Below are 115343 nucleotides of genomic sequence, written 5' to 3'. Positions count from 1 at the left end.
TTTTCCATCATAATTTGAAAACCGTAGAAAAATTTCGCTTCACTGTACTGTACTTCATTAACAAAATTTTCTGCTAAATTTTCATTCACAATACCATCACTTGCAGCGAAGAATGCCAAAATATGTTTTATGAAATAGCGTTCGTCGTCATTTAATTTTGTAGCCCAATCTGTAAGATCTTGGTGTAAGTCTATTTCTTCTGCAGTCCAAAAAGAGGCTTCTGATTTCTTATACCATTCCCAGATATCGTGATGTTTAATGGGGAAAATTACAAATCTATCTTTGTTTTCTTGCAATATTGGTTCTACAGTTTGTGACATATTAATTGTTTTTTTAATTAAAAAAATTAGAGAAAATTTTAGTGTGATTTAGGACTAGCAAAGATTTAAAAATGTCTGAGATATTTCGCGATTTTTCTCGAAAGCTTTTCAACAAGTTTTTAACAATTAGAGAATTAGCAAAAAAACTAAAGAATTGTTAAAAATATTTTTAAACAATTGAAAATCAGTTATATATATATTTTCTGTTTAAACAGATTTCGTAAGTATTATCTTGTTAAATAAGCGTTTAATATAGGGTTTTGCTAAGGAAGACATGTCCCAAATATGAAGTTGTATTTAAACAAAAAAAAGAGAGCGTCAACAGCTCTCTTTTCCCCCTAATAATTAACTAAAACTATAGACTAAGCTAATAGTATTAAAAAATGAAAATCTAAGTAAGATAAAAAGCCAAGGCTAACCTTGACTTTTTGATTAATAGCATTTAATCAAATAGTGAATCCCCACGATCACTCTATTTTTATGTCTATTAAAATTAATTTTCTCCTTAATTTCTATTCAAAGATGAATAAATTTAACAAAGGAATAATTTGAATATGTATGGTTGGTATGAAAAATTGTATAACTGGTATAACTAAATTTATAGCAACCTATAACACCCTATTTCAAACATTACATACACAAAAGAATGCTAACTATACATATTATAAATAACATGTTGCATAAAGTCATATATTTGATATTATGATAAAAGCAGTAATTGTTGATGATGAGCCAAAGGCAATTCAAAGTCTGTCTTGGGAGCTTTCCAACTTTAGTAACGATATTGAGGTTGTTGAGACCTTCTCTAATCCTGAGGAGGCTATATTATACCTTAATTCTAATACACCAGATTGCTTGTTTTTAGACATTCAAATGCCTACCATGGATGGGTTCCAGTTCCTTGAAAGGTTATCGAAAAAGGAGTTTGCGGTTGTTATCACTACAGCTTATGATGAGTATGCAATAAAAGCATTAAAGCATGAAGCTATAGATTATTTATTAAAACCAATAGATTCTGATGACCTCGATGCAACCATTCAAAAAATTAAAAAGCATAGTTTTAGAATGCTTAATGTTTCTAAAATTGAAGAGGTACTTACAAACTTCAATGGTAAATTTGACAAACAGAGAATTACAATCAATAGTGATGGGAAACTCATTTTCTTAAATATAGACGATATTTTATATGTTGAATCAGATGGGAACTATAGTACTATAATTTTGCAAGATGCTCCCAAAATTGTGATTACTAAAAAATTAAAAGAGGTAGACGAAATTTTGCCTAAGCATTATTTTTTTAGAATTCATAATTCATATATAGTTAATCTTAATAAGATCAAAGAATTTATAAAAAGTGAAGGGTATGTTGTGATGCAATCTAACCATAAAATCCCAGTTGCTAGACAACGTAAATCAGACTTTTTAGAGAAGTTGTAGCAATGCATACGAATATAAAAATAAAATTCCTATTGAAATTCAAATTAAGCAGCTTAGCACTTTTGACTGTATTGAGTTTTGTGAGTTTAAACCTTCATGCTCATAAAGAGCAAGCTACTGACTTTGACATGCTTTTATCTGAGATTGTAAGATCTAAACCCAAAATTTATAAAGCACTAGATACAACATTTTCGAACTTTATAAACGATAGTATACGTATGAAAATGTTAGCTCAAAAATCTAGTGCAATCAACTATGCTGAAGGCGAGAGCTTCGCTTTAAATGCCTTAGGAGTTATTTATAGAAATATCTCTTTGTACGAAAATGCCATTGAAATGCATAAAAAAGCTAACGAATTAGCAGTTGAGGCTAGTAATGTTGAGTTAAGAATCGTAAGTCTTAATAATATAGGAGTTGCTTACAGAAGAATGGATTTGGTAAAACCAGCGCTAGATTACCATACCAAAGCACTTGACATTGCCAGTTCAATTGATAAGCCATCTAATGAGATAAAATATAATATTGCTGTATCTCAAAATAGCATGGGAAATATTTATTTGGTTCTAGAACAGTATGAACTCGCTATGCGACAATTTGAAAAATCGTTAGTAATAGAGAAAGAAGAAGGAAATAGGTTAGGATTAGCGATTAACTATCAGAATATTGGTTTTGCATTTGAAGCTCAAGGCGAATTAGAGAATGCGCTACGCAATTACAAGAGGTCTTTAGATTTCAATAATCAAATTGATTCTAATATAGGACGTGTAATATGTTATAATAGTATTGGTAAGGTATACATCAAACAAAAAAAGTATGACGATGCGAAGACTATTATAGAAGAAGCTTTAGAAAAAGCACTACAAATAGGAGATCAGTTTTATATTGCTTCATCATACATTAATTTAGGTTGGGTGCAAAAGTGTTTAGGTACAAATGAAATATCAGAAACAAATTTAAAGAAAGGATTAGAGATCGCTCAAAATTATAGCCTTAAATCTTCAATAGTTGAAGCCAATAAACTTTTATCAGAGTTGTATGAAATCACAAACAAACCATTGCAAGCACTCAACACATATAAAGCTGCTATAGCCTTAGAGAAAACCATATCAAATGATCGTAATCTGAGGTATGTGAATGATGTGATTATACAGTATGAAAACGAAGCAAAAAACAAACAAATCAAAGCGCTTGCAAGTGAGAACGAATTGGTTAAGTCAAGACTAGAACGCAATAAAAAACTATTTTGGTATTCTATGTTGGCTTTAGCAGTTATTGGTGCCATAATAGTAGCCTTATATAGAAATAGACAGTTGCAACAGGAAAAGCAGATTTTAACTTTAGAGCAAGATATGTTAAGAAGTCAAATGAATCCGCATTTTATCTTTAATTCACTCAACTCTATAAAGCTTTATATCATAAATAATGAAAAAGAGAATGCCGTTTATTACTTAAACAAATTTTCAAAACTCATTAGAAAGATTTTAGTAGCTTCAACTGAAAAAGAAATTTCACTTGAAGACGAATTAGAGACGATGAAGCTTTATATGAATATAGAAAATATACGATTTTCTAATGCCATACGATTTGAAGTCAATGTTGATGACACTATAAATACAGCGAGTATAAAAGTACCATCAATGATATTACAACCTTTTCTAGAGAATGCGCTTTGGCATGGGTTGTCTTCTAAAAAGGAAGATGATAAAAAAATCGTACTTGATGTTTATAAAACGAGTGACGATTATGTAACCATTTCTATAGAAGATAATGGGATAGGTAGAAAACTTTCTGCAAAAATCAATAAAGATAAATTGCTAAAGCGAAAATCTGTAGGTATAGATATTACAAAAGCACGATTAGCAAATTTTTCTAAAGGGTATGCAAATGACTATAAAATAACAATTGAAGATCTTTATAGTGAGAATAATGTTCCAAAAGGGACTAAGGTAATTGTAGATATTCCAATAAAATCAATAGCGTTACAATCTGCATAGTTATAGTTGTTTTAATCCTATGTTATTTTATTGGTATTTTTTAGCAACTTGCTCTAACTCACTATACCAATCTTCACCAAATTTTCGAATAAGCGCCTCTTTAACAAATTTATAGATAGGCACTTGTAATTCTTTGCCCAACGTACATGCATCATCACAAATCTCCCACTTATCATAATTAACAGCTGAAAATTCAGAATACTCTTTTACACGAATGGGATAGAGGTGACATGACACAGGTTTTTTCCAAGAAATTTCACCTTGATTGTATGCTTCTTCGATACCACATAATGCCGTTTTTTTATCATCAAAAATAACATAAGCACAATCTGCACCATTAATAAGTGGCGTTTCGAAATCGCCAAAAGGCGTAGTGATATGTGTGCCTTGAGCCTCAATAGCAGTAATGCCCTCTTTTCGTAAAAAAGGTTTGACCTTTGGGTAAATGGTTTTAAGGATTTCAGTTTCTTCTGCATCTAGAGGAGCACCAGCATCACCATCAATACAACAAGCACCTTTGCAAGCCGAAAGGTTACACACAAAATCTTTTTCAATGATATCTTCTGAAACAATGGTATTTCCTAATTGAAACATGCGATGAAACTAGCTTTAAAATTGATGATAAAAATAGATAAACTTTACCATTATTTAATGTTATAAATCTGCTTTAATGAACTACTTTTGCGGAAAATATTAAAACAATAGTTATGGAATTTAACTTCAAAGAGATATTTACAGCATTCATGGTGCTTTTTGCAGTTATAGATATTATTGGAAATATTCCAATAATAATCGATTTACGAAAAAAAGTAGGTCATATACAAAGCGAGAAAGCATCATTAATAGCAGGTGTTATAATGATCATGTTTCTGTTTTTAGGAAAAACTATTTTATCGCTTATTGGTGTTGGTGTAAACTCGTTTGCAGTAGCAGGAGCTTTCATTTTATTTTTTATTGCCTTAGAAATGATACTTGGAATTACACTATATAAACAAGATGAAGAAAGCGCTATGACGGCGTCTGTATTTCCACTTGCATTTCCTTTAATTGCAGGACCAGGCAGTTTAACAACATTGCTTTCATTGCGTGCAGAATTTAGAATTGAAAACATTATCATTGCTGTAATAATGAATGTTATCATTATCTTTATCGTATTAAAAACATCGGCTAGAATAGAGCGAATCATTGGGCAAAATGGGATTAACATTATCAGAAAGGTGTTTGGAGTAATTTTACTAGCAATTGCTGTAAAATTATTTGCTCATAATATCAAAGCCTTGTTCGAGCTTGCTTAAATAGATTGGAATGAAGATATTTACACTAATAGTTAGTATTATAGCTTTGGCTTTAATGGGTTATAATATGACTAAAATAAATTTAGACCACCCTTTTGAAGGTGAAAGTGTTATTGCTCTCATCACTATTCTAGCATCACTTTGTGCTATTGTTTTGTTACAAGTTTTGCGATTGTCTAAACGAGTAAATCAGAAACTAAAAAAACAATAGTTAATGTTTGATGTGTTGATCATCGGTGGAGGTGCTTCAGGAATGTCTTGCGCTTTGGTTCTAGGCTCTGCTAAACTTAAACCTTATGCTGAAAATAAACGCATAGGTATTATAATACATCAAAGAGTCTCACATTTACAAAATGCGTTGTTCAATAATGTTCTAGGACTATCACCAGGAACTACAGGTGCTTCAATTTTAGAAAGTGGCAAAAACCAGCTTAGTGATTTGTATCCTCATGTTGAGCAAATAGATAAAGAAAAAGTGCAATCTGTGATCAAGTCTCCTAATGGTTATAAAGTTACTACTAACAAAAACGAATACACGTCACTGGTAATTGTTATTGCAGTAGGTTATACCAATCTATTCAATATTAAAGGACTCGAATCTTATGTGGAAACGCATCCAAGAGCAGTAACCGAAAAAGAGCGTATTTGGTTAAAAAATACAGATCATTTGGTGGCAGATGGGCTTTACGTTGCTGGAACTTTAGCTGGTTGGCGAAGCCAATTTGCAATAGCATCAGGTAGTGGTGCACAAGTAGCAACAGACATCTTGACTTTGTGGAATGGAGGGAAACACACAAAGATTCACGATAAGATCTAAGCGAAACACTTAATCAATTATCGAACTCTACTTCTGAAGTACTCAACAAGATAACTTCTTCAATCATATTATCATATTTATTTATGATTTGTTCAGAAGCATTACTACCATACAATTGATTTGCCAATTCGGCTTTAATTAAGGCTTTCATTTGATCGTAATATGCAACAAAAGTAATGCGTGTTCTTTCCTTTAAGTTGAGGTAATCTTGAAACTTTACAACCACATCATCACTTACTATAAAATTATCAATAAAATCAGATACATTAACATTATCATAAATACTTCTGTCTTTGTCTAATTCTTCAAAAACAAAATTACTAATGTACCCTCTCCTTTTAATATAATTTAGTGTTTCATTTTGAGCACTAGTATCTAACGGAACAAAAATATCAGGAATGATACCACCACCACCATAAACAATTTTTCCATTTGGTGTGGTGAACTTTAATGAGTCTGCTATTTCAATAGACTCTTGGTTTTCAAACTCACCGCTTCTTAAGCGTTTATAGTAATCATTATAATAAGCATTGTTATTGCCATTACTATAAGGCCTTTGTATTGAGCGGCCTGTTGGTGTATAATATCTTGAAACGGTTAAGCGTACGGCACTACCATCTCCTAGTGCCATTTCTCGTTGCACTAAGCCTTTACCATAACTGCGTCTGCCTACAATAGTTCCTTTATCGTTGTCTTGTAAAGCACCAGCAACAATCTCACTAGCTGAAGCTGAATTTTCGTCAATTAGTATAAACACTTCACCTTCTTCAAAATCACCTCTTCTAGTAGCATAACTTTTTTCTATTTTACCGGATTTATTTTTTGTAAATAAAATAAGTTTGTCGTCTTCAAGAAATTCATCTGCAATTTGTTCAGCAATACCCAAGAAGCCTCCAGGATTGTCACGTAGGTCTAGTGCTAATTTTGTTGCGCCTTCATCTTGTAATTGATCTAATGCGTTTTTGAATTCTTTATATGTAGACTCGGCAAAGCGATTTATTTTTATATAGCCTAGATTTTCGGTAAGCATATAAGCAGCATCTACACTTTTAATTGGAATATCTGTTCGCTTAATGGTAAAGTCTAACAATTTATTTTCTCCTTTTCGAAATACCTTTAAATTGATTTTTGTGTTCTTTTCGCCCTTTAGCTTTTTGATGATGTCATCATTGCTCCATGTTCTTCCAAAAATTGAGTCTCCATTTGCAGTAATGATTCGGTCTCCACCTTTAATACCAGCTTTTTCACTTGGTCCGCCTTCAATAGCTCTGATAACTGTGATGGTATCATTATAAGTGTAAAAACTTACGCCAATACCTACAAAATCACCCTTCATGTTTTCAGTGACACGCTGTAATTCGCTTTTTGGTATATAGGTAGAGTGTGGATCTAGATTATCTAGAATCCCATTAACAGTAACATCTACGATGCTATCGGTGTTGATGTCATCTACATATTCGTAGTCTATATAGTCTATTAGTCTATTTAGCTTGTCTTTTTTGCTATTAGTTGTAAATAGTCGATCAGAAGTATCTGTAAAGTTTAGCTTTCCGCCAATAAATACACCAAGTGCTATTGCTAGGCCGAGAAGTAATGGAATGTATTTTTTTTGAAAGTTCATTTATGCTTTTAAATCTTCAATAAGTTCAAGTTCTATACCCGCTTTTTTAAGAAAGCGTAATCCAGAATCATCTTTATAGCCTTCATTATAAACCACACGTATAATACCAGCTTGATGAATTAATTTACTACATTCTTTGCAAGGCGATAAGGTAATATATAAGGTGGCTCCTTTACAAGACTGAGTTGATGCAGCTACTTTTAAAATAGCGTTGGCTTCAGCATGAAGCACATACCATTTGGTGTAACCCTCTTCATCTTCACAATAATTTTCAAACCCAGTTGGTGTTCCATTGTAGCCATCGGAGATGATCATTCTTTCTTTTACGATTAGCGCACCAACTTGTTTTCGTTTGCAATGTGATAATTTACCCCATTCCTTAGCAATTCTCAAATAGGCTTTATCGTATCGTAATTGTTTTTGTTTAGGCATTCTAGATTTTGTTTTTACATCTTCCAAGGAAAATTAAAACGAATATAAAGGCTAAGTATTTTAATTGCAATACCATTAATTCGTTTTCACATATTGTCTTTCAAATGTAAGAATTATTAAAAAAGATATAGATATGTATTTTTCTGCTTTACGTTAAAGTTTTACCAAAATAAATATTGCTTTCTTAATTTTTTAAGATAAAAGCTCACTTTTTATAAGCATGGGTAAAACAAAACCAACAACTATTGCAGAAATGACCATCACCCAATCACGTTTTGAAAATCGGAACAGGGTTTGGCATATAAAACTTATAAACAAGACGATAAAAGCTATTACTAGCTGACCTAATTCGATACCAATTGAAATTTCTATTGCTGATATTATTTCATTTTCTGTTGAAGAAACCATAGAGTTAAACTCATTAACAAATCCAAAGCCATGAATAAACCCGAATAATAAGGTTATCAAGTTCCAGATATTAATCTTGTTATTATACGTTTTTCTTCCTGCAGTGAAAATATTGAAAAATGCAATCATAAATATGATAAGAGGAATTAAAAAAGAAACCAATTTGATATTTACATTAACAATATTATTTATAGTAAGAATAAGAGCAACAGTATGGCCAATAGTGAATAGCGTAATAAGTATGAGTAAGCGTTTCCAATCGTTAAACAAAAAAGGAATGGCTATGACAATTAAAAATAAGATATGATCATAAGCATTGATATGTAAGGTGTGGTAAACACCATCTTGAAGGTTAGATAGAAAATGATCTATCATAATAATAGTATTTGGGTTCTTTCAAAGTTACATTTTATAATCGATGTACAAAATTATTAGGTTGTAAAACCTAAGTTCTTTGACTACAAATTATTTTTTGAATTTAGAATTTTCATCAAGATTATCTACAATCCAGTAAGAAATACAAAACATTTTAATTAATTTCGTATTAAGTAATATCTACAGAGTGTTAAATGAGGACAAATCCTAGATACTCTATGATGATTTTTATTTTTTAATTACAATTTTTTTATATCTTTAACACTTTAACTAATAAAATTAAGAACTAGAACGATGAAAAGACTATTTTCTATCTTAGCCATAGCAGGAATAATGGCTTTTGGTACTGTTAACGCGAACGCATATACAGTAAAAGCAACAACAACAGTTGCAACCACATTTCAAAATGTAGACGAAGAACCAGCTGAAGAAGCCTCTTTTACACAAGTAGTGAAAGATCGATTTATTGAAGGTGGGCCATTTTTTATGGGTATTGTACTGTTATGTTTAATCCTAGGATTAGCAATAGCTATTGAAAGAATTATTTATCTGAACTTAGCTACTACAAACACAAAAAAATTAACGCAAAATGTTGAAGATGCACTTCAGTCTGGAGGTATCGACGCAGCTAAGGAAGTTTGTAGAAATACAAAAGGTCCTGTTGCATCTATTTTTTACCAAGGTTTAGATAGAGCAAATGAAGATATTGATGCTGCAGAAAAAGCAGTAGTTGCATATGGTGGAGTTCAAATGGGGCAACTAGAAAAGAATGTATCATGGATTTCATTATTCATTGCATTAGCACCAATGCTTGGATTCATGGGAACAGTATTAGGTATGATTGAAGCCTTTGATAAGATTGAGGCTGCAGGTGATATGAACCCTTCTTTGGTAGCTGGAGGTATTAAAATAGCCTTACTTACAACTGTATTTGGTCTTATAGTAGCTATTATACTGCAAATTTTTTATAACTATATCATTGCAAAAATAGATAGCATAGTTAATGATATGGAAGATGCATCAATTACGTTGATGGATTTGTTGGTAAGACATAAAAAGTAATAACCAAATTATTAAATCATATATCATATGAATATTCAAAAAATAATAAAACTTATTGCTTTAGTAATTGGGTTGATTGCAGTATTCTTCTTAGTTAGAATTATAATGATTGGTGACGAGGCATTTGAGGCTAGCGTTGATAATCATGGTACGCTTTCTATGTTTATTACTTTAGCATTGATAGTATTAGCTATAGCTACAATTTCTGCTGTAGCATTTAGTTTAGTTAATCTAATTAGTAATCCAGATAAATTAAAGAAATCACTTTTATCAGTAGGTGTTTTTATTGTCATTTTACTTGTAGGTTATCTTATGTCTTCAGGAGAAGAGCAACTATTAAATGATGGTAGTATGTTAAGTGCTACACGATCTCAAATGATTGAAGGAGCAATAAGAGCATTCTATATTTTAATTCTATCTGCAGCAGGACTTATGTTGTTTTTCGGAGTTAAAAAGATGTTAAGTAAATAACAATACAAAAAAAATTATGGCAAAACGATCAGCACCAGAAGTTAATGCAGGATCTATGGCTGATATTGCATTTTTACTACTCATATTTTTCTTAGTAACGACGACTATTCCAAAAGATTCAGGAATTAATCGTAAGTTACCTCCAATAGAAGAAAATGATGAAGATGTTAATATCAAAGAAAAGAATATTTTTACTGTATTATTAAATGGTAAAGACCAGCTCTTAGTTGAAGATGAATTAATGGAAATTAAAGATTTGAGAAGTGCAGCTGTTAAATTCTTAGATAATGGAGGCGATGGAAGTTGCGATTATTGTAAAGGCGCTAGAGATCCTAAGTCTTCAGATAATCCAGATAAGGCTATCATTTCTTTGAAAAATGAAAGAGAAACATCATATAAAGCCTATATCTCTGTACAAAATGAGTTAGTTGCGGCGTATAATCAACTGCGTAACCGACGTGCACTAGAGATAGGGCCTAAGAGAGGATTTCCTGATATGGATTATATAGCTATGGAAAAAGCTTATGATGACCCTAAATTTACTGGAAATAAGGATAAGCTAAAAGCTGTTATTACACAGATAAAAGAAGAAATTCCTCAAAAACTCTCTGAAGTTAAATAAATAAAATGTAGAACACATGTCTAAATTTAAAAGTAAAAAAGATAATAGTTTACCTGCGGTAAATACAGCATCATTACCAGACATTGTATTTATGTTGTTATTTTTCTTTATGGTAGTAACTGTAATGAGAGAAGATACGCTCATGATTGAAAACAGGTTGCCTAACGCTGACCAAGTTGAAAAATTAGACAAAAAATATCCAATTAGCTATATTTATGCAGGAAAGCCTTCTAAAGGTTATGAGAAGTTTGGTGATGTAGCTAGAGTTCAACTTAACGATAAGTTTGCAGATATTACTGAAATACAGTCATTTATAAATGCTGAAAGAACTGCTATTAGAGAAGAATTGAGAGATAAACTTACAGTGTCTCTAAAAGTAGATAGAGAAGCTAATATGGGTATTGTTGGAGATATTAAGCTTGAATTGAGAAAAGCTAGTGCATTTAAGATTAATTACACGACTGCTACAGGTGACGCGTTATCAAATTTTGATTAAGTCATCAAAATTAGTTAAAAACATAAAAGGCATCCTATAATTAGGATGCCTTTTTTCTATACGTTGCTAAAATTTTATGGATTTTATTCAGTTATATTTGTAATATGAAAGTTAGTTTTTATTTTCTTTTTTTTATAATAGGATTTTTAAATTGTAACGCTCAGAGCACGTTTCAAAATGAGATAAAAAAAGATACAACTACTCTAGTTGATAACGCTTATAGAGAAGACCAATTCTACGCTTCAATTACATATAATTTATTAGCAAATAAGCCAGATGGAGTATCGCAAAGTGGTTTTTCTAGCGGGTATCATATTGGTTTTATTAGAGACATGCCACTTAATAAACGACGTAATATAGCTATTGGAGTAGGCATAGGTTTGTCCTCTAATTCATATAATCAAACGTTATTAATATCAAAAGAAAATGATGATTTTGCTTATTCTGTTTTGGATGATAATGAGACGGAGTTCAGTAAAAACAAATTTGCAACCTATTTGGTTGAATTTCCAATAGAATTTAGGTGGCGTACTTCTACAGCCAAAATATATGATTTTTGGAGAGTCTATACAGGAATAAAATTTGGGTATGTTGTCTTAAATTCTTCAAAATTTGATAGTTCTACTGGCGATCTAAAATTTTCAAATATTGATGATTTTAATAAATTACAGTATGGCTTGACCCTAAGTGCTGGTTATTCTAATTTTAACTTGCACCTTTACTATGCACTTAATAACATCTTTAATAGTGATGCTACATTAGCAGGTGAGCAAATAGAAATATCTTCAGTTAGAATCGGGTTAATTTTTTATATCCTTTAAATTCACAACCAATAATTTAGTAAAATTAGTTGAGGAAGAAAACCTACAAAGAAACCAACAATAAGCTCTACAGGTGTGTGCGCTTTTAAATGTAACCTAGACGTAGCAATACCTCCAAGTATAATAAACATCAATGCAATAGTACCATTTATATTTATTTTGAAATGAATTGCTAATGCTATTGCAAACATAAAGAATCCTGATGCAGCTATTAGATGAATACTCGCTTTGAATTTTATTATTGCCAGAGCAAAACAGGTAATAGTCGAAATCAAAACACCTATAAAAAAGAAATATAATTCTTGGATTTCATTTTGAGGTAAAACCCTATACAAGACTAAAGCTACTATGATACAATTGAGTAACAAAGGAAGTTTACGTTCATTGGTAGTTTCTAAGTAAAAGGAGTCCACTTTATTTAGTGTCTTTAAAAGGTAATAAAGTAAGATTGGAAGTATAACAGTGAGAATAATGACAGAAAACAGCTTAGCTTTAATCACTTGGTTTGGAATAAAGCGTGGCGTTTTAGAAAAATAAAAGACAACACCTAAAAGCGGCATTAAAAGTGGATGAAAAATATAAGATATGCTTTTGAGGAGTTGACTCATCATATTTTTTTTCGCAATCTTGCTACTGGTATATCTAATTGTTCACGATATTTTGCAACGGTTCTTCGTGCAATAGGGTAACCTTTCTCTTTGAGAATGGCTGCTAATTTTTCATCTGTTAATGGTTTGCGTTTGTCTTCATCTTCAATGACAGTTTCTAATATTTTTTTAATCTCACGTGTAGACACCTCTTCACCTTGGTCATTAGTCATAGACTCAGAGAAAAACTCCTTAATAAGTTTAGTTCCGTAAGGTGTGTCAACATATTTGCTATTGGCAACTCTAGAAACTGTTGAAACGTCCATTTCTATTTCGTCAGCAATATCTTTTAGAATCATAGGTTTGAGTTTGCGCTCATCTCCAGTAAGAAAGTATTCTTCTTGATAATGCATAATTGCACTCATGGTAACAAAAAGTGTTTGTTGACGCTGTTTTATTGCCTCAATAAACCATTTTGCAGCATCTAATTTTTGTTTAATAAACATTACAGCATCTTTTTGAGACTTACTTTTATCTTTAGATGCTTTATAACCCTTCATCATGTCGCTATACTCTCTAGACACGTGAAGTTCTGGAGCATTTCTTCCATTAAGTGTAAGCTCTAATTGGCCATCAACAATTTTGATTGCAAAATCAGGGACTATGTGTTCTACAATTTTATTATTCCCAGCGTAAGAGCCACCAGGTTTTGGATTAAGTCGTTCAATTTCTTCTATAGCATCTTTTAATTGTACTTCAGTAATATCAAACTTTTGTAATAATTTTTTGTAATGTTTCTTAGTAAACTGATCAAAAGCTTTATCAATAATGTTGCATGCTAATTCTACGTCTGGATGCTTTTCTTTTTTGTGTAATTGAATACTCAAGCATTCTTGAAGATTACGAGCTCCAACACCAGGAGGGTCTAATTGATGGACCTTCATTAATGTTTTTTCAACAGTTGCTTCATCAGTATAAATACCTTGGGTAAAAGCAAGGTCGTCTACAATATCTGATAGCGATCTACGGATATAACCACTTTCATCTACACTGCCTACTAAAAATTCAGCAATATCTCGCTCATGATCATCAAGCCTGAACGTATTTAATTGATTTATTAAATGTTGTGTAAAAGATGTTCCTGCAGCATAAGGTACATTTTTCTCTTCATCGTCACTACTGTAGTTATTAGCTTGCGTACGATAATCGGGTATTTCATCATCACTTAAATAGTCATCAACATTGATGTCTTCAGCTTCAATAGTTTCATTATCGTTGTAGTCGTCATTAGAGTTGTCAAACTCATCATATTTATCTTCAAATTCATCTGCAGTTTCCTTTCCGCTTTCTAAAGCTGGATTCTCTTCCAGTTCTTGTTTCAAACGTTGTTCAAAAGCTTGTGTAGGCAATTGTATCAACTTCATGAGTTGAATTTGCTGCGGAGACAACTTCTGAGATAATTTAAACTGTAGGTATTGTTTTAAAGCCATAAGGTTGTTGCCAGATTATATAAAACTACAAGAATTATTCCGACTAATAAAAAAAATCTAAAATTCAGCGTTTTGTGGTGTTCTTGGATACGGAATAACGTCTCTAATATTACTCATTCCTGTAGCAAACATTACTAAACGCTCAAAACCTAGACCAAAGCCAGAATGAACGGCAGTTCCATATTTACGCAAATCAAGGTACCACCAAAGTTCTTCTTCAGGAATACCTAAAGCATTCATTTTTTCTTTTAACACCTCTAAACGTTCTTCACGTTGAGAACCACCAACCATTTCACCAATTCCAGGGAATAAAATGTCCATAGCACGAACTGTTTTTCCATCTTCATTCAAACGCATGTAGAATGCTTTTATATTTGCTGGATAATCAAATAAGATTACTGGACATTTAAAGTGCTTTTCCACAAGAAAACGTTCATGTTCACTTTGTAGGTCGGCTCCCCATTCTTCAATGATATAATTGAATTTTTTCTTTTTGTTTGGCTTGCTGTTTCGCAAAATATCAATAGCTTCAGTATAACTCACTCTTTTAAAGTTATTGTCAACTACAAACTTGATTTTTTCTATCAAATTCATTTCAGAGCGTTCGGCTTGTGGTTTAGTTTTCTCCTCATCTTGTAAACGCTTGTCTAAAAACTCTAAGTCATCTTGATTGTGTTTTAATACATAGCTTAAAACGAATTTCATAAAATCTTCTGCCAGATCCATATTGCCATCCAAATCCATGAAAGCAACCTCAGGTTCTATCATCCAGAATTCTGCTAAATGACGAGATGTATTAGAGTTTTCTGCTCTAAATGTTGGTCCGAAGGTATAAACTTTTCCAAGGGCCATAGCAAATGTTTCAGCTTCTAACTGACCAGAAACGGTTAAGTTGGTTTCTTTGCCAAAGAAATCTTCTTTATAGTTAACCTCGCCTTGATCTGTTAAAGGAGGGTTTTTAGCATCTAAAGTACTTACTCTAAACATTTCTCCGGCGCCTTCGGCATCACTACCTGTAATAATTGGCGTATGCATATAGTAAAATCCATTCTCGTTGAAGTATTTGTGAATGGCAAATGATAGTGACGAGCGTAAACGCATCACAGCACTAAATGTATTAGTTCTTGTACGTAAATGCGCGTTTTCTCTTAAAAATTCAAACGAATGTTTTTTAGGTTGAATAGGGTAATCGTCAGCATCTGCATCACCTAAAATTTCAATTTTATTTACTTGTATCTCTACCTTTTGACCTTTGCCTTGGCTTTCTACTAATTCGCCTTTAATATGAACTGCAGCACCTGTAGTTATTCGTTTCAATAAAGCTTCATCAGTATTTTCAAAATCTACTACGCACTGTATATTGTGTATTGTAGAGCCATCATTTAAAGCAATAAAACGATTTGCTCTAAAAGTTCTCACCCACCCTTTAATTTCAACAGGTTGTAGCGTGATATCTTGTGTTAGTAATTGCGAAACTGAATATGTCATTTGTAATAAATTTAATGCAAATATAATTGTTTATGGCGTGTCGTTTTCTTCTGAAACATCATCATCTTCAGGAATGATATTTATTGCTGGTTTACGTAATACTTCCTTATTAGCAATATTGCGTTCTAATGATAGTAATAACGACGGTAGTAAGAGTAAATTAGATAGCATTGCAAATAATAATGTTGCAGAAACTAATGCACCTAGAGCAACTGTTCCTCCAAAGCTGGATGAAGTAAAAACGATAAATCCAAAAAACAATACAATTGAAGTGTAGAACATGCTTACACCAGTTTCACGTAATGCAGCATATACAGATTTACGTATTTTCCAGTGATTAGCTTGTAACTCTTGTCTGTATTTAGCTAAAAAATGGATTGTATCATCAACAGAAATACCAAACGCTATACTAAATACTAAAATTGTTGAGGGTTTAATAGGCACATTTAAGAAGCCCATAAGGCCTGCTGTAATTAGTAATGGCAATAAATTAGGAATAAGTGAAACGACAATCATTCTAAAAGACCTAAACATGTATGCCATGAATAATGATATTAAAAAAATGGCCAGAGATAAAGATATTGCTAGATTTTTCACTAAATATTTAGTTCCTTTTTGAAAAACCAAAGCTTTACCTGTTAAGGTTACCTCATAACGTTCTTTAGGAAATTCTTTATTGATCTTGTTCAGCAGGTTTTCTTCAATACGTTCCATTTTATCTGTACCGATATCTTTCATAAATGTAGTAATACGTGCATATCGACCTGTACTGTCTACAAAGTTCTTTAGCATGTCTACATTAGAAGATGAGTTTTTTGCATAAGATAATATGAAGCTGTTTTCTTGACTAGTAGGTAACTGATAGTATTTTGGATTGCCATTGTAATAGGCTTGCTTACTATATTTAACCAAACTCACAGCAGATATTGGACGTGAGAGTTCGGGTGTTTCTATAATTAGCTCTTCTAAAGCATCCATACGCTTTAGAGTGCTTAGTTTCATAACTCCTTTTTTACGTTTAGTATCTACCATAATCTCTAATGGCATAATACCATTAAATTCATTTTCAAAAAATTTAATGTCTTTGAAGAATTCTGTTTCTTTTGGCATGTCTTCAATAAGACTTCCAGAAATCTTTATTTGATAAATACCAATAATACTTGCTACTAGAAGTATAAGTGAAGTGACATAGATTGTGATTTTTTTATGCCTTACCATTCGCTCAATCCAATCGACAAAGCCACCAATCCAGCGTTTATTAAGATGCTCAAGGTGACGATCTTTAGGATAGGGTAAGAAAGTGTATATAATTGGTATAACAAGCAAACATAACATAAAAATAGCTAGGATACTCAATGAGGCTACAATTCCAAATTCCTTTAATAGAGTGCTCTCGGTTAAGATAAAAGTAGCAAATCCAGAAGCTGTTGTTACATTTGTCATTAATGTGGCATTACCAATTTTTGTAATAACACGTTGAAGCGATTTTACCTTGTTTCCATGAAGTTTAACTTCATGTTGATATTTATTAATTAAAAAAATACAATTAGGAATACCTATTACGATAATAAGAGGTGGAATTAAAGCGGTCAAAACTGTAATTTCATACTTAAGTAAACCTAAAATACCAAAGGTCCACATTACACCTACACAAACAACTATTAAAGAAATTATAGTAGCTCTAAATGACCTAAAAAAGAAAAAGAATATAATTGAAGTGACCAATAGTGCAGCGCCAATAAACATTCCTATTTCGTCTACAATGTTTTGGGAGTTGAGTGTTCTTATGTAGGGCATTCCAGAAATCCTAACATCAAGATTATTAGAGGCTTCAAATTCACTTATCTTATCTTCAAGTGTGAGCATTATAAAATCTTTCCTTTTAGGCGTGTTTACGATCTCTTTTTTAAGATAAATAGCCGTACGGATTGTTTTAGTCTCTTTATTAAATAAAAAGTTATCGTAAAAAGGATATTGCTTAAACAGCTCTTTTTGTAAACCTTCTATTTGAGCCGTTGTTGTTATTGAATCTTTTATAAAAGGTTCTAGATCAAATTTTTCAGCCTTGGTGTTTTTTATAAGCTTTTGAAGGTCTTTAATAGAAACTACAGTTTCTACTTCATCGTAATTCTTGAAATCTTCTGAAAGTTTATTCCAAGCGTTTAACTTTTCTACTGTAAAAAGCGTTGAATCTTTTACACCTAAAACGATAAGATTCCCTTCTTCACCAAAAATTTCAAGAAAATCATTATAAATAATATTAACCTGATGATCATCAGGTAATAAATTAGCTTCAGTATAGGTAAATCGCATATGCTTCCACTGATAGCTAAAGAAAAGAGTAGCCAGAATGATGGTAATAAGTATACCTATTTTATTACGCAGAATTAATCGCGCAATCATCTCCCAAAAACCTGTTGAAAATAATTTAAACATTTACCTATTAAAAAGCAGCGACAAAGGTAGAAAAAACCAAGGGATAAGCGTTATAAATTAACGCTATTTTATTGTATTTATAACGAGACATTGAAAGTGAACTTAGCTGCAATATTATCTGCTAATGATGGTAGGTGATAACCGCCATATCTATATGCAAAACTAAGTCCAAAGCCAAAAAGAAGTTTATTGAGTTCTAAGCCTGCTTCAGAATACCCTTTATTCAAAGTTCCAAATTCAATATTTTCATGGCGTTCAATGTCATTCATATCACCTAAAGCAAATCTAGATATAAGAACAAGTTGAGGTCTGTAACGCTCACTTATTTTAAAGGGTTTTATGAAATGCTTTATTTGTAATGTGGTAAATCGGTCTGAAAAAAATTCATTGAAATACATGGTTTCAAAGCTATTGACTCCAGCTACTGAAAAACGTTGTAAAATGGTTTCTTTAGTAATGTTATTTGGATACGCGTGATACAAATGCGTGAGAGGTGTTCTTCCAGTAGCAATGCCACTACTTAAAACGGTTTCGGTGAATACGTTTTCGTTATAATTGATTCGGTATGTTGTTCTGAAATCTGCTTTGAAGAAATTAAAATCACCATTAAGTACATTTTTGAAACTTTGAGTTAGTTGTAAAGTAAATTTAGGATAACCGATCTTTTCTTCAATTACTTTACTATCTATAATCTCATAGTTACTGAAAGGGTTCCATTGTAAAGAAACCTTTGCCGTACTTATATCAAAAGTTCTATATTGTTTTCCATCGGTTACAAAACTGTAATTGTATGTTGGGTCAATTTTACTAACAGCAAACTCAGTTTCTGTAGTTAACTCATGTAACAATTGATGTTCAATATTAATAGCTTTCGTAATGTGTTTGTGGAATAAATCTATATTTAATAAACGTGGTTCAAAAAATTGAAAAAACCGTTTATCGGTTAAAAAACTTGAACTTCCAGTTTCTTGAAGATCATCAGTATACGATAAATTAATCCATGTATCTGTGGCTTCATTGATTCTAAAACCACCACCAATTTTATATTTAAACCTATGATCTTTAAAACCGTAAACCAAATAACTGTTTATTCTATATCTTTCTGAAAACGCATCGTTAGTAACACCTCCTAATCCAGTTCTTAATCCTTCATACTGATTAAATTTAATTAAGTAGCGTAAATCTAGATTTAAAAACTTGGTTGGAAAATATCCATTTCCCAATTGCTTTAAAAACTGTGTGTTTTTTATTGAATCGTTCTTAACTTTTGAAGAATCTTGTTCAGTAGTGGGCTCTTGACAGTGCAATGCATGAGCGCACAGTGTGATAAAAATTAAGAGCAACCACTTATGCATTTATTTTAAGGTAATGGATTAAGATTAATGAAAAAAAAAGCGACAATCAGTTAGTCGCTCTTTGAAATTATACCGTCATGATTTCTTTCTCTTTGACTTCAAAAACATCATCTATTCTTTTAACGTACTTATCAGTCATTTGTTGCACGTCAATTTCGGCATTTTTTTGTTGATCTTCAGAAACATCATCTAGATTTTTAATTTCATTATTAGCATCTTTACGAGCGTTTCTAACGCCGATTTTTGCATCTTCAGCTTCAGCTTTTGCTTGTTTTGAGAGGTCGCGTCTACGCTCTTCTGTTAAAGGTGGAACATTGATTATAATGGTTTCGCCATTATTCATTGGGTTGAACCCTAAATTAGCAACCATTATGCCACGCTCAATTTCTTGTAGCATACTTTTTTCCCAAGGTTGAACAGTAATGGTTCGTCCATCAGGTGTGTTTACATTAGCCACTTGAGATAATGGTGTTTGTGTACCGTAATAATCAACCATTACACTTCCTAACATTGAAGGGCTGGCTTTACCTGCTCTAATATTCACAAACTGTTTTTCTAGATGCTTAATAGCATTATCCATTGCCTCTTTGGCCGTATCTAATATAAATTTTATGTCTTCGTTCATAGTTTAAAACTTTAATTTGTAAAATGCTCACCAAAAAACAAGCCAAATATCATAAATTAACTTTAGTTCCTATATTTTCTCCTGAAACAACTTTTAATAAATTCCCTTTTTTATTCATGTCAAATACGATAATTGGAAGTTTGTTTTCCTGACTTAAGGTAAAAGCGGTAGTATCCATAACTTTTAAACCTTTTCTTAATACATCATCAAATGTGATATGGTCAAATTTAATTGCATCAGCATTTTTTTCAGGATCATCGTTGTATATACCATCTACTCTTGTTCCTTTTAAGATCACATCGGCTTCAATTTCAATAGCTCTTAATACAGCGGCAGAATCTGTAGTGAAATAAGGGTTCCCAGTGCCACCACCAAAAATAACAACACGTCCTTTACTTAAATGGCTCATTGCTTTGCGCCTTATAAAAGGTTCAGCGACTTCATTAATTTTAATTGCTGTTTGCAAACGTGTTTTTACATCAGCATCCTCTAGTGCATTTTGCAATGCTAATCCGTTAATAACAGTAGCTAGCATTCCCATATGATCACCTTGTACGCGGTCCATACCATTCATAGCGCCAGCAACACCTCTAAAAATATTTCCACCACCAATTACTATAGCGACTTCTACACCTAAATCTGTGATTTCTTTTATGTCTTTTGCATATTCTGCAAGACGTTCAGGGTCAATACCGTATTGTCTTGTGCCCATTAAGGCTTCTCCAGATAATTTAAGTAAGATTCTTTTGTACTTCATAATTGTGTTGAAAGTTTAGCAAATATAATCATTATTGTAATTTAGAAAAGTAGAATTTATATATAAAAAAACCTCTCAGTTTAATGAGAGGTTTAAATCTTTATGTAAGGATGAATGTATTATCCTACTGTAGCACGTTTAAATCCAGTTACAGCAACATCGCCATAAGATTCAACATACTGAGCAACGGTTTTCTTTTCATCTTTGATAAACTTTTGATCTAATAAACACTGTTCTTGATCTAAAGTGGTATTATCAGAAATGAAACGCTCCATTTTACCTGGTAATATTCTGTCCCAAATTTGTTCTGGCTTACCTTCGGCTTTTAATTCTGCTTTTGCAGCTTCTTCTGCTTGAGCCAATACCTCTGGAGTTAATTGAGCCATAGAAATGTATTGTGGTACATTTTTAAGTGTTTTACCTAAACGACCTAACTCAATATTGTCTTTTTCAATAACAGCTATTCTTGCTTCTGTTTCTGAAGCTACGTAAGCAGGATCAAAATCTTTGTATGATAATGTTGTTGCTCCCATAGAAGCAACTTGCATAGCAACATCTTTTACCAATACTTCTGCATTCTCAACTTTTGCCGATAAACCAACTAAAGCTGCAATTTTATTAATGTGAACATATTGTCCTACATATGGCGCATCTAATTTTTCAAAAGCAGTGATGTCTAATTTTTCGCCAATAACTCCAGTTTGCTCTGTTAACTTTTCAGCAACAGTCATTCCTCCAAAATCAGCAGCTAAAAAGTCTTCTTTTGTGTTATAGTTTAACGCTACTTCAGCCAACTCATTAGCTAAAGCTACGAAGTTTTCGTTTTTACCAACGAAATCTGTTTCGCAACCTAACACGATAGCAACACCTGAGGTATTATCTGCATTAATTTTAGCGATTGCAGCACCTTCAGATGAGTCTCTATCGGCTCTTTTTTCTGCAACTTTTTGTCCTTTTTTACGAAGTACTTCAATGGCTTTATCAAAATCACCACCAGCTTCAACTAGTGCTTTTTTACAATCCATCATACCAGCTCCTGTGGCTTGTCTTAATTTATTTACTTCTGCGGCTGTAATTTTTACCGTATTTTCCATAATGATATAAAATTTAAAAAAGTCGTTTAATTTATATTTCGTGAAGAAAACAATTAAACGACTTAATTATAATGTGTAATTGTTTATTTATTCTTCTTCGTTAGCTGCTACTGCTTTTGCTTCAGCTTTTACTTCTTTTTTAGCTGCTGGTGATTTTTCACTCTTAGCTTCTTTTTCAGATTTATCTGATTTTCTCTCAGCTAAACCATCTGCAACAGCTGATGTTACAACTGATAATACTTTGTTAATCGATTTAGAAGCGTCATCATTAGCAGGAATTAAATAGTCTACTTCTCTTGGATCTGAATTGGTATCTACCATTGCAAAGATTGGAATATTTAATTTTTGAGCTTCTTTTATAGCTATATGCTCACGCTTTATATCTACAACAAATAAAGCACCAGGTAAACGTGTCATGTCTGAAATAGAACCTAAGTTCTTTTCTAATTTTGCTCTTTGACGATCAACTTGTAAACGTTCTTTTTTAGATAATGAGTTGAATGTACCATCTTTTTTCATACGGTCAATAGCTGCCATTTTTTTAACTGCTTTTCTAATCGTAACAAAGTTAGTTAACATTCCGCCTGGCCATCTTTCTGTAATGTAAGGCATGTTTACAGCACCTGCTTTTTCAGCAACGATATCTTTTGCTTGCTTTTTTGTGGCAACAAATAAGATTTTCTTTCCAGAAGCAGCAATCTTATGAAGCGCTTGAGACGTTTCTTCGATTTTAGCTGCCGTTTTGTAAAGGTTGATAATATGGATGCCGTTACGCTCCATATAGATGTAAGGAGCCATATTTGGATCCCATTTTCTTGTTAGGTGACCAAAGTGTACACCTGCTTCTAGTAAGTCTTTTACTTCTACTTTTTCCATTTTGTAATAGTTTACGTTCTGTTGAATTAGCAATGATCAAGTGGTTGCTTTCGCTCGCCTTAAGCATTTAGATGCTAAACTAAATCCTGACGGTTAAGTCATGGACAACAATAACTGGTTTTTAATTTGTGCTGAACGTTCAGCGGTTTTTTATGAATGGGATTCAGGAGTCTTTTGTAGACCTCCTGAATCACCTTCAGAATAATTTTAACGTTTAGAGAACTGAAATTTCTTACGTGCTTTCTTCTGTCCGAATTTTTTACGTTCGACCATTCTAGGGTCTCTAGTTAATAATCCTTCTGGCTTTAATATTAATCTGTTTTCTGCATCCAACTCACACATTGCGCGAGATAATGCTAAACGGATCGCTTCGGCTTGGCCTGTAATGCCTCCACCGTAAACGTTTACTGTAATATCAAAGTTGCCATCATTGTTAGTCATAGCTATTGGTTGATTTACCTTATACTGCAATGTTGCAGTAGGAAAATAAACCGCCATGTCTTTTTTGTTTACCGTAATGTTGCCTTTTCCTTTAGCAACGTACACACGGGCAACAGCCGTCTTTCTACGGCCGATTTTGTGAATTACTTCCATTAATTGAATTCGTTTAAGTTAATTGTTCTTGGTTTTTGAGCTTCGTGCTTGTGCTCAGAACCTACAACAACGTTTAAATTACGGAATAAATCTGCACCTAATTTGTTCTTAGGGAGCATTCCTTTAACTGATTTTTCCACGATTCTTGCAGGATCTTTTCCAAACAATTCAGTCGCAGTTAAACTTCTCTGACCACCTGGGTAACCTGTGTGGCGAATGTACGTTTTGTCATTCCACTTGTTTCCTGATAAGTTGATCTTTTCTGCATTAATAACAATTACGTTATCTCCGCAATCAACATGTGGTGTGAAGTTAGGCTTGTGTTTACCTCTTAAAAGTATTGCTACTTTTGAAGCTAAACGACCTAGCGTTTGATTTTCAGCGTCAACTAAAACCCACTCTTTATTTACAGTAGCTTTGTTTGCTGAAATCGTTTTGTAGCTTAATGTGTCCACACTTATTAATATTAATTACTTGTCTCATGACAAGCAGGTTAAACTTTTCTCTCTCAAAAAGAGTTTGCAAATTTACGATTAAATATTTGATTACCAAACCTTATTAAGGCAATATTTTGGGCAATGATTATTTTTTTAATCGATTGCAAATTTTTTTTAAAAGATATGATGTTATACCTATGTAGTGTGTTATATGTTAGTTGGAATAATGCTTTAGGTTGCTTGAATTTACGATTATTATTTTATCCTTGCTTGTAACTCAGATATGATGTTTGCATAAGTTCTTAACACACGATCCCATTCTTTAAATAATTGATCGCTCTTTACACTAGTTTGTGGCAAACCAGATTGCTCGCTTATGAGTTTTACTTTAAAAACCACAGGTGAATCATTGGCTTGTTTAACAATTACACGTGTTCTTATTGAGTTTTGTCTAAATGTTTGTAGAGACCATGCTGTTCTAAGATATCCTGTTTCTTTATCGGTCATTTCTAACACGTCAAAATGAGATAAGATGATTTGATTTATCAAACGCCAAGCTTTGTCTTTAGTTGTTGAGTTACATGTAAACTCAATATCAACATTTGCAATATCAGTTTGTATTGATGCATTATAAGCATCATCAGGTTTTAATTCTAAATAGTAGGATTTGGGTGGCTTAGGCATATTTTTTCTATTACAAAACTCAATTTTTTCAGTTAGAAAGCCAATTTTTTGGACAATAATTGTAATGCAATCTTTAGTTGGAACTACAAGTTCCATACTTCCTTTACCTAATAATTTTCCGTTAACATAAATTTCGGCATCAGTTTCTGAACAGCCGAAATCAATTTTTTTCTTACCAAAGAAAACAGAGTTATTGAAATCTAGATTTGATTTTGAATATGAAGTAAAAGTTCCTATACTTAAACAAAAAATGAATAGTAAAAATCGTTTGGTCATAATTAGAGTGTTTTCAGATTATTATCTGGAAACAAATTATAATCAATATGTTTAAATGAAAATACCTATTTATAGGTATAATTTTTTATCTAAGTTATAGCTCTTTAGAATAAAATACCATTACATTAATGTGAATAAACAGATATAGATTAACTAGCTTATATCTGCTAAATACCGATGAACTTGACTTACAGCCATAGAACCTTCACCTACAGCTGAGGCAACACGTTTAACTGAGCCATGTCTAGCATCTCCAACTGTAAAAATTCCTGGAATACTAGATTCTAACGATTGTGGTTCTCTGTTAGAATAGATATCACATTTCATTAGATTTCCTTTTGTAAGTGATGCTCCAGTATAAATAAACCCTTTATCATCTGTAGCAACAATATCATTCATCCATTTGGTGTTTGGTTGTGCGCCAATAAATGAAAACACATTGGAAATCTGCATTTCTTTTTTAGTGTTGTTAGAATTGACAATAATAGATTCTAAGTGATGATTACCTTTGAGTTCTATAATTTCTGTATTCTTCAAAATATGAATTTTTTCTGAGGCTTCTAATCGTTGAACTAAATAATCGCTCATTTTAGAACCTAGGTTATTTCCTCTTATCACTACATATATTTCCTTAGCATAATTAGATAAAAACATTGCTGCTTGACCTGCAGAATTTCCACCGCCTACTATAACAACAGGTTGGTCTAAACAATTACTCACATCCATACCTGTTGCAGAGTAATAGATCCCACTGCCCTCGTATTCATTGATATTAGCTATAGGTAATTGCCTGTATGCAGCACCAGTAGCAACTATAACCGTTTTTGATTTTATAATTTTATCGTTGGTTGCAGAAACTGTAAAACAGTGATTATCATATTCTAGATGTTTTGCACGATGCGGAATAGAGATGTTACAACCAAATTTTTGAGCTTGTACATAGGCTCTGTTGGCCAGCTCTCCTCCCGAAATTCCTGTTGGAAAACCTAAATAGTTTTCAATCTTAGAGCTTTTTCCCGCTTGGCCACCAGGAGCTTCACTGTCAATAGTAACAACGCTTAACCCTTCTGATGCAGCATATACACTTGCAGCTAAACCTGAAGGTCCAGCGCCAATGACCAATACATCAAAAACCTTATCTTCAAAATCCATCAATACTCCACTATATCGTGCTAGTTGATCAATAGAAGGTTGTTTACATACTTTCGAATCGCTATTGATTAATATAGGTAAATCTGTTTCAGTGAGATTAAAACTTTTTAGAAGTTCTACAGCGTCTTCTTGGTTATCGGTATCAATAAAGTTATGCCAAATATGGTTTTTTTCTAAAAAGTCTCGTATTCTGTATGTAGCATTGGACTTTCCAGATCCTACTAATTTTAATCCTCCAGACATTTCATCGAGAACAGTTTGTTGTCGTAGTAAAAAGGCATTCAATAACACATCACTTATATCACTATGTTTTGATATGACTTCTTTTAAGGCTTTAGGTTTGATACGAAGCAAACTGGTATCTGGTTGAGCTGTAGCATGAAATTGTGCAGCACGATTAGATAGCATGCCGCTGTCACCAGTAAATTCATATTTACCGTGTTTTACTATAATGGTTTGATTGTAAGGATCTTCAATATAAACTTCTCCTTTTAAGATTACGAAGAAGTCATATAGGTTATCCCCTAAAGTAAAAACTCTTGCTGAGTTATTGTAATTTTCAATAGTACCATAATGTTTTAAAGTACTTACTTGTTGATGTGTTAATTCTGGAAAACGAGGGTCTTTCATACTAATACTTACTTATTAATTTATGTTCGTAACACCATAACCAGTTTTCATTTGGTTCGGCAGAAATGATTACAGGATGATCATGAGAAGCTGCATGCTTACTTGCATGTTTATTTGGAGAGCTATCACAGCATAGTGTTAGACCACAAGATTGACATGTTCTTAAATGGAGCCATTTGTCATCTGTTTTTATGCATTCTTGACATTCATAAGTTTGGGGCTTCTTTATTTCTGAAATGGTACTTAAATGTTGACATGTTTTTCTTTTAAATCCTGACATCATATCTTTCTTATAGGTCATGTAAAGATAGTGAATGATAGATTAAAATTAAGAGTTATGATTTTTTAGAATGAAATACTATTGAACTCATATAAGCAATTCTTTTTATCTTAAGTTCTTCAAGAGTTATAAGATCATTTTCATCAGCTTTTGAAATGATATTACAACTGTATTAGTTTTATAGAGTTAAAGATGTTTCAAAGCATAGTTTACTAAACCTGTATTACTCTTTATGCCTAACTTTTTATGTATGTTTTTTCTATGAGTGTCAATGGTATATTTACTTAGCTTCAAATGTTTTGCCATTTGCAATGAGGTGCGCCCTTTAACAATGAGGTGAAGAATTTCAGTTTCTCGTTTTGTAAGTTGCGTGTCTTTTACATATTTGTTTTCTTTTTGAAACCAGTCTTGTATGTTTTCTGGTAAGTTAGCACTAAAAAAATAATCCCCTTTTACAAGTGTGTGAAGTGCAGAAACTAGTTCAGACTTGTCTACATTTTTAGTAACATACCCTTTTGCACCAGCCTCTAGCATTTCTATAACATCAATGGTTTGATCAAACATGCTTAATGCTAAGACTTTTAATTGTGGATAATTTTTAGAGATAATCTTTGTTAAAGAAATGCCATCCATGATAGGCATTCTAATGTCTGTAAGAATCACATCTGGGATTATATCGTTTTCTAACAATTTTATGACTTGTAATCCATTACTAGCTTCACCAATAGTATCAATGTCTATTGTTTTTGATAGAATAGATTTAATACCGTCAATGAATAATTGATGGTCGTCTGCTATAATAACTTTTATGGTCATAATGGAATGTTTAAGATGACGGTTGTACCATTTCCTTTTGAAGTGTCAATAACAAAATCTCCTTCAATTTTTTCAATGCGTTGTTCAATATTGATCAGGCCAATACCAGTTTTAGGATCTTTAATGTTAAATCCGATACCATTATCTTCAACCATAATCGTTAGTATTTCATCTTGTTCTGAAAATTGCACGATAGCTTCAGTTGCCATTGAATGTTTTATGATGTTGGTAAGTAGTTCTTGAATAATTCTAAATATTTGAATTTCTAGCGTGTTTTCAATTCGTTTGCTTACATCGATATTGATTACTTTGATATCTATTTTTTTTGAATCAGTGATTTGCTTTGCAATAGCTTTAGTAGAAGGGATTAGCCCTTTGCTAATTTGTGCTCCGAAGTTTTTATTTTTAGAGATACTCCTTATTTCGTTGTAAGTGTCGTTCATTAATTTTTTCAACTTGTTATAAAATCCAAAAAAATCTTCTTTATCATCATAACTTTCAAGATACAGTTTTAATGTGGCTACTTTACTTCCTAAATTATCATGCAGATCTGCTGCCATTTTTGAACGTTCAAGTTCTTGTGCGTCTAAAATAGCATCAATACCTTCTAATTCTTGAGACTTTAAAAGCTGATTAAAATCTTGCTCTTGAATGGTTAAGTTTTGTTCCATAATGATACGCTTTCGTTTTGCGTTTTTTTGCAGAAAATAAATGAACAGAATTGTAAGAATCAATGCAAATAATGAAGCAAGTAAGAGGTTTCTGTTTTGTTTACGCTTGTAGTTGGCTTCTAGATTTTCTGTTTTAAGCTGAAGAATTTCTTTTTCTTTTTTTTCAGTTTCATATTTGGTTTGTACTTCAATGAAATTCTTTTGACTATCAGAATTCAGAATACTATCGTTTAAGCGATTTGATTTTTCAGAATAAATTAAGGCTTTATTCATTTGACTAAGACCTTTATAGGCGTCTCGTAAATTATTATATACAACAACTAATTGCTTCCCTTTGACATTTTGCTCTGCAGCATTGAAATATGAAATGGCTGTTTTATAGTCCTTACGTTTTAGGTAGATATACCCTAAATTGCTTTGTGCGACCTCAATACCAGATTTGAGATTGAGTTCGTTTTTTAGGTCAAGTGTTTTTTCAAGATATTGTTTTGCTTTTTCAATGTCTTTTTCTAAATATAGATCACCTAAGTTATTGTAAATAATTGATAGAGATCGCTTGTCTCCAATACTTGTTGCAATTAACTCTGCTTTAGCATTATAATCAATAGCTTTTAAAGTGTCTCCATTTTTATAATATTGAGTTGCTAAATTTGGTAATGTAATTAACCTAAATTGGGTTTGATTTAAACGTTCAAATATTTCAAGTGCTTTTTCACTATACTCAATAGCTTTAGGGAATAGTTCTAGTTCAGCAAAAGCGCTAGCGATATTACTGTAGCATTTAGCGGCATTTAGCGCATCATCAGTTTGTTCAAAAAACCGAGCGCTTTCTGTAAGCGTAGTAATGGTTCTATTATAATCACCTTGTCGCAATTGAATAGCTCCAAGACTTATATTTACAATAGCAATCCGTTTTTTATCATTTAATTCTCGAAGTAATTTTATAGTGTTTTCAAAGTAGTAGGTCGCAGAATCCAATTGCGCAGTAAAAAAATGAAAACGTCCTAATTGATTATTAATTTCGGCTAGTAAAGAGTCATTATACTTGTATTGTAATGCATTGTACGTATAGGTTTTTCCCTTTACTAAATCAATACGCTCATAGGCTTTTGCTAATAGCAGGTTTAATTTAGCTTTTTCAAATGATGACTTGGTTTTAGTTAATTTCAAATTTAAACTATCTACTGTTTCGTTCTGCGCTTGTAAAAAACTACATAAGAATAGAAATATGATGTAAAAATTTGTTTTCACAATGACTGGTTGGATTGTAATTTAAAGATACACATTATTGTATTATGAGTTAGCTATTATGACTTGCCATGAACTACATGATGTTTTATTGTTTTTACAAGAAATTTTAATGTAGAGATGTCTGTGTAACTTGTTCTATTTAAAGTGATAAAATTGATTTCATGATTCAAGTATTTATAACAAAACTAGGCTAAGTCTATCCCGTATCATATACCTATAATTAGGTATTTGAATTGCTTTTTATCAGTAATAGTTTTGTTACATAACCCTTTAAACTAGACAATCATGAAGATTAAACTATTACTTATGATGCCACTTTTTATATTCCTACAAGGTGGTGGTTGTAGTGATGATGACGATGGTTCTGATAATACCAATGCTAACTTCATCAACTTTTTAGATACTACCAATGATGGCAATGGTGGTTGTAATATTCAATCTGATGATGGATTAGATATCAGTTGTACCTATTCGGCCTTTTATCAAAGAGATGGCTTATCATATACAATTGCTATAAGCCATGAAGGTGTTTGTAGATCAGGAACGTTTAATTTAAGAGATAATTTAGACCAGCCAAGTAATGTCTATTTCATTCTGCAAGTGGCTTCAAATGGTGTCGCTGTAGATACTTATCTCGGTTTTTCAGGAACAGTTAATCTTACAGATACAGGCACAAGTTCTAGTATTCGTTTTAACGGAACTGTTATAAATACAGATACAGGTGAGGAAGAACCTATTGAAGGGTTTGTACAATGTCCATTATAAAAACTATTTATGAGACAGCATCATTACATATCTATTCTATTCATTTTTGTTGGCTTAAGTTGTGATGAAGCTAAGGAGCTATTTGAGGAAGAGTTTGACGTAGAAACAACTTTTGTCACTGAATTAGAAGTGAATGTGCCTAATGACGCTTCTCAAGATGCTGTTGAATTTCAGTCTAATACTGGGTTATGGGATTTTAGAAATGACCCTAATGTCGCTGAATTTCTTGGAAGTCCCGATGAGATTACTAAAATTCAAATTACATCAGTAAGATATTTCTACAAAGATGTGGTTGGAAATGATGATGCCTTTGTAGAAGGGGAAATTGTTGTAGCTGTTGGACAAGGAACAGATGAATTTGATACAGTTGTCACCAATTTGAGGCAAGCCGATGAAAATAATACGTTGTATACTCTTGAAGGTGATTTTTCAAATGTGAATGCAGCACTTACTCTGTTTGATGTTATGGCATTTTATTATTCTGGTTCAGTATCAGATAATCCTGTACGTTTTGTAACTGATGTTTCAATTACAGCAATTGTTACGATTAAACCAAACTTGGATAATTTGTAAACAACATTCATTTCTATTATGAAAACATTTAAACCTATAATTTTCTTTCTATTAATGACTCCTTTTTTGTTAGCATTCACTTGTGATGAAGATGATGACGAAGATGATGAACCAGAACGTACAATAAATCTGGTAACCTTACAGAATAATTCAGGGCCAGCAGGAAGTGGTTTCTGCTATCCAGAGGAGCCTCAGGTAATATTTATTGTTTCTTACAGAGACATTCAGGTTGATGCTTCTATTAATTCAGAAGGCGCTCAGGGTTTTATTAATGTGCTGGTTGAGGATGGTGAAAGTATTAATGTACGTGTACAGCGTTCAAGTGACGATACTACCATAGCCAATGCTAATATAAATGTAAGAACAACTAGCAGGCCATTTCCTGAAGATACACCAAGACGTATTATATACTGTGAAAATTTTGATCTTGAGTTTGAAGGATTCTAGATGAATTATGTTTTGTAAACATATAATTTAATGCGCTTCTAACCAATTATCTCCAATATCTAAATCTACATCAAGAGGGACTTCTAATGTATACGCATTTTCCATTTCAGTTTTAATCAAAGTCTTCATTGTTTCTAATTCTGGTTTATACACATCAAATACCAATTCATCATGGACTTGCAACAACATTTTAGATTTGTAATTACTTGCTTTTAATTTTTCGTAAATATTAATCATCGCTATTTTTATAATATCTGCAGCGCTTCCTTGAATAGGTGCATTCACAGCATTACGTTCGGCTGCACTTCTTACGACAGCATTGCGAGAATTGATGTCTTTTAAATAACGACGACGACCTAAGACCGTTTGAACGTATCCATTATCACGAGCAAAATCTACTTGGTCATGTATAAAGCTTCGTAATTTTGGATAGGTGTCATAGTAGGTGTCAATTAACGCTTTGGCTTCAGTTCTAGACAAGTCGGTTTGATTACTTAATCCAAATGCAGATACGCCATAAATGATCCCAAAATTAACCGTTTTAGCATTGCTACGTTGTTCTCTGGTAACTTGGGAAATAGGAACATTAAATACCTTTGAAGCTGTTGAGGCATGAATGTCTTCACCATTCTTAAAGGCATCAATCATAGTTTCTTCTTTGCTTAGAGCAGCAATGATACGAAGTTCTATTTGTGAATAATCGGCAGCAAGTAAAGTGTATGCTTCACTTCTAGGAATAAACGCTTTTCGAACTTGGCGACCTCGTTCAGTTCGAATAGGAATGTTTTGTAAATTAGGATTATTACTACTTAAACGACCTGTTGCAGCAACGGTTTGCATGTAATCTGTATGTACTCTACCTGTGCTCTCAAGCACTTGTTGAGGTAAAGCATCTACATAAGTGCTTTTTAACTTTGATAAGCCTCTAAATTCTAAGATGCTTCGTATGATGTCGTGATCTTTTGCTAAATAACTCAATACATCTTCTGAAGTAGAATATTGTCCAGTTTTTGTCTTTTTTGGCTTATCTACTAATTTTAGTTTTTCAAATAAAATCACACCCAATTGTTTTGGTGATGCAATATTGAATTCTTCACCAGCTATATCGTAAATACTTTTCTCTAAAGTTGCAATATCATTATCAAGCTCTACAGATAATGCATTTAAAAAATCTTTATCGAGATTTATTCCTTCTAGTTCCATAGTTGCCAACACTCGTAATAACGGCACTTCAATTTCGTCAAATAATTTTTTAGTATTGGCTTCACCAAGCTCTTTTTCAAAATGCTCTTTTAATTGTAAAGTAATATCAGCATCTTCAACAGCATATTCAGTTTGTTGATCTAGTGGAACGTCTCGCATCGACAATTGGTTTTTCCCTTTTTTTCCAATTAATTCAGTAATAGAAATAGGAGTGTAGTTCAAGTAGGTTTCAGAAAGCACATCCATATTATGACGCATGTCTGGGTTAATCAAGTAATGTGCCAGCATCGTATCAAAAAGCTTTCCTTTAACCTCAATATTATATTTTGCTAAAACTTTAATATCATACTTTAGATTTTGACCAATCTTTTCAATACTGTCACTTTCAAAAAATGGACGCAAGGTTTCCATAAGTTCTTGTGCTTTGTCCTTGTCTTCTGGAAAAGGCACATAAAACCCTTTACCTGCCTCCCATGAAAAGGCTATACCTACGAGTTCAGCAATCAAAGGGTCAAGTCCAGTAGTTTCCGTATCGAAACAGACCGAAGTTTGATTCATTAAGTTTTTAACAAATAGTTTTGTAGCCATTCCAGAAGTCACGCTTTGATAAAAATGTGATGTAGTTTTAGCTGTCGTTCTAGTGTACTCTGAAGTAGATTCATTTGAAGAGGCATTCTCTGAATCAAATAATGAAAATTGACCAGCTCCAGCAGACTTTTGCGTTTTCGATGTCGGTTTTGGTGTTTCTTTTTGTTTTGGTGTTTCAGATGGATGCGTTACAACTTCTTTAGCGAATGTTTTCAAAAAATTATCAGTAAGTCGTCTAAACTCTAACTCTTGAAAAATCTGTTTTACTTTTTCAATATCAGGATGATCAAGTTCAAAGTCTTTAGCATCAAAAGTAACAGGAACATCTAACATAATAGTTGCTAGTTTTTTTGATAATAACCCTAGCTCTCCGTTTGCTTCAACTTTTTCCTTCATTTTTCCTTTAAGCTGATCGGTATTGGCAAGCAAGCCTTCCATACTACCAAATTGCTGAATGAATTTCTTTGCTGTTTTCTCTCCAACACCAGGAAGTCCTGGGATGTTGTCACTTGAATCCCCCATCATTCCTAAAAAATCAATCACTTGCATAGGTGTTTCAACTTCAAATTTCTTCTGTACTTCTGGAATTCCCCAAGTTTCATAACCACCACCAAAAACAGGTTTGTACATAAAAATGTTTTCAGTAACTAGCTGTGCGAAGTCTTTATCAGGAGTTACCATGTATGTTTTATAACCTTCTTTTTCAGCTTGACGTGATAAGGTGCCAATAACATCATCTGCTTCATAACCTTCTTTAACCATAATTGGAATATGCATGGCTTTTAAAATTTCACAAATATGAGGTATAGCTGTTCTAATACCTTCAGGAGTTTCATCTCTATTAGCTTTGTAGGCCTCAAACATTTCTACACGATCGACACTTCCGCCTTTGTCAAAACATACAGCGAGGTGATCAGGACGCTCTCGCTTTATAACGTCTAATAAGGAATTCATAAATCCCATAATAGCAGAGGTGTCTTCTCCTTTAGAATTGATTCTTGGGTTCTTTATAAATGCATAATACCCACGAAAAATGAGTGCGTAGGCATCAACTAGAAAAAGGCGTTTTTGATTTGACATCGGATTGTTTTTTGAAGTTTATAAAGCTACAAAAACTTATGCGTTTATATGGAACAAATTCATTGACAATTTGTAATTTTCCGAAGTAAAATATAACAGATGAAAAATTTTTCTATAGCAATTCATGGTGGTGCCGGAACACTCGTAAAAGGCATGATGACTCCAAAACTGGAAACACAATACAAACATGATTTGAAAACCGCTTTAGATGCGGCCTATACTTTTTTAGAAAAGGGTAGAACAGCTATTGAAGCTGTTGAAGTAGCTGTTAAGTTCTTAGAAGATTCACCGCTCTTTAATGCAGGAAAAGGTTCTGTCTTTACAGCTACAGAGTCTCATGAAATGGATGCTAGTATTATGGATGGAAAGACCTTAAATGCTGGTGCAGTAAGTTTGATAACTGGAATTAAAAACCCAATATGTTTAGCACGAGATGTAATGGAACGAAGTGAGCATGTTTTTTTAGCTGGAGAAGGTGCTATGCAATTTGCGAAAGAATTGAGTTATGAAATAGAGAAACCAAGTTATTTTTATGATGAATTTAGACATAAACAATGGCTTGAAATTAAAGGCACAGATAGTTTTCAATTGGATCATTCAACTAAAAAAGATTCAAAATTTGGAACTGTTGGTGCCGTAGCTTGTGACCAAGAAGGAAATATTGCTGCCGCTACTTCCACTGGAGGAATGACTAATAAAAAATGGGGACGAGTAGGAGATTCGCCTATGATTGGAGCTGGTAATTATGCTAATAATGCTACTTGTGCCATTTCTTGTACAGGCAGTGGCGAATTTTTTATACGAGGTGTTGTAGCTTATGATGTGTCCTGTTTGATGGAACATAGAGGGATGAGTTTGCAAGAGGCCTCAGATGAAGTTATTCAAAAAAGAATTCTTAGTATTGGTGGTGATGGCGGTTTGATTGCTGTAGATGCCAAAGGAAATATAGCTATGCCATTCAATACTGAAGGCATGTATCGTGCATGTAAAACCTCTAATGGAAAAGAAACCATAGCAATCTATAAGTAGTTATTTCTTTTTTAATTTGTGCCAACTAATAGGTAAAAAGTAAAAAATCATACTCCAAATAAATAGTGCATTAATTATAAATAACACTGTTCTGTGATTATAAAGAAGGATATAGATTACACTATCTATAAAGAAAAGTAACATAAAAAAATTTGGAGTATATAAAAGTATATCCTTTAATGCTTCATGATTGTAAATCGTTTTACTTTTTATAGTAAGACTTAACCATTTTGAGTTTTGGAAGGCAATAGGCTTCCATACGTGTTTATCATCAAAATCTAACCAGTTAAAGACTAATTTTAAAGGCTTTAGTTTAGGAGTATCATAATTAATATCTAGCTGCTGTTTTGGGATTGATAAAAAAGCAAGAAGCGTAATCATCAATGACTCGATAAAATGACCAAACCTGAATGAGGTTAACGTAAATAAGCTAACATGAAATATTATGATAAACCAAATCGTTAAATTTCGTGTTCGTTTAAATAGTAGTAGTATAGCAATAGCAAACTCTGTAAACATGGCAACGTACGATAATAATTTGGCTAAGACTAGTTCGGGTAAAAATTTAGAAACATATAAGTAAATTGGGTTTTCTCTAGCGTTTCCTAACCAATTATCCATAAAAGCACCAGACCACCAATCTGCCTCTAAAAACTTATTTATGGATGCACCAAAATACACAAGACTTAATTGAAGTATGAGTAAGTAAGGTGTTTGCTTGTTATTTGTTAATCCAGCTAAAAATAACGCACAGGCACAAATAAATGTATGATTATTAAATACAGGCTTAGATGCTAACATATTAATAATTATAACAATACCAATGATTATGCTAGCAATTCTAACCTTTAGGTTAAAAAGTAAAGCGAAAGCACTTAAAACAAATAAACTTCTCATGCTGTATTTGAAAAGATTTGGGTAGTCGTTCAAATGATCTAAGGCAGGTATAAATGGAATATAAGGATCGTCTATTTTTGAAAAAATATGATGTGCTACCAGCAATAAAACCATAATTTTACACATCAACAATACATTTGGATGCATAGGCGTGCCTTCAAATTGAAATGGACGTTTTATAAATGCTTTTAGATCAATCATTTTTATATCTCCATTCAAGTTCTTTATGACCATTGGTTGAGTATTTAACAATGACGGTTGCATTATCTTCTTTCCCATAAGTGCTTTCATATTGAGAAATTAACGAGAAAATATTGTTGATAGAGCGTTGCTCCCAACCATTGGTCTTATACCTATAACGATGATAGGCTTCATTTGGCGTTAGCATTTTACCGTTAATTGTTGTAAATACTTCAAATTTTATATGACTATCGTAAGGAGCCCAACAAAAAAAACGCTCAGGAATATAGCGTGCGTATACAATAGAGCCTACCTGTAGTAGGAGAAAAATAATTCCTATAATAAACCTTACCTTCATCAAGGTATAAAAATATACGAATTACTAAAATCTTTAAAAAAAACTAGATAAAAGGAGCCTCAATAGGAAGAACGGTTACTTTTCTGTTTTTAATATCGTATTGATCTCCATTTGAGAGAACATGAACCGTTAAATTAGCCATGGTCATAGGTGTGCCTTCTTGTAACACTTTTTCATTATTGTGAGTAAGCGTACTCCCATCAAAAACAATCACCATTCCAGAACCTATAACAGTACAATCGTTCCCGTTTTTTATAATCATACCTGTATCTTCTGCTAAACCTAGTCCTATGAGTTTAGGGAATTTAGCTACAGCTTCACTTTGTCTGCCAAAACGACCTCTTCTAATAAAATGAGTATCAATGATTAGCTCAGGAATTAGGCACAAACCTTTATACATGTTTACAGCACCTTTGATAAATGATTCTGTAGCACTACCACCAGCAATCATTTCATTAGCCATAACCATAGCGCCAGCACTAGTTCCTGCAATAACAAATCCAGACTCATTTTGATAGCGATCAACAAGAATACGATGAATAATTGTGTTACCTATTTTGTCTGTGATCTTTGATTGGTTGCCACCAGAGAACATGATGCAATTAGCATTTTTAATTAATGAGATAGCGTGTTCTGATTCTGAATCTTCTTTAGAACGAATATCCAATACTTCAACATTTTTACAACCTAAAGTGGCAAAGGCAGTTAAGTAATTTTCACCAACTTCAACCGGAATACTTGACGCTGTAGGAATAATAACGATGTTAGCGTCTACACCTCCTGCTTCCTTTACAACATGATATAATATACCTTCGTCAATAAATTCTAAAGTATACATTTCATCGGCCTCAATGCCTTTATCCTCGTTTCCACCTATCGGAATAAGAGTTCCTTTAATCTTCTGCATAAATCTATTCTGTAGTTTGAATATAAGGCAAAAATAAACTAATTTTTTTATTGAAAAATGTTATATTTATAATCTTTCGATTAAAATAAACTAAAAGCCAATCAATATGAAAATACGCGAAATTAATGCCATGAGAGGACCAAACTATTGGTCAGTTAGACGACATAAATTAATAGTAATGGTTCTGGATTTAGAAGGTATGGAAGAGTATCCTTCTAATAAAGTGCCAGGTTTTTCTGAACGTCTACAGAAAATGTTTCCATCAATGTATTCTCATAGATGTTCTGTAGGTACTCCTGGAGGTTTTTTTGAGCGTGTTGAAGAAGGTACTTGGATGGGGCACATTATTGAGCATATTGCTTTAGAGATTCAAACCCTAGCAGGAATGGATACTGGCTTTGGAAGAACTAGAGGTTATGGTGAGAAAGGTGTTTATAACGTAGTGTTCTCTTACATTGAGGAAAGTGTAGGACGTTATGCCGCTAAAGTAGCTGTTGCCATTTGTGAGGCATTGATTAAAGGTGAAGATTATGATATGGATGATGATATACAGCACATGAGAGAATTGCGTGAAAGAGAGCGCTTAGGGCCAAGTACAGGATCTATTGTAGAAGAAGCAGCTAGTAGAGGTATTCCTTGGATTAGGCTAAATCAATATTCGTTATGTCAGTTAGGTTACGGTGCTAATCAAAAGCGTATTCAAGCAACTGTAACTAGCGAAACGAGTAGTATTGGTGTAGAATTGGCATGTGATAAAGAAGATACTAAATATTTGTTAGAACAAGCAGAGGTTGAAGTACCTAGAGGAGATATCATCAGTAGAGAGCGTAGTCTTGAAGATGCTTGTAGATATGTTGGTTATCCATTAGTTATAAAACCAATTGACGGTAATCATGGAAGAGGTATTACTGTTGATATTCAAAATTATGATGAAGCACTAGTTGCTTTTAATGCAGCAAAAGAAGTATCTCGAAGAGTAATCGTTGAAAAATATATAACAGGAGAAGATTACCGCTTGTTAGTGATTAATAACCGACTCGTTGCTGCCGCTAAACGAACTCCTGCTCATGTTATTGGAGATGGAAAATCTACGGTTCAAGAATTGATTGATGAGGTTAATAAAGATCCAAGACGTGGCTATGGTCACGAAAAAGTATTGACACAAATCACGGTTAACGATTTAACTAAAACCATAATAAAAGATGCAGGTTATACTTTAGACTCTATTATTGCTGAAGGCGAAATGCTTATTCTTAAAGATACTGCTAACTTGAGTACAGGTGGCACAGCTGAAGATGTTACAGATATCGTTCATCCTGCTAACGTTTCAATGGCTGAACGTATTTCAAAAATTATAGACTTAGACATCTGTGGAATTGACGTTATGACTACAGATATTACGAGACCACTTTCAGAAACGGGAGGAGCAGTATTAGAAGTAAATGCTGGCCCTGGATTTAGAATGCATTTAGCACCAACTACAGGATTACCTAGAAATGTAGCAGCTCCAGTTATAGATAAACTATTTCCACAGCAAGGCGATACTGGACGTATTCCTATAGTTGCTATTACTGGAACTAATGGAAAAACAACAACTTCAAGATTAGTTTCTCACATTGCTAAGATGAAAGGTTATCGTGTAGGTTATACAACAAGTGATGGTGTGTATATTCAAAACAGATTATTGATGACTGGAGATTGTACTGGTCCAGCTAGTGCAGAATTTGTGCTTAAAGACCCTACAGTAAACTTTGCTGTTTTAGAATGTGCCAGAGGAGGACTTTTACGAGCAGGTTTAGGCTTTAAAAAATGTGATGTTGCTATAGTAACAAATGTAGCTGCAGATCATTTAGGACTAAAAGGTATCCATACTATAGAACAGCTCGCTAAAGTAAAAGGGGTTGTCCCTGAAACCGTATTACCTGAGGGCTATGCAATTTTAAATGCCGATGACGACCTCGTTTATGACATGCGAAGAAGTGTAGATTGTAATGTGGCACTGTTTTCTATGGATGAAAATAATCCAAGGATAAAAGCCATGCAACGCTTAAACGGCATTACAGCAGTTTATGAAAATGGATATGTTACTATTTGCAGAGGTGAGTGGAAAATGCGAATTATGAGAGCAGAGAATATTCCGTTGACCTATGGTGGGAAAGCTAAATTTATGATTCAAAATGTATTGGCAGGAATCCTTGCAGCGCATGTTAGAGGTATCAGTATTGAAGATATGAAGGCTGGATTGGAAACATTTATACCTTCTGCTTCTCAAACTCCTGGTCGTTTGAATTTATTTGAATTTAATGATTTTACTATATTACTAGACTATGCTCACAATCCAGCAGGAATGAGAGCTTTACAAAAATTCACAGACGAATTAGAAGCTACTGTAAAAGTTGGGATCATTGCTGGAATTGGAGATCGAAGAGTAGAAGACAATAATGAAATGGGAGCCATTGCGGCTGATATGTTTGATGAAATCATTATCCGTCAAGACAAACGATTACGAGGAAAAACGGAAGAAGAACTGATTAAGATGTTAGATGACGGAATTAAGAAGAGAGACCCTAACAAGAAAACGACTATTATTCCTTCTGAAAAAGAGGCAATTACCTATGCTGTAAAAAATGCAGTTAAAGGGTCTTTAATTATTTTATGTAGCGATGTAATTCCTGATGCATTAGATTTAGTGAAGCAGTTTAAAGAGAAAGAAGCAAAGGGCGAATTGACCTTCTCATAAAGAGAAAATAAAAAAACCCGAAACATATGTTTCGGGTTTTTAATCTATTTTAAAAAACTAATTAGCAAAGTTTGATTGTTTTTACTTTAATCTGTAAACTCTTTCTGTAAGCTTTAATACTTATAATATCTGTGCTTTTTTTACGATTAATTTTAATAACCTGAGCTTTAATAGTAGAAGCTGCTGTAGTTTCTTTTTTCACTTTTTGAGTTTCATCATTCTTTTCGACTACAGTTTCAACAGTATCATTATTTTTGATATCTGTATTAGCTTCCTGTCCTGTACAAAGGAAAGGTAAAATAATAAAGGCTAATATGGTTAATACTTTTTTCATAATCGTTTGAGATGTTATTTTTAAACTCATGCCAAAGAAACAACACATTTCAACTGACAATGAATATTTTAGATGAAGTGATTGATTTTTAGACAAGATGAAATCCTTAGCAAAAAACATCGATGAAATACATAAAAACGGCTCGCAGCCCAATAAAAACGTTCAAGATTAAATGACAGATTATTCAGATAATAGGTATGTAAAGTTATTCGATTTACAAAAAAGTAATCAATATGCTATCGGTAAAACCACTTATAAAATACGTTTGAGAAAATTAAAGGCTTTAAAGTTTGCCCTTGAAAAAGAATATAAAACCGAAATTGAAAATGCTATTTATAAAGACTTCAGAAAACCTAAGCTAGAAACAGACCTTACTGAAATATATTTGGTTGTAAAGGAGATTAAATATGCAATTTCAAACTTAAAATCTTGGTTAAAACCGCAACACGTAGACACGCCTCTAACTTTATTAGGAACATCGTCCTACATCAAAAGCGAGCCAAAAGGTGTTTGTTTAATTATTTCGCCATGGAATTATCCTTTGACATTAACCTTTGGGCCATTAGTATCAGCTATAGCTGCTGGAAATACTGCTATTTTAAAGCCTTCAGAAATGACACCAAATACATCTACTGTTATGGCAAAAATTGTTAAAAATGTGTTTGATGAATCTGAGGTGGCACTTATTGAAGGAGAAGTTGATGTAGCAAAGGAACTGTTGAAATTACCATTTAACCATATTTTTTTCACAGGGTCTCCTACCGTAGGTAAAATTGTAATGGCTGCTGCTGCAAAGCATCTATCATCTGTCACTTTAGAGCTAGGAGGCAAATCGCCCACCATAATTCATGAATCCACAAATATAAAAGCTGCAATTAGAACCATTGTTTGGGGGAAATTTCTCAATAATGGGCAAACGTGTATTGCGCCAGATTATGTGCTAATTCAAGAATCTATAAAAGATGAGTTCGTTAAGGCGTTTAAATCAAAAGTTTTAGATTATTATTCTGCAAATCCAAAAGATTCTGAATCTTACAGTCGCATCGTCAATGAAAAGCACTTAAAACGTTTAGTTTCATATATTGAAGATGCAGTATCTAATAAGGCTACTATTGAATTAGGAGGAGATCATAATGTTTCCTCAAACTATATGGCACCTACTTTAATTTCTAACATAGCTGAAGATGCAAAGCTTTTAAATGAAGAAATTTTCGGACCTATACTTCCAATAAAGGCATACAAAACTATTGAAGAGGCTATAAATTATGTCAATTCAAAAGAAAAGCCTTTGGCCTTATACATATATGCTAAGAATAGAAAGGTCGTTAATACAATAATTAATAATACAAGAGCTGGTAGTACTTGTATAAATACGAATGCGATACAATATTCTAATCATTATTTGCCTTTTGGCGGTTCAAATAATAGTGGTATTGGTAAAGCACATGGATTTTTTGGGTTCCAAGAGTTCTCTAATGCTCGTTCGGTACTTAAAAAACATACACTAGGACCATTATATCTATTACTTCCACCTTATAATAGACTTAAAGAAAAAATTGCTGAAATAGCCATAAAGTGGTTTTAAATCTTGTTAAAATAGCTTGAATGGATATTTTCATTTTTACCATTTTGGTATCTCATATACGTAAACCCTTTATGAATGCTGTATGATCCAGTATCACCAGCTTTGTTTATAGCTATATATGCAATTTGAAAACCTTTGTACTTATCATTTTTGTTAGTAATCCTATGGACGGCCTCCTCACATGCTTTTTGAGGAGACATTCCACTTCTCATAAGTTCGACAATCAAAAAACTACCTACAGTTTTTATAACCTCTTCTCCCATACCTGTTGCAACTGCTCCACCAATTTCGTTGTCTACGAATAAACCAGAACCTATGATTGGCGAGTCACCTACGCGACCTTTCATTTTATAAGAGAGCCCAGATGTTGTACATGCACCAGCAATGTCGCCATCATTATCTAAACAAAGCATGCCGATAGTATCATGATTTTCTATATTAATGAGTGGTTTATATTCAGGTGACTTTAACCATTCTTCCCAAACTTTTTTTGAATCTTCAGTTAAAAGATTGTCTTTTTCAAACCCTTGTCGATATGCAAATTCCTCAGCGCCTTTGCTCGCCAATATAACATGAGGTGTTTCGGTCATTACTTGTTTAGCTAATAGAGCAACGTTGGTAATGTTTTCTACACAAACTACAGCGCCACAATCTCCATTACTGTCCATAACACAAGCATCAAGTGTTACATTTCCTTCTCTATCAGGTGTGCCGCCTTTACCAACAGTAGTATTTTTTAGATTTTCTTCTTCCACACTAACACCAATAATAGCTGCATCTAAGGCTTTAACTCCTTTTGATAGCGCTTCGCCAGCTTTAGCATTTGCATTTGCAAAACCCCAAGTACAAATAGCGATAGGAAATTTAGAATTGGTTTTTGTCATAATAGTTTCATTTTCATTTTTTTCTGAGTTGTTCTCTGCACAATTTAGCATTGCGTTTCCAGCAACAAGTCCGACGCCAGTTAGTGACACGTTTTTTATAAAATGTCTACGCTTCATGTTGAATTATAATAGTTTTAGAATTTTTGTAACCAAACCAAAGAATATAAGCATAACATAAAGTTATTGCTATAAATGCAATTTTGAATCCCGCGAAATCAATTAGTTCTCCACAGATTTTTGAAATTATAGCGCCACCAAAGATTGCCATACATAATAAACCTGAACCCTTTGGCTTTAATTCTCCTGTACCTTCGATAGCTAAGGCAAAAATTGTAGGAAACATGATAGAATTGAATAATCCAACAGCTAAAATACTCCACATGCTTATCAAACCTACGGTACTTACCGAAAGCAATATTAATGAAATAGCTAAAGTTGCAAAAATGCCTAAAACCTTTCCTGGTTTCATGATCTTGGTGAGGTATGATCCAAAAAAGCGACCAACCATGGCGCCAGTCCAATAAAACATAACAAAAATACCAAGAAGTGCTTTTTCATCACTTCCCTCAAGAGATCTTTGAAATACTTTTGCTACAAACTCTGCAATAGTTATCAAAATCGGACTTTCTTTTATCATCGAATACATGTTCATGTCTTGGAAGTAGTTTACTAAAAAGCTGCCTATTGATACTTCAGCTCCTACGTAAAAGAAAATACCTAAAACGCCTAACATGAGATTTTTTTGTTTGAAAACCTGAGCGTAAGTGCCTTCAGATTTTTCATTTATAACTTTAGGCAGCTTTGAAAACAGAAATATCACAGCAATTAAAACGATAAATACTGCTAGGCCTAAAAAGGGTTTTTGAATGGCTGAGGCTTCAGAAGCCAAATATAATTCTTTAGCCTTTCCTGTAAGATTGGCAATTTCAATTTCAGATTTTACACTATCGCTTAAAATATATAAGGCACCAACTGCAGGAGCAATTGCAGTTCCAAGTGAGTTAAAAGCTTGTGATAAATTTAATCGGCTTGAAGCACCTGCTTCAGAACCCAAAACTGTAACATAGGGATTGGCTGCTACTTGAAGTATTGTTATGGCTCCAGCAACTATGAAATAAGCGATGATGAATATTCCAAAAACTCTATATGAAGCAGCTGGATAAAATAGTAAACACCCAAAAGCTAAAGTAAGAAGTCCTAAAATAATCCCTTTTTTATAACCAATTTTTGAAAGGATGTAGCTAGCTGGTACAGACAACACCAAGTAAGCACCAAAAAAGGCAAATTGTACCATTATGGCTTGTGCATAACTTAATGTAAATAATTCACGAAGCCTCGGAACTAAAGAGTCTACCAAAACAGTAATAAATCCCCAAAGGAAAAATAAAGTCGTTAATAAAATAAAAGACGAGCGATAGGATTTTTGTTGGTTCATATGATTTAATTATTTAATTGAAATTTCATCAATAAAAATCCAGCTTCTTCCATCGTACGCATGTCCTAGGTGCCAATCGGGTAGTTTGCCTAATTTTTTAGCGACTATTTTTACATATCTAGCACTATAACCATTCATAGAGAAGTGAAGTGTTTTTATTTCAGGGTCTTCTGATGGTTTTCTAGTATCTATAATTTGTTTTGGAAGATTCTTATAAAAGCTTTTTTTGTTATTAGATATATAGCATTCTACTTCAGTTGGATAAAAAATCCATGAGCGTTGGTCTTGAAGAAAATTGACGCTTATACTATCAATAGGTTTTATACTACCTAAATCTATTGTAGCTATCACATCTTTATCCCAATAGCCTTGCCAAGTTCCAGTTCTAAAATCTTGAGTACCAAAGATGCCGTCAATTAAAGCGTCATCTCCTCCAGCATTATACTGGTTGGCATATTTTGTTTCTAATTCAATGGATAGGTTAGGATCTATTTTGTAAAATTTGGTTTCTAAGTTAGCACTCTTGTTGCCTTGAATGTCAATAGCATATGTTTTAAGTGTTGTATCTTCAGAAATAGTAAATGGAGAAGTGTATAATTTATATTCTGAACCATTAAGACTATAAAAAATTTCTGTATTAGATTCTATAATCCCTAAAGTTACTTTTGTTTTACCTTTGAAAGCTACATTGCCTTCAGCAATAAAAGGCGCAGGAGTTATAAGATGTTCATAAATTTCAGTTACAGGTTGTTGTTGCTCGAGACTTCCCCAAGTACTAGGCGTATTAGTCATGTAGAATTCTAAGACACCACCTTGCATGAGATCATTATGGGTTATGTAACTTTTTTCCAGCTTTTTACCATTAAGATAAGCGTTTGCAATATATATGTTATTGGAATTTAAGTTTTGAGTTGAAATAGTAAATGTTTTTCCATTCTCAAGATTAATAGTTGCCTTATCAAATAGAGGTGAACCAATTATGTATTGATTTGAAGCAGGTGTTACAGGATAAAACCCTAACGATGAAAATACATACCAAGCACTCATCTGCCCACAGTCTTCATTTCCAGAAATTCCATCAGGTGAGTTGGTATAAAGTTCGGTTAATATTTGATGAACTTTTGCTTGAGTTTTATGAGGTTTATTTATAAAATTATAAAGGTAAGCTATGTGATGACTTGGTTCGTTACCATGCGCATATTGTCCAATGAGACCAGTGATGTCTGCTTGACTGCGGCCAGAAGTTTCTGCTTTTGCAGTAAACAATTTGTCCAATTGCATTTCAAGCTCATACGTTCCACCTAAAAGACGAATAAATCCAGAAATATCCTGAGGAACATAAAAACTATATTGCCATGCGTTGGCTTCAGTGTAATTAAAATTCACTTCGTAAGGATCAAAAGGAGCAAACCACGTATTTCTAAAGCGACCTCTCATAAATTTTGTTTCAGGATCAAAAATATTTTTGTAATACTGTGCTCTTTTAGCATAAGTTGAATAGTCTTTGTCTCTTCCCATTACCTTTGCCATTTCAGAAATGGTCCAATCATCAAAAGCATATTCAAGAGTTTTTGAAACAGATTCACTTTCTTTTTCTACAGGAATGTAACCCAGCGTTTTATAGTGTTCTAAGCCTAAATGATCTCTAGTAGCAGAATGTTTCATTGCTTCAAGAGCCTTATCGGTATCATAATTACGAATGCCTTTTAAATAAGCATCTGAAATAACCGGAATTGCATGATAGCCAATCATACAACCTGTGTAGTTTGCACTTAAATCCCAAATGGGTATAATACCGCCTTCATCATATTTTGCTAAAAAGGTATTGATAAAATCGTTAGTTCTATCTTGTTCTATAATAGTGTATAGTGGGTGCGCTGCACGGTACGTATCCCAAAGAGAGAATACAGTATAATAATCGAAGTCTTTGGTTTTGTGAATTTCTAAATCCATACCACGATATCTACCATCTACATCTTGATATAAGTTAGGCGCAATCATGGTATGATATAAGGAGGTATAGAAAATGGTTTTGTAATTGTTATTTTGAGACTCTACGACTACTTTTTCAAGTTGTGTTTCCCAAATGTTTTGCGCTTCAGCTTTTACTTGTTCAAATGTTTTATGCCCTATTTCTTGTTTTAGATTGTTTGTTGCTCCACTTACATCAACAGCAGAAATACCAACTTTTACTGAAACAGCCTCATTTTGTGGGTTATTGAACTCAATGATTGCCTTTTTACTAAGGAATTTATAATTTTTTGAAATTGGAATACCATCTTCTAAATATGTGATATCTTTTATTGGTTTAGAAAATTGAATAGAATAGAATAGTTTTTGGTTTGTTGCCCAAGCTTTAGAATGTCTGAATCCAGTAATTGTTGAATCATTTTTCAACTGGATTTTATAATCTAACAATTCATCACGATGCTCTAGGTCTATAACCAAAAACTGATTTTCAGCTGATGCATATGTGTATTTTTGAATCCCACTACGTTTTGAAACTGTTAATTCTACTTGAATATCAGTAGAGTCTAAAAGTACTTTATAATAGCCAGGTTCTGCTATTTCATTATCATGTATGAAATGTGCGCGATAACCTGGTTTACCGTCACTTCCGTTATTAAAATTAATTTGAGTTGTAGGCATTAATAATATATCAGCATAATCACTAACACCAGTTCCACTGAGATGTGTATGAGAAAATCCGTAAATATACTCATCACTGTAATGATAACCTGAACAACCATCCCAACCATCAAGTCTTGTATCTGGACTTAATTGCATCATGCCAAATGGCATGGTAGCTCCAGGATAGGTATGACCATGACCACCAGTTCCTATAAATGTATTAACATAACTAATTAAGGTATTGTCTTTTCGGGCAACTTTAATTGAAGGACTTTTATCACAACGAACAAATACCAAAGCCATTATAGCCACAAAGATGAAAAGTCTCATGAACTGTTTTTTAATTGTTTGAAAAGATAATAAATCTTAAGGTATCGTTAAATATATTTTATCTGCTTAGTTCCATTCTAAAATCAATTATCTTTGAAAAAACTACATCTATGGTGCGTTGGATTATATTTGTTTTAATCTACACTCTTTTTTCAGTTTATGGTTTTCAAGCCATTAAGACCGTTACCAAATTAAGTTGGATACATTACTTATTCATTGCTATTGCGCTAGTCATAGCTGGTAATTTTATTTATCAGTTCTCGATAGGTTCGGAAGGAAGAGTTCTTAATCCCGCTAAAAGTTATGCCTTTGGTTTTCTATTGGCTTTTGTGTCTTTGAATTTAGTAATCGTTCCTATTTTGATTGGAGAAGATATTATTCGTGTATTCCTTGGTGTTTATGATAAGCTATTTGCTACTAAAGAAACTTTCTATTTGCCTTCTCGGCGAAAGTTTATAAGTGCCATTGCACTTGGTTTAGCAGCTATTCCTTTTGGGTCGTTACTTTACGGAATGTATAAAGGAAAGTATCGATTTAGGGTTTTAGATTATACATTACATTTTGAAGATTTACCCGATGCCTTTGATGATTATAAAATTACACAAATTAGTGATATTCATTCGGGTAGTTTTGACAATCGTGAAAAGATTGAATATGGCATCGATTTAATCAATCAACAACAATCAGATGTGATCTTATTTACTGGTGATATGGTTAATAATAAAGCTTCTGAAATGTTACCATGGAAAGATCTCTTCGGGACATTAACCGCAAAAGATGGTGTGTTTTCAGTGCTAGGAAATCATGACTATGGTGATTATGTGCAGTGGGAAACTAAAGAAGCTCAGGCGAAAAACCTAGAAGATCTTAAAGCACTTCAAAAAGAAATGGGTTACAAGCTCTTGTTAAATGAATCACATTTTTTAGAAAGAAATAATCAAAGAATAGCCCTTGTTGGTGTAGAAAACTGGGGAAAAGGTGGTTTTAAAAAAGCTGGAGACCTTAAAAAAGCAGCTGAAAATGTAAATTCAAACGATTTTAAGATATTAATGAGTCACGACCCAAGTCATTGGGAAGCTGAGGTGGTTAATGATAATTACCATTACCATTTAACACTAAGTGGTCACACGCACGGGATGCAATTTGGTATTGAAATTCCTGGATGGGTAAAATGGAGCCCAGTAAAATGGAGGTATAAACAATGGGCTGGCATCTATGAGGAGTTGGGTCAATACCTAAATGTAAACAGAGGCTTTGGGTATTTAGGTTATCCTGGACGCGTTGGGATTTGGCCAGAGGTTACTGTAATTACGCTTAAAAAGGGTTCAAATAACGCATAATATCATGGAAATGTTATATTTGTATATACATATCTGATTTAAAAGTTTAAACGTATGTCAAAATTTGGGGAACTTATAGATGTTGATATTCCTGTTCTATTAGATTTTTTCACAGAATGGAACGAGCAATCTACGGCAATGCATCCTGTAATGCGTGATGTTGCTGCTGCTCTTGGAGATAAAGCCAAAGTAATCAAAATTGACGTTGATAAAAATAAGGAACTAGCAGATGCACTTCGTGTAAAAGGCTTACCAACACTTATTATTTATAAAGATGGAGAGATGAAATGGCGGCATAGCGGTGAACAAGATGCAAACACACTTATAGCTATTGTTCAAGAATACATTTAAAACTTCAGCGCTCTAAATTTATACCCTTTATCATTAAAATGCTTTAACATTTTTGGTAGTGCGTACATCATATTTTTTGATGCTTTGATGCTATCGTGAAATACAATAATGCTACCTTCTTTACTTTTTGAGATTACATTACTATAGCATTGGGCTTCAGAAACGTTTTGATCCCAATCAAAAGACAAAACATCCCACATTATAATTTTATACCCGAGTTCTGTAAGTTGTTTTCCTTGTCTTACTTTTATTTGTCCGTAAGGAGGACGAAAAAGAGGTGTGGTAAACAACGATTTGGAGTCTGAAGTTGAATCAATTACTGATTTTGCTTTAGCTACATCATTTAAATAATTTTTAGTTTTTGATTTCCAACCTTTGACATGATGATGTGTATGATTACCAATAGTATGACCTTGATTTACAATTTGTTTGAAAATCTCAGGATGTTTTTCAATATTGCTTCCTATACAAAAGAAAGTTGCTTTTGCATCATATTGCTTAAGTATATCTAGAGTCCATTCTGTTATTATTGGTGTTGGGCCATCGTCAAAAGTGAGGTACAATTCCTTTTCAGTTGTAGGCATATTCCAAATGTAATTCGGAAACATTTTTCTGGCAACTAACGGCGTTTTAACAGGAACAATTTTCAAAATATATTACTCATCAAGTTTTAATAGACTATCAATAGTGTCTCTAACAATATCAGGATCTTCTTGTATTAAATCTTGTTCATATGAGTCTTCATCATCGGTAAAATGTTTGAACAATTTAAGATAGTTATTGAATTTTTCAGTTTCTTCTAAAGCCAATTCCTTATCGTTGTAAATTACCAATACATCAACTAAAGCTCTGTAACGTTCAATATCAGTAATGATCTCTTCAATATAGCGTGTTTGGTTTTCAATAGTTAACTCACTGTAATATTTAAGGTTTTCTTGATATTTTTTTGCTACATCTCTATAGAGCCTTCTTGCCTTATCCTTTTTATCTATTTCATAATAACCACTAATATAGGGTTCAAGTAAAGTATAATATCCAAACTTGTCAACTGGCATTTTTTCCATCGCAAGGTCAGCAATGTTCTCCGCTTTGTCAAATTGATCTTCATTAATTAGTTGTTCCATCAAACGGGCAAGATTACCTCTGTACGTAATTCCATTTTTACGTGTTTCAACATCATGATAAATGTCATCGCTTCCACTATTTCCCCAATCCCATGACATCACTTTTTTGTACATCAAATCAGAATCTATACGTCCCATATCAAAAGGGTTGGCTCTATCAACAGCGGTTTTTATAGGTACTAGTTTGTAACACAAACCATCCAGTTGAAGATAGTCTTTCATCCAAATGTAATCGTCATCTCCAAAGCTACCTCCTGTAAAATATATTGGGCGTTCCCAGTTATTGTTAGCTATTATGTCTAACATTAACAATCTGTTTTTGTATAAAGCACCTCCTTTTACTTTTATATCTATAAAAGGGACGATCTGGTCAGCGTCTTTTTGTTTAACAATGCCGTTTTCTAAAACGTTTTGTTTGTTAACAGGAATTCTAACATGCTCAGTTGGAATGTAATTTGAATTTAACAAGTGACTTGGATATCCTCTTGAATCTTCGCCTTGTCGTTGCATAGCATACTTTAATTTGTATTTGGGATCATCATTACTAATGAAATTCATGAAATCTTTGATCATGAATGTGTCTCTAGTGATTTCATATTTCATTATATAATCACGTGTGCCATATTTATATTGATCATGCGTTAATTGAGACGGAATAGGTTTGCTCTCATACGCCTGCCGTTTCATTTGATCAATATACCAATCAGTTTGAAATAAGCTAGTATTGACAACGCGAACATCTGTACGAACCCCTTCAATTTCTTGTAGATACCAAAGCGGAAAACTATCATTATCACCAATAGTAAACAAAATAGCATTAGGTGCACAAGATTCTAAATATTTTCTTGCCATCGCATTCGCGGTATATTTACCTGATCGATCATGATCATCCCAATTGTTTGCTGCTAAAATACTAGGAACCAAAATAAGGCACACGACAGTGATTGCAGGTGCTAATAATTTTGAAGTAATTTTATCTTTCAAAAAATTATAAATTGCATAGACGCCAAAACCTATCCAAATAGCAAATACATAAAATGAGCCTACTACCGAATAATCACGTTCTCTAGGTTCAAAAGGTCTAACATTGGTATAAAATTGAATTGCAATCCCAGTAAATAAGAAAAATACTAGCATGACCCAAAAACGTTTTGGATCTTTTAGGAGTAAGAAAAAGAAGCCTACAAAACCTAGGATCATTGGTAAGAAATAATAGGTATTTCGTGCTTTATTATGTTTTACATCACTAGGTAAATTGTCTTGTGAGACACCTAAATGTAACTCGTCTATGAAGTTGATTCCACTGATCCAATTGCCATGCAATGCATTATATTTTCCTTGTATGTCGTCCTGTCTTCCTGTAAAATTCCACATAAAATAACGCCAATACATGTAGCCTAGTTGATAGTCCATCATATAATAGAAGTTATCTACCAATGATGGTTTTTCAATATCTAAATACTCTTGTCCAAATTGTTTTAAGAACGAGTGGTAGTCTTCATAATCTATTTTTCCAGCGGCAACATCCTTTTTGAATTCGTTTACAACAGCTCGAACTTGATTCTCCATTTGATATTCTGGTTTGATTTTAAAATCTAACAGCCCAGTAAACATCATATAGTTTTCGGCATGTTCTGTACTCCACATTCTTGGCAGTACAGCTGCATGCTCAGAATTGTAATTTTGTTTTGCATTCTCGTAATCGTTTACAATAACGTATTCGCCTTTAACATGATCTTTTTCATATTTTGGTTTATCATCTACATAAGGTTGATTTTTGTCTAAGCCTGTATATTGTTCAGTAAATAACGGACCATAGAACAAATGTGTTTCAGGATATTGTTCTAAGTTGTAATAGGCAAGTAGTTCTCTTGCGCTTGAAGGATTGTTTTCATTAATTATAACATTAGCATTGGCTCTTATAGGAAGCATTAACCAAGAGGAGAAACCAATGAAGATAAAAATCAGACATAAGATTAATGTGTTAGCATATTTGTAGCCTTTCTTCTTGGTGTGCTTCAATCCAAAATAAAATGCTAACACCAAAACCAAACCAGCTATTACAGAACCTGAATTAAAAGGAAGGCCTATGGTGTTTACAAAGAAAATTTCTGAAATACTAAATAGTTTTAATGCATTTGGAAGTAATAGTTTGAAAATAAATAAAAGTATCGCAGCCGCAATTACATTTGCTAGTAGAAAATGCAAGTTTTTTTGTATAAAATCTTTATATGTAACGTTCTTTTCAAAGGGTAAATAAATTTGATAGAGTACTTTATATAGTGGTTTTAGTAAAATAACTAAGAGTACAAAAGGAATTCTGAACATAGTCCCTTCAACTAAGCTAAAAATTAAAGTGACAGCAAATATGACGATAGGGATTGAAATTAAAAAAATAGCAAAGGCTAATAAAAAACTTGGTAAAAGCTTGTCTTTGTAATTCTTAAAATAATAAATAAGACTAATAGCAGGAATGGTTAATAATCCCATAAAATGTACACCAAATGATAAGCCAATTACAAATGCGATTAAGATTAACCATCTATGTCCTCTTGGTTCGTTCATGTCTTGTTCCCATCGTAATCCTAAATAAAACAGAATTGCCATAATGAGTGTTGCCATTGCATAAACTTCGGTTTCTACGGCATTAAACCAGAAGGAATCTGTAAATGTAAAAGCTAAACTTCCAACTAAAGCACTACCTAATATTGCTATTGAAGTTTTTTGAGTGATTTCACCATCTTTAACGACTAACTTTTTTAATAATAAACTAATGGTCCAGAACATGAATAATATAGTAAACGCGCTTGCAACAGCACTCATCATATTAAGCATCATTCCTATTTGGGAAGGTTCAAGTGCAAACCATGAAAAAAATGCACCTAACATTTGAAATAATGGCGCACCAGGAGGATGGCCTACCTGCAGTTTTGAAGAGGTAAGTATGTATTCTCCTGCATCCCAAAAACTTACAGTGGGCTCAATAGTTAAGGCATAGGTAATTAAAGCTATGGTAAAAGCAAACCACCCTAAGATGGTATTCCATTTCTTGAAGTTGAAATGTGTCATAAAAACAGTCTATTTATATGCGAGCGAATTTACTAATAAATATGTTAAACCCTAATGTTTTTAAGTTAACGTTAAGCTTTTTTGATTATTTTATATATTTTTATTTGTGCAAATAAAACTTTGTACTAAATTTGCATCCTCATTTAGAGATTGGCCTATGGTGTAACTGGCAACACGTCTGGTTTTGGTCCAGAAGAGTCTAGGTTCGAGCCCTAGTAGGCCAACAAAAAAGTCTTCCGAACGGAAGACTTTTCTTTTTTTGAATGTTTCACTATATTTTAAATGTAATTACTGGACGTTTAGCATGGTTAACTAAATCTTCACTAATACTTCCATTAAAGAAATGCGCAATGCCTTGTCTGCCATGCGTGCTAATGCCAATAAGATCTGCATCGATATCATTTGAAAAATTCAAAATTCCTTTTTCTACACTTTCATCATTATAAATATTTACAGTGTAATTTTTAAAGCTATAATCTTCTATAAAAGAGTTAATGCGTTTGTTCGCTTTAGTAGTTGTGGTGAAATTGCCAGCTGTATTCACCATTAGTAAATGAATTTTAGCGCCAAGAGCTGTAGCTAACTCTGTAGCTTGTTTGTATGTTTCCTTATTGTCGTTCTTAAAATCTGAAGCAAATACAAAATCATCTACACTAAAATCTGGATGCTCGTTCTTAATAACTAGAACAGGAACATCAGAGGTTCTAACAACCTTTTCAGCGTTCGATCCCACAAACATCTCTTTAAAACCGCTAGCACCATGTGAACCCATGATAATAATATCTGCACCGTGTTCGCGACAAATATCAACTACGCCATTGAATGAGGCATCGGGTTTAACTATTTCATGAACCGTAATATCAGTGAGGAAATCACTATTCATAATATCTTCAAATTTTTGATGTGCCATTTTCATAAAGAACATGACTTCAGGTACGTCTGCTTGAGCGCTTACAGCATCAGTTTCTTGCATAGGGATTTCTAGCATGTGCAACAAATAAATCTCACTACTGTGTCTTTTTGCTAGTTGAGCAGCTACTTTTAATGCGTTTTCAGCTTCTTTTGAAAAATCTGTCGGGACTAGTATTTTTTTCATATTGATTGAGTTGATTTGTATTATATAAATTTAATAATAAAAAACGACATAGCAGCAGTTGTAAAAATCAATATAATTGTTGTATATTTGCAGCGTTGTTTGAAGAAATAAAAATAATGAGCGGACGGAAAGTCCGCTCTTTTTATACTAAAAATGTTCAGAGATACTGTAAAAAAATTATTAAAAGAGGGGTTGAAACAACGTGAAGATTTGTTTTTGATTGATTTTGATGTTTCGGCTGATAATACAATTAAAATCGTGATTGATGGTGATAATGGTGTCTTAGTAGAAGATTGTATATTTATAAGTCGAGCAATTGAACATAACCTAGATAGAGAAGAACAAGATTTTTCTCTTGAAGTTTTATCTGCTGGTGCAACAGAACCTTTAACAAATAAAAGGCAGTACAAAAAACATATTGGCAGAACGCTTAATATAAAAACCAAAGAAGATCAAACCATTGAAGGTACACTTATAGAAGCTGACGATGATAGGATCAATCTAGAATGGAAAGTAAGAGAGCCTAAGCCAGTAGGCAAAGGTAAAGTAACCGTAAAAAAGCAAGCCGAAGTATCGTATAATACGATTTCTAAAGCTCAAGTTGTAATAAAATTTTAATTCATAACAGTAATGGAAAATATTGCGTTAATTGAATCTTTTTCAGAATTTAAGGACGATAAGTTAATAGATCGTGTAACGTTAATGGCGATTTTAGAAGATGTATTAAGAAATGCGTTGAAGAAGAAATATGGTGATGATGATAACTTTGATATCATTATCAATCCAGATAAAGGTGATTTAGAGATATGGAGAAATAGAATTGTAGTTGCAGATGATGAGGTTGAAGAACCAAACCAAGAAATTGCATTATCTGAAGCTCAAAAAATTGAACCAGATTTTGAAGTTGGAGAAGATGTAGCTGAAGAGGTAAAACTAGTTGATTTAGGGCGTCGTTCTATTTTAGCATTAAGACAAAACTTAATTTCAAAGATTCACGAACACGATAACACTAACATTTATAAGCAATTCAAAGATTTAGAAGGTGAAATTTATTCTGCTGAAGTACATCATATTCGTCATAGAGCAATCATTTTATTAGATGATGAAGGTAATGAGATTATCTTACCAAAAGATAAGCAAATTCCTTCAGACTTTTTTAGAAAAGGCGAAAATGTTAGAGGGATTATAGAAAGCGTTGAGCTTAAGGGAAATAAGCCCGCAATCGTCATGTCAAGAACAGCGCCAGTATTCCTTGAGAAATTATTTGAACAAGAAATACCAGAAGTGTTTGACGGTTTAATAACTATTAAAAAAGTGGTTAGAATTCCTGGTGAAAAAGCTAAAGTAGCCGTAGATTCTTATGATGATAGAATTGACCCAGTAGGTGCTTGTGTTGGGATGAAAGGTTCAAGAATTCATGGTATTGTACGTGAATTAGGCAATGAAAATATAGATGTTATTAACTATACTAACAACTTGAATTTATTTATAACAAGAGCACTCAGCCCAGCGAGAGTAACCTCTATTAAAATTGATGAGGAAAACAAACGTGCAGAAGTACTATTAAAACCTGAAGAAGTATCAAAAGCCATTGGTAGAGGAGGTCATAATATTAGATTAGCAGGACAATTAACAGGTTATGAGATAGATGTCTTTAGAGAAGGTGCAGAAGAAGATGTAGAATTAAGAGAGTTTTCTGATGAAATAGAAAGCTGGATTATAGACGAATTTAGTAAAGCAGGTTTAGATACAGCAAAAAGTGTTCTAGAACAAGATGTTGAAGACCTAGTAAAACGAACAGATTTAGAAGAGGAAACAATTCTAGATGTGATAAGAATTCTTAAAGAAGAATTTGAAGAATAAAAGATTTTTAAGTTATATTACAAGTAATTTATGGCTCAAACAAGATTAAATAAAGTATTACGAGAACTCAATATCTCTATAGATCGTGCTGTTGATTTTTTAGAATCAAAAGGCATTTCTATTGAGAAGAGCCCTAATACAAAAATATCAGAAGACGTTTACACAGTTCTTTCAAACGAATTTCAAACCGATGCTAATAAAAAAATGGCGTCGCAAGAAGTTAGTGAGGCTAAACTCAAAGAAAAGGAAGAATTGCGCGAACAGCGAGAGCGTGAATTAGAAGAAAAAGCCAAGCAAGAGGAAAAGAGTAATGAAGTTGTTAAGGCAAAAGTAGATCTAAGCGGTCCGAAACAAGTTGGTAAGATCGATCTAGATCAACCTAAAGCGGTAACTAAAAAAGAGGAAGAAGCAGTTCCAGAACCTGTTGAAGACAAAGTAGAAGAGAAAGTAGAAGAAGCCGAAGTAGTAGAAAAACCAAAAGTTAAAGAAGCGCCTAAAGCAAAAGTACCAAAGGCAAAAACGGTTAAGACAGAAACTAAAGTAGATAAACAGGATAAAGAACCTGAAGATGAGACTTTAAAAACGCAGTATAAAAAGTTATCAGGACCAACCATAGCTGGTGAAAAGATTGATCTTTCAAAATTCAATAAACCAAAGAAAAAGAAAGAAGACAAAAAACCAGCAGAAAAGTCAAATGACGCTAATAAGAAAAAAAGACGTCGTATTAGTAAAGGACCAGGTTCGGGAGGAGATAATAATTTTGGAAATAAAAACAACCAAAGAGGTGGTTACAAAGGAAAAGGGAAACGACCTGCTGTTGTTAAAGAAGAGCCTAGTGCTGAAGAAGTACAAAAACAAGTACGTGAAACATTAGAAAAGCTACAAGGCAAATCTAGTAAAGGCAAAGGTGCTAAATATAGAAGAGAGAAAAGAGATCAACATAGAGAACAAACCGAAAAAGATCTACAAGCTGAAGCAGCTGAAAGCAAGATTTTAAAAGTAACAGAATTTGTTACAGCGAGCGAAGTAGCTACAATGATGGATGTTTCTGTAACTGAAATTATTTCTGCATGTATGTCTTTAGGTATGATGGTTACCATGAACCAACGTCTTGATGCAGAGACCCTTTCTGTTGTAGCTGATGAGTTTGGTTATGAAGTAGAATTTGTAACTGCTGATATTGAAGAGTCTTTTGAAGAAGTACAAGATAAAGAAGAAGATTTAGAAACGCGTGCACCAATTGTAACTGTAATGGGTCACGTAGATCACGGTAAAACGTCGTTGTTAGATTACATACGTAAAGAAAATGTTATTGCAGGAGAGTCAGGAGGTATTACTCAGCATATAGGTGCTTATGGCGTACAATTAGACAATGGTCAAAAAATAGCATTTTTAGATACACCAGGTCACGAAGCCTTTACGGCAATGCGTGCTCGTGGAGCTCAAGTTACCGATTTAGCAATTATTGTTATAGCTGCTGATGATGCCATAATGCCACAAACAAAAGAAGCAATTGCTCATGCTCAAGCAGCCGAAGTACCAATTGTTTTTGCTATAAATAAAATAGATAAACCTGGAGCAAACCCTGATAAGGTAAAAGAAGGATTGGCAAACATGAATTTATTGGTTGAAGATTGGGGCGGAAAAATCCAGTCACATGATATTTCAGCTAAAAACGGAACAGGTATTAAAGAGTTGCTAGAAAAAGTTTTACTTGAAGCAGAGTTACTAGAACTTAAAGCTAACCCTAATAAAAATGCTGTTGGAACTGTAGTAGAAGCGTTCTTAGATAAAGGACGTGGGTACGTATCTACAATTTTGGTACAAGCAGGAACTTTAAAGGTTGGTGATTACGTGTTGGCAGGGAAGAATAGTGGTAAAGTTAAAGCAATGCATGATGAGCGTGGAAATGAAGTCAAAGCTGCTGGACCATCAACACCAGTTTCTATCTTAGGATTAGATGGAGCACCTCAAGCAGGTGATAAATTCAATGTATTTGAAGATGAGCGTGAAGCAAAACAAATTGCTGCCAAACGTACACAATTACAACGTGAACAATCGGTAAGAACGCAGCGTCATATCACGCTCGATGAAATTGGTCGTCGTATAGCATTGGGTGATTTCCAAGAATTAAATATCATTCTTAAAGGTGATGTGGATGGCTCTGTTGAGGCATTGACAGATTCATTCCAGAAATTATCTACTGAAGAGATTCAAGTTAATATTATCCATAAAGGTGTTGGAGCCATTACCGAAAGTGATGTGCTATTGGCAACAGCTTCAGATGCTATTATAATTGGATTTAATGTACGACCAATGGGTAATGCACGTCAAATTGCTGATAATGAAGAAATAGATATCAGAACGTACTCTATTATCTACGATGCAATCAACGATCTTAAAGATGCAATGGAAGGAATGTTATCTCCAGAGCTTAAAGAAGAAATTACAGGTACTGCCGAAATTAGAGAAACCTTTAAGATTTCAAAAATTGGTACAATCGCAGGTTGTATGGTAACTAATGGTAAAATATTTAGAAACTCTGGTATTCGTTTGATACGTGATGGTGTCGTTATTCACACAGGTGAACTAGCATCATTGAAACGTTTTAAAGACGATGTTAAAGAAGTAGCTAAAGGTTACGATTGTGGTATTCAGTTGAAGAATTATAACGATATTCAAATAGATGATGTTCTTGAAGCATTCCAAGAAGTGGAAGTCAAAAAGACACTAAAATAAAAATCATCATGACACTTAAATAAAAAAGCGAGCATCAACAATGCTCGCTTTTTTTATGATAAAATTTTCTTATTTTTTATCCTTTTTGGGCTCAAAAATAAAAGCGTTTGAATACTTCTTCTTGATTTTTAATAAGGCTTTATCTGCTTCAAGTCGACTTCTAAATTTTCCAACTTGGATTTTAGTATTTGGTTGTTCGTAGACCATTTCAACTGGCCATTCTCCAAACGAATTTAAAAAGTTTTTCTTAGTGTTTTCAGCATTAAAGCGGTCTCCAGAATAGATCTGAATCTTATATAAATTTACGGTCTTAACGTCTTTTTTATAATCTAAAAGTTTGTCAATATCGCTATCTTGATCTACAGTTACAGTACCTTGCTGTGCAAAACTTTGATTTTGAAAGACAAAACAAGCAATGAAAAATACGATGAATTTAATATTGTTTTTTAACATGGTTCTTTAATTTTATACAAAGAAAATGATTTTTTTTAGCAGTCTTTGTATTTGGGTTATTTTTTAAACTAATTTTAGGCTTAAAATATTATTTAGAATCTTTATAAATTATCAATTAACAGTTCTGTAACATTTCCCAAATCGACATTAAGTGTTATTTTTGCGTGAGATTTTATAAACGTTTTTTTCAATACAATTAATGAAAAAATCATACCAAAGTTTAGAAGATAATTCAACTAACACTATGATACAAGTGATTTACCGTAAACTAACATCAAATTTTCTCAATTTAGGGTTAGTTTTTTTACTCACGTTTTCAACTTCACTTATTGCTCAAGAAGGCGATCCTGTTAAAGGAAAAACACTATTTAATACCAACTGTGCCTCATGTCATAAACTAGATAAGAAAATGACAGGTCCTGCTCTGCGTAATGTTGAAGCGCGTTTAGCAGAAGAACAAGGCTTAGACAGAGAATGGCTTAATGCATGGATTCGTAACAGTGCAGGAATGGTTAAATCTGGTGATGCTTATGCTAACAAGATTTACAATGAGTACAATGGTACTGCAATGACAGCATTTCCGCAGTTGACAGACCAAGATATTAGTGATATTCTAGCATATACGGCTGAGCCACCGGCTGAAAAAGTGGATGGTCCAGTTCCTCCTATAGATCCAAATCAACCTCCAACAGGAGGTGTCTCAAATAAATTGATTCTTGGCGCTTTAGCTATCTTATTTGCATTATTAGCAATAGCCTTAATTTTGGTGAGACAAACGTTAAATCGTTTTGCCGAAGCTAAAGGAATAGATATCGCCAAAGAAGATAAAAGTGTTCCAATCTGGAAAGCCTTTGCTCAAAACCAATTCTTGGTTTTAGTTACTGTAATTTTCTTCTTATTAGCAAGTGCATATTTTGTGTTTGGTTACCTCTCTCAAATAGGTGTAGATCAAGGTTATGAGCCAGTACAGCCGATACACTATTCACATAGAATACATGCTGGAGACAATGGTATTGACTGTAAGTATTGTCACTCATCAGCACGTGTAAGTAAGCACTCAGGAATCCCTTCATTGAATATTTGTATGAACTGTCATAAGTCTATTTATGAAGTATCTGCCGAAACACAACAAGAAGGTTTAGACGAATATGGCGTAGATTACAATGCTGAAATTCAAAAGTTATATAAAGCTGTTGGATGGGATGATGCAGAGCAAAAATATACTGGAGAAACTGAGCCTGTTAAATGGGTAAGAATACACAATCTCCCAGATTTTGCTTATTTCAACCACTCACAACACGTTACTGTTGCTGGTGTAGAGTGTCAAACTTGTCATGGACCAGTTGAAGAAATGGAAGTGATGTATCAGTATTCACCATTAACAATGGGTTGGTGTATTGATTGTCATAGAAAGACAGAAGTTAACGTAAAAGATAATGCATATTACACAAAAATACATGAGCAATTATCTAAGAAATATGGTGTTGAAAAATTAACAGCTGCTCAAATGGGTGGGCTAGAATGTGGAAAATGCCATTACTAAATAAGTTTAATAAGAAGTAATTCAATTATATAATATGTCATCAAACAAGAAATACTGGAAAAGTGTTGAAGAGCTAAACGAAAACAGCTCTATTGTTGAGACGCTAAAAGAAAATGAATTTGTTAACGAGATTCCTACCGATGAGTTTTTAGGTAATAAAGAATCTTTAGAATCTTCTTCTACTACGCGTCGTGACTTTTTAAAATACGTTGGTTTTAGTACTGCAGCAGCATCTTTAGCAGCTTGTGAAGGGCCAGTGATTAAATCTATTCCTTACGTAGTTCAACCTGAAGAAATTATTCCAGGTGTTGCTAACTATTATGCCACAACTATTGCTGATGGTTTTGACTTTGCTAGTGTATTGGTTAAAACTCGTGAAGGTCGTCCTATAAAGATCGAAAATAATACTATGGCAGCTACTAATGGTAGTGCTAATGCTAGAGTTAATGCTTCAGTTTTAGGGCTGTACGACATATTAAGAGTGAAGTCACCAATGAAAGGTGAGTCTGAAATCTCTTGGTCAGAATTAGATGCAGATGTAACTCAAAAATTACAAGCGTTACAATCGTCAGGGAAACAAATTGTCTTATTAACACAAACTTTTGCAAGTCCATCAACATCAAAGTTGATATCAGAATTTGCAACCAAATATGGTAATGTGCGTCATGTGGTATATGATGCAGTTTCAGAATCAGCTGCTTTAGATGCTTACCAAGCAAAATATGGAGAGCGTGCCTTGGCAAATTACGATTTTTCAAAAGCAATGACTATTGTGTCTGTTGGTGCAGATTTCTTAGCTGATTGGCAAGGTGGAGGATTTGATTCTGGATATGCTAAAGGTCGTGTTCCTAAAGATGGAAAGATGTCTCGCCATATTCAGTTTGAATCTAATATGTCGTTATCAGGTGCTAATGCAGACAAGCGTATACCACTAACACCTAGTCAACAAAAGCAAGCATTAGCTAAATTATACAGTATGGTTGTTGGTACTTCTGTGTCTACAGATTTACCTGAACATATCAATAAAGCAGTTCAAAGTGCTGCTAACGAATTAATAAAAGCAGGAAGTAATGGTGTTCTAGTAACAGGTTTACAAGATGTGAATGCACAAACAGTTGCATTAGAAGTAAATGCCGCTATAGGAAGTAAGGCCTTTAATCCTGATACACCAATTAAAACAAGACAAGGTAATAGTAAAGATGTAATGGCTTTAGTTGCAGATATGAAAGCAGGTAAGGTTAGCGCTATTATCATGAGTGGTGTTAACCCATTATATACATTGCCTAATGCTACAGATTTTAAAGAAGGTCTAGCTAAGACAGAATTGTCTGTGGCGTTCTCAATGAAAGCAGATGAAACATCTACAGCTTGTACTTACATTGCTGCTGCACCTCATTATCTAGAATCTTGGGGGGATGTAGAAATGAAGAAAGGTCATTACAGCGTGATGCAACCTACTATTCGTCCTTTGTTTGATACCCGTCAATTTCAAGAAGCTTTACTGAAGTGGACAGATAATGATATGACTTACCGTGAGTATATTAAAGATGCTTGGGGCACTTCAATATTAAATGGGAGCTCATTTAATAAAGCAGTACAAGATGGAGTTTATGTAGGAAGTATCGCTACTGAAACAACCACTACAGGAAATACAACAGCTATCGAGCCAGGTGAAGAAGCATTTCAAAATGTAATTGATGATGCAGTTGGTTTTGTGTCTGCAGGTTCAGCAGCTAGAGCATTAGCGTCAGCTAAATCTGGAAGTATGGAGTTGCAACTTTATACTAAAGTGGGTATGGGTGATGGTCAACAGGCTAATAACCCATGGTTACAAGAATTTCCAGATCCTATTACTAGAACCTCATGGGACAATTATCTAACGATTTCTGCTGCTGATGCAAAAGAATTAGGCTTAGTTAATGAATATGAAGCAACTGGAGCATTAAATGGTAGTTATGTAGATGTAACAGTTAATGGCGCAACAGTCAAGAATGTGCCGGTTATTATTCAACCAGGACAAGCTAAAGGGTCTGCAGGACTATCTTTCGGGTTTGGAAGAACAGCGGGTTTAAAAGATGAAATGAAAACGGGTGTTAATGCCTATCCACTATACCAGAATTTTGATACTGCACAAAACGTGACTATTGAAAAGGCTGCTGGAATGCATGAGTTTGCTTGTGTTCAATTGCAGAATACATTAATGGGGCGTGGAGATATCATCAGAGAAACCACACTTGAAATATTTAATACAAAAGATAAAGAGCATTGGAATCCAATTCCAAAAGTATCTCTTAACCATATAGAAACACCTGTAACTTCTCCAGAAGTTGACCTTTGGGATGAGTTTGATCGTTCAATTGGCCATCATTTTAATCTGTCAATAGATTTAAATGCTTGTACTGGATGTGGTGCATGTGTGATTGCTTGCCACGCTGAAAATAATGTGCCAGTAGTTGGTAAAGAAGAAATTAGACGTAGTCGTGATATGCATTGGTTGCGTATCGATAGATACTATTCTTCTGAAGAAACGTTTGAGCAAGATGACACTAAGAAAGATGAGTTTTCTGGACTTTGGGGAGATAAAGGTTCTTTAGGAGGATTTGGAGAAATGGAAAATCCTGCGGATAACCCTCAAGTTGCTTTTCAGCCAGTAATGTGTCAACATTGCAATCACGCACCTTGTGAAACAGTTTGTCCAGTAGCAGCTACATCACATGGTCGTCAAGGTCAAAATCACATGGCTTACAACCGTTGTGTAGGCACGCGTTATTGTGCAAATAACTGCCCGTATAAAGTACGTCGCTTCAATTGGTTCTTGTACGCTCAGAATGATGAGTTTGACTATCATATGAATGATGATTTAGGGCGTATGGTACTAAATCCAGACGTGGTAGTTCGTTCTCGTGGTGTGATGGAAAAATGTTCTATGTGTATTCAAAAGACACAGAAAACTATTTTAGACGCTAAGCGAGATGGACGTGAAATTAAAGATGGTGAATTCCAAACAGCTTGTTCTGCAGCTTGTAGTAGTGGAGCTATGGTATTTGGAGATATCAACGATAAAGAAAGTAAAGTTGCAAAACTTTTAAAAGATGATCGTATGTATCACTTATTAGAAAGTGTAGGTACTAAACCAAATGTGCAGTATCATACTAAGGTGAGAAATACAACTGAAGCATAAAAAGATTAATTAAGAAACAATTAAAATAGATTATGGCGTCTCATTACGAAGCACCTATTAGAAGACCCTTAGTTACAGGAGAAAAATCATATCACGATGTATCGGTAGATGTGGCAGCTCCTGTGGAAGGAAAAGCAAATAAATCATGGTGGATTGTATTTTCAATCGCACTTGTCGCTTTCCTTTGGGGAATTGGATGTATTATCTATACAATATCAACAGGTATAGGAACTTGGGGTTTAAATAAAACCGTAGGTTGGGCTTGGGATATAACTAACTTCGTTTGGTGGGTTGGTATTGGTCATGCAGGAACATTGATTTCTGCAGTACTTTTACTTTTCCGTCAAAAATGGAGAATGGCTATTAACCGATCTGCAGAAGCAATGACCATTTTCTCAGTAGTACAGGCAGGATTATTTCCAATCATTCACATGGGTCGTCCATGGTTAGGATATTGGGTATTACCTATTCCCAATCAGTTTGGTTCGCTTTGGGTAAACTTTAATTCACCACTACTTTGGGACGTATTTGCAATTTCTACATACTTGTCTGTATCATTAGTGTTTTGGTGGACTGGTTTATTACCAGATTTCGCAATGATTCGTGACCGTGCTGTAAAACCATTTCAAAAGAAAATATATTCACTTTTAAGTTTTGGATGGTCTGGTAGAGCTAAAGATTGGCAACGTTTTGAAGAAGTATCATTGGTGTTAGCAGGTTTAGCAACTCCACTTGTATTGTCGGTTCATACTATTGTATCGTTTGACTTCGCAACATCAGTTATCCCTGGTTGGCATACTACAATTTTCCCTCCATATTTTGTTGCTGGAGCAATTTTCTCTGGATTTGCAATGGTAAACACGCTTTTAATTATCATGAGAAAAGTGTGTAATCTTGAAGATTACATCACAGTACAACACATCGAATTAATGAACATTGTAATTATGATTACAGGTTCTATAGTTGGTGTGGCATATATTACTGAGTTATTTATTGCATGGTATTCAGGTGTTGAATATGAACAATATGCATTTTTAAACAGAGCAACTGGACCTTATGCATGGGCATATTGGGCTATGATGACTTGTAACGTGTTTTCACCTCAATTTATGTGGTTTAAAAGATTACGTACAAGTATCATGTTCTCATTTTTTATTTCAATTGTGGTAAATATTGGGATGTGGTTTGAACGTTTCGTTATTATTGTAACCTCATTACATAGAGATTATCTACCGTCATCTTGGACAATGTTCTCACCAACATTCGTAGATATTGGAATTTTCATTGGAACTATTGGATTCTTCTTTGTGTTATTCTTATTGTATTCAAGAACATTCCCTGTAATTGCACAAGCTGAGGTGAAAACAATTTTGAAATCTTCAGGTGAACGTTACAAGCGCATAAGAGAAGCAGGTGATAGTTTAGTTGGGACAGGTTCTGATGAGCGAACGTCTAACTCTAAAATGAAAACTGTAATTGCGCCTAAAGTAGATACTGACCCAACAGTTGAAAGTGCCTTTGCACCAAGTAATGAAGATGATATTAATAGTCTTTTAGATGGTATTGGAAAATTTGATCCAGACACTCAAACTGCTGATGATCTTAAAAAGATTAGTGGTATAGGTCCTAAAATGGAAAACGTATTAAATCAAATAGGAATTTATACTTACCTACAAGTAAGTAAAATGACAAAAAGAGAATATGACTTGTTAGATAGCATCACAGGATCTTTCCCAGGAAGAGCTGAACGTGATGACTGGTCTGGTCAAGCTAAAAAATTAATAAACTAAGAATAGTACATGGAAGCTTCAAAAGTAATTCACGCTATTTATACAGATGATGACGTCTTAATGAATGCTGTCAAAAAAGTTAAGGCAGAAAAGCACCACATAGAAGAGATATATACACCTTTTCCAGTTCATGGATTAGACAAAGCTATGGGATTAGAACCAACTCGAATAGCTATTGCATCATTTATGTATGGCTGTGTTGGTTTAACAGTAGCTGTTGTCATGATGAATTTTATCATGATTCAAGATTGGCCGCAAAATATTGGTGGTAAACCGAGCTTTAGTTATATACAAAACATGCCTGCATTTGTTCCAATCATGTTTGAATTAACAGTGTTCTTTGCAGCGCATTTAATGGTTATTACATTCTATTTAAGAAGTAGAATGTGGCCATTTAAAAAAGCCGAAAACCCAGATCCGAGAACGACTGATGATCATTTTTTAATGGAAATTCCTGTTCACGGTAATGAAAATGAATTAACAAATTTATTGAAAGAAACAGGAGCGGTAGAAGTAAATTTAATTGATAAAGCGCACTAATTTATACAGATGAAAAGCTTATTTAAAATAGTAACAGTAATAATGGTATTTGCCAGCATAGTAGCTTGTAAAAAGGATACAAGGCCTAACTATCAGTTTATGCCTAACATGTATGAGCCAGTAGGTTACGAAGCATATCAGGATTCTGATGCTTTTCCTCAAGGAATGGAAGCTCAATTACCTGCAGAAGGCTCTATCCCTAGAGGAGATCATATGCCTTTTGAAATAGAGAACACAAACGATGGTTATCTATTAGCTAAAGAAACATTAATAAGTCCTTTAGACTCTATGCAAATAGATAGTGAAAAAGGCAAAGCGCTTTACGATATATATTGCGGAATTTGTCATGGTAATAAAGGAAAAGGTCAAGGAAAGCTCGTAAAGAGAGAAAAAATATTAGGTGTTCCTAGCTATGATGATGCTGGTCGTGCTATTACAGCCGGAAGTATTTATCATACCATATATTATGGAAAAAATGCAATGGGTTCTTACGCAAATCAATTAAATGAGGAAGAGCGCTGGCAAGTAGTAGAATACGTGCTGAAGTTGAAAGCTGACCTAGAAAAATAAGATAGATAAAGATTACACACAGATATGTACACATTTTCAAATAAATTAAAAACATTCTCAATAGTACTAATTATATTAGGTGTTATAGGAGTTGGTTACGGTTTTTGGGATTCTCATAAATATGAAACTGAAGAAGATGTAAAGGAATTATTAGCGAGTGAACATCATGGTCATGGCGAAGTTCATGCTACAGCTCATGCCGATGAAACACATCATGCAGACGCAGATGCGCATGGTGATGAATCACACGTTAATGGAGGCCACGAAATGAGTCATGAAGAACATGTCTTACATCAAATTCATAATAGACCGTGGGCTGCTTTATATGTTGCCGCATTCTTTTTCTTTATGATAGCTCTAGGCGCGCTGGCTTTTTATGGTATACAATGGGCAGCACAAGCAGGATGGTCACCAGTGCTATTCAGAGTTATGGAAGGGATTACATACTATGTGCTACCTGGAGGCTTAATTGTTCTAGCAATTGCATTTTTTGCAGATAGCCATTTATTTGTTTGGTTAAAAGAAGGAGTCACTCAACCTGGACATGAAAATTATGATGCATTAGTTGCAGGAAAATCTGGATGGTTAAATAAAACAGGATTTTTTATAAGAGGTTTGATCTTCTTAGGCGGTTGGAGTTTGTACAGATACTTCGCTCGTAAATTCTCTATTGCTCAAGATAATGCAGACGATAATAAAAACTTTAAAAAGACTTTTCGTATCTCTGCAGCATTTCTAGTTTTTTATATCTATACAGAATCAATGATGTCTTGGGATTGGATCATGAGTGTTGACCCTCACTGGTTCTCAACCTTATTTGGTTGGTATGTATTTGCTTCTATGTTTGTAAGCGGAATTACTGTAATCGCTATGATAACAATGTACCTTAAATCTAGAAATTATTTACCGTTTGTTAACGATAGCCACTTGCATGATTTAGCTAAATTCATGTTTGCTATTAGTATTTTCTGGACTTATTTATGGTTCTCACAGTTCATGCTAATTTGGTATTCAAATATACCAGAAGAAGTAACGTATTTTGTAACACGTTTTCAAGATTACCAGTTGCCATTCTTAGGTATGGTAGCAATGAATTTCATATTTCCATTATTGATCTTAATGAATAGCGATTACAAGCGTATTCCTTGGTTTGTTGTAATGGCTGGGATCGTTATTTTATGTGGTCACTACATAGATGTATTCAATATGATAATGCCTGCAACAGTTGGAGATCGATGGTTTATTGGTATTCCAGAAATTGGTTCAATATTATTATTTGCGGGACTATTTATACTCATTGTCTTTACGGCATTGACTAAAGTTCCATTATTAGCAAAAGGGAACCCATTTATTAAAGAGAGTGAACATTTCCATTATTAAAAACTAAATAAAGAAGAGAAACGACAATGACTGCTTTTTTAACAATTATAATAGTACTTTTCATAGCTGTTGCAATTTGGCAAATGGTAAAGATATTTGACCTTGCACAAGCAGGATCTAACGAAAGTGCTGTGGCAACAGATAAGGATAATAAGATCAATGGTTATTTAATGATGGGCTTTTTAGCATTCATCTACATTATCACCATTGTTAGTTTTTGGTACTTAGGAGACTTGCCATTAATGTCAAATTCTGCTTCTGCTCACGGACCAGAACTTGACAATTTGATGATTATTTCTATGGTTATCATTTTCATAGTACAAACATTCACTCAATTTTTACTTCATTATTTTGCTTACAAATATAAAGGTGAAAAAGGTAAGAAAGCATTATTTTATGCCGATAATAATACGCTTGAAGCTATTTGGACGTTCATTCCTGTAGTTGTATTAGCCGGATTGATTATCTATGGTTTGTTTACTTGGAATAGTATTATGAATATTGATGAAAGTGAAGATCCTTTAGTAGTTGAACTTTATGCTCAACAATTTAACTGGAAAGCACGTTACGCAGGTGAAGATAATGTATTAGGTATGGCTAATGTTAGATTAATTGATATTGATAAAGCTAATATATTAGGTCTAGATGAATCTGATCCAAATGCGCAAGATGATATCATTACTACCGAATTACACTTACCTGTTGACAGACCAGTGTTATTTAAAATGCGTTCACAAGATGTTTTACACTCTGCTTATATGCCACACTTTAGAGCGCAAATGAATTGTGTTCCAGGAATGGTAACTCAATTTGGATTTACTCCAACTGTAACTACTGCAGAAATGCGTCAGAATCCTGATATTGTTGATAAGGTTAAGCATATCAATGCACTAAGAGCAGAAAATAAAGAAGCTATAGAAGAAAGAGGTCAAGAACTAATATATGAGTTTGATTATTTGTTATTATGTAATAAGATTTGTGGAAAATCACATTATAATATGCAAATGAAAATTGTAGTAGAGACTCAAGAAGAGTATGACGCTTGGCTCAAAGAACAAAAGACGTTCGAAAATTCATTAATTAAAGAAGATTTAAAAAGTTATTAGATTATGTCAGCACACGCAGATACACACGCTCACGACGATCACGGACATCATCACCATAAAGAAACTTTTGTAACCAAGTATATCTTTAGTCAAGATCATAAGATGATCGCTAAACAATACTTAATTACAGGAACTATAATGGGTGTTATTGGTGTTCTAATGTCAATGATGTTCCGTATGCAAATTGCATGGCCAGAAGAACCAAATGTGCTTTTTGAAGCATTGTTAGGAAAATGGGCACCAGATGGTGTTATGGATGCAGATATTTATCTGGCTTTAGTTACAATACATGGTACTATCATGGTATTTTTTGTGTTAACAGCTGGATTGAGTGGTACTTTTAGTAACCTTCTTATTCCATTACAAATTGGAGCAAGAGATATGGCGTCAGGATTCTTGAATATGGTTTCTTATTGGTTGTTTTTCTTATCTAGTGTTGTGATGATCATTTCTTTATTTGTAGAAGCTGGACCTGCCGCAGCAGGTTGGACAATCTATCCACCATTAAGTGCCTTGCCAATGGCTCAAGGAGGTTCAGGTATGGGTATGACCTTGTGGTTAGTATCTATGGCTATCTTTATTGCTTCTTCATTACTTGGATCACTTAACTATATAGTTACTGTTATAAATCTACGAACTAAAGGGATGTCAATGACTAGATTGCCATTGACTATATGGGCATTCTTTGTAACTGCAATTATTGGTGTTGTTTCATTCCCAGTATTACTATCTGCTGCTCTATTATTAATTATGGATAGAAGTTTTGGTACGTCCTTCTTTTTGTCAGATATATTTATACAAGGTGAAGTATTACACTACCAAGGTGGTTCACCAGTATTGTTCGAACACTTATTTTGGTTTTTAGGACATCCAGAAGTATACATTGTAATTTTACCAGCAATGGGATTAGTATCAGAGATTATGGCGTCTAACTCACGTAAACCAATTTTCGGATATCGTGCTATGATCATGTCTATTTTAGCAATTGCATTTTTGTCTACTATAGTTTGGGGTCACCATATGTTTATCTCAGGAATGAATCCGTTCTTAGGTTCTGTATTTACATTCACAACCTTATTAATCGCTATACCATCGGCAGTAAAAGCTTTCAACTGGATTACTACCATATGGAAAGGAAATATACAAATGAATCCTGCCATGTTATTCTCTATTGGGTTTGTTTCTACATTCATCACTGGAGGTCTAACAGGTATTATTTTAGGAGACAGTGCATTAGATATTAATGTTCATGATACTTACTTCGTTGTAGCTCACTTCCATCTGGTAATGGGTATATCAGCATTGTATGGTATGTTTGCAGGTATATATCATTGGTTCCCTAAAATGTTTGGTCGTATGCTCAATAAAAATTTGGGGTATATTCATTTCTGGGTAACAGCAATTTGTGCCTATGGTGTATTCTTTCCTATGCACTTTATAGGCATGGCAGGCTTACCAAGACGTTATTATACTAATAGTAATTTCCCATTATTTGATGATCTAGCTAACGCAAATGTTGTTATTACTGTTTTTGCTTTAGTAGGTGGTGTATTCCAATTGGTTTATTTATATAATTTCTTTGTTAGTATTTTCTACGGAAAGCGTACTACACAAAACCCATGGAGGTCTACTACTTTAGAATGGACAGCTCCAATAAAGCATATCCATGGTAATTGGGAAGGTGAGATTCCTCACGTGCATAGATGGGCTTACGATTATAGTAAACCAGGACATGATGATGATTTTGTGCCTCAGCATATCCCTCTTAAAGAAGGAGAAGAAGAGTTACAACACTAAAACTCATATTTAAAAAATATTGAAAAGCCTTTCGTAGATAACGAGAGGCTTTTTTTATATTTGTGTTATATGAACGAGAACTTAGATCCAACAAACGATAATTTTTCTTCTGAAGAGTTAGACGTAGAAAAAAAATTAAGACCACTATCATTTGATGATTTTACAGGTCAGGATCAAGTTTTGGAGAACCTCCAAATATTTGTTCAAGCAGCAAACGGAAGAGATGAAGCTTTAGATCATACGCTATTTCATGGGCCACCAGGGCTAGGTAAAACTACTTTAGCTCATATTTTAGCAAGTGAACTGAGTGTAGGGATTAAAGTGACCTCAGGACCCGTTTTAGATAAGCCAGGAGATTTAGCTGGTTTATTGACCAACTTAGATGAACGTGATGTGTTATTTATTGATGAAATTCATCGTTTGAGTCCAATAGTTGAGGAATACCTTTACTCGGCTATGGAAGACTATAAAATAGACATTATGATCGAATCTGGTCCTAATGCCAGAACAGTACAAATTAACTTGAACCCTTTTACTTTAGTAGGTGCTACAACTAGGTCAGGATTATTAACGTCACCCATGCGTGCTCGTTTTGGTATTCAAAGTAGACTTCAATATTACAATACTGAATTATTGTCTACTATTGTTCAACGAAGCGCTTCAATTTTAGAGGTTCCGATCTCCATGGAAGCAGCTGTAGAAATAGCTGGGAGAAGTAGAGGAACTCCAAGAATTGCTAATGCACTTTTAAGACGTGTTAGAGATTTTGCTCAAATAAAAGGAAACGGAAATATCGATATAAAAATAGCTAAGTTTGCATTAAAAGCCCTTAATGTTGATGCACATGGATTAGATGAGATGGACAATAAAATCTTATCTACTATCATAGATAAATTTAAGGGTGGCCCTGTAGGAATTACTACACTAGCAACAGCAGTAAGTGAGAGCGCAGAAACTATTGAAGAGGTTTATGAACCCTTTTTAATACAACAAGGCTTCGTTATGCGTACACCCAGAGGTCGAGAAGTAACTGAACTAGCCTACAAACATCTAGGAAAAATTAAAGGATCAATTCAAGGCGGTCTGTTTTGATATTTATTTTATTTTTTAATGTTTTCTGGTATTTTAAAGGACATATGGAATGAACACATCGAAACAAATACCTACTGTTCCTTTAACTAGATTTTTAAAGCATTCAGCCAATATATTAAAGAACCCATTACCGTTTCACCATCAAAATTTTATAGAACAAGGCGATATTTTTAGGCTGAAGATAGGTTTCAATACAAGTGTCTTTTTTTGTAGAAATGCAGCTTTTGCTGAATATGTACTTCAGAAGAATCAAAAGAACTACGTTAAGTCTAAAATTCAAACTAAAGATTTAAGTAAATATGTGGGCAAAGGTTTGTTGACCTCTGAAGGTGAGTTTTGGCGAAAACAACGAAAGTTGATCCAGCCAGCCTTTCATAAAAAACAATTAAATAACTTGCTTCAATCTATTAAAGATGCTATCATTTCTGAGTATGAGCGTATTCAGTCAGATGAGCATATTGATATATTTCCTATTCTAAATGACTTGGCTTTTCAAACGGTTGTGAAATCATTATTCAGCAGCGCTGCTAATCAGAAAGATATTAATAGACTTCAATATATTACAGAAACAGCTCAAAAAATGTTAGTTAAAGAGTTGCGTCAACCGTATTTAGGATGGTGGTTTAATCTTAGTGGAAAAATTGAAAAACATATTGAACTTACTCGAGAGGCTAGACAAATATTAAAACAAATTGTAAGCCAAAGACGTTTGTCTGAAACGAAAGAGAACGATCTGTTAGATATGTTGCTAGAAGCACAATATGAAGATGGAAGCTTCATGAACGAAGAACAACTAATTGATGAAATATTAATATTGTTTACTGCAGGTCATGAAACAACTTCCAATGCACTTACATTTACGTTTCAGCTGTTAGCTTTACACCCAGAATGGCAAGAAAAAATTTATGATGAGATTACAAGAGTAAAAAAAAATACAGATGATTTAATGACTATCATAATGTCCTCAAAAGTATGCCAGCAAGTTATCGAAGAGTCTATGCGTTTATACCCTCCAGCGTATTTTATAGATCGTGTAAATATAGCTCCAGACGAATTTGAGTCGATGAAATTTGAATCAGGATCTAATTTGTTGTTTTCAGTTTATGAAATACATCGTCATCCAGAATTATGGGAACAACCAAACAAATTCCTGCCAGAACGATTCAGTAAAGGTAGCCGACAATTCTCATCGCAATACTTTCCGTTTGGTGCTGGTCCAAGAAAATGTATTGGAAATAATTTTGCCATGTTCGAAATGATTATTGCTGTAAATGAAATAATATCTCAGTTTAAAATTCAGGCAAACTTTAAGACCATTGATATTACACCTTTAATAACCTTGAAACCCAAAAATGCATTTTTAAATTTTACTAGTAGAGATTAGTGATTGAGAATAAATCAAGATATAGCCAATTTATAAAGTCTGAAGCCAAGCGCCTTGGCTTTCTGTCTTGCGGTATTTCAAAAGCAGAATTCTTAGAAGATGAAGCACCTCGTTTAGAGCAATGGCTTAATAAGAATAGGCATGGCGAGATGAGGTATATGGAAAATCATTTTGACAAGCGTTTAGATCCAACTAAGCTAGTTGAAGGCTCAAAAAGTGTGGTCTCATTATTGCTAAACTATTTCCCTTCAGAAGTTCAAAATAAAGCCAGTTATAAGCTATCAAAATATGCTTACGGAACCGATTATCATTTTGTGATAAAAGATAAATTGAGGGAGTTACTAAATGCAATTCAAGAACAAATTGGTGATGTGTATGGTAGAGCTTTTGTTGACTCTGCTCCAGTTTTAGATAAGGCATGGGCTGCAAAATCGGGATTAGGTTGGATAGGTAAGCATAGTAATTTACTAACGCAACAAGTAGGCTCATTTTACTTTGTAGCCGAATTGATCATTGATTTAGAATTGGAATACGATCATGCAACTACCGATCATTGTGGAACATGTACCGCATGCATAGATGCATGTCCTACAGAAGCTATTACTGAACCTTATGTGGTAGATGGTAGTAAATGTATTTCTTATTTTACAATAGAGTTGAAAGAAAATATTCCTTCAGAGTTTAAAGGTAAGTTTGATGACTGGATGTTTGGCTGTGACGTATGCCAAGATGTTTGTCCGTGGAATCGTTTTTCAAAACCACATCAAGAGCCTTTATTTAATCCTAACCCAGAGTTGTTGTCTATGTCAAAGAAAGATTGGGAAGAGGTGACTCGGGAAACATTTAATAAGGTGTTCAAAAATTCGGCAGTAAAGCGAACAAAATTTGAGGGTTTACAACGAAATATCAAGTTTTTAAAAAATGAATAATTGCCTATTTAAACGTAAACCCAGCTGCAAATTTAAAAACCCAATTATCACTGGTCTTAGGTAAATTGTGGTAACCATATCTGTAAAACGTACCCAACCCAAGACCAAAAGAGCCCATGTCAAAATAATTTAATTTGATAATATTTCTAAGTTCTAATCCGGTTTCTAAAAACACCTCATCTTTTTCCTTAAAAATAATATTTTGATGTCTAAAATTATCTGAAAGACTGCCATAACCTAAGTTATTGTGTAAAATTATATCTGGTTGAAACCGACCACTTTTAAATAAGAGACCACCAAAATCGTGTGTTGTAAATAGATTAATGTAAGAATTTGAAAGAAATTCATAGGGTTGAGAGGTTTGAAAGTGGTCATGAATTATGATTGGATAATTAACATCATACGTGCCTTCTCCAGTAAGTAACAGCCCATAAGGGATATTTGCGTCTACATGTGCAGCTTCAAGTCTATATCTTGTTTTACCTACATTAGTGATGTTAAATGTATGGTTAATACTAAACTCATATTTGTTATAAGAAAAATCACCATCAAAAACATTTTTTAACCCTTTAGAGTAAGTAAAATTAAGTACAGGAAAATCACTATAAGTCCTAAGCTTAGTGTTAAATGCGTTAACGACTTCTTCTCTTACAAAATAACTAAAGCCAGCTTTAAATTCGGTATTGTTGTATGCTGTAATTAGTTGATTGTTGTCAAAAAACTGATACTCATATTTTGGTACTATTTCTGCGGTACTCAATTCAAATGTCCAGTAAAAATTCCGAAATAGTTTTAAATTGCTTTCAAGGCTTAATGCTTTGATGTTATCCATGCGTTCAGCTAAAATATTTCTTAACGGAATTAGATTGTAATTTTTTTCCAATAGATTGGTACCAGCTTCCCTTAAATTATTTTCATAACTGAGCGTAAAAGATATATCACGTTTTCCTGGGATTTTAGCAGTTATGTGTCCGCCATACTTAGATGCTTTATCACCAAAACCATAACCAAAAAAACCACCAAAGTATAGATTTTTAAATAGGTCATCATTAGTTATGAAACCAGCACCAAGTCTTAGTTTTTCATATTTGTTATAGGCAACAATTTTGGTTAGATCTAAGTCTATATATTTAAATGGATAACGCCCAGTTGCAATACTGCTAAAGAGTTTCAATTTACCGTCAAAATTAAATTTATCACCAATGCTATCTAAAAATTTATAGGTAATATGCTCTTTGTTATTTAAACTATCCCTTCTATTAGCTGCCCAAAACTGATCAGATTTTTTTGTAGCATCTTTTGAAAAGGTAACAGACTCAAAAGAAAAATCTTTACGATTCAAAGAAGTATTAGTAGCAATGTCATCAAAGTAACTTTTACCAGTGTAGCGCATTGAAAAGTCACCATTACCAATAGTAGCCACAAAGTTGAGCTGTTGAGGAAACCAATAGGTGCTATCTACTAATGCGTATTTTTGTTGAATTTTGATTGTAGTTTTTTGTTCTAAGTAAGGTTCGGCATCTACATTTTGAATTGCATATTTATTTGAATTTACATATAATAACCCTTTAAGACCGTCAAAATTTTTTCCTTTTTTGGGTTTAAATGAAATGATAAAAACAGTATCCTTATTTTGTATAAATTCGTCTTCTAATTTGAACGCATACTTTTTGATACTACCATTGCTAATTGGGTTGAGGTATTTTATTTCAAACAAATCAATTACGTCTTTATAAAAAGAAAAAGGTTGAAAGTCTGTTGCTAGTGTGCCAAATGAAGGATCCTTGAACCCAGAGACTTTAGTTGCTAGAATAATATCTTCTTTTAGGTCGGGTTTTATATAATTACGTCTTGAAATCGTTTCATTTATAAATACGTGTTTGTCTTCAAAAAAATCATTAATAGAATCTAATTCTCCAGAGCCAATAAAATCAAAAAACACTTTGTTATAGGCTTTATAACTAAAAGAGTTAATGTTTTCAGGATTGTTAAGATCTTTATTGGCAATCACTTTTTTCATTATAGCAATTGCAGGATTGTAATCTGAATTAATAATCACTTCATCAAGTTCATCAATTTTAGATTTGAGAAGAATTGTGTTAGTTTTAAAAGATTCAACATTAACGGTTAATGTCTCATAACCAACATAACTAATAGTAACGTTTTGAGTTGAAGGTTTTATAGAAAACGTTCCGTCAATGTCAGAGATCGTTCCACTATAATTATCATTATCAAAAATAATATTGGCAAATGCAATGGGTGTTTTGGTAATTGAGTCTAAAATTTTAAAAGTTGAGGTTCTTTGTGAATACGCATTGAAAGAAATGAATGCGATAAAAAATATTAATTTTTTCATTAAAGCAGTTAAGGTTTGTTAACTTAAAAACGGAAACATCTAAAATAAAGTATTGTTTTTTAAAAGTAGGTTCTTAATCCCTTTTTTTAGCCTTTCTTTTCTTCTAAAACAGTTACATTTGTAATTCATTTATAGTTACTACAAACCTTAGTAGCATTTAGTTAATTTATGTTCTATGAGCAAACAAAGTAAACGAAGAGAAGCTTTAATATATCATGCTAAACCAAAACCTGGTAAAATTCAAGTGTTGCCAACTAAGAAATATGCAACGCAACGAGACTTATCTTTAGCATACTCTCCTGGTGTAGCCGAACCATGTTTGGAAATTGAAAGAGATAAAAACAATGCCTATAAATATACTGCGAAAGGTAATTTAGTGGCAGTTATTTCAAATGGAACTGCTGTTTTAGGATTAGGAAATATTGGCCCCGAAGCCTCTAAACCAGTGATGGAAGGTAAAGGGCTATTATTTAAAATTTTTGCTGATATAGATGTGTTCGATATTGAAGTTGACACTGAGAATATTGAAGAGTTTATACAAACGGTAAAACATATTGCACCAACATTTGGAGGAATTAACTTAGAAGATATAAAAGCTCCTGAAGCTTTTGAAATAGAAAAACGTTTAAAGGAAGAACTTGATATTCCAGTAATGCATGATGATCAACATGGTACTGCAATAATTTCTGCTGCCGCTTTAATAAATGCCTTGGAGCTTGCTGAGAAAAAAATAGAAGATGTTCAAATTGTAATTAGTGGTGCTGGAGCTGCAGCAATTTCTTGTTCTAGATTATATCAAGCTTGCGGAGCTAAACGTGAAAACATGGTAATGCTTGACAGTAAAGGTGTTATTAGGAATGACCGCGACAACCTAACTGCTCAAAAAGCCGAATTTGCTACCCATAGAAAAATGGATACTTTAGATGAAGCCATGATTAATGCCGACGTGTTTATTGGATTATCGACTTCAGATATTGTTAGCCCAGAAATGCTAAAAACTATGGCTGCAAATCCAATTGTATTTGCAATGGCCAACCCAGACCCTGAAATAAAATATCAATTAGCTATAGATACTCGCGACGATATAATTATGGCTACTGGACGTAGTGATCATCCTAATCAGGTTAATAATGTTCTTGGATTTCCGTTTATTTTTAGAGGAGCGCTAGATGTTCGTGCAACAAAGATTAATGAAGCTATGAAAATGGCAGCAGTGAGAGCATTAGCAGAACTTACCAAAGAACCTGTTCCTGAACAGGTTAACATCGCATATGGAGAGACGCGTTTAACATTTGGAAAGGATTACATCATTCCAAAACCATTCGATCCGCGTTTAATTGCTACAGTTCCTCCTGCTGTTGCTAAAGCAGCTATAGAAAGTGGAGTCGCTAAAGAACCTATTGAAGATTGGCAAAAATATGAAGAAGAGTTACTGCAACGATTAGGTTCAGACAATAAGATTGTACGATTATTACACAATCGAGCGAAACTCAATCCAAAACGTGTGGTTTTTGCTGAAGCAGATCAATTAGATGTATTGAAGGCGGCTCAAATTGCTCATGATGAAGGGATAGCAATTCCTATATTATTAGGAAGAAAAGATGCTATTCTTCAACTTATGGAAGAAATAGAATTTGAAGCAGATGTAGAAATTATTGACCCTAAATCTGATGAAGAAATAGAAAGAAAAAATAAATATGCTGAAGTCTATTGGAAAAAACGAAAACGAAATGGTGTAACTCGCTTTTCAGCTGAAAAGATCATGAGAGAGCGTAATTACTTTGCCGCAATGATGGTAAATGAAGGTGATGCAGATGCTCTGATATCAGGTTTTTCACGCAATTATCCATCAGTTGTAAAGCCCATGTTAGAACTCGTAGGCTTGGCGCCAGGCGCCACACGTGTTGCAACTACAAATGTGATGATGACACAACGTGGTCCAATGTTTTTAAGTGATACATCAATCAATATAAACCCTTCAGCTAATGACCTAACAAGAATTGCGCAAATGACAGCAAAAGTAGTTAGGATGTTTGGTATGGAACCCGTAATGGCCATGACTTCATACTCTAATTTTGGGTCTTCTAAAAATCAAACAGCAACGAAGGTTCGTGAAGCTGTTGAATATCTTCACAAGAGACATCCTAATTTATTAGTTGATGGTGAGTTACAAACAGACTTCGCTTTAAATAGCGAAATGTTACAAGATATATTCCCTTTTTCTAAGTTGGCAGGAAAAAAAGTAAACACACTTATTTTTCCAAATTTAGAATCTGCAAATATTACTTATAAACTTTTAAAGGAATTGAATAAAGCAGACTCTATTGGTCCAATAATGATGGGTATGCGAAAGCCTGTTCATATTCTTCAATTAGATGCTAGTGTTGACGAAATTGTTAACATGACAGCAATCGCTGTTATTGATGCTCAACAAAAAGAAAAGAAAGCACAACAAAAACGAGAAACATTAGAGAAATAAGCACCTTTGAAATGTAAATAATTTTATTACATTTGAGTTCTTAACTAAATCAATTAAATGATTACGCATATTCAAGGTAAATTGGTGGAAAAAAATCCAACCGATATTGTTATAGATTGCAATGGAGTTGGCTATCTGCTAAACATATCTTTACATACGTATTCACAAATTCCAGATCAAGAACACCTAAAGCTTTACACCTATTTATTAGTTCGTGAAGATGCACATACACTTTACGGGTTTTCTTCTCTTTCTGAACGAGAAATATTTAGACTTTTAATTTCTGTGAGTGGTGTAGGAGCAAGTACAGCGAGAACTATGCTGTCATCACTGTCTCCACAGCAAGTAAAAGAAGGTATTGCACATGGAGACGTGGCTTTGATACAGTCTATCAAAGGAATTGGGGCAAAAACTGCTGCCCGAGTTATATTAGATTTAAAGGATAAAGTGCTTAAAGTTTATGATATTGATGAAGTTTCTGTTAATAAAAGCAATACCAACAAAGATGAAGCGTTATCTGCTTTAGAAGTTCTTGGATTTACAAAAAAACAATCCGAACGTGTTATAGATAAATTATTATCTCAACAACCTGATGCAAATGTAGAAACCCTTATAAAGGACGCATTAAAAAATTTATAAATTTGATTACAACAACTAACTATACTTTAGTAAAATTTATTCAGCGCTTTCTATATATTCCAGCTTTGGTATTGCTAAGCTCATTAGCTTTTTCTCAACAAAATCCAGTTATACAAGATAGTACTAAAACAGGGTTTTCATTAGGAAATTTAAGCATGCCAAACCCACAGAGTATCGTTTCGAAATACACATATGATCCTGTTACAGACCGTTATATTTATACAGAAACGGTTGGTACTTTCAATATTAATTATCCAATCATATTAACACCACAAGAGTATCAAAAACTAGTGCTTCTAGAGCAACAGCGATTATATTATAAGCAAAAAATTGATGCTGCTGAAGGAAAAAAAGACGGTGCTGAAGAGGAACAAAAAAACTTATTACCAGAATTTTATGTGAATTCAGGCTTTTTTGAAACACTATTTGGTGGTAATACCATTGAAGTTATTCCACAAGGTTCAGTAGAGATGGATTTAGGTGTTTTATTTACCAAACAAGATAACCCTATATTTTCACCTAGAAACAGAAGTAATTTTACATTTGATTTCGATCAACGTATTAGCTTGAGCTTATTAGGTAAGGTTGGGACACGATTACAAGTAACCGCCAATTATGATACTGAATCTACATTTGATTTTCAAAACTTGGTCAAGTTAGAGTACACACCAACAGAAGACGATATTGTCAGAAAAATTGAAGTAGGTAATGTTGCAATGCCTCTCAACAGTTCATTAATTACTGGAGCTCAAAGCCTCTTTGGAGTTAAGACTGAGTTGCAATTTGGCAAAACTAGAGTAACTGCTATTTTCTCTGAACAACAATCGCAATCGCAATCTGTTGTAGCTCAAGGTGGTGGAACACTTGACGAATTTGAATTCTTTGCAAGAGACTATGATGAAAATAGGCACTTCTTTTTAGCACAATATTTTAGGAATAGTTATGATGAAGCCATGCTTCGTTATCCATTCATCAACAACAATATCCAAGTCACTAGAATTGAAGTTTGGGTAACCAATAGAAGTAACCAAACAGATAATGTTAGAAATGTAGCTGCATTTCAAGATCTAGGAGAGTTTGAAACTATTGGTCTAGATAATCCACCTGCTGGATTTATAAACGTAGCTGAAGGTAGCCAGTTTCCAGACAATGTCAATAATGCTTTCGATCCAACAAATATTGGTGGTCCAGGCTCATTGTTATCACCAATAGTAAGAGATATTACAACTGTTGAACAAGGTATTTTAACTACTGCTAATGAAGGCTTTGACTTTGGAAAACTAGAAAACGCAAGAAAATTACAACAAGGAACAGATTATCAGTTAAATGCTCAATTAGGTTATATTTCGTTAAATCAGCGTTTGTTGAATGATGAAATTTTAGCAGTTGCTTTTCAATATACCGTTGGAGGACAAGTATATCAAGTTGGTGAATTTGCCAATGATGGTGTTAATTCTACGGCAACAGATAGTGATGATGATCAAGATGGAATTCCTAACAATGCTGACGTTGATGTAAATGGTGACGGTAACCCAGATAACGGGACAGATACTGATGGTGATGGGATTAATGATGCCACAGATGCAGATGTTGATGGTGATGGTACAATAGATAATGGTGTCGACTCTAATGGAGACGGGATTAATGACAGCTTTGTAATTGCTGTTGGTTCTACACAAAGTTTAATAGTTAAGATGCTTAAGAGTCCTATCACAAGTGTTGAAGAGCCCATTTGGGATTTAATGATGAAAAACGTCTATGATACAGGAGCTTTTCAATTAGAGCGAGATGATTTTAGACTTAATATTTTCTATACTGAAGCATCACCTTTAAATTATATTGCTCCAGTTGAAGGGACATCGTTCCCTACATTTGACAACAATACACCATTTAACCAAAATGACGACGGTGAAATATTAGATACACCGTTGATTCGTTTATTTCATTTAGATCGATTAAACTTTAATAACGATCCACAACAGAATGGTGATGGGTTTTTCGATTTTGTTCCAGGATTAACTGTGCTTACACAAAATGGTAAAATCATATTCACTAAAGTAGAGCCTTTTGGGCGCTATTTATTTGATGTTTTAGATGATGATGGCGACCCAAATAACAATGAAGTAGATTATGAACAGGATACATATACCAACCTGAATCAAGAAAAGTATGTTTATGATATTCTCTATAAGCAAACAAAAACAGCTGCTTTAGATGAAGCTGAAAAAAATAAATTCCAAATTAAAGGACGGTATAAATCATCAGGTGGTGATGGCATTCCTTTAGGAGCATTTAATGTGCCTCGTGGATCAGTTGTAGTAACTGCAGGTGGACGTACATTAGTAGAAGGCGTTGACTACACAGTAAACTATCAGATTGGTCGCGTTCAAATACTTGACGAAGCTTTAAAAGCATCAAACACCCCAATTAATGTTTCAGTAGAAAACAATGCTATATTTGGCCAACAAACCAGACGTTTTACAGGCGTGAATGTTGAGCATCAGTTTAATGAAAATTTTGTACTTGGCGCTACACTTTTAAATTTAAATGAAAGACCAATAACACAAAAAGCCAATTTCAATACTGAACCAATTAACAATACTATTTTTGGTTTTAATGGAAATTATTCTACAGAAGTACCTTTCTTTACGAGGTTAGTGAATAAATTACCAAATGTAGATACTGATGTGCCATCAAACCTTTCATTGAGGGGTGAATTTGCCTATCTAGCACCAGGCGCTCCCAAAGGAACCGATTTCAATAATGAAGCAACTGCTTACATTGATGATTTTGAAGGCACACAAGGCGCAATAGATCTTCTGTCTCCTCAAGCTTGGTTCTTATCAAGTCGCCCTAGATTGTTAGGTAAAACTTATCCAGGGTTTTTAGGAGAAGATGAAAATGGCATACAGAATGGTTTCGATAGAGCCTTCTTAAACTGGTATACTATTGACCCAATTTTTTATAGTAATCAAAGACCTGGAGATATTTCTGATGAAGATGTGTCAGACCTATATACAAGACGAATTTTTATTGACGAGGTCTTTCCTGAAATAGATATTGCTCAAGGACAACAAACGGTAATTAATTCACTTGACTTGGTATACTATCCAACAGAAAGAGGGCCATATAACTTTGATCCAGATGCAGCTGACGGAGTTATAGATGCTGATGATAGTTGGGCAGGAATTACTAGACAAATCACCTCTACAGATTTTGAACAGGCTAATGTTGAGTATATTGATTTTTGGGTTCAAGACCCATTTTTAAATGACACAGCTCCAGCTCAAGGAGGGAAGCTTTTTATAAATCTTGGAAACATCTCTGAAGATGTATTAAAAGATGGTAAAAAACAATATGAAAATGGATTGCCAGAAGATGGTGATATCAGTAGTTTTGTACCTACCAATTATAATACGGTAGTACCTAGAAACCAATCTTTGATCTATACATTTTCAACTGGAGGTCAAGAAAGAGCAAATCAAGATGTTGGGTATGATGGATATGATGATACTGAAGAAACCTCAATATTTGGTGGTGCTTTTGGGGCTGATCCAGCAAATGACAATTACACCTATTATTTAAATACAGACGGTAATATTTTTGAGCGTTATAAACGATATAATGGTCAACAAGGAAACTCACCAGATGTTTTTAGCGATACTAATAGAGGTTCAACAACCCAACCTGATGTTGAAGATATCAATAGAGATAACACCATGAATACCATTGATAGTTACTTCCAATATGAAATTGATATCACACCAAACACATTAAATGCGAATAACCCACAAATTAATGATATTAAGAACCGTAATGTCACTTTGCCTAATGGCGAAACACGAACAGTAACATGGTATCAATTTAGAATTCCAATCGCTAATCCTACAGACGCTATTGGAGGTATTACAGATATTCGTTCGGTTCGCTTTGCTAGATTATTTTTAACAGGATTTCAAGAAAGGCGAGTATTGCGTTTTGCTACTTTAGATTTAGTTCGTAGTGATTGGAGGCGCTATACATTAACCTTGGATGATGAACCAGATAACAGTGGTGATACAACCGAATTAAACGTTGGAGTAGTTGGTTTACAGCAAAATGATGGAGATTATGTCCTGCCTCCAGGTGTGCAATTAGAACAACTCAACAACAATAACAATATCATAAGACAGAATGAGCAATCACTTCAAGTTGATGTTTGCGAATTAGAGCCTAGAGATTCTAGAGGTGTTTTCAAGAATATCAATGTAGATATGCGACAGTACAATAAGTTGCGTATGTTTATCCATGCCGAAGAAGGAGATCAAGGAAATTTAGCAGATGGAGAATTGGTTGGTTTCATTCGTATGGGTAACGATTTTACTCAAAATTATTACCAAATTGAAGTACCACTTCAAGTATCTTCAGGAGGTTCACCAGAACAAATCTGGCCAGAATCTAATGAGATCAACATAGGCTTAGATGTTCTTGAACAAATAAAATCTTTAGGGATTACTAATGGAACTCTAGCAGATCCCGATCCTACATTCTATGATTTAGTAGATGGCGAACTTTCAGAAGTTGATGAATTTGATCCTTATCCTACAGGTGTAAGCAAAGTACAGCGTGTATCTATCATAGGAAATCCAAACTTTGGAGATATAAGAGTGTTGATGGTTGGTCTTAAAAACCCTGGTTTCTCTGGATTAGATGTTTGCGGAGAAGTATGGTTTAACGAGTTGCGTATGTCAGATCTTGACAATGAAGGTGGTTGGGCAGCAGTTGCAGCTATGGATGCTAATTTTGCCGATTTTGCCGATGTGAGTGCCACAGGAAGAAAAAGTACAATTGGTTTTGGTTCTGTAGAACAGCGACCAAATGAAAGAAGTAGAGAAGATGTTGAACAATACGATATAGTCACTAATATTAATTTAGGACAACTATTGCCTAAAAAATGGGGTGTTCAAATACCTTTTAATTATGGTGTAGGTGAAGAAATCATTACTCCAGAGTACGATGAGTTTTATAGAGATATTAAATTAGAAACCCAATTGGATAATACCAATAATAAAGATTCTATCTTAAATGTCAATGAAAACTATACCAAACGAAAAAGCATTAACTTCATTGGAGTTAGAAAAAACAGAACTACAGATAAAAAACCTCGGTTTTATGATGTCGAGAATTTAACATTCAATTATTCGTACAATAAAGTTGAACATAGAGATTTTGAAATAGAAAGGTCATTAGATCAAAATGTGAGAGCAGGAGTTAATTATAATTATAGTTTTGAGCCTAAAAGTATAGAGCCATTCAAGAAAAACGATTCACTTTTCAGAGGAAAGTATTGGAAAATACTTAAAGACTTCAACTTTAATCCAATTCCTACAAGTTTTTCAGTCAATACAGATATTATAAGACAATTCAACAAGCAAAAGTTTAGAGAAGTTGACCTAGCAGGTGATAATATAGGAATTGAAGAGCTATTCAGAAGAAATTATAATTTTAACCTTCAATATGCCATAAACTATAACCTTACTAAAGCACTTAGTCTAAATTTTATGGCCTCGAATACAAACATTGTTAGAAATTATTTCGTTGATGATATCATCAATGGAAGACAAGATCCAACTTTAGACGTATGGGATGGATTCTTTGATGTAGGAGATCCTAACATTCAAAATCAACAATTACAAATTAATTATGAAATTCCATTATATAAAATTCCAACATTAAGCTTTTTAAGAGCTACGTATTCTTATACTGGAGATTTTCAGTGGCAAAAAGGTTCAGATTTAAATGAAAATCTACAAATTAGAGATCCCGATAATCCAGACATTATTAACACCTACAATTTAGGACACTCTATCCAAAATGCGAATACGCATAACATTAATTCTAGCTTGAATATGGAAAGCCTATATAAATATGTAGGTTTAGTAAAAAAGAGAAAAGGCAGAGGCTCAGCAAGAAGTAGAGCAGTACCAAAAGGATTAGAAGAAAAAGGGAAAAATGCGAATGCACCTAATACTACTAACCAGAAAAGTAAAGAAGGTGCTGGAACAAAAATTTTGAATGGTGCAATAGACCTATTAACGAGCGTTAAGCGAATTCAAATTAATTATTCAGAAAATAACGGTACGTTTTTGCCAGGTTACTTACAAACACCTGGATTTATAGGAACATTGAAACCAACATTTGGATATACTTTTGGTAGTCAAGCAGACATAAGAGATCGTGTAGCTCGTAATGGTTGGCTAACCGTATTCCCAGATTTTAATCAACAATATACTGAAGTAACCAACCGTGTCTTAGACATCTCAGCCAATGTCGAGTTGGTTAAAGATTTAAAGATAGATATCACAGGAAACAGAACCTATTCGAAAAATTTAGGAGAAAACTTCAGGGTGAGAGATATTAATGGCGACGGTCAACTGCAATACGAATCTCTAATTAGAAATTCGTTTGGTAATTTTAACATCTCCACATCACTTATTAAAACGGCATTTAGCAAAAGTGATGAGAATCAATCTGCTGCATTTGATGATTTTAGAGCCAACAGGCTCGTTGTAGCTCAAAGACTAGCTAGAAACTATTATGGTAACGATAACTATGCGGTTGATGGAGAAGGCTTCCCGTTAGGTTTCGGAAAAACAAATCAAGCTGTATTACTACCTGCATTTTTAGCAGCTTATAAAGGAAGCAGTCCAGATAAGATTGGGCTATCTGCATTTAGAGATATTCCTATTCCTAATTGGCAGTTAAAATATACAGGTTTCATGAAAATGAAATGGTTTAAGAAAAACTTCAAACGTTTTTCTATTACGCATGGTTATAGATCTAGCTATACCATAAACCAGTTTAGAACTAATTTAGACCTAAATCCAGCATTACTACAACCAGGTGTTTCTTATGAAGATCAAAACCCAGATGTGTTAGATCAATCAGGAAATTTAAAAAACCGAACCGTATTTAGTAATATTAACTTAGAAGAACAATTTAGTCCACTCTTCAGATTAGACTTTGAAATGAAAAACTCAATAAAGATACTTGCCGAGATGAAAAAAGATCGAATCCTATCTTTAAGTTTTGACAATAATCTTTTAACTGAAATTCAAGGAAACGAGTATATACTAGGTTTAGGCTATAGAATAAAAGATGTACGTATCCGATCTAAATTAGCAGGACCAAGACAAATCATAAAAAGTGATTTGAACATGAAAGCTGATGTTTCTGTTAGAAATAATAAGACGATAATACGATATCTAGATATTGAAAATAATCAAATCACTCAAGGACAAACAGTTTGGGGAATCAAATACGCAGCTGATTATGCATTCACTAAAAACCTAACTGCTATATTCTATTTTGACTATACCTTCTCTGAATTTGAGATATCTACTGCATTTCCACAAACAACCATTCGTTCAGGATTTACATTACGATATAATTTTGGTAATTAATATTGAAACTAAACACAAAAAAATTACTTTTGTAAGCATATAAACTATTATTTGTAAGATGAATATACCATCAGATTTAAAATACACAAAAGACCATGAGTGGGTAAAAATAGAAGGCGATACTGCTACTGTAGGAATTACAGATTTTGCTCAAGGCGAATTAGGTGATATCGTATATGTAGAAGTTGAAACCTTAGATGAAACACTAGAAGCTGAAGAAATTTTTGGTACTGTTGAAGCCGTAAAAACAGTTTCTGATCTCTTTTTACCATTATCTGGAGAAATAACTGATTTTAATGAGTTATTAGAAGATGAGCCAGAAAAAGTGAATTCAGATCCTTATGGCGATGGTTGGATGATTAAGATCAAGTTTTCTGATGCTTCACAAATCGATCAATTACTCTCAGCAGATGATTATAAAGCTATAGTTGGTGCTTAAACGTTGGGCATTAGTAATTCTTATTGTTTATTTAATAGCGCTTACCATTGGAAGTTTAAGTAATATTGGAGTAGTGCCTAATTTAGGATTATCTTACGATGATAAAATTTACCATTGCATTGCATATGCATTACTTACCTTGTTGTTGTTTAATTACCTTAGAACAATAAAGAAGAACTACATGATTTTGATTGCAGTAGTGATAGCTATCACTTATGGCATTATTATTGAAGCACTACAATCTATACTGACAGATTTTAGAACACCAGATTATCTTGATGTAATAGCAAATACAATTGGAGTTATATTAGCCTCCTTATTGTTGCACTATAGAAATAAACTAAAGTTAAAATGAAATATTCACTTGCTTTTTTAACATTTTTTTGGTTAATTTAGCAATCTTAAAACTCTTTATATGGAACCAAAAAAGAATATAAAATCTGATGTGAGCAGAAATGCCTCACTCTTTTTTGCAGTTGGTTTAGCGTTGATGATGACATTGACCTATCTTACTATAAACTATAAATCATACGATAAGTCGGATATAGATATAGGGCAATTGAACGTAGATGACGAATTTGAGGAAGAAATTCCAATCACTAACCAAGAAATCATTCCACCTCCACCTCCACCTCCACCTCCAGTAGTGCCTGAAGAGATTGAAATTGTAGAGGATGAGAAAGAGATTGAAGAAACAGTTATTGAATCTACAGAGACAGATCAAGAAGAGGTTATCGTTGAAGTTGAAGATGTAGAAGTTGAAGAAGTAGAAGAAGATATTGAAGTTCCATTTGCAGTTATTGAAAATGTACCTATTTTTCCAGGTTGCGAAAATGAAAAAGGTAACAATGCTAAGAAACAATGTATGTCGAACAAGATATCTAAATTTGTTAACCGTAAGTTTAATACAGATCTAGCCAGTGATTTAGGGTTAACAGGTAAGCAACGTATAAGTGTTATCTTTAAGATAGATAAAACGGGTAATATTACAAACATACAAGCAAGAGCTCCTAATCCAGCTTTAGAGAAGGAAGCAAAACGTGTTATAGGTTTGCTACCTAAAATGCAACCAGGAAAGCAAAGAGGTAAAGCTGTAACAGTACCTTACTCACTTCCAATATTATTCCAAGTGCAAGACTAGAATTTTAAACATATTTATACAATGTTCAAAATCCCATCTAAATTAATTAGATGGGATTTTTACTTTGGTATGCTTATTGCGATTTTATCATAACATTAACATTTAACATTTAAGTATTATGAAAAATTTTAAAAAATCGCACGATATTGCTGGTCAGAGCAATATCAAAGTGCAAAAATCACAAAAGCATGATGCAAATTTACAAAAAAACTCTACGCTCTATTTTCAAATAGGGCTAATTCTTTGTTTACTGGCAACCTATGCTATTTTTGAAATGGAGTTTAAAAGTACTGTATTCAAACCAGATATGGCAAAAGTTATAGATGATGAGGACATTACATTTGAAATGAAAAATTACGTAGTAGAAAAGGAAATGGTTAAGCAAAAACCTCAAGACAAGAAAATCGTAAAGCTTATTGATCAAGATCCAGTTATTGTACCTAATGACACGCCTGATTTTATTGAAAAACCAGTAGATGTTGTACCCACAGTTACTAGTGTAATGAAGCCTGGTGATATTGATAAAATCGAAGAACCTATAGATGATATAGAAATATTTGATATGAGAAATGTTGAAGTTGTACCTATTTACCCTGGGTGTGAAAAATCAAAAACAAACCAAGAACGTATTAAATGCATGTCTAAAAAAATTGGAAAACTAGTGCAAAGAAAGTTTGATACAAATATCGCTACCGATTATGGACTTTCAGGTATGCAGAGAATTGATGTGCAATTTAAAATTGATAACTTAGGTAATGTAACCGAAATTAAAACTAGAGCGGTTAATAAAGCACTTATGAATGAAGCCGAACGTGTTGCTAAAAAGATTCCACAAATGACACCAGGAAAACAACGTAGAAAGCCTGTTTCTGTGATTTACAACTTGCCAATAATGTTTCAGGTAGAACGATAAAAAAATACACTTATATCATATAAAACCGCTATCACTAAAAATGATAGTGGTTTTTTTATAGCTTAGTTGAAAAGCTCAAAGGTATTCCTAGTCGCTTTTGAAAAAAATAGTATCTTTCCAAAATTAAAATACCTAACTTTTTTATGAAGAATTGTTTCGTTATCCTTTTCTTGTTCTGCGTAGGTTTTACGATTGCGCAAGACATTGATACTTACGAAAAAACACCTATATTTCTAGAATGTGAAGATCAGCCTATAAACATGCTTAAAGTATGTTTCAATAATAAGCTCAATGCATTCATTTATAAATCTTTTCAAGTACCACAAATAGTTAATGATGATAGTTATAAAGGAGATGTAAAAGTGCTTTTTGAAGTAGATAAAGAAGGGGTTATAAATGTACTTTATGTAGACGCCGTATATGAAGAACTTCAAGAAGAGATTAAGCGTGTCTTTAATGAATTACCAAAAATTACACCTGGAACTTATAATGGTAAACCAACATATTTTCAGTATGCATTAAGTATTAAAATTCCTTTAGTTGATCCTGCTATAATTACTAACGAAGAGCAAATTATTCAACAACCAAAACAAGTAACAGATTTAAATGCTTTGGTTAGTAATGAATATGATAGTATAAATAAAAATACGGTTAAATATGAAAAATTAGAGTATAGTAGCCAATTAAATATTCCATTTACACATACGTATTATGCAAGGTTTGACCAACAAATGAATGGTTTAGGGACCAATAGTCATACAGCAGCTAAGCCTTTTATATACGATGAAGTGTCTAAATATTATGATTTCAAAGCCGAAAAAGCGGCACTAGTGAAAGGGTCAGATTCATGGTGGAGCAGAAAACTATGGAATGAACACTTAGTAGAAGTTCAAGGAAAAGAATATTGGTTTGTGGTTGATCCAATTTTAGATTTGCAAGTAGGTAAAGATACAGAGGCAGATTTTAACTCTACTTTCAATAACACCAGAGGTATATTTATTCAAGGTGGTTTAGGAAAGAAGTTTAACTTTTCTGCATCAGTATACGAAAGCCAAGGTCGATTTGCTCAATACTTTAATCAATATATAGAAGAATTACGAGCTTCAAATAATGAACCTGTTGTTCCTGGTAGAGGCGTTTCAAAACGATTTAAAGACGATGCTTACGATTATCCAGTTGCTGAAGCTTACTTGTCCTATACTCCTGCAAAATTCATAAATCTCCAGTTTGGTCATGGAAAGAATTTCATTGGTGATGGGTACAGGTCCTTATTTCAAAGTGATGTAACTAGCCCATACCCTTTTTTAAAACTAAATACTAAATTCTGGAAAATCAAGTACACTAATACTTACATGTGGTTGCGTGATATTAGAGCTGAAGTCAACGAAGATGGAGCTTTTTTAACTAAATATATGGCAAATCACTATTTGAGTTGGAATGTATCCAAACGTTTGAATATTGGACTTTTTGAATCTGTAATGTGGGCAAATGATAATAATAGAGGTTTTGATATTAATTATTTGAATCCAGTTATATTTTACAGAGCTATTGAGTTTGAAACTGGACAAGACGCTGGTAATGCCATTGTTGGTGCTTCAGCAAAATACAAATGGAATAATAAAGTGAATTTATACGGACAATTCATTCTAGATGAATTTTCGCTTAATGATGTAAAAGCAGGTAATAAGAGCTGGAAGAATAAATTTGGCTATCAGATTGGAGTGAAGTATTTTGATGCCTTCAAAGTTGATAATTTGTTATTACAGTTTGAATATAATCGTGTTCGTCCTTATACCTATTCGCACAATACAATCGTACTAAACTATGCTCATAATAATCAGCCAATGGCACATCTTTGGGGTGCAAACTTTAGCGAAGCTATAGTAATAGGAAGGTACACGTACAAGCGTTGGTTTGGTGATGTAAAGTTTATTTATGGTAAACGTGGCTTTGATTTTAACACACCAGAAGACAATGCGTTCTATGGAGGAGATATCTACCGATCTGAAGTAGACCGAATAGGTGATATAAATATTGAAGTTGGACAAGGAAATACAACCAATGTGTTTCATACAGAATTTCAAGGTGGTTATATTATAAACCCTGTTAGTAATTTAAGATTGTTTACCAATATAAGTTATCGAAATTTTGATCCTCAAGCTGAAACAGCATCTACTTTAAAAAGTAATACCGTTTGGTTTAATATAGGAATACGAACAGATTTGTTCAATTGGTATAATGATTTTTAATTATTTTTTAGGCTTTTATAAAAAGTTCGACGTATTTTTTCTGAATTAATAAAACCAGTTCCATAATTCAAATCATCATAGGTTTTAGTAATTGTATTATTGCTGGCTACATCTTCTTCTGTTTTACCAGCTGAGATCTCAGCCATAATTTGCGTCTTTATATCTTCAAGCATCTCAAGAAAGTTTTCATATTCCGTTTTATTAGAAAGACTACCGTGCCCTGGAATAATCTTTGTATCATCATCAATTACTTTCAATCCTTCTTTAACAGCATTTATGTAACCATTTACACTTCCGCCAGAATTTAGATCGATGTAAGGATAACGCCCATTGAAATAAGTGTCTCCAGTATGTAAAACATTGCTTTTAGTAAAATAGAGTAAAGCATCACCATCTGTATGCGCATGTTCAGTATGAAATACCATGATTTTTTCATCATTTATATGTATACTTAATTCATCATTAAAGGTAATCACAGGTAAGGCGTCTTTAGGTTGCATTGTGTTGTCACGCCTTGGCGTGGTTTCTAATCGATGCCTTACATTATCATGTGCAATTAAAGTAGCTCCTAATTTAGACATATTAGCATTTCCTCCAGTATGGTCACCATGATGATGGGTGTTTACTAAGAAGGTAATATTCTTATCACTCAATTTTTTTATAGCCGCTTCAATTTTTGGTGTCAATGGAGCAAATTGGTCATCAATGATAAAGATACCGTCATTCCCAATTGATACACCAATATTTCCGCCAGCACCTATTAACATATAGATATGTTCAGCAACATTTATAGTTTCAATAGTAACATTATTGAAACGTTGCGCATTAGTTGTTGCTTGAAAAAAAATAAAGCACAAAAAAAGATATAGTTTTAGATATCGCATAGCAGAATGAATTTAAACATGAGTCTAGTAAAGGTATTAAAACTTACAAGGCTTTAAGAAAAAGCGAATTAGTTTTAGTTAGCGTTGCTCATAACCAATTTTCAAAGTATCTTTGCAGTCGCTAATTAAAGCATAAATTGTTTAAGAATTGAGTACTGTAAAGTCATCTGTGTCACGACCTTCAATAATTTCAGATTTTAAAGAGATTACAAAAATAAGACTCTCTGTAAGTGTCGTGTTTTCGGCAATTGCTGGATATTTGTTAGGTGCAATTGAGGTAGATGTTTACACACTTATTCTATTAGCTTTTGGAGGCTATTTTATGGTTGGTGCTTCAAATGCATATAACCAAATCATAGAGCGTGATTTAGATGCATTGATGGATCGAACTAAGAATAGACCAGTTCCTGCAGGTCGTATGTCGGTTCAAACAGCATTTATTATTGCTTCTGTTTTTACTGTTTTGGGTATCGCTACGTTGTATGTGATAAACCCAAGAACAGCAATGTATGGTGCCATTTCAATTTTCTTATATACCTGTGTTTATACACCGTTAAAAACAAAAACACCTCTAGCTGTTTTTGTAGGTGCTATTCCTGGAGCCATTCCATTTATGTTAGGGTGGGTAGCAGCACGAAACGATTTTGGGATAGAACCAGGAACACTTTTTGCATTACAGTTTTTTTGGCAATTTCCTCATTTTTGGGCCATAGGCTGGTTCCTGTTTGAAGATTACAAGAAAGGAGGCTTTTTTATGTTGCCTACAGGAAAACGAGACAAAGGCACTGCAGTACAGACAATTATGTATACCATATGGACGATCTTAATTTCAATCATACCCGTTTTTGGAGTAACGGGAGACTTAAAGCTGTCGGTAATAGCAGCTGTAATTGTATTTGTTTTAGGATTGGTAATGCTGTATTATGCGTTACAACTTTTTAAGAAGCGTACAGCTAAAGCAGCAAAGCAACTGATGTTGTCTAGTGTATCATACATTACATTGTTACAAATAGTATACGTTATTGATAAATTTATAAGATAAAATGGATTTAACTGAAAGATCAATAGAAGAAAAAAATGATAGAGCCAAACGCATGATGCTTTGGTTTGGAATTATTTCGCTGATTATGTCATTTGCAGCTTTAACAAGTGCGGTTTTAGTTAGTAGAAAGCGTGAGGATTGGTTGAAAGAGTTTGAAATGCCTAGCGCTTTTCTTGTAAGTTGTATAATCATCATTATGAGTAGCGTGACTTTTATTCTAGCTAAAAGAGCATTAAGAAATGGCAATAAAAAGCTTACGACACTGATGTTATTATCCACATTTGGGTTGGGTATAATTTTTATTGTCAGTCAAATTAATGGGTTTCAGCAAATTGTAGATTCTGGATATTATTTTACAGGAGCGACTTCTAATGTCACAATGAGCTACATTTATGTAATTGCAGCGGTGCATATTTTACATGTTGTTGCTGGGCTAATTTCATTATTGGTTGTAATTTATAATCATTTTAAACAAAAATATTCAGCAACTAATATGCTTGGGATTGACCTCTCAGCCACCTTTTGGCATTTTATAGATATACTGTGGATATTCTTGTTTTTGTTTTTATCATATTTGGCTTAAATTTTTAATCGTTTTTAAGATCTATAAGCTACTATGTAATCTAGTAACGATAGCTATTTTTATTTTTTAGAAGAGGATGTTTTTTTAGATAGATAAAATGATTATTTTTGTGCAACTTTTAACAACTAAATGCTTCATATGGATACTACAGTAGCAAATACTGGAACGGAAGGCAAAACTTGGGGAGGAGGAAATCAACCTTTAAAAGCAAGTTATGGTAAGATGATGATGTGGTTTTTTATCGTGTCTGATGCTTTAACTTTTTCTGGATTTTTAGCAGCTTACGGATTTTCAAGATTTAAATTTATAGGTGAATGGCCGATTGCTGATGAGGTATTTACCCACTTTCCTTTTTTACATGGTGTTGAAGCTCCAATGTACTATGTGGCGTTTATGACCTTTGTTCTTATTATGTCATCTGTAACCATGGTATTAGCCGTTGATGCTGGGCATCACATGAACAAGTCTAAAGTTACATTTTACATGTTTTTAACCATTATAGGTGGTCTAATATTCGTTGGCTCTCAAGCTTGGGAATGGAATACCTTCATTAAAGGTGAATATGGAGCAGTACAAACAAAAGGTGGAAACATCTTACAGTTTGGTGAGTATATTGATGTAGATGGAGAACAGAAGTTCAAACGAGTAGCTGTTGCCGATTTTGCGACAGTTCAGCATGGTGAACGCACACAACATGAAAGAAAAACTGGATTATGGTTTGTTGAAGAAGGTGCATTACCTGCGTATACTATGGCAGAAGTAAGTGCTGGTTTAGAAGCACATCCTAATGTATTGGTAAGAACTCAAATAATAAACGAAGAAGGAGAAAAAACGGTTTTATCTAGAGAAGAATCGATTAGACAAATAAAAGAGAATGGTCAATTATACGTGCAAGGTGCCAACCTTCATGTTAACGAATATGGAACATCTCTATTTGCAGATTTCTTTTTCTTTATCACTGGATTTCATGGATTTCACGTATTTTCAGGAGTAGTAATTAATATTATTATTTTCTTCAATGTGATATTAGGAACTTACGAAAAGCGTAAAAATTATGAGATGGTTGAAAAAGTTGGACTTTATTGGCACTTTGTCGATCTAGTTTGGGTATTTGTATTTACATTCTTCTATCTTGTTTAATTCAATTATAGAATATTTAAAAAATGGCACACGAACATAAATTAGAAATATTTAGAGGACTTCTAAAATTTAAATCCAATACGTCAAAAATTTGGGGTGTTTTAGTCTTCCTTACCATAGTCACTATTATTGAAGTTGCACTTGGTATCTTTAAACCTGAAATGTTAATGGGTAAGGTCTTGGGAATGAAAATGCTAAACTGGATATTTATTATTCTAACGATAGTAAAAGCGTATTACATCACTTGGGATTTCATGCACATGCGTGATGAGACAAAAGCATTGAGACGTATGGTTGTTTGGACAGCAATATTCCTCATATGCTACTTAATTTTTATCTTATTACAAGAAGGTGGATATATTGAAGGCGTTTATTCTTCAGAGTATGTAAAACGAGATTTTTAATATGTTATTATAAGTATAAAAAATAAAAAAAGACGGTTTAAAGAAACCGTCTTTTTTTATTTTTGCAAAACAAATCAAAGGGCTATTTACCAATGAAAAAAAAGTCAATAAAAACGATTCTAATATTAGTGGTTTTATTTTTTTTACCTGTAGTCTTTTTATTGTTTTTATATCCAGCAACACATAACTATGATCCGCTAGAAATTGTAAATGAAGATGTTACAGATTTACAGTTTTTTGCTTCAGATAACGAAGAAGATATTCTTCTTAAAGAGCATATTACTATTCTTGGGTTTTTAGGAAATAGACCTATGGAGTATGCTACAGCAGCACTAAATTTAAAAGAGTTGGTTTATGACAAATTTAAAGGGTTTAAGCGATTCCAAATTGTCATGATATTGCCCAAAGGCGCTAAAGAAAAGGCACAAGCTTTAAAAAAGGAAATTAGTAAATATGAAGACCTTAGGTTTTGGCATTTTGTCTATGGAGAACCTAATGATATAGAGACCCTCTTTGAAAGCCTTAAAATTGAAGAGCAATTGAGTAAAGAACTTGCAACAGATCATGTATTTATCATTGATAAAGAGCTTAAACAAAGAGGCAGACTAGATGATAGAGAAGATAATGAAATTGAAAAAGAAGAACCAATATACAAGCTCTTTAGCTATGATTGTATTGAAGTAGCAGAAATTAAAAACAAGATGAGTGATGACTTACGAATCTTATTTACTGAATATCGACAAAAACGAAAAGGAAAATTTGATTCGTCATCAAGGAGAGCTGAAGATTTGAATGCTGAAGAAAATTAGAGCAACATGAGTACAAAAAAAACAAATTATTCTTTTATTGGGATAGCCTTTATTCTATTGGTGTTTGGAATTATTTTCATTCCGCGAATTGTTAATAGAATAAGTGGAGACGATGTTATTAGAAACGAAAGTAGAAGTCGCAATGTTTCCAGTAACGATGAATATGTATCTGATTTGATGTTCTTAAACATTAATGGACAGCCTAAAAAAGTGCCACATTTTTCTTTTATAAATCAAAACGGAAAGACAATCACAAATAAAGATTATGAAGGCAAAGTTTATGTTGTAGAATTCTTTTTTACAACATGTCCTACGATTTGCCCAAGGATGAATAGAAATTTGGTTCAAATACAGAATACATTTTCAGATTTTGAAAATTTTGGCGTAGCTTCATTTACAATAAATCCAACACGCGACACCTCAGAAGTTTTAAAATCCTATGCTGATAATTACGGTATCACAAATCCAAATTGGCATTTAATGACAGGAGATCAGGAGATGATCTATGAACTTGCCAATGTTGGCTTTAATATTTATGCAGGCCAAAACGAAGAGGTTGAAGGAGGCTTTGAGCATTCAGGAAACTTTGCTTTAATAGATAAAAATGGGTTCATACGTTCAAGGCAAGATAATTTTGGAAACCCAAAGATATTTTACAAAGGAATTATAAGTGAAGAAGAAAAAGAGGAAGATGGTGAAACTCAAGAAATCACTATGTTAAAAGAAGATATCGCTAAATTATTAAAAGAATAATGAATCGTACTAAAATGAATTCTGAAGAGAGAAAATATAATAAATGGATTGTACTACTGTCAATTGTAATTCCAATTGTAGTTACAGTTCTTTTTTCTGTAAAGATCCCAAACGTTGAACCTTTATCATTTTTACCACCAATTTATGCTACAATAAATGCAGTTACAGCAGTTGTTTTGTTAGTTGCATTGTGGGCAGTAAAAAATAAAAAATTAAAGCTTCATGAAAACCTAATGAAATTTGCTATTTCACTTTCCGTAGCTTTTTTAGCCATGTATGTTGCTTATCATATGACTAGTGATTCAACAAAGTTCGGTGGTGAAGGTGCAATTAAGTATGTGTATTATTTTATATTACTCACTCATATTCTTCTATCGGTTGCAGTAATACCCTTCGTTTTAATTACTTATGTAAGGGCTATAACTAACAATATTGAGCGTCATAAAAAAATTGCAAAAATCACATTTCCATTATGGTTATATGTCGCAATAACTGGTGTTGTAGTTTACCTAATGATTTCACCATATTATGTTTAAGATAAAACATAAAATTTTATTTAATTTATTAGTCATTTTCTTCACGATTAGGATAAATGCTCAGTGTGCAATGTGTAGAGCTGTTTTAGAAAGTGAGGAAGGACAATCAACAGCTGAAGGTATTAATGATGGTATAGTCTATTTGATGTCTGTTCCTTATATTTTAATAGCTGGAATAGGTGTTTTGATATATTTTAAGTTCTTCAGAACAAAAAAATCATAGTTTTTTGTGAAAATTGGTAACATTTTTGATATTTAGAAGTCTTATAAATATCAATCAAATACAATTCTTAACAAATACTTAGCATTAACCGTTTAGGTAATTGCGTAATATTGTAGGAATTAACCATCTCCGCTATGATCCAGATAAAGGATTTACATAAATCGTATCACATGGGTAGTAATTCACTTCATGTGCTAAAAGGAATTAACTTTGATGTTGCTGAAGGTGAACTTGTGTCAATTATGGGATCTTCAGGTTCTGGAAAATCAACACTACTTAATATATTAGGTATGCTAGATGAGGCAGATTCTGGCAGTTATACACTTGATAATTTTCATATAAAAGACCTTAACGAAAAAGTTGCTGCTAAGTACCGAAACGAATTTTTAGGATTCGTTTTCCAATCGTTCAATCTTATTAACTACAAAAGTGCATTAGATAACGTTTCAATGCCATTGTATTACAAAGGGATTAAAAGGAAAGAACGTACAGAAAGAGCCATGCATTATTTAGAAAAAGTAGGCCTTGCACAATGGTCGCACCATTTACCAAGTGAACTTTCAGGAGGACAAAAACAACGTGTAGCGATAGCAAGAGCATTAGCCAGTGAACCAAAAGTTCTTTTAGCTGATGAACCTACAGGAGCTCTTGACACGAAAACTTCATATGAAGTCATGGAACTCATTCAAGGTATTAATGATGAAGGGAAGACCATACTCGTAGTCACACATGAGCATGACATTGCTCAAATGACCAAACGAATTGTGAATCTCAAAGATGGTGTTATTATCGATGATAGTAAGGTAGAACAAGTTAGAGCTACTCAGCATGTTTGATTTAGAGCGTTGGCAAGAAATATTTGAAACTTTACGAAAAAATAAACTTCGTACATTCTTAACTGGTCTCTCAGTTGCTTCAGGTATATTTATATTGGTTATACTTTTGGGCTTTAGTAAAGGACTTGAAAATGGTGTGAAATCTGAATTTGAGCGAGATGCTACAAACTTGATTACAGTATGGACAAGTGTCACTACTAAAGGTTATAAAGGGTTAAACCCTGGGCGATATATTCAAATGAAAAATGAGAATTTTGATTTCATTTCTAAAAAATATGAAAAGAATATAGAACATGAAACAGCCCTATACTCTATATGGGGAGCCGATATAACTTATAAGAATGAAAGCGTGAGATATCAAGTTCGAGGCGCAATGCCAGGACATCAATTTATTGAAAATGCAGATATGGAGTCTGGTAGATTCGTAAATCAAACAGATTTAGATGAAACACGAAAAGTAGCTGTTATTGGTAGAAAATTGAAACAGGATTTATTTAAAGATGAAAATCCAATTGATAAAGACATAAAGATTTTTGGGATTAGTTTTAAAGTGGTTGGTGTTTTTATAGACCCAGGAGGTGAGCGCGAAGAACAACAAGCTTATATTCCTTTATCTACCTCACAGAAAGTCTTTGGAGCTGGAGATAATATTAGAAACATATTGGTAACAGTTAAGATGTCAGATAATTTTGACGAGGCAGTTGAATTGTCTAATAATATGTCACAGGCCATAGAAAACGAATTGAAATTAATACATACAGTATCACCTGACGATACGAGGGCAATACAAGTTTTCAATACATTAGAAAAAGCAAAAGAAATTTATTCAATAATAGCTACAATTCAAGCTGTATTTTGGTTTGTAGGTATTGGAACTATCATTGCGGGAATCGTAGGTGTTGGTAATATCATGCTCATTATCGTTAAAGAACGTACTAAAGAAATAGGTATTAGAAAAGCATTGGGCGCACTACCTATTTCAATTATTGGAATGATTCTTCAAGAAGCAGTTTTTGTAACTATGTTTGCCGGATTATTCGGGTTAATTTTCGGTCTAGGTCTTCTAGAACTTGCAGGGCCACAAATACAACATGATTTTATCAAGAATCCTCAAGTTAATTTTAATTTGGCGCTAACGACTGTCTTTATACTTGTTGTTGCTGGTGCAATAGCTGGATTTATTCCTGCTTATCGCGCCGCAAAGATTAAACCTATTGTTGCACTAAGAGACGAATAAAATGTTTGATAAAGAACGCTGGAACGAAATACTAGAAGCCCTAAATGCAAACAAGCTCAGAACAGGCTTGACAGCCTTTGGAGTATTCTGGGGAATATTCATATTAGTCGCATTATTGGCTTTAACTAATGGCTTAAAAAATGGAGTAATGTCAGATTTTGGAGGCTTTGCTACTAATTCTTTGTTTATGTGGACACAAGGAACTTCAAAGCCATATAAAGGTTTGCCAAAAGGGCGATGGTTTAATTATAAACTTGATGATGTCGCTGCTATAAAAAGAGAAGTACCAAATCTTAAGTATGTGTCACCAAGAAATCAACTTGGAGGCTATAGAGGTAATAATAACGTTATTAGGGGTACTAAAACAGCTGCGTTTCAGATATATGGAGATTATCCAGAATATATCAACCAACAACCTTTAGATATTTTGCAAGGTCGTTTTATTAGTTATTCTGATATTAATGAAAAGCGAAAGATCTGTGTTATCGGCACTGGTGTGGTCAAAGCCCTATACGATAAGGATGAAGAGGCACTAGGGACTTACATTAAAATTAATGGCGTCAACTTTATGGTTGTTGGCACTTTTGAAAACGGTAATAGTCAAGGGAATAGAGAAGAGGAAGCTAATACAATTTATATCCCATTTACTACTTTCGGACAAGCATTTAACAGAGGTGACCGAGTTGGTTGGATGGCTATAACAGCAGTTGATGATGTGCCTATTACTTCAATAAAACAGCAAATTTTTGATTTAATGAAATCCAGACATAAAGTGCATCCAGAAGATCATAGAGCGATTGGTCATTCTGATTTGGCTGAAGAATTTGCTCAAATGCAAGGTCTATTTTCAATATTGGCTTTTGTAGGCTATTTTGTTGGAGCGTTAGTACTAATGTCAGGTATAATAGGGATAAATAATATTATGCTAATAGTAGTAAAAGAGCGTACCAAGGAAATTGGAATCAGACGTGCATTAGGAGCTTCACCTTGGATGATTAAAGGACAAATACTACACGAAAGCTTAATATTAACTATAATCTCTGGAATGCTAGGTGTATCCTTTGCTGCATTTTTTATATGGGCTCTCAATGCTATACTAGATAATGTTGGTCCAACTGAAAATTTTGCTAATCCAAGTGTAGGTATGCAAGTGGTATTTACGGCATTAATCATTTTAACAGTGTCAGGATTAGCCGCTGGTTTTATACCAGCAAATAGAGCAACAAAAATGAAACCTGTTGACGCTTTAAGAATAGAATAAATATTTAATCATCAAAAAATGAAAAGAACAAAAACATTAATTGCACTATTATTAATTGTTACGCTTTTCGTAGTAGCACTATACTACCTATGGCAGAAAAACCAAGAAGATCCAGTAACTTATACTACTGAAATGCCTTCAGAAGAAACAATAGTGGTTAAAACAGTAGCCACAGGAAGTATTGTTCCCAAGGAAGAGATTTTAATCAAACCTAATATCTCTGGAGTAGTAGAAGAAGTGTTTATTGAAGCTGGAGAATATGTGAAGCAAGGCGATTTGATTGCTCAGATTCGTGTTATTCCTAATGTGTCAAATCTTACAAGTGCTAAAAATAATATAGCTTCAAACAGAACAGCTTTGCAAACTGCAGAAATCAATTATAAAACACAAAAAGCAATTTTTGACCGCCAAAAGGAACTCTTTGAGAAGGATGTAATCGCTGCAAATGAGTTCGACCAAGTAAATAACACCTATTTACAAGCGAAGCAACAAGTAGAACAAGCTAGGATTAATGTCACCCAATCACGTCAAAATTACGACATCATTAAAACTGGTACTACATCTGGATTAGGTAATATAGCTCAAACTCAAGTTAGAGCAACTGTAGCTGGGATGGTTCTAGATGTTCCGGTAAAAGCAGGAAATCAAGTTATTGAAGCAAATAATTTTAACGAAGGAACATCTATTGCTTCATTAGCAGATGTTACAAAAATGATCTTTGAAGGTAAAGTTGATGAAAGTGAAGTTGGAAAAATCAAAGAAGGCCTCCCTTTAGAAATAACTGTTGGAGCCATAGAAGGAAAAACTTTTGATGCGGTTTTAGATTATATAGCGCCAAAAGGTGTTGAAGAAAATGGCGCGATACAGTTTGAGATAAAAGGAACAGTTAAGAAAATGGATTCTACTTTTATTCGCGTAGGACTGAGTGCAAATGCATCAATTATTCTAGAAAAAGCTGAAAAGGTCTTAGCTATTAAAGAAGCATTAGTACAGTACGATGAAGAGACTAAAAAACCATATGTCGAAGTTCAAGTTGGAGATCAAAAATTTGAACGAAAAGATCTAGAACTAGGTATTGGTGACGGTATCTTTGTAGAGGTAAAAAATGGGATTAATAAAGAGGATAAAATTAAAGTTTGGAATCCTGTTCAGGGTGTTCAGCAATTTACAGGACGATAGTTTTAATATTTAGTGTAACACTTTAATATATTCAGAGACATACAAGTTAATCATGAGAAAAACAATTTGCATAGTTATTATTTTAATAACAATAAGCTCTCAAGCTCAAAATAAAAAATGGACACTCATTGAATGTGTTCAACATGCTTTAGAAAACAACATTTCAGTAAAACAAAGTGAGTTAGATGTTGATGCTGCGGAAGTTGATAAGCTCACAGCCATTGGTAATTTTTTGCCAAGTTTGAGTGCTTCAAGTGGGATTTCAGAAAATACAGGTCTTAGTTTTAACCCAGTTACGAATAATGCCCAAACCACTACATTTTTGTCTGTAACAGGACGTGTTAATGTAGGTTATACCTTGTTTGACGGTCTAAGAAATTATAGAACATTACAACGTGCAGAAATTTCTAGATTAGCGAGTCAGTATCGTCTTGATAAAATGAAAGACGATATTTCACTATTTGTAGCAAATGGTTACCTTCAAGTAATCCTGAACAAGGCTAATCTTAAAGTGCTAAAGTCTCAAAATGATGTTACTAAAGAGCAAATAACTCGTACTCAAGACTTAGTAGATGCAGGTTCATTACCTAGAGGTGATCTACTTGAAATAAAAGCTACTGATGCTAGTGAGCAACAAGCAATCATTAATGCAGAAAACAGCATACAAATATCTTTAATTAGTTTAGCACAATTGCTATTAATAAAAGATTACGAAAATTTTGATATAGAAGATGAAGGTTACGATATTATTGATGGTGGTATTGCAGATAAAGACATTTCAGAAATATTAGCCAAAGCCAAAGAAAGCAGGTCTGAGATAAAAATAGCTGAAGAAAATGTTGCACTCGCTGAGAAAGACCTTCAAATTGCTAGAGGTGCATTTTATCCTACGCTTTCAGCATTTTTTGGCTACGATACTAGATATACTGATGCAACTTCATTTATACAAGAAATTAATGCAAGTAACCCAACAGAAACTCGGCAAATAGGTGTTGTGGAAGCTACAGGTCAAGCCGTAGTGAGTCAGTTCCCAAATACGTTAACTCGTGAAGTAGGTGCAGACCCATTTACAGATCAATTATGGCAAAATGATGGTATTTCTTATGGATTACAATTAAATATTCCTATTTTGAATGGGTTCGCAACACGAGGCAATGTTAAGCGTAATCAAGTTAATCTTGAACGCACAAAATATCAACTAGAGCAAGCTGAATTAGATTTAGAATCTACTGTGTATCAAGCATATGTTGATGCTAGAGGTGCTTTTAAATCTTATGAGGCAGCTAAAAAAGCTTTGGAATCTCAAGAATTAGCTTATGAGTATGCTAAAGAGCGTTACGATGTAGGTTTGACGAATGCATTTGATTTTAGCCAATCTAAATTACGTTATGACAATTCTAATATCGAATTGAATCGTGCTAAATATGATTATATATTTAAGTTAAAAGTATTAGAATTGTATTTTGGAATTCCTGCAACAGAACTAAAGTTTTAAATTATGATCAAAAGAAGAACACTCCTTATATTACTTATTATAGCTTCTCTTTTAGCGCTTCTTGTGCTTGCATCAAAAAGCGGTTGGTTTGGTAAGAGAGGTGATTTTGCTGAAGTAGAAATTAAAAAGGTAGCCTTAATGGACATTACTGAAACAGTTTCGGCAACCGGAAAAATACAACCTGAAGTTGAGGTAAAAATATCGAGTGAAGTATCTGGAGAGATTTTAGAGCTGCCATTTAAAGAAGGTCAACAAGTAAAAAAAGGAGATCTTTTGGTAAAAGTAAACCCAGATCTTATACAATCAGCCGTAAATAGATCACAAGCATCTTATCAAAATGTGAGAGCAGGTTTAGAGCAAGCTGAAGCCTCTTTAAGAGAAGCAAAAGCAAACTACGATAGAAGCAAGTTACTTTTTGAAAAAGGAGTGATATCTAAAGCAGATTGGGATAGAGCTATCGCATCATTCGAGACAGCCGCGGCTGCAAAGAACTCGGCATATTACAATGTTCAGAGTGCTGCAGCTACCGTAAGCGAAGCAAAAGATAATTTAGAAAGAACTACCATTTATGCTCCAATGAGTGGTACAATTTCTTTGCTTAATGTTGAATTAGGTGAACGTGTTGTTGGAACTCAACAAATGGCTGGAACAGAAATTTTAAGAGTAGCAAATCTTAACAATATGGAAGTTGAAGTCGATGTGAATGAAAATGATATAGTTAAGGTTCAAATAGGGGATTCTACCATGGTTGAAGTTGATGCTTATTTGAAAAAGGAATTCAAAGGAGTGGTTACAGAAATAGCTAACTCTGCGGCTGGAACTTTGACTGCTGATCAGGTAACTAATTTTAGAGTGAAAATTAGAATTCTTGAAGAGTCATATCAAGATTTACTAGTTGATAAACCTGAAAATTTCTCCCCATTTAGACCAGGTATGACGGCAACTGTAGATATTATAACAGATACAAGAGACAAGACTATTGCCGTTCCAATAAGTTCTATAGTAATCAAAACAGATACATCTTCAACAAAAAAAAGTTATAAAGACCGTGTGTCTGAAGAAATAAAACCAGAGAATGAAGAAAAATTCGAATGTGTTTTTGTTGCTAATAACGGTAAAGCTAAACTGAGAGTTGTAGAAACTGGAATTCAAGACGATACCAACATCGAAATTGTTTCTGGTTTGAGTGAAGGAGATGAAATTATTACAGGGCCTTACAACTTAGTGTCAAAAAAATTGAACCCTGGTGATGATATTGAGCCAAAGAACAATGCTAAAAATGATATTAAGAAGGAAGATTAATTTATTTTTGCTGTAAGATTCAACCTTTATTATGGCAATTATACTCAGCATAGAAACGTCAACTACAAACTGTTCAGTCTCTCTTTCAAGTAAAGGAGAGACTTTAGTTTTAAAAGAAGATAATAATAGCAATTATTCGCATGCAGAGTCATTACATGTCTTCATAAACGAAGTTGTTAAAAGTGCCAAAATTAATAGAGAAAATATCGATGCTATTGCAGTTAGTAAGGGTCCTGGTTCGTACACAGGTTTACGTATAGGTGTTTCTGCAGCTAAAGGGTTAAGTTATGCACTAGGTATTCCTTTAATCTCTGTTTCAACATTAAAAGCACTTGCATATCAAATTAACGTATCGGAAGGTGTAATAGTTCCTATACTAGATGCAAGACGACTAGAGGTTTACTCTGCGGTATATAATAGTTCATTTAAGCAGGTAAGAACCATAGAAGCACAAATACTCAATGAGCATTCATTTCATGATTATCTAGCTAACGGCAAAGTGTTCTTTGTTGGAAATGCAGTAGAAAAAACGAAAACTTTAATTTCGCATGACAATGCTATTTTTGTTGATGGAAAACTTCCTTCTGCTAAAGAGATGAGTGTATTAGCTTACAATAAATACAAAATAAGCGACACTGAAGATGTCGCTTATTTTGAGCCATTTTATTTAAAAGATTTTATTGCCTTAAAATCAAAAAAATAAAATAGATTATTCTTGCTTTTGAATTTCAACTTGATGTGGGTAAGGAATCTCAATACCTGCAGCATCAAGAGCTTCTTTTGTTTGTTCAGTGACATCAAAATATACATCCCAATAATCTTCTGTATTACACCATGGTCTTACAGCAAAATTTATTGAACTATCAGCTAACTCCATAACAGTTACAGCGGGAGCAGGTTCTTTAAGAACTTTTGGATGTGAAGTTAAAACGCCAGTTAGTACTTCTTTTGTTTGTTTAATATTAGAATCATAACCAACACCAAAAACAAGGTCAACACGACGAGTACCTTCAGTAGTATAATTAACTATATTACCATTTGATAATGCACCATTTGGAATAATGATTTCTTTGTTTGAGAGTCCTGTTAGTTTTGTTGTAAATATTTCAATTTCTTTTACAACACCTATCTCACCTTGAGCTTCAATAAGATCACCTACCTTAATTGGCTTGAATATCATAAGTAGAACACCTCCAGCAAAATTGCCCAAGGATCCTTGAAGTGCTAAGCCTATAGCTAAACCTGCGGCAGCAATTATAGCAGCAAAAGAAGTGGTTTCTACGCCAACAGTTCCAAGGACAACAATAATGAGTACTATTTTTAGAATCCAACCTAATAAATTAAGTAAGAATTTTTTAAGACTCACATCATAGTCTCTTTTTTCCATAGCTTTTCTAATCCCCTTAAGTAGATTTTTAATAATAAAAGATCCAATGATCCAAATAGCTATTGCAGCTAGCACTTTTGGACCAAAATCTACTATAAGTTCATATCCTTTATCAATCCATTTTTGTAAATCCATGTGGTTTAAATTTTTAATAATTAGTGAGTTGCAAAAATAAAACAAAAACCCGAATGTTAAGAATTATAACGTTCGGGTTCAGCAGAAATTTTTATATTAAACTATAGCGTATTAATATAATCTATTAGTTTGATTAAATCTTCTTCTTTAGTGGTTTTAATGCTTTCAGATTTAATATATTTTAAAATAGCATTTTGATGCTCTGGAAAAAGCTTAGCAATACCTTTTTTGTTTTTTGGAACTCTAACCGCAAGTTCACCATCTCCTTGTTTTTTAATGTAGAATTTATCTGATGATTTTTTATAAGTCGATGGTTTGGGTGAGCTGTAGCCATTAGATACTTGGCTATATTTTACGAGTATTACAGGACTGCTTTTGAACAGTTTTATTTTACTATCTTTTGAAGAAAGGTGTGAAAAGTAAGCACGATCAATATTGTCATTATCTAAGTAATCAATTAATTCAAATACAGAGCCAGATTTTAAAAATGTAATAGTTACATCTTTTATTGACTTATCTATAGTGAATTTTTTATTTTCTTGATCTTCAATTTCAATTACATCACTATATGCATTTAACCTTACATTGTATACTTTACTATCACCATTAATCGAGATGCTTGCTGGAGTGAAGGTGTCATTTAAATATGGTGATCCTTTTATTTTCTCATCAACCGTTGAATTGATTCGAGTGAAGAAATTATTTCTCACCTCAGATTGCATGTTTCCTATTCCTTGACCATGGATAGTAATTACTGAAAACAATATAATTGTGAAGGTTAGTACTAAATTGATTTTTTTCATTTTCATTTTTTTTAAATTTCACCAAAAATATTAAATATTTAAGGGACTAATTTTAAATTATAAGTTAAATTTTATTTACTACGTCATTAATATCGTTTGTAGGTAATAAGCAACTATTATTAACGCAAACATATATGCGTGTATTGTGTTTAGCAAACCTACCCTTTAAAAGTGGCAAATCACTTTCTCTAAAACTACCTGCAATCAAATGGTTTGGATGGTAAATTGTATTTAATTCTGATAATTTTTCTTTTGCATCATTACCTATAATAACAATTTCATAGAAAGGTTGAGTAAAATTAAGCATTAGGTCTAACCAATTTGAATAGCCTGAGGTGTAAGCTATTATTTCGGATTTAATATTATTCAACTGCGCTCTAGCAATGTTAAAAAAATGATTGTTATTAAAATGGTGTGATAATAAAAATAGATTTTTAGCCATTACTGAGTTACTGGCTGGTATAACATTATCTCTATACTCGATACTTCTAGATACAAGACTCGTATCTTCATTAGAAGTGAAGTAAAACATATTACTTGAATCATCTAAGAAATGATCTAGCGTATAATTTGCTAAGTCCCGAGATAGCAATAGCCATTTTTCGTCTAATGTATTTTCGTATAGAGCTAAAAAAGCTGAAATGGTATTGGCATAGTCCTCCAAATAGCCGTTTATATTGCTCTTACCGTTTTTGAAGTTGTGATTTAGACCACTATCGTCTCTTATTTGGTTTTCTATAATAAAGTTTGCATTTTCAATAGCGGTATTTAAATAGATTTCATTCTTAAAAACACGATATGCATCAATGTAGCCTTTAAGCATGATCGCATTCCATGAAGTCAATGATTTGTCGTCTAGTCTTGGTTTTATTCGTTTTTCACGATGTTCTATAAGCAAGGCTTTCCAATTGCTTTTTTTGTTGTTTAATATGTTTTGTGTGATTTTATGTTTTTTTATGATTGATGCGTCATCATCCTTTCTAATCAACACATAATTGTTGTGTTCCCAATATCCGTAACTATTTATATTGTAGTAATCTGAAAACAACATGTAATCTTCTTTTAAAAGTGTTTTTAAAGTGTCTTTTTGCCATACATAGTAAGCGCCTTCTTCTAATTTTCCTCGGTGATTTTTACTGTCTGCATCTAATGCAGAATAGAAATTACCGTAATCTCCTTTTAATTCACGATTTATAAAATCAAGAGTTTCTTTTACAACGTTTTTATAAAGTGGATTTTTTGTAGCTAGATAAGCATCAGAATAAAGACTTACAAGTTGTCCATTGTCATACAACATTTTTTCAAAGTGCGGAACATGCCATTTGTCATCAACAGAATATCGTGAGAAACCACCTCCAATTTGGTCAAAAACACCTCCATAAGCTATTTTAGTGAGAGTGGTATTTACATAATTTTGAAGTTGCTTATCATTCATTTGATAAGCATAACGCAATAGAAAATGAAAATTATTTGGCATCATAAATTTTGGAGCTTTATTCATGCCACCTTTTGTGTAATCAAACTGTGTAGACCAAGAGGTAATAGATCTTGAAATGAAGCTGGTTTCAAATATTGCTTCATCAGTATTTAGAGATACAATGTCTAAAGATTTGATGCCTTCCTCTAGTTTAGAAGCATACTCAAATAGTTTTTTAGGGTCTCTCTTAAATAATGTAGCAATTTGTTCTAAAGCGTTTATCCATTGTTCTTTTCTAAAGTAGGTACCGCCCCAAACTGGTCTGCCGTCTGGTAATGCTATTACATTTAAGGGCCATCCTCCTTGGCCTGTCATTAATTGAACGGCATTCATATAGACCTGATCTATGTCGGGACGTTCCTCTCTGTCTACTTTTATGTTAATAAAATTTGTATTCATGATTTCTGAAACTTCTTCGTTTTCAAAGCTTTCGTCTTCCATGACATGACACCAATGACATGCTGAATAGCCAACACTAATGATTATCAATTTATTTTGTGATTTAGCCAATTTGATGACATCATCATTCCATGCATACCAATTCACTGGGTTATGAGCATGTTGAAGCAAATAGGGACTAGTTTCATTAATAAGACTATTCGTATATCTATGAGTCATAAGTGTAGAGTTTTGGCTATAAACATTTAGTGTAAGAAACAATGTACAAAATTGAATAGTAAGTATTAATCAATAAATGTTAAGTAAAGTTCATAAAAAAAGCACTCAATCTAGAGTGCTTTTTATTATATGATCAAATTAATTGACTTCAAAGGTGAGTTTGAGATTAACTCTAAATTCGGTTACAGCATCACCATTAACTATTGCACTCTGGTCTTGTACATAAACTGAACGAATATTTTTTACTGTTTTAGAAGCCTCTTTTACTGCCTTCCTTGTCGCATCTTCCCAACTTTCGCTAGAATTTGATAATACCTCAATTACTTTTAATACTGCCATATCGTTGTTTTTTAAATTAAAATTAAGTGAACATTAAATTTACTAATTTTAATCTTAATTGCCTAACCATTAATGGCTTCTACAGTATTTACTTTCCCATTTAACATTTCTCTTAACATGTTTTCAATTCCATTTTTCAAGGTAAAAGTTGAAGATGGGCAACCACTGCACGCACCTTGTAAAATGACTTTTACAGTTTTATTGTCTGGATCGTAGGATTGGAATTCAATATTGCCACCATCACTAGCTACTGCAGGTTTAACATATTCTTCAAGTATGCTAATGATTTCTTTAGAAATGTCATCTTGAGCTTCAAATGCTTGGTCTAATTTTTTAGTTGTCTTTTCTATTGAATTATCAATATCATTAAGGATAATCGTCTTGTCGTTTTCAATATAAGATCTAATAAATTCACGAAGTTCCATAGTAATATCATTCCATTCAGCTATATCGTATTTTGTTATCGATACAAAATTCTCATCTATGAAAATGCTTTTTACGAAAGGAAAATGAAATAATTCAGAAGCCAAAGGTGCATTTTTAGTCTCATCAATAGATTTGAATTCATGAGAGTGAATAACAAGTTTTTTATTAGCAACAAATTTCATAACTGATGGGTTAGGTGTACTTTCAGCATAGATAGTAACAGGAACCTTCTTTTTTGAAGTTGAAGGGTCTATTATTACGCCTCCATTGTTGATATACGATTCTATTTGTTGTGCGACTTCACCTTGTACATCTTCCCATTCTACAATATTATAACGCTCCACAGCAATAAAATTACCTGAGATATATACCTTTTTTACAAAAGGTAAATAGAATAATTGTTGTGCTAAAGGTGATATTGAAGCTTCATCAATTGTATTAAACTCAAAGCTCTCATGTTGAGTAAGAAACTCATCAGCCTCAAATTTTATAATTGTTGGATTAGAGGTGTTCTTTATTGAAATTTTTATGGATTCCATCATTGGATTTTTTTGCAAAAATACTAAACAATAGTATCAAAATAGTCATTTTTAATAATAACCTAAAAGGATTAGATTCTAAATAGGGATACTAAAAGCTTATAATATTAGTTATTATGTATGTTCTTTGAATAATACTAACTGTTAAACTGGCAATTTTGTAATGAATTACAAGACGTAATTAGTTAAAATTTACTAAATTTCGCTTTTATTATAAAAAAGCCTAACTACCAAACTAAAAGTTAACGTGTAAATAATTGTATCGTTATTTGTTCTAAGCTATTGATTTGGTTAATTATAAGACTGTTAAGTTTTTATTGATGCATGTTTAATAGCTTTTGTAATAAAATTAGATTAGTCTAATAAAGTGTTATGAAAAAACTATACATATTATTTATATTTCTACTATCGATAAGTTCTTTTGCTCAAGATCTCTCGATGCAAAACGGAACCTTTAACAGATGTGATCCAGACATGTTTTTTGATTCTGGAGGAGGAGCAGGAAACTATGGTAGTGACGAAAACATTACAACTACTATTTGCCCTGAAAACCCTGGCGACTTCATAATTTTAAATTTTACTGCCTTTAGTACACAGCTTAATACAGATATTTTAACTATCTATGATGGAGACGATATAACGGCACCACTTGTTGGTACGTATTCAGGGGTTGTAAGTCCAGGTACAGTTATTGCTTCTTCTGCGAGTGGTTGTATTACACTTAATTTTCAGTCTAATGCTACAGGCACTACTACAGGCTTTGCAGCAGAAATAACTTGTGCACAACAATGCCAAACAATTATGGCTTCGATAGATAGTACCAACCCAGTTGTTAATGGAGCTGGTGTTATCGAAATAGCACCTGGAACTGTGGTAGACTTTAATGGTGATGCTATGTTTTCTGATGATGGCACGGGAGCTACATTTAATTGGGATTTTGGCGACTCCAATACAGCCATTGGACAATCCGTTTCAAATACATTTAATAATCCAGGAACTTATAATGTTGTGCTTACAGTTACTGATACGAATCCAACAGGTTGCTCAGGCACCATTACGATACCTGTTTTAGTTTTAGAGCCTATAGTTACTATAAATAATTCCGCCTATCCAGAATCATCATATTCGCCCGAACAATTGATTGAAGACGTATTAGTGTCTGGTGGATGTTCTGGAGTAGATAATTTTTCATTTCAAGTTAATGGAAGTCCTGGAGATCTTGCGACTAAAAGTTATGGATATTTCACTAAAGGAGGTGCTGTTAATTTCCCGTTTGAAGAAGGAATTGTTCTATCAACAGGAAGAGCATTTCCAGCTGGTAATATGACTAATAATGGAGCTTTAGTTTCTTTTGATAATAATCAGCCTGGAGACAACGATCTAGAAGCTGCTTTAGGTCAAACAGATACAAATGATGCAACATTTATCAAGTTTAATTTCGTTCCTACAGCAAGTAGTATAAGTTTTCGTTATATTATGTTTTCTGAAGAATATGATGGTAGTACTGAGTGTAGTTTTGCTGATAGTTTTGCTTTCCTTTTAAGAGAAGTAGGAACAACAGCTTACACGAATCTTGCAGTGCTGCCTGATGGTACACCGGTAAGTGTTACAAATATTAATAATTCTGGAGTGTGTACAGCAAATCCAGCATTTTTTGAAGGTTACCTTATAAATGACACTAATTATGGAGGAAGAACTGTAGTTTTAACTGCAACAGCAAATGTGAATCCTAATACCACCTATGAAATTAAGTTGGTTGTTGCTGACGAAGGTGACTCAATATGGGACTCTGCAATTTTTCTTGAAGCTGGAAGTTTTAATCTAGGAGGAGAATTAGGTGACGATATCACTATTGCTGCCGGAACAGCTGAATGTGGTGGTGAAATGGTAACTCTTGATACAGCTGCACCAAGTGCTGATCATGTATGGTATAAAGATGGTGTGGAAATTATTGGGGAAACGAGTTCTACAATAGATGTAACTGATCCTGGTGTATACAGTGTTGATGTGATCTTTGCCGTAGGTTGTGAAACTTCAGATTCTATTGTTGTAGAATTCAAGCCAAGTCCTACTGCAAACCCTGCTTCAGACCTAAGTTTGTGTAGTTTGACTGGTACAGGAGAATTTAATTTAACTGATAATGATGCCGCAATTTTGGGAGCACAAAATCCAACAGATTTTGTAATTAGTTACCATCTTTCTGAAGCTGATGCTGAGGCCAATTTCAATCCTTTAACTAGTCCTTATCCTAATATTTCTAATCCTCAAACTATTTACGCTAGAATTGCAGATATTAGTCAAGAGTGTTCTGCTACAACAAATTTTGATTTAGTTTTCTCAACATTATCAATCAATACTGTAACCCCTTTTCAGATATGTGATGATTCTATAGCTGATGGATTTACAATGTTTGATCTTAGTTTAAAGAACGATGAGGTTATTGGAGCATTAGATCCTAGTACAGTTAATGTTACATACTATGCTACTCAAGCAGATGCAGATTCAGCTATGAATGCTTTATCTATTCCTTATACAAACACAACCGCTAGTAATCAGACTATATTTATTAGACTAGAAGCTAATAATGATGCAGGATGTTATAACACAACTACACTAGATTTAGAAGTTATAGCCAATCCAGTTGCTAACATATTAACTCCTTTAGAGGTTTGTGATGATGATAATGATGGTTTTGCTACGTTCACGCTTACGTTAAAAGATACTGAAGTTGTTGGGTCTCAAACTGGCCTTACCGTAACTTATCACGAAACACAGTCAGATGCTGATATGGGAATAAACCCTTTAGCTAGCCCTTACAATAATATCGTTTCAGACGTACAAACTGTTTATGTTCGTGTAGAGAGTGGTACTATTGGTTGTTACGATACGGTTGAGCTAACTTTAATAGTTAACCCGTTGCCAAGTATTTCTAATGTGAGTGATTATCAATTATGCGATGATAATGCACCAGGAGATGAAATGGAACAGTTTGATTTAAGCACTAAAGATATTGAGATATTAAATGGTCAAGTAGGTGTTATATTAACCTATCACCAAACACAGGCTGATGCTGATGCAGTAAATAACGCCTTAGCAAACCCATATACTAACACAAGTAATCCACAAACTATTTTTTATGCAATAACAAATGTTACTTCAGGATGTGTTGCTACTGGAACTTTTGATTTGGTTGTTAATCCACTACCTGCGGTAGTGACCCCAACGGCATTAGAGGTTTGTGATGATGGTGTACCTGATGGATTAACATTAATAGATTTAACGTTAAAGAATACA

Annotated in this window: 96 protein-coding genes and 1 tRNA gene (1 of these 97 running past the window's edge); 57 read left to right on the top strand and 40 right to left on the bottom strand. The window is 33.4% G+C overall.

The genetic code is table 11. From position 1 onward, the window contains the following. Positions 1-320 carry the 5' portion of a ribonucleotide-diphosphate reductase subunit beta gene (locus Q0876_RS00485; protein ID WP_299222937.1) on the bottom strand. The gene continues 661 nt to the left of window position 1, outside the view, so 320 of the gene's 981 nt are visible here — the first part of the coding sequence; it begins with the start codon at positions 318-320; the stop codon falls past the left edge of the window. 702 nt (positions 321-1022) lie between these two features. Here Q0876_RS00485 and Q0876_RS00480 point away from each other — a divergent pair. After that, a complete protein-coding gene (locus Q0876_RS00480) occupies positions 1023-1757 on the top strand; it encodes a LytTR family DNA-binding domain-containing protein (protein ID WP_299222935.1) in 735 nt (244 codons plus the stop codon). A 32-nt stretch (positions 1758-1789) separates the two neighbouring features. Further along, positions 1790-3751, top strand: a complete 1962-nt coding sequence (locus Q0876_RS00475; RefSeq protein WP_299222933.1) for a tetratricopeptide repeat protein — start codon at positions 1790-1792, stop codon at positions 3749-3751. Positions 3752-3778: 27 nt separating this feature from the next. Here the strand turns inward: Q0876_RS00475 and Q0876_RS00470 are convergent, their stop codons facing one another. After that, positions 3779-4345 (bottom strand): DUF3109 family protein, encoded by a 567-nt coding sequence (locus Q0876_RS00470; RefSeq protein ID WP_299222931.1) that lies wholly within the window; start codon positions 4343-4345, stop codon positions 3779-3781. 113 nt (positions 4346-4458) lie between these two features. On the opposite strand from Q0876_RS00470, the gene Q0876_RS00465 reads away from it, so the two are divergent. The 3 genes from Q0876_RS00465 to Q0876_RS00455 are packed head-to-tail and all read left to right on the top strand — an operon-like array spanning position 4459 to position 5863. Further along, positions 4459-5046 (top strand): MarC family protein, encoded by a 588-nt coding sequence (locus tag Q0876_RS00465; protein WP_299222929.1) that lies wholly within the window; start codon positions 4459-4461, stop codon positions 5044-5046. Between the two features lie 10 nt (positions 5047-5056). Next, positions 5057-5257, top strand: a complete 201-nt coding sequence (locus Q0876_RS00460) for a hypothetical protein (protein WP_299222927.1) — start codon at positions 5057-5059, stop codon at positions 5255-5257. A gap of 3 nt (positions 5258-5260) precedes the next feature. Beyond that, positions 5261-5863, top strand: coding sequence for an FAD-dependent oxidoreductase (locus Q0876_RS00455; RefSeq protein WP_299222922.1), 603 nt, complete (start codon positions 5261-5263; stop codon positions 5861-5863). Between the two features lie 13 nt (positions 5864-5876). Here Q0876_RS00455 and Q0876_RS00450 read toward each other — a convergent pair whose 3' ends face one another. The 3 genes from Q0876_RS00450 to Q0876_RS00440 form a co-directional block, all read right to left on the bottom strand. Continuing rightward, positions 5877-7484: a S41 family peptidase gene (locus Q0876_RS00450; protein ID WP_299222920.1), complete on the bottom strand. Its 1608-nt coding sequence runs from the start codon at positions 7482-7484 to the stop codon at positions 5877-5879. Next, on the bottom strand, positions 7485-7916 hold the full coding sequence (locus tag Q0876_RS00445) for a dCMP deaminase family protein (RefSeq protein ID WP_299222918.1): 432 nt from the start codon (positions 7914-7916) through the stop codon (positions 7485-7487). A 192-nt stretch (positions 7917-8108) separates the two neighbouring features. After that, the gene (locus Q0876_RS00440; protein ID WP_299222916.1) at positions 8109-8699 is read right to left on the bottom strand and encodes a HupE/UreJ family protein; all 591 of its coding nucleotides are present in this window, start codon (positions 8697-8699) and stop codon (positions 8109-8111) included. Between the two features lie 294 nt (positions 8700-8993). On the opposite strand from Q0876_RS00440, the gene Q0876_RS00435 reads away from it, so the two are divergent. From Q0876_RS00435 to Q0876_RS00415, 5 genes are all read left to right on the top strand, one after another. Continuing rightward, a complete protein-coding gene (locus tag Q0876_RS00435) occupies positions 8994-9761 on the top strand; it encodes a MotA/TolQ/ExbB proton channel family protein (RefSeq protein WP_299222915.1) in 768 nt (255 codons plus the stop codon). 27 nt (positions 9762-9788) lie between these two features. Further along, the gene (locus Q0876_RS00430; protein ID WP_299222912.1) at positions 9789-10232 is read left to right on the top strand and encodes a hypothetical protein; all 444 of its coding nucleotides are present in this window, start codon (positions 9789-9791) and stop codon (positions 10230-10232) included. Positions 10233-10248: 16 nt separating this feature from the next. Next, the gene (locus Q0876_RS00425; RefSeq protein WP_299222910.1) at positions 10249-10854 is read left to right on the top strand and encodes a biopolymer transporter ExbD; all 606 of its coding nucleotides are present in this window, start codon (positions 10249-10251) and stop codon (positions 10852-10854) included. 16 nt (positions 10855-10870) lie between these two features. Continuing rightward, the gene (locus Q0876_RS00420) at positions 10871-11350 is read left to right on the top strand and encodes a biopolymer transporter ExbD (RefSeq protein ID WP_299222908.1); all 480 of its coding nucleotides are present in this window, start codon (positions 10871-10873) and stop codon (positions 11348-11350) included. 104 nt (positions 11351-11454) lie between these two features. Next, the gene (locus Q0876_RS00415; RefSeq protein ID WP_299222906.1) at positions 11455-12171 is read left to right on the top strand and encodes a porin family protein; all 717 of its coding nucleotides are present in this window, start codon (positions 11455-11457) and stop codon (positions 12169-12171) included. Between the two features lie 2 nt (positions 12172-12173). Here Q0876_RS00415 and Q0876_RS00410 read toward each other — a convergent pair whose 3' ends face one another. The 16 genes from Q0876_RS00410 to Q0876_RS00335 all read right to left on the bottom strand — a co-directional run bounded on the left by Q0876_RS00410 (position 12174) and on the right by Q0876_RS00335 (position 29670). Continuing rightward, complete coding sequence (locus tag Q0876_RS00410) at positions 12174-12782, bottom strand: hypothetical protein (protein ID WP_299222904.1); 609 nt, start codon at positions 12780-12782, stop codon at positions 12174-12176. Then, the gene (gene rpoN, locus Q0876_RS00405; RefSeq protein ID WP_299222903.1) at positions 12779-14248 is read right to left on the bottom strand and encodes an RNA polymerase factor sigma-54; all 1470 of its coding nucleotides are present in this window, start codon (positions 14246-14248) and stop codon (positions 12779-12781) included. Before rpoN ends, Q0876_RS00410 begins: the two co-directional genes overlap by 4 nt. A gap of 57 nt (positions 14249-14305) precedes the next feature. Then, a complete protein-coding gene (asnS, locus tag Q0876_RS00400; protein WP_299222901.1) occupies positions 14306-15736 on the bottom strand; it encodes an asparagine--tRNA ligase in 1431 nt (476 codons plus the stop codon). A gap of 30 nt (positions 15737-15766) precedes the next feature. Then, positions 15767-18172, bottom strand: coding sequence for an efflux RND transporter permease subunit (locus Q0876_RS00395; protein WP_299222899.1), 2406 nt, complete (start codon positions 18170-18172; stop codon positions 15767-15769). Positions 18173-18249: 77 nt separating this feature from the next. Continuing rightward, positions 18250-19527, bottom strand: coding sequence for a DUF5686 family protein (locus Q0876_RS00390; RefSeq protein ID WP_299222897.1), 1278 nt, complete (start codon positions 19525-19527; stop codon positions 18250-18252). 67 nt (positions 19528-19594) lie between these two features. Further along, complete coding sequence (frr, locus tag Q0876_RS00385; RefSeq protein WP_299222895.1) at positions 19595-20152, bottom strand: ribosome recycling factor; 558 nt, start codon at positions 20150-20152, stop codon at positions 19595-19597. Between the two features lie 49 nt (positions 20153-20201). Continuing rightward, a complete protein-coding gene (gene pyrH / locus Q0876_RS00380; protein WP_299222893.1) occupies positions 20202-20909 on the bottom strand; it encodes a UMP kinase in 708 nt (235 codons plus the stop codon). A gap of 119 nt (positions 20910-21028) precedes the next feature. Next, positions 21029-22003: a translation elongation factor Ts gene (gene tsf / locus Q0876_RS00375; protein WP_299222891.1), complete on the bottom strand. Its 975-nt coding sequence runs from the start codon at positions 22001-22003 to the stop codon at positions 21029-21031. Between the two features lie 87 nt (positions 22004-22090). Further along, positions 22091-22879, bottom strand: a complete 789-nt coding sequence (rpsB, locus tag Q0876_RS00370; RefSeq protein WP_299222888.1) for a 30S ribosomal protein S2 — start codon at positions 22877-22879, stop codon at positions 22091-22093. Between the two features lie 207 nt (positions 22880-23086). Beyond that, positions 23087-23473: a 30S ribosomal protein S9 gene (rpsI, locus tag Q0876_RS00365; protein ID WP_299222886.1), complete on the bottom strand. Its 387-nt coding sequence runs from the start codon at positions 23471-23473 to the stop codon at positions 23087-23089. Then, entirely contained in the window at positions 23473-23928 is a 456-nt protein-coding gene (rplM, locus tag Q0876_RS00360; protein ID WP_299222883.1) for a 50S ribosomal protein L13, read from the bottom strand. The genes rpsI and rplM overlap by 1 nt, the downstream gene beginning before the upstream one ends. 237 nt (positions 23929-24165) lie before the next feature. Further along, positions 24166-24870 carry a hypothetical protein gene (locus tag Q0876_RS00355; RefSeq protein ID WP_299222881.1) on the bottom strand — a complete coding sequence of 235 codons (705 nt, stop codon included), beginning with the start codon at positions 24868-24870 and terminating at the stop codon, positions 24166-24168. A 153-nt stretch (positions 24871-25023) separates the two neighbouring features. Further along, the gene (locus Q0876_RS00350) at positions 25024-26652 is read right to left on the bottom strand and encodes a cyclic nucleotide-binding domain-containing thioredoxin-disulfide reductase (RefSeq protein ID WP_299222879.1); all 1629 of its coding nucleotides are present in this window, start codon (positions 26650-26652) and stop codon (positions 25024-25026) included. A 1-nt stretch (position 26653) separates the two neighbouring features. Then, positions 26654-26953: a UBP-type zinc finger domain-containing protein gene (locus tag Q0876_RS00345; protein WP_299222877.1), complete on the bottom strand. Its 300-nt coding sequence runs from the start codon at positions 26951-26953 to the stop codon at positions 26654-26656. A 165-nt stretch (positions 26954-27118) separates the two neighbouring features. Beyond that, positions 27119-27748: a response regulator transcription factor gene (locus Q0876_RS00340; RefSeq protein WP_299222875.1), complete on the bottom strand. Its 630-nt coding sequence runs from the start codon at positions 27746-27748 to the stop codon at positions 27119-27121. After that, positions 27745-29670, bottom strand: coding sequence for a tetratricopeptide repeat protein (locus tag Q0876_RS00335; RefSeq protein WP_299222873.1), 1926 nt, complete (start codon positions 29668-29670; stop codon positions 27745-27747). Before Q0876_RS00335 ends, Q0876_RS00340 begins: the two co-directional genes overlap by 4 nt. A gap of 285 nt (positions 29671-29955) precedes the next feature. Here Q0876_RS00335 and Q0876_RS00330 point away from each other — a divergent pair, with 285 nt between their 5' ends. Genes Q0876_RS00330 through Q0876_RS00320 form a run of 3 tightly spaced genes read left to right on the top strand, consistent with a single transcriptional unit; the run spans position 29956 to position 31455 of the window. Continuing rightward, positions 29956-30435: a hypothetical protein gene (locus Q0876_RS00330; RefSeq protein ID WP_299222871.1), complete on the top strand. Its 480-nt coding sequence runs from the start codon at positions 29956-29958 to the stop codon at positions 30433-30435. Between the two features lie 9 nt (positions 30436-30444). Then, a complete protein-coding gene (locus Q0876_RS00325) occupies positions 30445-31008 on the top strand; it encodes a hypothetical protein (RefSeq protein ID WP_299222869.1) in 564 nt (187 codons plus the stop codon). 18 nt (positions 31009-31026) lie between these two features. Next, positions 31027-31455 carry a hypothetical protein gene (locus tag Q0876_RS00320; RefSeq protein WP_299222867.1) on the top strand — a complete coding sequence of 143 codons (429 nt, stop codon included), beginning with the start codon at positions 31027-31029 and terminating at the stop codon, positions 31453-31455. 27 nt (positions 31456-31482) lie between these two features. On the opposite strand, the gene polA is transcribed toward Q0876_RS00320, so the two are convergent. Then, on the bottom strand, positions 31483-34326 hold the full coding sequence (gene polA, locus Q0876_RS00315; RefSeq protein ID WP_299222865.1) for a DNA polymerase I: 2844 nt from the start codon (positions 34324-34326) through the stop codon (positions 31483-31485). A gap of 99 nt (positions 34327-34425) precedes the next feature. Between polA and Q0876_RS00310 the strand changes: the two genes are divergently transcribed. Further along, positions 34426-35355: an isoaspartyl peptidase/L-asparaginase family protein gene (locus tag Q0876_RS00310; RefSeq protein ID WP_299222863.1), complete on the top strand. Its 930-nt coding sequence runs from the start codon at positions 34426-34428 to the stop codon at positions 35353-35355. On the opposite strand, the gene Q0876_RS00305 is transcribed toward Q0876_RS00310, so the two are convergent. From Q0876_RS00305 to Q0876_RS00295, 3 genes are read right to left on the bottom strand one after another with little or no spacing between them, the layout of a single operon-like run. Further along, the gene (locus Q0876_RS00305) at positions 35356-36486 is read right to left on the bottom strand and encodes an HTTM domain-containing protein (RefSeq protein WP_299222860.1); all 1131 of its coding nucleotides are present in this window, start codon (positions 36484-36486) and stop codon (positions 35356-35358) included. Further along, a complete protein-coding gene (locus Q0876_RS00300) occupies positions 36446-36790 on the bottom strand; it encodes a hypothetical protein (protein WP_299222858.1) in 345 nt (114 codons plus the stop codon). Before Q0876_RS00300 ends, Q0876_RS00305 begins: the two co-directional genes overlap by 41 nt. A 43-nt stretch (positions 36791-36833) precedes the next feature. Further along, the gene (locus tag Q0876_RS00295; protein WP_299222856.1) at positions 36834-37697 is read right to left on the bottom strand and encodes a cyanophycinase; all 864 of its coding nucleotides are present in this window, start codon (positions 37695-37697) and stop codon (positions 36834-36836) included. Between the two features lie 106 nt (positions 37698-37803). Here Q0876_RS00295 and cphA point away from each other — a divergent pair, with 106 nt between their 5' ends. Then, complete coding sequence (gene cphA, locus Q0876_RS00290) at positions 37804-40437, top strand: cyanophycin synthetase (RefSeq protein ID WP_299222854.1); 2634 nt, start codon at positions 37804-37806, stop codon at positions 40435-40437. A gap of 61 nt (positions 40438-40498) precedes the next feature. Here cphA and Q0876_RS00285 read toward each other — a convergent pair whose 3' ends face one another. After that, a complete protein-coding gene (locus tag Q0876_RS00285) occupies positions 40499-40771 on the bottom strand; it encodes a hypothetical protein (RefSeq protein WP_299222852.1) in 273 nt (90 codons plus the stop codon). Positions 40772-40943: 172 nt separating this feature from the next. Here Q0876_RS00285 and Q0876_RS00280 point away from each other — a divergent pair, with 172 nt between their 5' ends. Next, complete coding sequence (locus tag Q0876_RS00280; RefSeq protein ID WP_299222849.1) at positions 40944-42356, top strand: aldehyde dehydrogenase family protein; 1413 nt, start codon at positions 40944-40946, stop codon at positions 42354-42356. On the opposite strand, the gene Q0876_RS00275 is transcribed toward Q0876_RS00280, so the two are convergent. From Q0876_RS00275 to Q0876_RS00265, 3 genes are read right to left on the bottom strand one after another with little or no spacing between them, the layout of a single operon-like run. Beyond that, positions 42353-43357, bottom strand: coding sequence for an isoaspartyl peptidase/L-asparaginase family protein (locus Q0876_RS00275; protein ID WP_299222847.1), 1005 nt, complete (start codon positions 43355-43357; stop codon positions 42353-42355). The two genes, Q0876_RS00280 and Q0876_RS00275, sit on opposite strands and share 4 nt — an antisense overlap. Beyond that, positions 43347-44675, bottom strand: coding sequence for a sugar MFS transporter (locus Q0876_RS00270; protein WP_299222845.1), 1329 nt, complete (start codon positions 44673-44675; stop codon positions 43347-43349). Before Q0876_RS00270 ends, Q0876_RS00275 begins: the two co-directional genes overlap by 11 nt. 9 nt (positions 44676-44684) lie before the next feature. After that, positions 44685-47636: a GH92 family glycosyl hydrolase gene (locus tag Q0876_RS00265; protein ID WP_299222843.1), complete on the bottom strand. Its 2952-nt coding sequence runs from the start codon at positions 47634-47636 to the stop codon at positions 44685-44687. A gap of 110 nt (positions 47637-47746) precedes the next feature. Between Q0876_RS00265 and Q0876_RS00260 the strand changes: the two genes are divergently transcribed. Further along, complete coding sequence (locus tag Q0876_RS00260; protein ID WP_299222841.1) at positions 47747-48976, top strand: metallophosphoesterase; 1230 nt, start codon at positions 47747-47749, stop codon at positions 48974-48976. 54 nt (positions 48977-49030) lie between these two features. Then, positions 49031-49327, top strand: coding sequence for a co-chaperone YbbN (locus tag Q0876_RS00255; RefSeq protein WP_299222839.1), 297 nt, complete (start codon positions 49031-49033; stop codon positions 49325-49327). Here Q0876_RS00255 and Q0876_RS00250 read toward each other — a convergent pair. Both Q0876_RS00250 and Q0876_RS00245 read right to left on the bottom strand, forming a co-directional pair. Next, positions 49324-49935 carry a polysaccharide deacetylase family protein gene (locus Q0876_RS00250; RefSeq protein WP_299222837.1) on the bottom strand — a complete coding sequence of 204 codons (612 nt, stop codon included), beginning with the start codon at positions 49933-49935 and terminating at the stop codon, positions 49324-49326. The two genes, Q0876_RS00255 and Q0876_RS00250, sit on opposite strands and share 4 nt — an antisense overlap. Before the next feature lie 48 nt (positions 49936-49983). Then, complete coding sequence (locus Q0876_RS00245) at positions 49984-53520, bottom strand: DUF2723 domain-containing protein (RefSeq protein ID WP_299222836.1); 3537 nt, start codon at positions 53518-53520, stop codon at positions 49984-49986. 151 nt (positions 53521-53671) lie between these two features. Between Q0876_RS00245 and Q0876_RS00240 the strand changes: the two genes are divergently transcribed. Next, a tRNA-Gln gene (locus Q0876_RS00240) sits at positions 53672-53744 on the top strand. Between the two features lie 47 nt (positions 53745-53791). Here Q0876_RS00240 and Q0876_RS00235 read toward each other — a convergent pair. Beyond that, positions 53792-54616, bottom strand: a complete 825-nt coding sequence (locus Q0876_RS00235; RefSeq protein ID WP_299222835.1) for a universal stress protein — start codon at positions 54614-54616, stop codon at positions 53792-53794. A gap of 153 nt (positions 54617-54769) precedes the next feature. Between Q0876_RS00235 and rimP the strand changes: the two genes are divergently transcribed. Genes rimP through infB form a run of 3 tightly spaced genes read left to right on the top strand, consistent with a single transcriptional unit; the run spans position 54770 to position 59218 of the window. Next, positions 54770-55234: a ribosome assembly cofactor RimP gene (gene rimP, locus Q0876_RS00230; protein ID WP_299222833.1), complete on the top strand. Its 465-nt coding sequence runs from the start codon at positions 54770-54772 to the stop codon at positions 55232-55234. A gap of 12 nt (positions 55235-55246) precedes the next feature. Beyond that, complete coding sequence (nusA, locus tag Q0876_RS00225) at positions 55247-56479, top strand: transcription termination factor NusA (RefSeq protein ID WP_299222831.1); 1233 nt, start codon at positions 55247-55249, stop codon at positions 56477-56479. A gap of 30 nt (positions 56480-56509) precedes the next feature. Beyond that, positions 56510-59218, top strand: coding sequence for a translation initiation factor IF-2 (infB, locus tag Q0876_RS00220; protein WP_299222829.1), 2709 nt, complete (start codon positions 56510-56512; stop codon positions 59216-59218). 69 nt (positions 59219-59287) lie between these two features. Here the strand turns inward: infB and Q0876_RS00215 are convergent, their stop codons facing one another. Continuing rightward, positions 59288-59671, bottom strand: coding sequence for an SPOR domain-containing protein (locus tag Q0876_RS00215; protein WP_299222827.1), 384 nt, complete (start codon positions 59669-59671; stop codon positions 59288-59290). A gap of 244 nt (positions 59672-59915) precedes the next feature. On the opposite strand from Q0876_RS00215, the gene Q0876_RS00210 reads away from it, so the two are divergent. The 11 genes from Q0876_RS00210 (at position 59916) to queG (ending at position 74983) form a co-directional block, all read left to right on the top strand. After that, the gene (locus Q0876_RS00210; protein WP_299223932.1) at positions 59916-61214 is read left to right on the top strand and encodes a c-type cytochrome; all 1299 of its coding nucleotides are present in this window, start codon (positions 59916-59918) and stop codon (positions 61212-61214) included. Between the two features lie 34 nt (positions 61215-61248). Beyond that, on the top strand, positions 61249-64395 hold the full coding sequence (locus Q0876_RS00205; RefSeq protein WP_299222826.1) for a TAT-variant-translocated molybdopterin oxidoreductase: 3147 nt from the start codon (positions 61249-61251) through the stop codon (positions 64393-64395). A 32-nt stretch (positions 64396-64427) separates the two neighbouring features. Further along, entirely contained in the window at positions 64428-66185 is a 1758-nt protein-coding gene (gene nrfD, locus Q0876_RS00200) for an NrfD/PsrC family molybdoenzyme membrane anchor subunit (protein ID WP_299222824.1), read from the top strand. A 9-nt stretch (positions 66186-66194) separates the two neighbouring features. Further along, complete coding sequence (locus tag Q0876_RS00195; protein WP_299222822.1) at positions 66195-66725, top strand: DUF3341 domain-containing protein; 531 nt, start codon at positions 66195-66197, stop codon at positions 66723-66725. 9 nt (positions 66726-66734) lie between these two features. After that, positions 66735-67295, top strand: a complete 561-nt coding sequence (locus tag Q0876_RS00190) for a cytochrome c (RefSeq protein ID WP_299222820.1) — start codon at positions 66735-66737, stop codon at positions 67293-67295. A gap of 24 nt (positions 67296-67319) precedes the next feature. Then, entirely contained in the window at positions 67320-68675 is a 1356-nt protein-coding gene (locus tag Q0876_RS00185) for a quinol:cytochrome C oxidoreductase (protein ID WP_299222818.1), read from the top strand. Positions 68676-68701: 26 nt separating this feature from the next. Then, entirely contained in the window at positions 68702-69781 is a 1080-nt protein-coding gene (locus Q0876_RS00180) for a cytochrome c oxidase subunit II (protein ID WP_299222816.1), read from the top strand. Positions 69782-69784: 3 nt separating this feature from the next. Then, positions 69785-71578: a cbb3-type cytochrome c oxidase subunit I gene (locus Q0876_RS00175; protein ID WP_299222814.1), complete on the top strand. Its 1794-nt coding sequence runs from the start codon at positions 69785-69787 to the stop codon at positions 71576-71578. A 69-nt stretch (positions 71579-71647) separates the two neighbouring features. Continuing rightward, entirely contained in the window at positions 71648-72670 is a 1023-nt protein-coding gene (gene ruvB, locus Q0876_RS00170) for a Holliday junction branch migration DNA helicase RuvB (protein ID WP_299222812.1), read from the top strand. Positions 72671-72719: 49 nt separating this feature from the next. After that, complete coding sequence (locus Q0876_RS00165) at positions 72720-74054, top strand: cytochrome P450 (RefSeq protein WP_299222810.1); 1335 nt, start codon at positions 72720-72722, stop codon at positions 74052-74054. Positions 74055-74056: 2 nt separating this feature from the next. Further along, positions 74057-74983 (top strand): tRNA epoxyqueuosine(34) reductase QueG, encoded by a 927-nt coding sequence (gene queG / locus Q0876_RS00160; RefSeq protein WP_299223928.1) that lies wholly within the window; start codon positions 74057-74059, stop codon positions 74981-74983. A 4-nt stretch (positions 74984-74987) separates the two neighbouring features. On the opposite strand, the gene Q0876_RS00155 is transcribed toward queG, so the two are convergent. Continuing rightward, complete coding sequence (locus Q0876_RS00155; protein WP_299222808.1) at positions 74988-77339, bottom strand: DUF5686 family protein; 2352 nt, start codon at positions 77337-77339, stop codon at positions 74988-74990. A 175-nt stretch (positions 77340-77514) separates the two neighbouring features. On the opposite strand from Q0876_RS00155, the gene Q0876_RS00150 reads away from it, so the two are divergent. The 8 genes from Q0876_RS00150 to Q0876_RS00115 all read left to right on the top strand — a co-directional run bounded on the left by Q0876_RS00150 (position 77515) and on the right by Q0876_RS00115 (position 92641). Beyond that, a complete protein-coding gene (locus Q0876_RS00150; RefSeq protein WP_299222806.1) occupies positions 77515-79818 on the top strand; it encodes an NADP-dependent malic enzyme in 2304 nt (767 codons plus the stop codon). A 57-nt stretch (positions 79819-79875) separates the two neighbouring features. Further along, a complete protein-coding gene (gene ruvA / locus Q0876_RS00145) occupies positions 79876-80457 on the top strand; it encodes a Holliday junction branch migration protein RuvA (protein ID WP_299222804.1) in 582 nt (193 codons plus the stop codon). Between the two features lie 5 nt (positions 80458-80462). Further along, the gene (gene sprA / locus Q0876_RS00140; protein WP_299223925.1) at positions 80463-87899 is read left to right on the top strand and encodes a cell surface protein SprA; all 7437 of its coding nucleotides are present in this window, start codon (positions 80463-80465) and stop codon (positions 87897-87899) included. A gap of 58 nt (positions 87900-87957) precedes the next feature. Then, a complete protein-coding gene (gcvH, locus tag Q0876_RS00135; RefSeq protein WP_299222802.1) occupies positions 87958-88338 on the top strand; it encodes a glycine cleavage system protein GcvH in 381 nt (126 codons plus the stop codon). Continuing rightward, positions 88331-88693 (top strand): VanZ family protein, encoded by a 363-nt coding sequence (locus Q0876_RS00130; RefSeq protein ID WP_299222800.1) that lies wholly within the window; start codon positions 88331-88333, stop codon positions 88691-88693. Before gcvH ends, Q0876_RS00130 begins: the two co-directional genes overlap by 8 nt. A 60-nt stretch (positions 88694-88753) precedes the next feature. Continuing rightward, a complete protein-coding gene (locus Q0876_RS00125; RefSeq protein WP_299222798.1) occupies positions 88754-89479 on the top strand; it encodes an energy transducer TonB in 726 nt (241 codons plus the stop codon). A gap of 118 nt (positions 89480-89597) precedes the next feature. After that, positions 89598-90392 (top strand): energy transducer TonB, encoded by a 795-nt coding sequence (locus Q0876_RS00120; RefSeq protein ID WP_299222796.1) that lies wholly within the window; start codon positions 89598-89600, stop codon positions 90390-90392. Between the two features lie 143 nt (positions 90393-90535). Then, a complete protein-coding gene (locus Q0876_RS00115; protein ID WP_299222794.1) occupies positions 90536-92641 on the top strand; it encodes a gliding motility protein RemB in 2106 nt (701 codons plus the stop codon). On the opposite strand, the gene Q0876_RS00110 is transcribed toward Q0876_RS00115, so the two are convergent. Next, complete coding sequence (locus Q0876_RS00110; RefSeq protein ID WP_299222791.1) at positions 92638-93498, bottom strand: MBL fold metallo-hydrolase; 861 nt, start codon at positions 93496-93498, stop codon at positions 92638-92640. The two genes, Q0876_RS00115 and Q0876_RS00110, sit on opposite strands and share 4 nt — an antisense overlap. A gap of 175 nt (positions 93499-93673) precedes the next feature. On the opposite strand from Q0876_RS00110, the gene cyoE reads away from it, so the two are divergent. From cyoE to tsaB, 15 genes are all read left to right on the top strand, one after another. Beyond that, positions 93674-94567 (top strand): heme o synthase, encoded by an 894-nt coding sequence (cyoE, locus tag Q0876_RS00105; RefSeq protein ID WP_299222788.1) that lies wholly within the window; start codon positions 93674-93676, stop codon positions 94565-94567. Between the two features lies 1 nt (position 94568). After that, on the top strand, positions 94569-95150 hold the full coding sequence (locus tag Q0876_RS00100) for a cytochrome c oxidase subunit 3 (protein ID WP_299222785.1): 582 nt from the start codon (positions 94569-94571) through the stop codon (positions 95148-95150). A gap of 138 nt (positions 95151-95288) precedes the next feature. Beyond that, complete coding sequence (locus Q0876_RS00095; protein WP_299222782.1) at positions 95289-96290, top strand: cytochrome c oxidase subunit 3; 1002 nt, start codon at positions 95289-95291, stop codon at positions 96288-96290. A gap of 23 nt (positions 96291-96313) precedes the next feature. Further along, positions 96314-96694, top strand: coding sequence for a cytochrome C oxidase subunit IV family protein (locus Q0876_RS00090; protein WP_299222779.1), 381 nt, complete (start codon positions 96314-96316; stop codon positions 96692-96694). Between the two features lie 92 nt (positions 96695-96786). Then, the gene (locus tag Q0876_RS00085; protein ID WP_299222776.1) at positions 96787-97503 is read left to right on the top strand and encodes a hypothetical protein; all 717 of its coding nucleotides are present in this window, start codon (positions 96787-96789) and stop codon (positions 97501-97503) included. Positions 97504-97509: 6 nt separating this feature from the next. Then, complete coding sequence (locus Q0876_RS00080) at positions 97510-98256, top strand: SCO family protein (protein ID WP_299222774.1); 747 nt, start codon at positions 97510-97512, stop codon at positions 98254-98256. Between the two features lie 14 nt (positions 98257-98270). Continuing rightward, complete coding sequence (locus Q0876_RS00075; protein ID WP_299222772.1) at positions 98271-98792, top strand: DUF420 domain-containing protein; 522 nt, start codon at positions 98271-98273, stop codon at positions 98790-98792. A 1-nt stretch (position 98793) separates the two neighbouring features. Then, entirely contained in the window at positions 98794-99015 is a 222-nt protein-coding gene (locus Q0876_RS00070) for a hypothetical protein (RefSeq protein ID WP_299223922.1), read from the top strand. 134 nt (positions 99016-99149) lie between these two features. After that, on the top strand, positions 99150-99851 hold the full coding sequence (locus Q0876_RS00065; protein ID WP_299222769.1) for an ABC transporter ATP-binding protein: 702 nt from the start codon (positions 99150-99152) through the stop codon (positions 99849-99851). Further along, positions 99844-101088: an ABC transporter permease gene (locus Q0876_RS00060; RefSeq protein ID WP_299222766.1), complete on the top strand. Its 1245-nt coding sequence runs from the start codon at positions 99844-99846 to the stop codon at positions 101086-101088. Before Q0876_RS00065 ends, Q0876_RS00060 begins: the two co-directional genes overlap by 8 nt. Before the next feature lies 1 nt (position 101089). Continuing rightward, positions 101090-102349: an ABC transporter permease gene (locus Q0876_RS00055; protein WP_299222764.1), complete on the top strand. Its 1260-nt coding sequence runs from the start codon at positions 101090-101092 to the stop codon at positions 102347-102349. A gap of 18 nt (positions 102350-102367) precedes the next feature. Further along, positions 102368-103528 carry an HlyD family efflux transporter periplasmic adaptor subunit gene (locus tag Q0876_RS00050; protein ID WP_299222761.1) on the top strand — a complete coding sequence of 387 codons (1161 nt, stop codon included), beginning with the start codon at positions 102368-102370 and terminating at the stop codon, positions 103526-103528. A 52-nt stretch (positions 103529-103580) separates the two neighbouring features. Next, positions 103581-105023 (top strand): TolC family protein, encoded by a 1443-nt coding sequence (locus Q0876_RS00045; RefSeq protein ID WP_299222758.1) that lies wholly within the window; start codon positions 103581-103583, stop codon positions 105021-105023. A gap of 6 nt (positions 105024-105029) precedes the next feature. Then, the gene (locus tag Q0876_RS00040) at positions 105030-106325 is read left to right on the top strand and encodes an efflux RND transporter periplasmic adaptor subunit (protein WP_299223919.1); all 1296 of its coding nucleotides are present in this window, start codon (positions 105030-105032) and stop codon (positions 106323-106325) included. A 31-nt stretch (positions 106326-106356) separates the two neighbouring features. Continuing rightward, positions 106357-107028 (top strand): tRNA (adenosine(37)-N6)-threonylcarbamoyltransferase complex dimerization subunit type 1 TsaB, encoded by a 672-nt coding sequence (gene tsaB, locus Q0876_RS00035; RefSeq protein WP_299222755.1) that lies wholly within the window; start codon positions 106357-106359, stop codon positions 107026-107028. A 6-nt stretch (positions 107029-107034) separates the two neighbouring features. Here the strand turns inward: tsaB and Q0876_RS00030 are convergent, their stop codons facing one another. From Q0876_RS00030 to Q0876_RS00010, 5 genes are all read right to left on the bottom strand, one after another. Continuing rightward, the gene (locus Q0876_RS00030) at positions 107035-107847 is read right to left on the bottom strand and encodes a mechanosensitive ion channel domain-containing protein (protein ID WP_299222752.1); all 813 of its coding nucleotides are present in this window, start codon (positions 107845-107847) and stop codon (positions 107035-107037) included. Positions 107848-107948: 101 nt separating this feature from the next. Then, a complete protein-coding gene (locus tag Q0876_RS00025; protein WP_299222749.1) occupies positions 107949-108650 on the bottom strand; it encodes a hypothetical protein in 702 nt (233 codons plus the stop codon). A gap of 64 nt (positions 108651-108714) precedes the next feature. Next, positions 108715-110745: a thioredoxin domain-containing protein gene (locus Q0876_RS00020; protein WP_299222746.1), complete on the bottom strand. Its 2031-nt coding sequence runs from the start codon at positions 110743-110745 to the stop codon at positions 108715-108717. Between the two features lie 138 nt (positions 110746-110883). Then, positions 110884-111084 (bottom strand): dodecin family protein, encoded by a 201-nt coding sequence (locus Q0876_RS00015; protein WP_299222743.1) that lies wholly within the window; start codon positions 111082-111084, stop codon positions 110884-110886. Positions 111085-111146: 62 nt separating this feature from the next. Further along, positions 111147-112049, bottom strand: coding sequence for a NifU family protein (locus Q0876_RS00010; protein ID WP_299222741.1), 903 nt, complete (start codon positions 112047-112049; stop codon positions 111147-111149). A gap of 372 nt (positions 112050-112421) precedes the next feature. Between Q0876_RS00010 and Q0876_RS00005 the strand changes: the two genes are divergently transcribed. Next, on the top strand, positions 112422-115343 hold a 2922-nt coding region (locus Q0876_RS00005), incomplete at its 3' end, for a choice-of-anchor L domain-containing protein (protein WP_299222738.1).

This window comes from uncultured Psychroserpens sp., assembly GCF_947503375.1.
In the GTDB taxonomy this organism is placed as follows: Bacteria; Bacteroidota; Bacteroidia; order Flavobacteriales; family Flavobacteriaceae; genus Psychroserpens.
This window is presented reverse-complemented; position numbering and strand designations above follow the sequence as displayed.

Coding starts and splice junctions, on each gene's coding strand:
- Q0876_RS00480 (WP_299222935.1), top strand. CDS start 1,023: ATGATAAAAGCAGTAATTGTTGATGATGAGCCAAAGGCAATTCAAAGT.
- Q0876_RS00470 (WP_299222931.1), bottom strand. CDS start 4,345: ATGTTTCAATTAGGAAATACCATTGTTTCAGAAGATATCATTGAAAAA.
- Q0876_RS00465 (WP_299222929.1), top strand. CDS start 4,459: ATGGAATTTAACTTCAAAGAGATATTTACAGCATTCATGGTGCTTTTT.
- Q0876_RS00460 (WP_299222927.1), top strand. CDS start 5,057: ATGAAGATATTTACACTAATAGTTAGTATTATAGCTTTGGCTTTAATG.
- Q0876_RS00455 (WP_299222922.1), top strand. CDS start 5,261: ATGTTTGATGTGTTGATCATCGGTGGAGGTGCTTCAGGAATGTCTTGC.
- Q0876_RS00450 (WP_299222920.1), bottom strand. CDS start 7,484: ATGAACTTTCAAAAAAAATACATTCCATTACTTCTCGGCCTAGCAATA.
- Q0876_RS00445 (WP_299222918.1), bottom strand. CDS start 7,916: ATGCCTAAACAAAAACAATTACGATACGATAAAGCCTATTTGAGAATT.
- Q0876_RS00440 (WP_299222916.1), bottom strand. CDS start 8,699: ATGATAGATCATTTTCTATCTAACCTTCAAGATGGTGTTTACCACACC.
- Q0876_RS00435 (WP_299222915.1), top strand. CDS start 8,994: ATGAAAAGACTATTTTCTATCTTAGCCATAGCAGGAATAATGGCTTTT.
- Q0876_RS00430 (WP_299222912.1), top strand. CDS start 9,789: ATGAATATTCAAAAAATAATAAAACTTATTGCTTTAGTAATTGGGTTG.
- Q0876_RS00425 (WP_299222910.1), top strand. CDS start 10,249: ATGGCAAAACGATCAGCACCAGAAGTTAATGCAGGATCTATGGCTGAT.
- Q0876_RS00420 (WP_299222908.1), top strand. CDS start 10,871: ATGTCTAAATTTAAAAGTAAAAAAGATAATAGTTTACCTGCGGTAAAT.
- Q0876_RS00415 (WP_299222906.1), top strand. CDS start 11,455: ATGAAAGTTAGTTTTTATTTTCTTTTTTTTATAATAGGATTTTTAAAT.
- Q0876_RS00410 (WP_299222904.1), bottom strand. CDS start 12,782: ATGATGAGTCAACTCCTCAAAAGCATATCTTATATTTTTCATCCACTT.
- rpoN (WP_299222903.1), bottom strand. CDS start 14,248: ATGGCTTTAAAACAATACCTACAGTTTAAATTATCTCAGAAGTTGTCT.
- asnS (WP_299222901.1), bottom strand. CDS start 15,736: ATGACATATTCAGTTTCGCAATTACTAACACAAGATATCACGCTACAA.
- Q0876_RS00395 (WP_299222899.1), bottom strand. CDS start 18,172: ATGTTTAAATTATTTTCAACAGGTTTTTGGGAGATGATTGCGCGATTA.
- Q0876_RS00390 (WP_299222897.1), bottom strand. CDS start 19,527: ATGCATAAGTGGTTGCTCTTAATTTTTATCACACTGTGCGCTCATGCA.
- frr (WP_299222895.1), bottom strand. CDS start 20,152: ATGAACGAAGACATAAAATTTATATTAGATACGGCCAAAGAGGCAATG.
- pyrH (WP_299222893.1), bottom strand. CDS start 20,909: ATGAAGTACAAAAGAATCTTACTTAAATTATCTGGAGAAGCCTTAATG.
- tsf (WP_299222891.1), bottom strand. CDS start 22,003: ATGGAAAATACGGTAAAAATTACAGCCGCAGAAGTAAATAAATTAAGA.
- rpsB (WP_299222888.1), bottom strand. CDS start 22,879: ATGGAAAAAGTAGAAGTAAAAGACTTACTAGAAGCAGGTGTACACTTT.
- rpsI (WP_299222886.1), bottom strand. CDS start 23,473: ATGGAAGTAATTCACAAAATCGGCCGTAGAAAGACGGCTGTTGCCCGT.
- Q0876_RS00355 (WP_299222881.1), bottom strand. CDS start 24,870: ATGACCAAACGATTTTTACTATTCATTTTTTGTTTAAGTATAGGAACT.
- Q0876_RS00350 (WP_299222879.1), bottom strand. CDS start 26,652: ATGAAAGACCCTCGTTTTCCAGAATTAACACATCAACAAGTAAGTACT.
- Q0876_RS00345 (WP_299222877.1), bottom strand. CDS start 26,953: ATGACCTATAAGAAAGATATGATGTCAGGATTTAAAAGAAAAACATGT.
- Q0876_RS00340 (WP_299222875.1), bottom strand. CDS start 27,748: ATGACCATAAAAGTTATTATAGCAGACGACCATCAATTATTCATTGAC.
- Q0876_RS00330 (WP_299222871.1), top strand. CDS start 29,956: ATGAAGATTAAACTATTACTTATGATGCCACTTTTTATATTCCTACAA.
- Q0876_RS00325 (WP_299222869.1), top strand. CDS start 30,445: ATGAGACAGCATCATTACATATCTATTCTATTCATTTTTGTTGGCTTA.
- Q0876_RS00320 (WP_299222867.1), top strand. CDS start 31,027: ATGAAAACATTTAAACCTATAATTTTCTTTCTATTAATGACTCCTTTT.
- polA (WP_299222865.1), bottom strand. CDS start 34,326: ATGTCAAATCAAAAACGCCTTTTTCTAGTTGATGCCTACGCACTCATT.
- Q0876_RS00310 (WP_299222863.1), top strand. CDS start 34,426: ATGAAAAATTTTTCTATAGCAATTCATGGTGGTGCCGGAACACTCGTA.
- Q0876_RS00305 (WP_299222860.1), bottom strand. CDS start 36,486: ATGGTCATAAAGAACTTGAATGGAGATATAAAAATGATTGATCTAAAA.
- Q0876_RS00300 (WP_299222858.1), bottom strand. CDS start 36,790: ATGAAGGTAAGGTTTATTATAGGAATTATTTTTCTCCTACTACAGGTA.
- Q0876_RS00295 (WP_299222856.1), bottom strand. CDS start 37,697: ATGCAGAAGATTAAAGGAACTCTTATTCCGATAGGTGGAAACGAGGAT.
- cphA (WP_299222854.1), top strand. CDS start 37,804: ATGAAAATACGCGAAATTAATGCCATGAGAGGACCAAACTATTGGTCA.
- Q0876_RS00285 (WP_299222852.1), bottom strand. CDS start 40,771: ATGAAAAAAGTATTAACCATATTAGCCTTTATTATTTTACCTTTCCTT.
- Q0876_RS00280 (WP_299222849.1), top strand. CDS start 40,944: ATGACAGATTATTCAGATAATAGGTATGTAAAGTTATTCGATTTACAA.
- Q0876_RS00275 (WP_299222847.1), bottom strand. CDS start 43,357: ATGAAGCGTAGACATTTTATAAAAAACGTGTCACTAACTGGCGTCGGA.
- Q0876_RS00270 (WP_299222845.1), bottom strand. CDS start 44,675: ATGAACCAACAAAAATCCTATCGCTCGTCTTTTATTTTATTAACGACT.
- Q0876_RS00265 (WP_299222843.1), bottom strand. CDS start 47,636: ATGAGACTTTTCATCTTTGTGGCTATAATGGCTTTGGTATTTGTTCGT.
- Q0876_RS00260 (WP_299222841.1), top strand. CDS start 47,747: ATGGTGCGTTGGATTATATTTGTTTTAATCTACACTCTTTTTTCAGTT.
- Q0876_RS00255 (WP_299222839.1), top strand. CDS start 49,031: ATGTCAAAATTTGGGGAACTTATAGATGTTGATATTCCTGTTCTATTA.
- Q0876_RS00250 (WP_299222837.1), bottom strand. CDS start 49,935: ATGTTTCCGAATTACATTTGGAATATGCCTACAACTGAAAAGGAATTG.
- Q0876_RS00245 (WP_299222836.1), bottom strand. CDS start 53,520: ATGACACATTTCAACTTCAAGAAATGGAATACCATCTTAGGGTGGTTT.
- Q0876_RS00235 (WP_299222835.1), bottom strand. CDS start 54,616: ATGAAAAAAATACTAGTCCCGACAGATTTTTCAAAAGAAGCTGAAAAC.
- rimP (WP_299222833.1), top strand. CDS start 54,770: ATGTTCAGAGATACTGTAAAAAAATTATTAAAAGAGGGGTTGAAACAA.
- nusA (WP_299222831.1), top strand. CDS start 55,247: ATGGAAAATATTGCGTTAATTGAATCTTTTTCAGAATTTAAGGACGAT.
- infB (WP_299222829.1), top strand. CDS start 56,510: ATGGCTCAAACAAGATTAAATAAAGTATTACGAGAACTCAATATCTCT.
- Q0876_RS00215 (WP_299222827.1), bottom strand. CDS start 59,671: ATGTTAAAAAACAATATTAAATTCATCGTATTTTTCATTGCTTGTTTT.
- Q0876_RS00210 (WP_299223932.1), top strand. CDS start 59,916: ATGATACAAGTGATTTACCGTAAACTAACATCAAATTTTCTCAATTTA.
- Q0876_RS00205 (WP_299222826.1), top strand. CDS start 61,249: ATGTCATCAAACAAGAAATACTGGAAAAGTGTTGAAGAGCTAAACGAA.
- nrfD (WP_299222824.1), top strand. CDS start 64,428: ATGGCGTCTCATTACGAAGCACCTATTAGAAGACCCTTAGTTACAGGA.
- Q0876_RS00195 (WP_299222822.1), top strand. CDS start 66,195: ATGGAAGCTTCAAAAGTAATTCACGCTATTTATACAGATGATGACGTC.
- Q0876_RS00190 (WP_299222820.1), top strand. CDS start 66,735: ATGAAAAGCTTATTTAAAATAGTAACAGTAATAATGGTATTTGCCAGC.
- Q0876_RS00185 (WP_299222818.1), top strand. CDS start 67,320: ATGTACACATTTTCAAATAAATTAAAAACATTCTCAATAGTACTAATT.
- Q0876_RS00180 (WP_299222816.1), top strand. CDS start 68,702: ATGACTGCTTTTTTAACAATTATAATAGTACTTTTCATAGCTGTTGCA.
- Q0876_RS00175 (WP_299222814.1), top strand. CDS start 69,785: ATGTCAGCACACGCAGATACACACGCTCACGACGATCACGGACATCAT.
- ruvB (WP_299222812.1), top strand. CDS start 71,648: ATGAACGAGAACTTAGATCCAACAAACGATAATTTTTCTTCTGAAGAG.
- Q0876_RS00165 (WP_299222810.1), top strand. CDS start 72,720: ATGAACACATCGAAACAAATACCTACTGTTCCTTTAACTAGATTTTTA.
- Q0876_RS00155 (WP_299222808.1), bottom strand. CDS start 77,339: ATGAAAAAATTAATATTTTTTATCGCATTCATTTCTTTCAATGCGTAT.
- Q0876_RS00150 (WP_299222806.1), top strand. CDS start 77,515: ATGAGCAAACAAAGTAAACGAAGAGAAGCTTTAATATATCATGCTAAA.
- ruvA (WP_299222804.1), top strand. CDS start 79,876: ATGATTACGCATATTCAAGGTAAATTGGTGGAAAAAAATCCAACCGAT.
- gcvH (WP_299222802.1), top strand. CDS start 87,958: ATGAATATACCATCAGATTTAAAATACACAAAAGACCATGAGTGGGTA.
- Q0876_RS00125 (WP_299222798.1), top strand. CDS start 88,754: ATGGAACCAAAAAAGAATATAAAATCTGATGTGAGCAGAAATGCCTCA.
- Q0876_RS00120 (WP_299222796.1), top strand. CDS start 89,598: ATGAAAAATTTTAAAAAATCGCACGATATTGCTGGTCAGAGCAATATC.
- Q0876_RS00115 (WP_299222794.1), top strand. CDS start 90,536: ATGAAGAATTGTTTCGTTATCCTTTTCTTGTTCTGCGTAGGTTTTACG.
- Q0876_RS00100 (WP_299222785.1), top strand. CDS start 94,569: ATGGATTTAACTGAAAGATCAATAGAAGAAAAAAATGATAGAGCCAAA.
- Q0876_RS00095 (WP_299222782.1), top strand. CDS start 95,289: ATGGATACTACAGTAGCAAATACTGGAACGGAAGGCAAAACTTGGGGA.
- Q0876_RS00090 (WP_299222779.1), top strand. CDS start 96,314: ATGGCACACGAACATAAATTAGAAATATTTAGAGGACTTCTAAAATTT.
- Q0876_RS00085 (WP_299222776.1), top strand. CDS start 96,787: ATGAAAAAAAAGTCAATAAAAACGATTCTAATATTAGTGGTTTTATTT.
- Q0876_RS00080 (WP_299222774.1), top strand. CDS start 97,510: ATGAGTACAAAAAAAACAAATTATTCTTTTATTGGGATAGCCTTTATT.
- Q0876_RS00075 (WP_299222772.1), top strand. CDS start 98,271: ATGAATTCTGAAGAGAGAAAATATAATAAATGGATTGTACTACTGTCA.
- Q0876_RS00065 (WP_299222769.1), top strand. CDS start 99,150: ATGATCCAGATAAAGGATTTACATAAATCGTATCACATGGGTAGTAAT.
- Q0876_RS00060 (WP_299222766.1), top strand. CDS start 99,844: ATGTTTGATTTAGAGCGTTGGCAAGAAATATTTGAAACTTTACGAAAA.
- Q0876_RS00055 (WP_299222764.1), top strand. CDS start 101,090: ATGTTTGATAAAGAACGCTGGAACGAAATACTAGAAGCCCTAAATGCA.
- Q0876_RS00050 (WP_299222761.1), top strand. CDS start 102,368: ATGAAAAGAACAAAAACATTAATTGCACTATTATTAATTGTTACGCTT.
- Q0876_RS00045 (WP_299222758.1), top strand. CDS start 103,581: ATGAGAAAAACAATTTGCATAGTTATTATTTTAATAACAATAAGCTCT.
- tsaB (WP_299222755.1), top strand. CDS start 106,357: ATGGCAATTATACTCAGCATAGAAACGTCAACTACAAACTGTTCAGTC.
- Q0876_RS00030 (WP_299222752.1), bottom strand. CDS start 107,847: ATGGATTTACAAAAATGGATTGATAAAGGATATGAACTTATAGTAGAT.
- Q0876_RS00025 (WP_299222749.1), bottom strand. CDS start 108,650: ATGAAAAAAATCAATTTAGTACTAACCTTCACAATTATATTGTTTTCA.
- Q0876_RS00020 (WP_299222746.1), bottom strand. CDS start 110,745: ATGACTCATAGATATACGAATAGTCTTATTAATGAAACTAGTCCCTAT.
- Q0876_RS00015 (WP_299222743.1), bottom strand. CDS start 111,084: ATGGCAGTATTAAAAGTAATTGAGGTATTATCAAATTCTAGCGAAAGT.
- Q0876_RS00010 (WP_299222741.1), bottom strand. CDS start 112,049: ATGGAATCCATAAAAATTTCAATAAAGAACACCTCTAATCCAACAATT.